The organism is Bradyrhizobium sp. UFLA06-06, assembly GCF_054820065.1.
In genome coordinates this window covers 1-115,343 of sequence record NZ_JADFUD010000001.1, presented here as the reverse complement: position 1 = coordinate 115,343, position 115,343 = coordinate 1, and the positions used below count along the sequence as shown (strand labels likewise).

The 115,343-nt window shown below is 64.9% G+C and carries 103 protein-coding genes and 1 pseudogene (1 of these 104 running past the window's edge); 45 read left to right on the top strand and 59 right to left on the bottom strand.

Annotated features, from left to right (window positions below):
* The 8 genes from IF803_RS00520 to IF803_RS00485 form a co-directional block, all read right to left on the bottom strand.
* Positions 1 to 718: the 5' end (the start) of a peptidase domain-containing ABC transporter gene (locus IF803_RS00520; RefSeq protein ID WP_038387938.1), read on the bottom strand. The gene continues 1,520 nt to the left of window position 1, outside the view; 718 of the gene's 2,238 nt are visible here — the first part of the coding sequence; it begins with the start codon at positions 716 to 718; the stop codon falls past the left edge of the window.
* Between the two features lie 199 nt (positions 719 to 917).
* Positions 918 to 1,532: a class I SAM-dependent methyltransferase gene (locus tag IF803_RS00515; RefSeq protein ID WP_038387948.1), complete on the bottom strand. Its 615-nt coding sequence runs from the start codon at positions 1,530 to 1,532 to the stop codon at positions 918 to 920.
* 449 nt (positions 1,533 to 1,981) lie between these two features.
* Positions 1,982 to 3,253 carry a calcium-binding protein gene (locus IF803_RS00510; protein ID WP_461190916.1) on the bottom strand — a complete coding sequence of 424 codons (1,272 nt, stop codon included), beginning with the start codon at positions 3,251 to 3,253 and terminating at the stop codon, positions 1,982 to 1,984.
* Between the two features lie 329 nt (positions 3,254 to 3,582).
* Positions 3,583 to 3,777, bottom strand: coding sequence for a hypothetical protein (locus tag IF803_RS00505; RefSeq protein ID WP_461190915.1), 195 nt, complete (start codon positions 3,775 to 3,777; stop codon positions 3,583 to 3,585).
* A gap of 148 nt (positions 3,778 to 3,925) precedes the next feature.
* Positions 3,926 to 5,080 carry a glycosyltransferase gene (locus IF803_RS00500; protein WP_461190914.1) on the bottom strand — a complete coding sequence of 385 codons (1,155 nt, stop codon included), beginning with the start codon at positions 5,078 to 5,080 and terminating at the stop codon, positions 3,926 to 3,928.
* On the bottom strand, positions 5,077 to 7,065 hold the full coding sequence (locus tag IF803_RS00495) for a heparinase II/III family protein (RefSeq protein ID WP_461190913.1): 1,989 nt from the start codon (positions 7,063 to 7,065) through the stop codon (positions 5,077 to 5,079). Before IF803_RS00495 ends, IF803_RS00500 begins: the two co-directional genes overlap by 4 nt.
* Positions 7,062 to 9,248 carry a bi-domain-containing oxidoreductase gene (locus IF803_RS00490; RefSeq protein ID WP_461190912.1) on the bottom strand — a complete coding sequence of 729 codons (2,187 nt, stop codon included), beginning with the start codon at positions 9,246 to 9,248 and terminating at the stop codon, positions 7,062 to 7,064. The genes IF803_RS00495 and IF803_RS00490 overlap by 4 nt, the downstream gene beginning before the upstream one ends.
* Positions 9,249 to 9,360: 112 nt before the next feature.
* On the bottom strand, positions 9,361 to 10,599 hold the full coding sequence (locus IF803_RS00485; protein WP_461190911.1) for a glycosyl hydrolase: 1,239 nt from the start codon (positions 10,597 to 10,599) through the stop codon (positions 9,361 to 9,363).
* A 117-nt stretch (positions 10,600 to 10,716) separates the two neighbouring features.
* On the opposite strand from IF803_RS00485, the gene IF803_RS00480 reads away from it, so the two are divergent.
* The 3 genes from IF803_RS00480 (at position 10,717) to IF803_RS00470 (ending at position 14,126) form a co-directional block, all read left to right on the top strand.
* The gene (locus tag IF803_RS00480) at positions 10,717 to 12,009 is read left to right on the top strand and encodes a glycosyltransferase family 4 protein (protein ID WP_461190910.1); all 1,293 of its coding nucleotides are present in this window, start codon (positions 10,717 to 10,719) and stop codon (positions 12,007 to 12,009) included.
* A 78-nt stretch (positions 12,010 to 12,087) separates the two neighbouring features.
* A complete protein-coding gene (locus IF803_RS00475) occupies positions 12,088 to 13,398 on the top strand; it encodes a nucleotide sugar dehydrogenase (protein WP_461190909.1) in 1,311 nt (436 codons plus the stop codon).
* Between the two features lie 8 nt (positions 13,399 to 13,406).
* The gene (locus tag IF803_RS00470; protein ID WP_461190908.1) at positions 13,407 to 14,126 is read left to right on the top strand and encodes a class I SAM-dependent methyltransferase; all 720 of its coding nucleotides are present in this window, start codon (positions 13,407 to 13,409) and stop codon (positions 14,124 to 14,126) included.
* Between the two features lie 21 nt (positions 14,127 to 14,147).
* Here the strand turns inward: IF803_RS00470 and IF803_RS00465 are convergent, their stop codons facing one another.
* The 11 genes from IF803_RS00465 to IF803_RS00415 all read right to left on the bottom strand — a co-directional run bounded on the left by IF803_RS00465 (position 14,148) and on the right by IF803_RS00415 (position 26,612).
* A complete protein-coding gene (locus tag IF803_RS00465) occupies positions 14,148 to 14,819 on the bottom strand; it encodes a class I SAM-dependent methyltransferase (RefSeq protein WP_461190907.1) in 672 nt (223 codons plus the stop codon).
* A gap of 85 nt (positions 14,820 to 14,904) precedes the next feature.
* Positions 14,905 to 15,531, bottom strand: coding sequence for a class I SAM-dependent methyltransferase (locus IF803_RS00460; protein WP_461190906.1), 627 nt, complete (start codon positions 15,529 to 15,531; stop codon positions 14,905 to 14,907).
* Positions 15,528 to 16,847 (bottom strand): MATE family efflux transporter, encoded by a 1,320-nt coding sequence (locus tag IF803_RS00455; protein WP_461190905.1) that lies wholly within the window; start codon positions 16,845 to 16,847, stop codon positions 15,528 to 15,530. The genes IF803_RS00460 and IF803_RS00455 overlap by 4 nt, the downstream gene beginning before the upstream one ends.
* On the bottom strand, positions 16,844 to 18,136 hold the full coding sequence (locus IF803_RS00450) for an O-antigen ligase family protein (protein ID WP_028345307.1): 1,293 nt from the start codon (positions 18,134 to 18,136) through the stop codon (positions 16,844 to 16,846). Before IF803_RS00450 ends, IF803_RS00455 begins: the two co-directional genes overlap by 4 nt.
* A complete protein-coding gene (locus tag IF803_RS00445) occupies positions 18,133 to 19,248 on the bottom strand; it encodes a glycosyltransferase family 4 protein (RefSeq protein ID WP_461190904.1) in 1,116 nt (371 codons plus the stop codon). Before IF803_RS00445 ends, IF803_RS00450 begins: the two co-directional genes overlap by 4 nt.
* Positions 19,249 to 19,251: 3 nt before the next feature.
* The gene (locus tag IF803_RS00440; RefSeq protein WP_461190903.1) at positions 19,252 to 20,004 is read right to left on the bottom strand and encodes a class I SAM-dependent methyltransferase; all 753 of its coding nucleotides are present in this window, start codon (positions 20,002 to 20,004) and stop codon (positions 19,252 to 19,254) included.
* A complete protein-coding gene (locus IF803_RS00435; RefSeq protein WP_461190902.1) occupies positions 20,001 to 20,813 on the bottom strand; it encodes a hypothetical protein in 813 nt (270 codons plus the stop codon). The genes IF803_RS00440 and IF803_RS00435 overlap by 4 nt, the downstream gene beginning before the upstream one ends.
* A gap of 13 nt (positions 20,814 to 20,826) precedes the next feature.
* Positions 20,827 to 23,100 (bottom strand): polysaccharide biosynthesis tyrosine autokinase, encoded by a 2,274-nt coding sequence (locus tag IF803_RS00430; protein WP_304499424.1) that lies wholly within the window; start codon positions 23,098 to 23,100, stop codon positions 20,827 to 20,829.
* 129 nt (positions 23,101 to 23,229) lie between these two features.
* Positions 23,230 to 23,895 carry a hypothetical protein gene (locus IF803_RS00425; protein ID WP_245288966.1) on the bottom strand — a complete coding sequence of 222 codons (666 nt, stop codon included), beginning with the start codon at positions 23,893 to 23,895 and terminating at the stop codon, positions 23,230 to 23,232.
* A gap of 58 nt (positions 23,896 to 23,953) precedes the next feature.
* Positions 23,954 to 25,468 (bottom strand): O-antigen ligase family protein, encoded by a 1,515-nt coding sequence (locus IF803_RS00420; RefSeq protein WP_304499423.1) that lies wholly within the window; start codon positions 25,466 to 25,468, stop codon positions 23,954 to 23,956.
* Positions 25,469 to 25,499: 31 nt separating this feature from the next.
* Positions 25,500 to 26,612, bottom strand: a complete 1,113-nt coding sequence (locus IF803_RS00415) for a polysaccharide biosynthesis/export family protein (RefSeq protein WP_018270685.1) — start codon at positions 26,610 to 26,612, stop codon at positions 25,500 to 25,502.
* A 297-nt stretch (positions 26,613 to 26,909) separates the two neighbouring features.
* Between IF803_RS00415 and IF803_RS00410 the strand changes: the two genes are divergently transcribed.
* The 5 genes from IF803_RS00410 (at position 26,910) to IF803_RS00390 (ending at position 30,377) form a co-directional block, all read left to right on the top strand.
* Positions 26,910 to 27,215 carry a hypothetical protein gene (locus IF803_RS00410; protein WP_304499421.1) on the top strand — a complete coding sequence of 102 codons (306 nt, stop codon included), beginning with the start codon at positions 26,910 to 26,912 and terminating at the stop codon, positions 27,213 to 27,215.
* Positions 27,216 to 27,314: 99 nt separating this feature from the next.
* Entirely contained in the window at positions 27,315 to 27,599 is a 285-nt protein-coding gene (locus IF803_RS00405; RefSeq protein WP_304499420.1) for a hypothetical protein, read from the top strand.
* Positions 27,600 to 27,708: 109 nt separating this feature from the next.
* Positions 27,709 to 28,992 carry a hypothetical protein gene (locus tag IF803_RS00400; protein WP_028345316.1) on the top strand — a complete coding sequence of 428 codons (1,284 nt, stop codon included), beginning with the start codon at positions 27,709 to 27,711 and terminating at the stop codon, positions 28,990 to 28,992.
* A gap of 7 nt (positions 28,993 to 28,999) precedes the next feature.
* Complete coding sequence (locus tag IF803_RS00395) at positions 29,000 to 29,776, top strand: metallophosphoesterase family protein (RefSeq protein WP_028345317.1); 777 nt, start codon at positions 29,000 to 29,002, stop codon at positions 29,774 to 29,776.
* Positions 29,777 to 29,792: 16 nt separating this feature from the next.
* The gene (locus IF803_RS00390; protein WP_028345318.1) at positions 29,793 to 30,377 is read left to right on the top strand and encodes a hypothetical protein; all 585 of its coding nucleotides are present in this window, start codon (positions 29,793 to 29,795) and stop codon (positions 30,375 to 30,377) included.
* 29 nt (positions 30,378 to 30,406) lie between these two features.
* On the opposite strand, the gene IF803_RS00385 is transcribed toward IF803_RS00390, so the two are convergent.
* A complete protein-coding gene (locus IF803_RS00385) occupies positions 30,407 to 31,825 on the bottom strand; it encodes an undecaprenyl-phosphate glucose phosphotransferase (protein ID WP_461190901.1) in 1,419 nt (472 codons plus the stop codon).
* Between the two features lie 119 nt (positions 31,826 to 31,944).
* On the opposite strand from IF803_RS00385, the gene IF803_RS00380 reads away from it, so the two are divergent.
* A complete protein-coding gene (locus IF803_RS00380) occupies positions 31,945 to 32,250 on the top strand; it encodes a hypothetical protein (RefSeq protein WP_461190900.1) in 306 nt (101 codons plus the stop codon).
* A 13-nt stretch (positions 32,251 to 32,263) separates the two neighbouring features.
* Here the strand turns inward: IF803_RS00380 and IF803_RS00375 are convergent, their stop codons facing one another.
* Positions 32,264 to 32,638, bottom strand: a complete 375-nt coding sequence (locus IF803_RS00375) for a transposase (RefSeq protein ID WP_461190899.1) — start codon at positions 32,636 to 32,638, stop codon at positions 32,264 to 32,266.
* Between the two features lie 659 nt (positions 32,639 to 33,297).
* On the opposite strand from IF803_RS00375, the gene IF803_RS00370 reads away from it, so the two are divergent.
* Complete coding sequence (locus IF803_RS00370; RefSeq protein ID WP_038387966.1) at positions 33,298 to 33,486, top strand: hypothetical protein; 189 nt, start codon at positions 33,298 to 33,300, stop codon at positions 33,484 to 33,486.
* 186 nt (positions 33,487 to 33,672) lie between these two features.
* Here the strand turns inward: IF803_RS00370 and IF803_RS00365 are convergent, their stop codons facing one another.
* From IF803_RS00365 to IF803_RS00335, 7 genes are all read right to left on the bottom strand, one after another.
* The gene (locus tag IF803_RS00365; RefSeq protein WP_016841790.1) at positions 33,673 to 33,882 is read right to left on the bottom strand and encodes a hypothetical protein; all 210 of its coding nucleotides are present in this window, start codon (positions 33,880 to 33,882) and stop codon (positions 33,673 to 33,675) included.
* Between the two features lie 770 nt (positions 33,883 to 34,652).
* The gene (locus IF803_RS00360) at positions 34,653 to 34,910 is read right to left on the bottom strand and encodes a hypothetical protein (protein ID WP_461190898.1); all 258 of its coding nucleotides are present in this window, start codon (positions 34,908 to 34,910) and stop codon (positions 34,653 to 34,655) included.
* A gap of 180 nt (positions 34,911 to 35,090) precedes the next feature.
* A complete protein-coding gene (locus IF803_RS00355) occupies positions 35,091 to 36,119 on the bottom strand; it encodes an NAD-dependent epimerase (protein WP_461190897.1) in 1,029 nt (342 codons plus the stop codon).
* A gap of 94 nt (positions 36,120 to 36,213) precedes the next feature.
* Positions 36,214 to 36,630 carry a hypothetical protein gene (locus IF803_RS00350; protein ID WP_038387967.1) on the bottom strand — a complete coding sequence of 139 codons (417 nt, stop codon included), beginning with the start codon at positions 36,628 to 36,630 and terminating at the stop codon, positions 36,214 to 36,216.
* Positions 36,631 to 36,686: 56 nt separating this feature from the next.
* Entirely contained in the window at positions 36,687 to 36,965 is a 279-nt protein-coding gene (locus IF803_RS00345; protein ID WP_461190896.1) for a hypothetical protein, read from the bottom strand.
* A gap of 528 nt (positions 36,966 to 37,493) precedes the next feature.
* On the bottom strand, positions 37,494 to 37,652 hold the full coding sequence (locus IF803_RS00340) for a hypothetical protein (protein WP_016841796.1): 159 nt from the start codon (positions 37,650 to 37,652) through the stop codon (positions 37,494 to 37,496).
* A 420-nt stretch (positions 37,653 to 38,072) separates the two neighbouring features.
* Complete coding sequence (locus IF803_RS00335; protein WP_016841798.1) at positions 38,073 to 38,225, bottom strand: hypothetical protein; 153 nt, start codon at positions 38,223 to 38,225, stop codon at positions 38,073 to 38,075.
* A 255-nt stretch (positions 38,226 to 38,480) separates the two neighbouring features.
* Here IF803_RS00335 and ku point away from each other — a divergent pair, with 255 nt between their 5' ends.
* Together ku and IF803_RS00325 are read left to right on the top strand one after the other, a co-directional pair.
* On the top strand, positions 38,481 to 39,458 hold the full coding sequence (gene ku, locus IF803_RS00330) for a non-homologous end joining protein Ku (RefSeq protein ID WP_028345328.1): 978 nt from the start codon (positions 38,481 to 38,483) through the stop codon (positions 39,456 to 39,458).
* A gap of 54 nt (positions 39,459 to 39,512) precedes the next feature.
* Positions 39,513 to 39,740 (top strand): hypothetical protein, encoded by a 228-nt coding sequence (locus IF803_RS00325; protein ID WP_016841800.1) that lies wholly within the window; start codon positions 39,513 to 39,515, stop codon positions 39,738 to 39,740.
* Between the two features lie 30 nt (positions 39,741 to 39,770).
* Here IF803_RS00325 and IF803_RS00320 read toward each other — a convergent pair whose 3' ends face one another.
* Positions 39,771 to 39,935: a Flp family type IVb pilin gene (locus tag IF803_RS00320; RefSeq protein WP_016841801.1), complete on the bottom strand. Its 165-nt coding sequence runs from the start codon at positions 39,933 to 39,935 to the stop codon at positions 39,771 to 39,773.
* Between the two features lie 425 nt (positions 39,936 to 40,360).
* On the opposite strand from IF803_RS00320, the gene IF803_RS00315 reads away from it, so the two are divergent.
* Entirely contained in the window at positions 40,361 to 41,995 is a 1,635-nt protein-coding gene (locus tag IF803_RS00315; protein ID WP_461190895.1) for a thiamine pyrophosphate-requiring protein, read from the top strand.
* A gap of 237 nt (positions 41,996 to 42,232) precedes the next feature.
* Complete coding sequence (locus IF803_RS00310; protein ID WP_461190894.1) at positions 42,233 to 43,447, top strand: NAD(P)/FAD-dependent oxidoreductase; 1,215 nt, start codon at positions 42,233 to 42,235, stop codon at positions 43,445 to 43,447.
* A 149-nt stretch (positions 43,448 to 43,596) separates the two neighbouring features.
* Here IF803_RS00310 and IF803_RS00305 read toward each other — a convergent pair whose 3' ends face one another.
* The 7 genes from IF803_RS00305 to IF803_RS00275 form a co-directional block, all read right to left on the bottom strand.
* Positions 43,597 to 44,841 carry an ABC transporter substrate-binding protein gene (locus tag IF803_RS00305; protein WP_016841804.1) on the bottom strand — a complete coding sequence of 415 codons (1,245 nt, stop codon included), beginning with the start codon at positions 44,839 to 44,841 and terminating at the stop codon, positions 43,597 to 43,599.
* Positions 44,842 to 44,882: 41 nt separating this feature from the next.
* Entirely contained in the window at positions 44,883 to 46,361 is a 1,479-nt protein-coding gene (locus tag IF803_RS00300) for an ATP-binding cassette domain-containing protein (protein WP_028331621.1), read from the bottom strand.
* Complete coding sequence (locus tag IF803_RS00295; protein WP_028345331.1) at positions 46,362 to 47,288, bottom strand: branched-chain amino acid ABC transporter permease; 927 nt, start codon at positions 47,286 to 47,288, stop codon at positions 46,362 to 46,364.
* A gap of 1 nt (position 47,289) precedes the next feature.
* Positions 47,290 to 48,165 (bottom strand): branched-chain amino acid ABC transporter permease, encoded by an 876-nt coding sequence (locus IF803_RS00290; RefSeq protein ID WP_018270667.1) that lies wholly within the window; start codon positions 48,163 to 48,165, stop codon positions 47,290 to 47,292.
* Positions 48,166 to 48,259: 94 nt separating this feature from the next.
* Positions 48,260 to 49,483 (bottom strand): ABC transporter substrate-binding protein, encoded by a 1,224-nt coding sequence (locus IF803_RS00285; protein ID WP_038387201.1) that lies wholly within the window; start codon positions 49,481 to 49,483, stop codon positions 48,260 to 48,262.
* A gap of 504 nt (positions 49,484 to 49,987) precedes the next feature.
* Positions 49,988 to 51,580, bottom strand: a complete 1,593-nt coding sequence (locus tag IF803_RS00280; protein WP_411779609.1) for an MDR family MFS transporter — start codon at positions 51,578 to 51,580, stop codon at positions 49,988 to 49,990.
* A 159-nt stretch (positions 51,581 to 51,739) separates the two neighbouring features.
* Positions 51,740 to 52,276, bottom strand: coding sequence for a YcgN family cysteine cluster protein (locus tag IF803_RS00275; RefSeq protein WP_461190893.1), 537 nt, complete (start codon positions 52,274 to 52,276; stop codon positions 51,740 to 51,742).
* A 288-nt stretch (positions 52,277 to 52,564) separates the two neighbouring features.
* Between IF803_RS00275 and IF803_RS00270 the strand changes: the two genes are divergently transcribed.
* The 3 genes from IF803_RS00270 to IF803_RS00260 are packed head-to-tail and all read left to right on the top strand — an operon-like array spanning position 52,565 to position 56,035.
* On the top strand, positions 52,565 to 54,838 hold the full coding sequence (locus tag IF803_RS00270; RefSeq protein ID WP_461190892.1) for a transglycosylase domain-containing protein: 2,274 nt from the start codon (positions 52,565 to 52,567) through the stop codon (positions 54,836 to 54,838).
* 1 nt (position 54,839) lies between these two features.
* Positions 54,840 to 55,418: a DUF1214 domain-containing protein gene (locus IF803_RS00265; protein ID WP_016841830.1), complete on the top strand. Its 579-nt coding sequence runs from the start codon at positions 54,840 to 54,842 to the stop codon at positions 55,416 to 55,418.
* Entirely contained in the window at positions 55,415 to 56,035 is a 621-nt protein-coding gene (locus IF803_RS00260; RefSeq protein WP_028345337.1) for a DUF1254 domain-containing protein, read from the top strand. Before IF803_RS00265 ends, IF803_RS00260 begins: the two co-directional genes overlap by 4 nt.
* Here the strand turns inward: IF803_RS00260 and IF803_RS00255 are convergent.
* Positions 56,032 to 56,874, bottom strand: a complete 843-nt coding sequence (locus tag IF803_RS00255) for an MBL fold metallo-hydrolase (protein WP_461190891.1) — start codon at positions 56,872 to 56,874, stop codon at positions 56,032 to 56,034. The genes IF803_RS00260 and IF803_RS00255 overlap by 4 nt on opposite strands.
* Positions 56,875 to 56,965: 91 nt before the next feature.
* On the opposite strand from IF803_RS00255, the gene IF803_RS00250 reads away from it, so the two are divergent.
* Positions 56,966 to 57,871: a LysR family transcriptional regulator gene (locus IF803_RS00250; RefSeq protein WP_461190890.1), complete on the top strand. Its 906-nt coding sequence runs from the start codon at positions 56,966 to 56,968 to the stop codon at positions 57,869 to 57,871.
* Positions 57,872 to 58,028: 157 nt separating this feature from the next.
* On the opposite strand, the gene IF803_RS00245 is transcribed toward IF803_RS00250, so the two are convergent.
* On the bottom strand, positions 58,029 to 58,796 hold the full coding sequence (locus IF803_RS00245) for a hypothetical protein (RefSeq protein WP_461190889.1): 768 nt from the start codon (positions 58,794 to 58,796) through the stop codon (positions 58,029 to 58,031).
* Between the two features lie 16 nt (positions 58,797 to 58,812).
* On the bottom strand, positions 58,813 to 59,007 hold the full coding sequence (locus IF803_RS00240; protein WP_024579523.1) for a hypothetical protein: 195 nt from the start codon (positions 59,005 to 59,007) through the stop codon (positions 58,813 to 58,815).
* A 291-nt stretch (positions 59,008 to 59,298) separates the two neighbouring features.
* Between IF803_RS00240 and IF803_RS00235 the strand changes: the two genes are divergently transcribed.
* Positions 59,299 to 60,231, top strand: a complete 933-nt coding sequence (locus IF803_RS00235) for a DUF2336 domain-containing protein (RefSeq protein ID WP_461190888.1) — start codon at positions 59,299 to 59,301, stop codon at positions 60,229 to 60,231.
* On the opposite strand, the gene IF803_RS00230 is transcribed toward IF803_RS00235, so the two are convergent.
* The gene (locus IF803_RS00230; RefSeq protein WP_028345342.1) at positions 60,228 to 60,572 is read right to left on the bottom strand and encodes a DUF1491 family protein; all 345 of its coding nucleotides are present in this window, start codon (positions 60,570 to 60,572) and stop codon (positions 60,228 to 60,230) included. The two genes, IF803_RS00235 and IF803_RS00230, sit on opposite strands and share 4 nt — an antisense overlap.
* Positions 60,573 to 60,797: 225 nt before the next feature.
* Here IF803_RS00230 and IF803_RS00225 point away from each other — a divergent pair, with 225 nt between their 5' ends.
* On the top strand, positions 60,798 to 62,441 hold the full coding sequence (locus tag IF803_RS00225; protein WP_461190887.1) for an ankyrin repeat domain-containing protein: 1,644 nt from the start codon (positions 60,798 to 60,800) through the stop codon (positions 62,439 to 62,441).
* Between the two features lie 119 nt (positions 62,442 to 62,560).
* Here the strand turns inward: IF803_RS00225 and IF803_RS00220 are convergent, their stop codons facing one another.
* Positions 62,561 to 63,286, bottom strand: coding sequence for a peptidoglycan-binding domain-containing protein (locus IF803_RS00220; RefSeq protein WP_461190886.1), 726 nt, complete (start codon positions 63,284 to 63,286; stop codon positions 62,561 to 62,563).
* A 7-nt stretch (positions 63,287 to 63,293) separates the two neighbouring features.
* Complete coding sequence (locus IF803_RS00215; protein WP_461190885.1) at positions 63,294 to 65,105, bottom strand: PAS domain-containing sensor histidine kinase; 1,812 nt, start codon at positions 65,103 to 65,105, stop codon at positions 63,294 to 63,296.
* A 433-nt stretch (positions 65,106 to 65,538) separates the two neighbouring features.
* Here IF803_RS00215 and IF803_RS00210 point away from each other — a divergent pair, with 433 nt between their 5' ends.
* Positions 65,539 to 65,919: a DUF5330 domain-containing protein gene (locus IF803_RS00210; protein ID WP_028345346.1), complete on the top strand. Its 381-nt coding sequence runs from the start codon at positions 65,539 to 65,541 to the stop codon at positions 65,917 to 65,919.
* A 144-nt stretch (positions 65,920 to 66,063) separates the two neighbouring features.
* Positions 66,064 to 66,495, top strand: coding sequence for a SufE family protein (locus IF803_RS00205; protein WP_028345347.1), 432 nt, complete (start codon positions 66,064 to 66,066; stop codon positions 66,493 to 66,495).
* A 4-nt stretch (positions 66,496 to 66,499) separates the two neighbouring features.
* Here IF803_RS00205 and IF803_RS00200 read toward each other — a convergent pair whose 3' ends face one another.
* The gene (locus IF803_RS00200) at positions 66,500 to 66,913 is read right to left on the bottom strand and encodes a Ros/MucR family transcriptional regulator (protein WP_018270656.1); all 414 of its coding nucleotides are present in this window, start codon (positions 66,911 to 66,913) and stop codon (positions 66,500 to 66,502) included.
* Positions 66,914 to 67,090: 177 nt separating this feature from the next.
* Complete coding sequence (locus IF803_RS00195; RefSeq protein WP_461190884.1) at positions 67,091 to 67,981, bottom strand: DUF308 domain-containing protein; 891 nt, start codon at positions 67,979 to 67,981, stop codon at positions 67,091 to 67,093.
* A gap of 338 nt (positions 67,982 to 68,319) precedes the next feature.
* On the opposite strand from IF803_RS00195, the gene IF803_RS00190 reads away from it, so the two are divergent.
* Together IF803_RS00190 and IF803_RS00185 are read left to right on the top strand one after the other, a co-directional pair.
* Positions 68,320 to 69,969 (top strand): glycosyltransferase family 39 protein, encoded by a 1,650-nt coding sequence (locus tag IF803_RS00190; RefSeq protein ID WP_461190883.1) that lies wholly within the window; start codon positions 68,320 to 68,322, stop codon positions 69,967 to 69,969.
* Positions 69,970 to 70,115: 146 nt separating this feature from the next.
* Positions 70,116 to 70,895: a class II aldolase/adducin family protein gene (locus IF803_RS00185; RefSeq protein ID WP_028345351.1), complete on the top strand. Its 780-nt coding sequence runs from the start codon at positions 70,116 to 70,118 to the stop codon at positions 70,893 to 70,895.
* A 153-nt stretch (positions 70,896 to 71,048) separates the two neighbouring features.
* Here the strand turns inward: IF803_RS00185 and IF803_RS00180 are convergent.
* From IF803_RS00180 to IF803_RS00170, 3 genes and pseudogenes are all read right to left on the bottom strand, one after another.
* Positions 71,049 to 71,584 (bottom strand): annotated as a pseudogene (locus IF803_RS00180) (REP-associated tyrosine transposase).
* A gap of 111 nt (positions 71,585 to 71,695) precedes the next feature.
* Complete coding sequence (locus tag IF803_RS00175) at positions 71,696 to 73,096, bottom strand: M20/M25/M40 family metallo-hydrolase (protein WP_461190882.1); 1,401 nt, start codon at positions 73,094 to 73,096, stop codon at positions 71,696 to 71,698.
* Positions 73,097 to 73,191: 95 nt separating this feature from the next.
* Positions 73,192 to 74,814: a helicase HerA-like domain-containing protein gene (locus IF803_RS00170; RefSeq protein ID WP_461190881.1), complete on the bottom strand. Its 1,623-nt coding sequence runs from the start codon at positions 74,812 to 74,814 to the stop codon at positions 73,192 to 73,194.
* A gap of 339 nt (positions 74,815 to 75,153) precedes the next feature.
* Here IF803_RS00170 and IF803_RS00165 point away from each other — a divergent pair, with 339 nt between their 5' ends.
* From IF803_RS00165 to IF803_RS00100, 14 genes are all read left to right on the top strand, one after another.
* Positions 75,154 to 75,519, top strand: a complete 366-nt coding sequence (locus IF803_RS00165; RefSeq protein WP_016841849.1) for a hypothetical protein — start codon at positions 75,154 to 75,156, stop codon at positions 75,517 to 75,519.
* Positions 75,520 to 75,576: 57 nt separating this feature from the next.
* Complete coding sequence (locus tag IF803_RS00160; protein WP_018270650.1) at positions 75,577 to 75,984, top strand: DUF4332 domain-containing protein; 408 nt, start codon at positions 75,577 to 75,579, stop codon at positions 75,982 to 75,984.
* Between the two features lie 87 nt (positions 75,985 to 76,071).
* Entirely contained in the window at positions 76,072 to 76,929 is an 858-nt protein-coding gene (gene folP / locus IF803_RS00155) for a dihydropteroate synthase (RefSeq protein WP_461190880.1), read from the top strand.
* Entirely contained in the window at positions 76,926 to 77,306 is a 381-nt protein-coding gene (folB, locus tag IF803_RS00150) for a dihydroneopterin aldolase (RefSeq protein ID WP_016842351.1), read from the top strand. The genes folP and folB overlap by 4 nt, the downstream gene beginning before the upstream one ends.
* A gap of 6 nt (positions 77,307 to 77,312) precedes the next feature.
* Positions 77,313 to 77,804: a 2-amino-4-hydroxy-6-hydroxymethyldihydropteridine diphosphokinase gene (gene folK / locus IF803_RS00145; protein ID WP_304499395.1), complete on the top strand. Its 492-nt coding sequence runs from the start codon at positions 77,313 to 77,315 to the stop codon at positions 77,802 to 77,804.
* 105 nt (positions 77,805 to 77,909) lie between these two features.
* Positions 77,910 to 79,784, top strand: coding sequence for a methylmalonyl-CoA mutase family protein (locus tag IF803_RS00140; protein ID WP_461190879.1), 1,875 nt, complete (start codon positions 77,910 to 77,912; stop codon positions 79,782 to 79,784).
* Complete coding sequence (locus IF803_RS00135; protein ID WP_461190878.1) at positions 79,781 to 80,251, top strand: GFA family protein; 471 nt, start codon at positions 79,781 to 79,783, stop codon at positions 80,249 to 80,251. The genes IF803_RS00140 and IF803_RS00135 overlap by 4 nt, the downstream gene beginning before the upstream one ends.
* Before the next feature lie 55 nt (positions 80,252 to 80,306).
* The gene (gene scpA, locus IF803_RS00130; RefSeq protein WP_461190877.1) at positions 80,307 to 82,463 is read left to right on the top strand and encodes a methylmalonyl-CoA mutase; all 2,157 of its coding nucleotides are present in this window, start codon (positions 80,307 to 80,309) and stop codon (positions 82,461 to 82,463) included.
* Positions 82,464 to 82,497: 34 nt separating this feature from the next.
* On the top strand, positions 82,498 to 82,794 hold the full coding sequence (locus IF803_RS00125; protein WP_461190876.1) for a nucleotidyltransferase family protein: 297 nt from the start codon (positions 82,498 to 82,500) through the stop codon (positions 82,792 to 82,794).
* A gap of 25 nt (positions 82,795 to 82,819) precedes the next feature.
* Positions 82,820 to 83,140 (top strand): HepT-like ribonuclease domain-containing protein, encoded by a 321-nt coding sequence (locus IF803_RS00120; protein WP_461190875.1) that lies wholly within the window; start codon positions 82,820 to 82,822, stop codon positions 83,138 to 83,140.
* A gap of 2 nt (positions 83,141 to 83,142) precedes the next feature.
* Positions 83,143 to 83,922 carry a DUF3298 and DUF4163 domain-containing protein gene (locus IF803_RS00115; protein WP_461191054.1) on the top strand — a complete coding sequence of 260 codons (780 nt, stop codon included), beginning with the start codon at positions 83,143 to 83,145 and terminating at the stop codon, positions 83,920 to 83,922.
* Positions 83,923 to 83,999: 77 nt separating this feature from the next.
* A complete protein-coding gene (meaB, locus tag IF803_RS00110) occupies positions 84,000 to 84,992 on the top strand; it encodes a methylmalonyl Co-A mutase-associated GTPase MeaB (RefSeq protein WP_461190874.1) in 993 nt (330 codons plus the stop codon).
* Complete coding sequence (locus tag IF803_RS00105; protein WP_461190873.1) at positions 84,989 to 85,636, top strand: pyroglutamyl-peptidase I; 648 nt, start codon at positions 84,989 to 84,991, stop codon at positions 85,634 to 85,636. Before meaB ends, IF803_RS00105 begins: the two co-directional genes overlap by 4 nt.
* 576 nt (positions 85,637 to 86,212) lie before the next feature.
* Positions 86,213 to 87,586, top strand: a complete 1,374-nt coding sequence (locus tag IF803_RS00100) for a TIGR03808 family TAT-translocated repetitive protein (protein WP_461190872.1) — start codon at positions 86,213 to 86,215, stop codon at positions 87,584 to 87,586.
* A gap of 98 nt (positions 87,587 to 87,684) precedes the next feature.
* On the opposite strand, the gene IF803_RS00095 is transcribed toward IF803_RS00100, so the two are convergent.
* The 4 genes from IF803_RS00095 to IF803_RS00080 all read right to left on the bottom strand — a co-directional run bounded on the left by IF803_RS00095 (position 87,685) and on the right by IF803_RS00080 (position 91,740).
* On the bottom strand, positions 87,685 to 88,179 hold the full coding sequence (locus IF803_RS00095) for a TIGR03809 family protein (protein ID WP_461190871.1): 495 nt from the start codon (positions 88,177 to 88,179) through the stop codon (positions 87,685 to 87,687).
* Between the two features lie 555 nt (positions 88,180 to 88,734).
* Positions 88,735 to 90,408: a S8 family serine peptidase gene (locus IF803_RS00090; protein ID WP_461190870.1), complete on the bottom strand. Its 1,674-nt coding sequence runs from the start codon at positions 90,406 to 90,408 to the stop codon at positions 88,735 to 88,737.
* A gap of 37 nt (positions 90,409 to 90,445) precedes the next feature.
* On the bottom strand, positions 90,446 to 91,174 hold the full coding sequence (locus IF803_RS00085; protein ID WP_461190869.1) for a hypothetical protein: 729 nt from the start codon (positions 91,172 to 91,174) through the stop codon (positions 90,446 to 90,448).
* The gene (locus tag IF803_RS00080; protein WP_016843228.1) at positions 91,171 to 91,740 is read right to left on the bottom strand and encodes a sigma-70 family RNA polymerase sigma factor; all 570 of its coding nucleotides are present in this window, start codon (positions 91,738 to 91,740) and stop codon (positions 91,171 to 91,173) included. The genes IF803_RS00085 and IF803_RS00080 overlap by 4 nt, the downstream gene beginning before the upstream one ends.
* A gap of 417 nt (positions 91,741 to 92,157) precedes the next feature.
* On the opposite strand from IF803_RS00080, the gene IF803_RS00075 reads away from it, so the two are divergent.
* Together IF803_RS00075 and IF803_RS00070 are read left to right on the top strand one after the other, a co-directional pair.
* Positions 92,158 to 93,306, top strand: a complete 1,149-nt coding sequence (locus IF803_RS00075) for a GGDEF domain-containing protein (RefSeq protein ID WP_461190868.1) — start codon at positions 92,158 to 92,160, stop codon at positions 93,304 to 93,306.
* A gap of 59 nt (positions 93,307 to 93,365) precedes the next feature.
* Complete coding sequence (locus IF803_RS00070) at positions 93,366 to 94,472, top strand: DUF2336 domain-containing protein (protein ID WP_212055335.1); 1,107 nt, start codon at positions 93,366 to 93,368, stop codon at positions 94,470 to 94,472.
* A gap of 233 nt (positions 94,473 to 94,705) precedes the next feature.
* Here IF803_RS00070 and IF803_RS00065 read toward each other — a convergent pair whose 3' ends face one another.
* Positions 94,706 to 95,344 carry an NrsF family protein gene (locus IF803_RS00065; RefSeq protein WP_461190867.1) on the bottom strand — a complete coding sequence of 213 codons (639 nt, stop codon included), beginning with the start codon at positions 95,342 to 95,344 and terminating at the stop codon, positions 94,706 to 94,708.
* A gap of 2 nt (positions 95,345 to 95,346) precedes the next feature.
* Positions 95,347 to 95,892, bottom strand: coding sequence for a sigma-70 family RNA polymerase sigma factor (locus tag IF803_RS00060; RefSeq protein ID WP_028345371.1), 546 nt, complete (start codon positions 95,890 to 95,892; stop codon positions 95,347 to 95,349).
* Positions 95,893 to 96,218: 326 nt separating this feature from the next.
* Here IF803_RS00060 and IF803_RS00055 point away from each other — a divergent pair, with 326 nt between their 5' ends.
* Positions 96,219 to 96,887, top strand: coding sequence for a hypothetical protein (locus tag IF803_RS00055; RefSeq protein ID WP_411781056.1), 669 nt, complete (start codon positions 96,219 to 96,221; stop codon positions 96,885 to 96,887).
* A gap of 124 nt (positions 96,888 to 97,011) precedes the next feature.
* The gene (locus IF803_RS00050) at positions 97,012 to 97,791 is read left to right on the top strand and encodes an enoyl-CoA hydratase (RefSeq protein WP_016843234.1); all 780 of its coding nucleotides are present in this window, start codon (positions 97,012 to 97,014) and stop codon (positions 97,789 to 97,791) included.
* A gap of 75 nt (positions 97,792 to 97,866) precedes the next feature.
* Here IF803_RS00050 and IF803_RS00045 read toward each other — a convergent pair whose 3' ends face one another.
* The gene (locus tag IF803_RS00045) at positions 97,867 to 99,738 is read right to left on the bottom strand and encodes an acetyl-CoA hydrolase/transferase C-terminal domain-containing protein (protein WP_461190866.1); all 1,872 of its coding nucleotides are present in this window, start codon (positions 99,736 to 99,738) and stop codon (positions 97,867 to 97,869) included.
* Between the two features lie 243 nt (positions 99,739 to 99,981).
* Between IF803_RS00045 and IF803_RS00040 the strand changes: the two genes are divergently transcribed.
* Complete coding sequence (locus IF803_RS00040; protein ID WP_461190865.1) at positions 99,982 to 101,400, top strand: TolC family outer membrane protein; 1,419 nt, start codon at positions 99,982 to 99,984, stop codon at positions 101,398 to 101,400.
* A 138-nt stretch (positions 101,401 to 101,538) separates the two neighbouring features.
* The gene (locus IF803_RS00035) at positions 101,539 to 102,507 is read left to right on the top strand and encodes an amidohydrolase family protein (protein ID WP_411781058.1); all 969 of its coding nucleotides are present in this window, start codon (positions 101,539 to 101,541) and stop codon (positions 102,505 to 102,507) included.
* 11 nt (positions 102,508 to 102,518) lie between these two features.
* Here the strand turns inward: IF803_RS00035 and IF803_RS00030 are convergent, their stop codons facing one another.
* The 3 genes from IF803_RS00030 to IF803_RS00020 all read right to left on the bottom strand — a co-directional run bounded on the left by IF803_RS00030 (position 102,519) and on the right by IF803_RS00020 (position 108,568).
* Positions 102,519 to 105,647: an efflux RND transporter permease subunit gene (locus IF803_RS00030; protein ID WP_461190864.1), complete on the bottom strand. Its 3,129-nt coding sequence runs from the start codon at positions 105,645 to 105,647 to the stop codon at positions 102,519 to 102,521.
* A 115-nt stretch (positions 105,648 to 105,762) separates the two neighbouring features.
* Positions 105,763 to 107,010, bottom strand: coding sequence for an efflux RND transporter periplasmic adaptor subunit (locus IF803_RS00025; protein WP_028345377.1), 1,248 nt, complete (start codon positions 107,008 to 107,010; stop codon positions 105,763 to 105,765).
* Positions 107,011 to 107,161: 151 nt separating this feature from the next.
* Complete coding sequence (locus IF803_RS00020; protein WP_461190863.1) at positions 107,162 to 108,568, bottom strand: CoA transferase; 1,407 nt, start codon at positions 108,566 to 108,568, stop codon at positions 107,162 to 107,164.
* A 123-nt stretch (positions 108,569 to 108,691) separates the two neighbouring features.
* On the opposite strand from IF803_RS00020, the gene IF803_RS00015 reads away from it, so the two are divergent.
* Entirely contained in the window at positions 108,692 to 108,979 is a 288-nt protein-coding gene (locus IF803_RS00015) for a hypothetical protein (RefSeq protein WP_028345379.1), read from the top strand.
* 1,261 nt (positions 108,980 to 110,240) lie between these two features.
* Here the strand turns inward: IF803_RS00015 and IF803_RS00010 are convergent.
* On the bottom strand, positions 110,241 to 113,672 hold the full coding sequence (locus tag IF803_RS00010) for an error-prone DNA polymerase (RefSeq protein ID WP_461190862.1): 3,432 nt from the start codon (positions 113,670 to 113,672) through the stop codon (positions 110,241 to 110,243).
* Positions 113,669 to 115,159, bottom strand: a complete 1,491-nt coding sequence (locus IF803_RS00005) for a Y-family DNA polymerase (RefSeq protein ID WP_411781062.1) — start codon at positions 115,157 to 115,159, stop codon at positions 113,669 to 113,671. Before IF803_RS00005 ends, IF803_RS00010 begins: the two co-directional genes overlap by 4 nt.
* Positions 115,160 to 115,343 lie beyond the last annotated feature (184 nt).

Below are 115,343 nucleotides of genomic sequence, written 5' to 3'. Positions count from 1 at the left end.
CGAGGCGTGCCGTCAAGCTCTGAACGAGGTATTGCCGCAGGAACGAGAACGCCGTCTCGAACAGGATGATCACCAGCATCGCAACGCACAGCACGTAGAACGTATTGTACGCCTTGTAGAAAATGACCTTGTCCGAGAGCAGCCTCCAGAACATGATCGGTGCCAGCCCCATGAAGCCCAGGACCAGCGCCGCGATCGCGACGTCGCGCATGATGCGCCGTTCGCGGAACACCAGGGCAACGACAAAACCGAAGCTGAACGGCTGCGTCTCGTCCGAAATCTCATAGTCGCGCTTGGCCATGACGACGTCGCCCGACCAGATGTCCTCAAAGCGCGGTTGATCGATGACGAGCAGCGCGTCCTCGCCGGCATTCGGATCCTGCAGGACCACCCGGGAGCTGTTTTCATCGCCTTCGAGGCGCAGCAGCACCATGTGGCTGCCGTCGCGCAGGCGAACGATGGCCGGCAGCGCCCTCTTGAGATGGCTCAGGCCCTTCCAGTCCAGCGTGACGGCCTTTGCCGTCATGCCCGAGGAATTCGCGCACTTCAAGAGCTCGGCCAGCGTGACTTCCTGGTCGCCCAGGAGGTTGTCGTGGATCAGCTGGGACGGGGTCAGATGCAAACCATGCTGTCTGGCCACGATGACGAGACAAGCGAGACCCGAAGGTGGCAGTGCCTCCACCGAAGGTGCGCCGACGAGCGAGAGGTGTTTGGTCATGGATGCCTCGAAGTTTCGACTGCGCAAGGTCCGGTCCCCAGCGGGATATAACTTATCACTGTTAGTTCGCTAACGCAGCATTTTCAGCGCGTCACCCGAAAAAGATATGCATCACGGCAGGCCGCCGCGAAGCCAGTTTCGAGCGCGTTCTCGTGCGACTTAACCAGGGAACCTTATAACATTGTTTAACATCGACAAATCACGAGTCGGCGGTCACCGTCTCCTGGAAGTCGAATCCGCAGGCCTCCAGCTGTGGCCTGATCCGCTCGTCCCTGGCCTCCGGCATGAGCGCCAATGCGCAGATCTCGAAATTCCCGCTCCGAACCGACACCGTCGGGAAACCGGCGCTGAGCAGCAGGTTCCCCATCCGCTCGGTCGAAAAGCCGGTCTTGTGCGCCATGTGGTGGCGCCCCTGCTCGATCGCGCCGGAATGCCCGTAGATCATGTCCAATGGCCGGATCGGACCTGCCGGCGAGACGTACGCGATCGCACCGAGGCCGCGCGTCAGCATGTGCTGAGCGACCGCCTCGAGGTCGGGAGACATGATCAGTGCGAAGCCATCCGGTTTGAGCACTTCGCGGAACTGGACGAATGTGGGATGAACCTCATGGGCATAGAGATGCTCCATGACATGAGAACACCAGATCGCATCGAACGAGGCCACCGGGAACAATCGAGAAAGATCGGTGATCGAGCCGACGACGTCGGGGTTCACGCCGCTGTCGACGTCTAATCGAATCTCGTCCCATTCATGCGATGTCAGGAGCGGCTGGATGCGCTTGGTAACCGTCGATCCAGCGCCGGCATTCAGCATTTTTTTCTTGGCCAATTCGAGAGCTCCGCGGGTTCGTTAAGCGGCTGAGTTCTGCAGCGATCGTTCGTCTTGACCAAAGGCGCCAGGGCCGCGGATAGCCATCGGCCACAGCTCCGTCGTGTCAAGCGAGCGGCACGCTTTACAAAAGCTACGTGGTCCGAATGTGACGGACTAACTTCTAACATCCGTTGGCGGAAACGCCCGAGGCGGAACTTGTGATTGATTTGATGCATCCGACGCGGATCGGTCGACAAAGTTCCAATCGGGATGTGCGCACGCGCTTCCACTGATGCGAGCCGAACTCATCGCGTGTGTGTCACGATCATGAACGGCCGCGTATTCGATCATTCAATCACCCATTCCTGACGGGTCATGCCGGCGATCAAAGAAAAAAGCGCCGCCTCAACCTCGGTTGGGGCGGCGCCTTCGCTTAGTGCAGACCTAGGATCTTACAGCTTGGTCGAGTTACCATCGTTGAAGATCAGGTATTCGATGTTGCTGATCTGGGTCACCTGACCATTGCTGAAGGTGATGTCCAGAGAACCGTTCGATCCAGAGCTGATGTCGCTCACGTCGGTCGAAGCGTGATCCAGGAAGGTCAGGGAGTCCTTGTTGCCGCCACCGCCATCGATGGTGTCGCTGCTGGTGGCGTTGTTGAGGTAGAAGTAGTCCTGACCGGAGCCGCCAACCATCGAGGCCGTACCGGTCTCGGAGCCGACGAACGAGTCCTTGCCGTCGCCGCCGATCAGCGTCTGCGTGCCGGAGCCGGCGACCAGCGTATCGTTGCCGGAACCGCCATACAGCGTGTCGTTGCCGGCACCGCCATAGAGCGAGTCGTTGCCGTTGCCGCCATCGAGCGAGGTCGCGTGCGACGCATCGCTGCCCGAGTAGAGCACGTCCTTGCCGTTGCCGCCGACCTCGGAAGCAGTCTGAGCACCGCCGACAAGGAGATCGTTGCCGTTGCCGCCATACAGCGTGTCGACACCGGAACCGCCATACAGCGAGTCGTTGCCGGCGCCGCCGTCCAGGCTGTCGTTGCCCGCGCCAGCGTACAGCGCATCGTTGCCCTTGCCGCCATCCAGCGTGCTCGAATTGCCGGCGGTGCTGCCGGAAGCCAGCACGTCGTTGCCGTTGCCGCCGCTCAGCTGCGACGAGCTGCCGCCGTAAATCGTGTCGTTGCCGGCGCCACCGTTCAGGGTGTCGGCACCGGAGCCGAACAGCAGATCGTTGCCCCTGCCGCCATCCAGCGTGCTGTGACCGGAGGCGTTGTCGACCAGCACGTCATTGCCGGAGCCCGCATTGATCGAGTCGTGACCGGCACCGCCGAAGATCGTGTCGTTGCCGGAGCCGGTGAGAACCGTCGTGTCGCCGGTATTGTTGACGAACACCTGATCGTTACCGTCGCCGGTCGCGACCAGCACCGGAGTGCTGCCGTTCACCGTCAGCGTGACGTCCTGATTGGTCGCCTCGATGATCGCCTTCAGGTTGGCGTCGGTGTTGACAGTGTTAATGGGGTTGGTTTCGATCAGAACATTGGCGTTCGGATCCGGGTTGGTGATCCCAGATCCCTCCTGCACCGGAATCGTCGCGCCGTTATCCGGGCTGGTGTATCCGATCCCCGCGTTGATCAGATAGTCAAGAATCTGTTGCTGGGTCGAGTGATCGATCGTGGAGTTGATCGCCGCTTTGAGGTCCGTCTGGTCTAGATTGTAAGTCGCCATCGATGTAGCCCCTGCTTGGGATACGAGGATTCAAGCCGCTCGCCCACACTTAAGCTGTTGATTCACAACTGGTTTGTTGCGATGCAACCCAAATGTGGACCCAGGTTACGAACTTGTTAAGTCCATTGTTAAGTCCACCAAGTCGGAGTGTCAATCAGCAATGTGCTGTTAACACTGGGTTCCACGAGGTTTATGTGAGACTTAGCGCCGCTTCGGATGTGCTATAACATTCAGCGCAGGCCAATCGCCAATGTTAGCCGCGGCGCAAAAAAGGGTAGTGATTATACGGGGTTTCACGGGAGCCCAGGATATCGCGGGCGCGCTGAATTTCACTGACGCTGTGAGCGCTTCGACGGGATTTTCTGATCTGAAAAAAATATTTCTGCATCGCGTGAGACGTTTTGCAAAAAAGCGTCAAACTTCGCAGCCGGCGCCCCACCGGCCAGTGTTATAACGCCGCCTGGCCGCAGTTTGCGGGCTCGATCCAGCGAGATCCATGGAATCACCCGCAGAATCAGCGTCATTCGACCGCGCGATCAAAACCTGGCGCGACGCCGACCGGACACCGCAATGTAACAAATTAACACAAAATTTGCCGCAATATGTTAGCGATGCCGGCATGGACCGACGGAGACGAGGCCCGATCGCGTGCCGCGCGCCAGCCAGCGGCGATCATCCACCGGCGGCGCGCGCGTAGATGGCCTCGAGCAGCCGGCGGTTCTTATCCGGCGCGTAGCGTTCGAGATAGGCGGCTCGCGCGGCCCGTCCCCATGCGGCGGTCAGTTCGGCGGCCCCGAGAACTTCACCGATCCGCTCTCGGAGCGCGGCCGCGTCGCCCGGCGGCACCAGCGCGCCGGTCTTGCCCGCGGTCACCGCCTCGGCAAGTCCGCCGATCTCGGACGCGATCACCGGCGTGCCTCGCGCGAAGGCTTCGACCACGACCATCGGAAATCCCTCGTACCATAGCGACGGCACCACCAATGCCTGGGCATTCGCCATTTCCCGAAGCACCTCACCGCGCGAGAGCCCGCCAAGGAACGCGACATTGCCGGGCGCCCGAGCCTCGAGCGCGACGCGCTCAGGCCCCTCGCCCACGACGCGCAAGGGCATGCCGGTCCCGGCAACGGCCTCGAGCAGCACGCCGACGCCCTTCTCGCGGCTCAGCCGTCCAACGTAAAGCAGCCCGCTGCGCGGCGCCGCCGGATCGGGCGCCCCCGGATCGGCCATGAAGTTCGGCTTCACGTCGATCCGGTCGGCGTCGAAGCCGGCCTGCGTGAACAGGGTCTTGGCAAACTGCGTCAGCGCGATCAGGCGCAGCCCGGGACGCGTCCAGGTGCCGCAGCGCTGGTGCTGCGCGATCATGTAGGCCGAAGCCATCGAGCCCGGAAGCGATCCGCGGTAGCAGCGGTGCACGACGCCCCAGAGATGGCCACGGTCCAGGCACTTGTGGCAGATGCGGCCGTCGCGCAGCAGCATGCCGCCGGTGCAGATGGTGCGATAATTGTGCAGCGTCACCACCGCGGGTACGCGCTTTTGCCGGCAGAGATCGAACACCGCGGGCGACAGCAGCGGGAAAAAATTGTGGACGTGGACGACGTCGGGGCGAAAGCGGTCGATCGCCTCCGCCACGACCCGCTTTCCCTCCGCATTATCGGCGATCGACAGCGTGGTCGCGATGCGCGCGGGGAGCGAATTGATCGCCGCGTTGCTGACCGTGAGCGTTTCAACGCCGTGTCCTGCGGCGCGCAGCAGGTCGACTTCCGCTTCAAACACGACGTCCTCGCCGCCGCGTCCCTGGTACCTGTTGTGAGCGACCAGGATCTTCATGATCGGGCCGGGTCTGAGAACCAGCGCAGCTCGGTCATCAGGCTTTGGCCGCCGGCGAGCGTACCGGAGCCGATCAGCGTCGTCGCCGGCACCTTGAGATCGAAGGACGGCGAATACCAGCCGGCCGGCATGGTCTCGTCACCCCGATACGGCATCCAGCTGAGTGCCGCCGGCAGATCGAGCTCGCCGCGCCCACCAGGCCATGCGAGCTGCGCCCTATGCCCTTCGAGCCTGCATTCGACGTCGGGACCAATATGCCAGCTGAGGCTCGCCGGCACCGCAAGCCCTTCATCGGCAAGCACGGTATCGGTGACGACGAGCCGTGCCGCCTGACGCTGCAATTGCACCGAGCGGCGATGCACGACACCTGCTTCGTCCCGATATCCCGAATGCTCCGCGACCCAGCTCGCATCCGCATCGCGATCGTCCAGGCCGCTTGCTGCGACAAGCCGGCTCTGCGCATGCCGTGTCCAGAGAAACGGACCGCCCGACACCGACTGGTCGCGCGCGAACAGGCAGAGCGTGTTGTGCGCCAGCGTGGAGCGGAAGTAGGCCCGCCATCGCGGATCGCCATGGTAGCAATAGGTGCCGGGGTCGGCGAAGATCTCGACCCCGCCGATCCTGCATTCGAGCGACAGCGCGTCCGCATGGGCGTGGGCGGCAATGCGGCCGAAGCCATGCGGGCCGTGGTCGCAACGGCACCACACGCCCTTGTCGGCATCGATCAGAAAGGTCTGTCCCGCCCCTTCAAGCAGATGCGGGCGGCGCTCGGGCCGCCCGGCGATCGCGCGCGCCTCGATGCCGTCGGTGAGCACAAAGCTACGCAGATCGGGCTCCGGCGATGTGGGCCACCATGGCAGATCGCCGAACAGGCGCGCGCCGCTAGCAAGCAAGCCGAGCCAGCGATTGCCGGCGTGATCGTCGAGCAGCAGGCCGATGCCGTCGTCGCCGTCGCCCTGCCGCGGCGGATGACCGCGATCGTCCAACATTGCGGCAATGATGTCGCTCATGCGGCACATCGTGGTCCAGACCGCATCGCCAAGCGGATGTCCCGATGCTTCACCCTGCACTGCCGCCGCCAGCAGCAGTTCGAGAACAAAGCCATGATAGTCGGTCGCGAGCTCGCGGTTGCTGCCGCAGGCAAGCGTCTGCGCAACGGCTTCGTGTGCCAGCGTGCCGGCCGATTGCTCACGCCATCGCGCACTGTCCTGGAAGAACGGAAACACGCAAGCCGCCACGAACAGCCCGGCAGCCTCCGCGATGAGGTGGTTGTTGGCCGAGGAGCCACGGCTTGGGAACTGCGACAGCCAGTATTGATGCGCATAGAGCTGCGTCAGGAACAGATCGTTGTTTTCGAACAGCGCAGCAGCCTCGGGCCAGTTCTGCAGCAGCTGGCGTACCCATGCCCACGAGATCAGCCGCACGCCAAGCTCGATGCCGCTGATCCAGTGCGGGCCGCGCGGGAACGGATTTTCGCGCCACCAGCTCACCAGATGCTCGGCCGCGCGCCTGGCGTAGCGCTCGTCGGAGGTCAGGTAATACGCGGCCGCGAGCACCGTGAGATGGTGGTGACGCGACGGCTCCCAGATGTATTTGATGTTTCCGACCGCGGTTTCGTCACGATAGGGAACCGCGAACGCGTGCACATCGGCCGGCGCCCGCTTGCCGCTTCTGATATCGACGAACCAGTCGGGCCGTTCGCCGAGGGCCCCATGATCCCTGGAAAAAATCCGCCAGTGCCCGGCGAGAATCCGGTCGGCGCTCTGCATCAACCGTTCGGCGGCCTGTCTCGGGGCGTGGGCGGGCAATGGCAGCGGCTTCAGGCGCGGCTGCCGCGGGCCGGGGGCGAGCCTGGCGCTGGCGCGCCGTGCGATATCGGGCGGAGTGATCCGCCAGAGCAGATGCAGCACCTGATCGTTCACCCGTCCCGCAAGCTCGGACGGCTCCATGCGCTGCAGCCTGCGCAGATACCAGGCCGGATTCATCTCAACGCAGTCGAGGCGCGCGCGACGCCCTGCTCCCCTGCGCCGGCCGTCAGATCGATCGGCATCCCGGCGGCCGCACTTTCCTGCACGGCAAGCGTCGCGCGCGTGGTCGCCAGCAGCGAGTCGAGCGCAATCGGCATCGCAGCTCCCGATGCGACCGCCGCGACGAAGGCATCCAGCATCGGCCGCTGGCCCTTGTCGAGCCGCGCTGTCTTGGCCGTGCGCTGTCCGGCGTGCCAGACCTCGAAGCCCGAGAAATTGTCGAAGGCGGCAAAACCCGTGCTTGCCGATATCTCGAGCGCTTCCTTCGGCACCCGCGGATCGCCGCCGGTGAGATAGCTGAGGCTCGCGACCGAACCGTCGGCAAAATCGAAGGTGGCGACGAGATTGTCGACGTCCTTGCCCGCCGTGCTCGCCGAGACACGCACCGGCCCGGCGCCGAGCCACCAGCACAACACGTCGATGAAATGGCCACCCTCGCCAACGAAGCGGCTGCCTTCGCTCTCGGCCTGCAGATACCAGGATGATTTCTCCAGCGGCCCGGCGATGACGCGATATTGCAGGGTCTGCGGTCCTGCCGGCGCGAACGCCGCGCGCATGCCCTGCAGCAGCGGCGAAAAGCGGCGGTTGAAGCCGACCATCAGCCGGTTGTTGCCGGTTTCCCGGATCACCTGCTCCAATTGATCGAGCGAGTCTGTATCGATCGCCAAGGGCTTTTCGACAAACACCGCCTTGCCGGCGCGCAGCGCCTGCGTCGCGAGGTCGGTATGGGAGGCATGGCGCGTTGCGATCAGCACGGCATCGATGTCGTCGGCGCCGAGCACCGAGGCCGCATCCGTCGAGGCACGCGCGAAGCCGAACTTGCGGACCGCAGTGGCGCCGCTCAGGCCGGTATTGGTGGCGACCTCGACGAGATCGACGCGCTGGTTACTCGCAAGCTGCGGCAACAGCATGCTGGAGGCATAATTGCCGGCGCCGATGACGCCGAACCGCACCCGGCCGCTGCGCAGGGCAACCGCCGGACGATAGATCATCTGCATCGCGCGGGGAGCGGCGTCCGGATAGGCGAACACCATGCCGAGACCGACCTCGCCTCGGCTCATGCGCTCGAACGCCGACGTCGCCTGCTCCAGCGGCACCATTTCGGAAATCAGCGAGGAGAAATCGAGCCGCCCGTCGGCGAGCAGCGCGACGATCGCTTCCATATTGCGCTTCTCGGTCCAGCGCACATGACCGATCGGATAATCGATGCCGCCCTCCTCATAGAGCGGATCGTAGCGGCCGGGGCCGTAGGAGCGCGAGAAGCGCACGTCGAGCTCCTTGTCGTAGAATTCGTTCCACGGCAGGTTCAGCGTGCATTTGCCGATATCGACAATGCGTCCGCGGTCGCGCAGCAGTGCCGCCGAACGCGATGCGAGATCGGGATCGTCGCTGCCTGCGGTGATGAACACGCAATCGACACCGTTACCTGCGGTCAGCTGGTCGATCCGGGCACGAAATCCGGCCGCGGCATCATCCGATGCGACGGCACAGACCGCGGCGCCCGCAGCCTCCGCGTGGCGGCAGCGCGCCTCCACCCTGTCGAGCCCGGCGACCACGACACCGGCGCTGCGCAGCAGCCGCACCATGATCTGCCCGATCAGGCCAAGGCCGATCACGCAGGCGGTCTCGCCGAAACGGATCTCCGACTGGCGCATCGCCTGCAGCGCGATCGAGGCGATCGTGGTGAATGCGGCCTGGTCCAGCGCAGCGCTGTCCGGCAGCGGCACGCAAAGGTTCACCGGCACCCAATTATATTCAGCGTGGGTTGCATATTGATTGCCGCCGCAGCAGACGCGCTGTCCGACCGAGAAGCCGCCGACGCCCTCGCCGACCTCCACGACGGTACCCGACAGCGAGTAGCCGAGCGGCGTGTAGGAATCGAGGCGGTTCATCACCTTCTGATAGGTCGCGAGCAACCCCTGCTGACGAACCGAGCCGACCACCTTGGCAACCTGGTCGGGTCGCGCGCGCGCCTTGCCGAGCAGCGACAGGCGGCCTTCGGTGAACTTCATCATCTCGGTGCCGGTCGACACCGCGGAGAATGCCGTGCGCACCAAAACCCCGCCGGGGCGGCAGCGCGGCGCCGGCACATCGATCAGCTTGAGCTCGCCGCTCTTATAGTTCTGCGCGATCTGCTTCACGGTCGGTCAATCGCCTCAAGTTAACAGCGCTCCTTGTATCGCGCCCGCCGCCCGCAATGAAGCCAGGAAACATCGCCATAATTATCTCGTTTGCCGGGACTTAACATTGTTATCATTCCAGCAACAGAACCGGTTTTGGCGAGATCTCGACCTCGCCGTTGGCGACAGGTCCTTCGCCGCCGTCGAGGCCCTGGTAACGGCTAAAATGCGGGTCGACCCGATCAACGGACCGGCCCTTGGTGGTCCAGAGGATCAGACCGTTGCGGCCATCCGGCATGCGAAGCTCGACGCGCCAGATCGACGGCGACGTCCTGCCCGCAGCCACGACGCTTGCACCGACCAACCAGGACTGGATCGTGCGGTAGGCAACTCCGCTCGGAAGCAGCCCGCGCGCCGGGTCCCATAATTTTCCGAAGTCGCTGCCGCCTCCGGCAAACTCGTACCAATAGAACCGGTCGACACCGCTGATCCATTTCAGGATGTAGGCGCGCGCCAGACACCCGTCCGGATTGTCCTCATAGGACGACCAGCCGGCCTCGGTGTCCCAGATTGGTCTCGCGGACAGATCGTGCGCGGCGAGGATTTTCTTGAAGCGCGCAATGATTCCGAGCACCGCTTCGGGTTCGCTCGTGTAGCCGTGGAAGGCGAACACATCGGCATATTGTCCGCCACCTTGCGCCATGAAGGCCTCTTGCCAGCGATACCCGTCCGGCGTGCCATTTGACGGCGGCGTCAGCACGGTCAGCGTGGGATCGCTGGCTTTAATGATCTCGTAGGCCCGCTTTTGCAGCTGGACCATGGTCGCGATATCGCCCGAGTAATATTTGGGATCCTCGGGCTCGTTCCAGATTTCCCAGTATTTGATGCGGCCGGCGGCACGCGTGACGGCCGCACGCACCCAGTCATCCCATGCCGCGAGATCGGCAGGCGGCGAGCTTGCGCCCGGCGTGAACGCCGGCGGCGCATCCTTCACCGACGCGGCCCATCGCGGCGTGTAGGCGAGATTGAGAACGATCTCGACGTGCTCGCGCTCCGCCGCGGCAAGGATGGCGTCGAAGCGCGCCCAATTGTAGATGCCGGGCGCCGGATTGACCTGCGCCCAGTAGATCGCGCCCCACAGCCGAACGCCGTCGAATTTGAGCTCGGGCCATGGTTGTGACTGCCCGATTGCGTTGATCGTCATGCCGAACAGCGTCGGCGGGATCACCGCATTCACGCGGCTCGCACTCAGCGCATCGCTTGACGTCGAACCATTCCACTGCAGCGGCCATTTGTAGGCCAGCGGCAGCAGCGCGCTCAAAACCAGCGCAATCAATGCCCTTTGGCCCCAATCCCTCACTCTGCCTGCCATGTCCCTGTCTCGTCGCCGTCACATCCGTGCCGGGATTGCATAGTGGAAGCCGCGCATGTTAATGCCGATGTTAGTCGGATTGTGATGTTGTTAGGTCAATGGTATAGATCATCGCAGATGTCGAGAGCTGAACCATCACCGCGGCGGATCCTGATCATCGTCGAGAACCTTCCGGTTCCTTTCGATCGCAGGGTGTGGTGCGAAGCAACGTCGCTGCGCAAGGCAGGCTATGAAGTTTCGGTGATCTGCCCGAAGGGCCGCGGCCATGACGAATCCTACGAGTGTCTCGAGGGCATTCACATTTACCGTCATCCGATGCCGGTGGAGGCGCGCGGGATCGCCGCCTACCTGATCGAATATCCGGTCGCACTGTTCTGGGAAACGCTGCTCGCGATCAAGGTCGCGTGGAAGCACGGCTTCGACGTGATCCAGGGCTGCAATCCGCCCGACCTGATCTTCCTGATCGGCCTGTTGTTCAAGCTCGGCGGCAAGCGCTTCGTGTTCGATCATCACGACGTCAATCCCGAGCTCTACGAAGCAAAATTCGGCCGCAGGGACATGTTCTGGCATCTGCTGCGGCTGGTCGAATATCTCACCTTCAAGACGGCGAGCATCTCGATCGCAACCAACGAATCCTATCGCGAGATCGCGATCGCGCGCGGCGGCATGCCCGCCAACCGCGTCTTCGTGGTGCGATCCGGCCCCAATCTCGACCGGGTGCGCTCGCGGCCGGCCGATGCGGCCTGGCGCCGTGGCCGGCGCCACAGCGTCGGCTATGTCGGCGTGATCGGCCAGTCGGAAGGCATCGATCTTCTGCTGCAGTCGATCGACCACATCGTGCACGATCTCGGCCGCACCGACATCCAGTTCAACATCGCGGGCACCGGACCGGAGTGGAATGCGGTGGTCAAGCTCTGCGAGGAGATGCAGCTTTTGGACTATGTGAACTTCACCGGCGCCATCGCGGATGAGGCGCTGTTCACGATGCTCTCGACCGCTGACGTCTGCGTCAATCCGGACCGCGTCACGCCGATGAACGACATCTCCACCATGAACAAGATCATGGAGTACATGGCGCTCGGACGGCCGATCGTTCAGTTCGACGTTCGCGAGGGCCGGCGCTCGGCGCTCGATGCCTCGCTCTATGCTGCGAAGAACGATCCCACGGATTTCGCCAGCAAGATCATTACGTTGATCGACGATCCGTCATTGCGGCAGACGATGGGGGCGTTTGGCCGCAACCGCGTCGAGCGCGCGCTGTCGTGGACGCATGAGGAGCCGAAGCTGCTCGCGGCCTATGAGGCGCTGTTCGCCAGGAAGGTCCCCGCACCGCGCGCGCATGCAACCGCCGAACGGCCCACCTCGCAACCGTCCAGCGCGAACGCAGCCTCCGGACGGGCATCGTCTTGAACGCGCAGCCACCTCACTCACGTCAAACGCGACGCGGCTGCGGCCACGCGCACGTCCTGGATTGTTGAAGGTCGAAGCATGAACGTCAGCATTTTCGGCCTCGGCTATGTCGGAACGGTCTGCGCCGCCTGCTTCACCGAGCTCGGCCACCAGATCATCGGCGTCGACAAGAGCGTTGCGAAGGTCGACCTGATCCGCGGAGGCAGGTCGCCGGTCGTCGAACCGGGTATCTCGGACAAGGTGGCGCGCGCGGTGGCAACCGGCCAGCTGACCGCGACCACCGACGCCACCGAAGCGATCGTCAACAGCGACATATCGATAGTCTGCGTCGGCACGCCCTCGTCCGGCAACGGCAATCTCGACCTGACCGCGATCCGACAGGTCGCGATCGAGATCGGCCGCGGACTGCGCGCCAAGAACGCGCCGCATACCGTGACGATCCGCTCCACCGTGCTGCCCGGCACCACCCGCGGCACCGTCGGGCCACTGATCGAGGAAGCCTCCGGCAACAGGATCGGACGCGACTTCGACCTCGCCTTCAATCCGGAGTTCCTGCGCGAAGGCAGCGCGATTGCGGATTTCAACGCACCGTCCAAGACCGTGGTCGGCGCCTTCAACCAGGAAACCGCCGACCGCGTCATGGCGCTTTACAAGGACCTGCCCGGCGCCAAGATCACGCCGCCGGTCGAGACCGCGGAACTGGTGAAATATGTCGACAACAGCTGGCATGCGCTCAAGGTCAGCTTTGCCAACGAAATCGGCACGATCGCGAAGACGCTCGGCATCGACGGGCGCGACGTCATGAACATCTTCATGCAGGACACGCGGCTCAACATCTCGCCGGCCTATCTGCGGCCGGGTTTTGCCTTCGGCGGCTCGTGCCTGCCCAAGGACGTCAAGGCGCTGAAGCACCTGGCGCACAGCCGCGGACTGTCGACGCCGGTGCTCGAAAGCATCCTGCCGAGCAATGACATGATCATGTCGCGCGGCGCCGACTGGATCCTGTCGCATGAGGGCCGCCGCATCGCGTTCCTCGGCATCAGCTTCAAGGCCGGTACCGACGACGTCCGCGACAGTCCCTTCGTGAGGCTGGTGAAGAGCCTGCGCGGCGAGCGGCGCGACATCCGGATCTACGACCCCAATGTGCAGCTGTCGCAACTGATCGGCGCCAACCGGGAATTCCTGATGCGCAATCCGGAGCTGGTCGGCCTGTTGAACGACGACGTGACGGCAACCATCGAGTGGGCCGACATTATCGTGCTGACGACGGCCGATCCGCGCTTCGTTGCGGCGTTGACGGCGACGCGCCCCGACCAGGTCGTGCTCGAACTTTCAGAGATCGGATTGCCCGAGCAGGTGCGCGCCAAAGTGAGCGGCTTCCACTGGTAGGGACTATCATGGCCACCATGGGCCAGACCCGCGAGCGACCCGAAATCCGCTTTCACGACGAGATTTCGTCGGGATGGGAGACGCTGCATCAGAGCCGCACCTTCAAGGCGCGGACGGCCGCGATGTTCGGTCTGCTCGGGAACGCGGACCTCAATGGGCAGCGCTGGCTCGATGCGGGTTGCGGCACCGGAACGCTGTCCCGCCTGCTCGCCGCACGCGGTTGCGACGTCGCCGGCGTCGACGCATCATCGGAGATGATTGCGGCGGCACACGGCCGCCGCGCCGACGGCACGCCCGCCGCGCGGCTCACATTTCAGCAGATCCCGACCATCGCAAGCCTGCCGTTTCCCGATCGATCCTTCGACGGCGCGCTATGCGCGAGCGTGCTGGAATATGTTCCCGACGTGGCGCAGTGCCTCGCCGAGATGCATCGCGTGCTCAGGCCCGGCGGGCTGTTGCTGCTCTCGATCCCAAACCGCGGATCGCTGCTGCGCCGGGGCTACAAGCTCGCGCATGCGGCCTCTTCACGCGTGTCGGCGCGGCCGCTGTTCCGCTATCTCGCGTTCTCCAAATTCGACACCTCGCCGGCGGCCATGCAGGGTCTGCTGCGACAACATGGCCTCACAATGCTGGGGAGCAGCTTTGCCGGCTCCCCGCTCCCGCCGGCGCTCGATCGCCGGGCGATGGTCGGCATGCTGATCAACATCCTGGCCCGACGCGACGGTTGACATGGCAGGCGGATAGCTGCCTCAGGCCTTGATCGCCATCAGCGATTTGGTCATGCCGAGATAGCGTTCGCGATAGATCTTGGCGTCGGGAAAGGTTTCCGTCATCTCGCGCCAGTCGAACAGGTGCCAATCGGGCGCGGTGCGCTTGAACCAGAAGCGGTTGAATATACCGATCAGCGCGATCTGCAGCCGCCTCGGCAGCAGGACGATGATGCCCGGCAGCCAGGTATGGCTTTCGATCGGAAAGTACCGGTACGGCGTTTGCACGTAGAAGGACTTCGCGACTCGCGAGATCTCGCCCGCAAAACGGTTCTGATGCTCGCGCGCGATGCTCTGAAACGCCGCTCCGTCCTCGATCGTGACGACATCCTGCTTCGGCCCGGTGACATGTTCGATCACCGACGAGCAGAAGCAGAAGTCGAACGCCTGATCGTCGAACGGCAGGCGCTCGGTCTCCCGCAGCAACACCGTCTTGAAGCCGAAGCGCTCGCGCGCGGCCTTCAAATCGTCGGCCGATATGTCGCAAACCGTGATGTCGGTATGGCGTGGCAGGATCGCGCGAATGTGCCGGCCGGTGCCGCCGCCAAGATCGAGGATTCTCGCATCGAGCGGCAGGTTCACGGTGCGAACGAGGAACTCGCCGCGCCGCCGGCGCGCTGCATTGGAAAATCGGGCTTGAATCGCACCCAGCAAGGTCAATCTCCTGCTACCGGTCGGTTCGATCTAGCACGGCATGCGCGATCCTTCACGCAACGGTCCGACGATTTTCCTGTCGCGCTCACCTGATGGCCTCGAAGAAGATCGACTCGTCCGGCCGGTTGTCGAGCCGGTCAATGTCGGGACAGACGCCCTCGCGATAGGCACGGGTGTGGGTTTCCGAACAGCCGGCGTCGCGGAAGAGCGCGGCGAGCGAGGCGCGGGTAAAGCCCCAGTGATGCGCGAAGGCGGCCTCCCTGCGGCGATCGATCTCGAACACGCCCTTGAGGAAGGCCTGCGGCGCCGCCGGATCGTAGAGCGCGACGATCCGCTCCATGTCGGGGACGACGATCCGGCACACCCCACCCGGCGCCAGCACCCGCGCGATCTCGCGCGCCAGCCGCTCGACCTCGTCGGGAAACAGGTGCTCGAAGACATGCGCGCTGAACACCGCCGAGAGGCTGCGATCCGCGAACGGCAGCGGCCTGGTCAGGTTCATGTGGCGCAGCCCGGCAAACCTGCCCTGGCGGTGCTCGGCATAGCGGGCATCGCTCAGCAGGCCGGCGAGATGCAGCGCTTTCGCCGCGAACGGCATCCGCGCGATCCACAGGTGCGTCGTGATGTCGGTATTGATCCAGCCGTCGATGCCGCAATTGAAGGCGCCGATATGCAGCTTTTCGAGCGAGCCGCCGCGCGCGTCGTCGGTCATGTCCGCTCCCGCGCCGAATTGGTCAGCACAACCGTGATCACCGACGCCGCGCTGGAGGCCACCATCGCCGCAACCGCGCCCATCACCTGCCAGGCCTCCGCCGCGAACGGCAGGACGCAGCACAGCGCGACGAGGCCGGCGATCCGGCTCAGCATGAATCGCTGCGGCTTGCCGGTCGCAAACAGCGGCAGCGCGAGGCCGAGCCACACCGCGTCGAGCGCCATCGCCGCGCCCATCAAGGCGAGGCTGCCGGTGCCGATCTCGTAACTCTGTCCGTGGATGACAAGCGCCAGAATGCGCTGGCCGAGCAGCACGATCACCGTGCCATAGGCGGCCGCGATCGACCCGAGCAGCAGGGCATTTTCGCGCGCGGCAGCGGCGACCGCGCTGCGCCGGCCGGCGCGCAGTTCGGCCGCGATTTCCGGCAGGCGAACCGAGAACATCGTCGCGCAGAACTGACTGAGCGGCGCGAACACCAGGAGCAGGATCCGCAGCGACGCGCTCGCGTCCAGCCCGATGAGAAGGCCACAGACCGGGATCAGCCCGATGCTGCCGATCCAGTAGGTGAGCGAGGTCGCGACGAACCAGCGCCCGTTCCGAAACAGCCGCCGCAGCGAGCCGCGGAAGATTCTGGCTTGCGGCCAGGCCAGTTCGCGGGTGTGGGCCAGCAGCAGGCTGCCGGCGAGCGCTGCCGAGATCGCGATGCACGCCATCGCCGCGGCGGCGCCGGCGAGCTTGAGGACGATCATCAGCCCGGCCGAGACGACCAGCGCCACGCAGTAGATCAGCGAGGACGCCAGCGCACGCGGCAGTCTGCCGTCGAGATAGCAGATCCGGCGGAACATGCTCTGCAGCCGAACCGCCGGGATCGCAAGCCCGGTTGCGATCACGAGCCCGCCGGTGTCCCCGCCGACGGCTGCGATTACAAGGCCCGCGCTCACCAGCAGCAGGCCGAGCGCACCCGAGACGAGCAGTGACGACAGATAGAGGCCGAGTCGCAGCTGCGGCCATAGCGACTTCGGGATTCGATGCGCGGTCGCCGGCAGCCCGTCGTCGAACAGGCCGCGCAGAAACACCGCCTCGATCAGGATTGAGAATGACCAGGCGACGCTAAACCTGCCGAACGAATTGATGTCGAGCAGATTGGCGAGCACGATCGTCAGCACGAAGGCAGACCCGCTCAGCAGCGCCTGGTCGATCAGGCCAAGCGCGACATTGCCCCCGGCACGCCGCAGCCGGCGAAGCAATCCGCTCATGGCACCGGCGACCCGGGTCTGAGCCGCCGCCCGGTCCAGCCTGTCGGTCAACGCACTCACGCCTCACTCACCCGTAGCCTGTTGAATGTCCGCCGCGGCGCCATTTGCAGCCTGGCCTCCGGGCCGAAATAGCACCAAAACACCAGCACGCAGCCGAAATAATTGTGCAGCAGCTGGCTGGAGTCATTGGCCGACGCGATCACGACGAACAGCAGCATCGCGAACGGCGCCATACAGTACATCCCTCTCCGCTCGAACGCGAAGACGATGCTATTCCACAATGCGAGCGCCAGCAGCAGCATATAGAGCGCACCGCCGAGCAGGCCGAACTGGAGAAAGGCGTCGAGATAGGAATTCTCGAACGAACCGAACTCGGTATTCCACGGCGCCATGCTCGTCAGCTCGTTCACGGGCGAGTTCGGCAGTTCGTTGAAGAATCCCGAAAACCCGTAGCCGAGCCAGGGGTGCTGCCAGAAGAAGTGCGGCCAGACCGACCAGAGGAACGAGCGGCCGGTCAGGTTTCCGCTGCGGCCGACCAGCCCATACAACTCGTCGCTCGGCACGGCGAACACGACAAGCGCAACAAAAGCGAGGCCGAGCCAATAGATCGAGGCAGCCCCCCTGTGCCCGAGCACCACCAGCAGAAGCCCGAAGGTTACGGCAAGCGCCGTCAACATGCTGATCAGCGGTCCTGCGGCGCCAGCTGCGGCGAGCGCGAAAAAATGACATCCCATCAGCAGCAGCGTCCAGCCGAATTGCCGCCGCGGTCCTGCCAGCATGCGCACGAAGCAGATCAGCACCATGAGGCCGAAGAAGGCGCCCGCGAGGTTCTTGTGACCGAACACGCCGGCATAGGCCTGGGTTCCGAGCACCGTCGGCCGGTGCAGCGGGTCGTAATCCCATTGCGAGCCGATCACCGGAAACAGCAGGACGTGAACGATCAGCACCACGATCCCGATCCGGAACAGCGTATCGACGAGACGATCGACCGGGCAACTGATCACGACCCACGCCGAGAACATCGTGGTCAACAGATACATCGCGAACTTGATCGACGAGCCGGCGGGGTCGGCGCTCAGCGCCAGTGATACCAGGGCGAAGGCGATGAACGTCAGATAGAGATGCGACTGCAGCATCAGCAGGCCAAAGCGATTCCGATCGATCGCAATGTGCAGCATCAAGAGGATATAGAGCAGCAGCCATGCGCCGCGGAACAGCGTCGATTCCCCGGCCCTTTCCGCGAACGAGATGCCCTCGATGAAATTGAACAGGAAATAGATGCAGCCGAGCACCATCACCAGATAGGCGTGCAGAAAGACATCGGTTCGCAGCCACCATCTGCCGATCATTGCACGGCCTCCTGCCGGGCCGGCGCCCTCAAGAGATGATCGACCGCGGCGGTGAAACACGCCGCGGCGTCGGCAAGCGCATCGCGTCGCACGCTCTGCCGGGCCTGCCGCGACATCGCCTCCCAGCGCGCGGGATGTTCGAGCAAGCTGCGCGCCGCGTCGACCCAAACCCGTTCATCGAGCACGCAAACATAGCCGTTATCTCGGTCACGGACCAACTCGCCGCCTGCCCCGACATGGGGCGACACCAGACAGGGAGCCCCGCACTGCAAGGCCTCGTTGCACACCAGGCCCCACGGTTCCAGCAATGAGGGCAGCAGCAGCAGCCGCGACTGCAGAAAGACGTCCGATATCGCCTGCCACGGCAAATAGCGGTCGTGGCTGACATCGATGCCGGCTCCGCCGAGCCGCGCCAGCATGCGCCGCTCGGCGGCGCCCGACCCGACCACGCGCACCTTCAGCGCGGGCACGATCCGGCCAAGCGCGATCGCGACGTTCTCGAAGAAGATCGCGTTCTTGGCGTCGTCATTGAGGCGGGCGCACCAGAGCAGATGAAATGGACGGTCGTCGAATGCCGGCGCAGTCTCCGGCGGATCCCATGCCGGCACCAGCGGCACCACGAACAGATCGTCGGCGCGAACACCCTCGCCGCGGAAATACGCCCTGCCCTTGTCGCTGCAACATACGACTGCGTCGCACTGGCGCAGCAGCCAGGGCCGCGCCAGCCGATGATAGGCGGTGTTGGGCATCGTCTCGCGCCAGCCGTCGATCGTGAGCGCGAGCGCCTTGCCGTTGGCGCGCGCCCATGCCGCGCCGGCCAGCATCGAGGGATACAGGCCGTTGACGAACAGCAGGTCGGGCGCGAGCGCATTCAAGGCGCGCCCGATCCCGATATTGACATGGGTGTGACGCGACCGCGACAGCGGAATCGAGACGCCGGGCACCGTGCGCGTGGTATAGCGCGGCGTGAACGAGCCGGCCCAGGAGCGATCGGCCTCCTGCGGCGTACAGGAGAGCACCGCGAGATCCAGCCCACGGTCAACCAGCTCGTTGTAGAGCCGGTTGGTGTAGGGTGTGATCATGTTGTTGAAGACGACCACGCGCGGCGCCATGGCTTATCGGTCCTGTGGCGGCGCCGAGTCGTGCCGGCAGATCGCCCCGCAATGATAAGTCGCAAGCCGGGTCGCGACCCCTGGGCTGACCGTCAACAGCGACTTCCGCACGATGCTCTTCGCGAGCCCCTTCATCCGCGACGAATGAAAAGCATGCACCGGCAGGCTGTGGTCCCAGGTGCCGAAGTCCTTGACCTTGAGCCCCACGGTCTCCAGCAGCAGCCGAAACGTATCGGGCGTGTAGAAATTGATATGGCCGATGTCGAGCGTCGATTGCAGCGCCCCGCGACTGGTCCGTGCGTGCAATTCGCAGGGCACCTCGACATAGATGAAGTCTCGCGAGACGCGGGCGAGCTCGTAAAGCAATGCGCGCGGTTCGGGCACGTGTTCCAGGACGTGACTGGCATAGACGAGGTCGAACGATCCGTCGGCGAACGGGATCGTCGCACCGTCATAGCTGGACCAGCGGAATGGAGCTGAAGCTGCGCCGTCGATCTCCAGATTGGTCGCGGGATCGATCACGTCGATGCCGGTGAAGTCGCGGCCGACGCCGATCGCCGACAGCCGCGCCAGCACGGCGCCAGTGCCGCAGCCGACCTCGAGCACATTGCCGACCTTCGCGGCGGCTGGGCCGAGCAAGCCGGCGATATGATCGGCCTTGTCGACCGCGCAGACGCGGCGCCAGTCGCGCTCCTGCGCCGAATAGACGCCCTGATAATGCGCGTTGTGTCGTCCGACGCTGAATTCCATCGTCATGGCCTGGCCCTCGCTTCGGGTGGCATCCGGGGAAGTTCGTCGAGGCGGTCGTTCGATTTGTGCTCCCAATTGCGCCGTTCCGCCGGCGAGCGGCGGTCGAGATCATATCCAATGTCGGACATGGTGCGGGACAGGATGTCGACGTTCGGTTGCGGGACGGCTGCGAGGCCGGCCAGCAGCTTGTCACGGTGCGCCCAGCCAGGTCCCTTCAGGAGATCGATCGCCTCGGTGTACAGTTCGGTCTTCACGAGACGCGCGAACTCGGCAATCACGTCGGACGAAAGGTCAGGCGGCAGCGCGTCGAACATTGCGAGCGCCATCGCGCTGCGCTTGACCACGATCCAGCCCTCGTTCGGTCCGAGCCGGTACGACACCCGCAGCAGGTCGAAATTGGCGTCGCTCAAACCCTGCCTTGTATTGCGAAGCCAGAACAGCACGAGCCAGAGATAGGGATCGGCCGGCGCGCAGCCGAGCGATTTGCGGACAGCCGCGTCGAGTTCGCCCATCCGGGCATCGACCTGCTCGCCGGATGCGAGCGCGTTCTCGGCGCGCCGCAACCGGATCACCGCCGCGCTGCGATCGATGGCCGGCATGCAATCCTTTTCCGCCACGGCGCGCGACAGCAGCGGACCGAGGTCATCGAGCTCGGCGTCGCTGACCGGTACGTTGCGAAGGATCAGGTCCTTTGCGCCGTCGAGCCGGGTCTGGTCGACAAAGTCCGGCAAGGTGGTCGTGCCCCAGGCAACCGACGAGCACGCGACCGCGGCCAGCAGGCCGCGCGCAAGCCAGGCGGCTGCGCGCCCGGGCATCCCACCGTGCGTCTCAGTCGGTGTAGCCATATCGCCCATAGTGCGAGTTGTAATAGTAGTTCTTGCCGCCATAGCCGCTATAGCGGCTCATCGCGGCAATATCGGCCTTGTTGAGCACGACGCCGAGCAGGTTCTCGTTGACCGCTCGCGCGCTGCGCAGCGCGCGCTCGACCACCTGCACCTGGGTCTTGCCCCATTCCACGATGAAGACGAAGGAATCGACGAAGTGTGCGGTGATGCGGACATCGACCACCGGCGTGAGCGGCGGGAAATCGACGATCACGTAGTCATAGTGGCTGCGGGCCCCGTCGATGAAATCCCTCATCTGGTCGGAGGCCAGCACGTCGTGCGAGTGCGCGATGCGCGATCGCGTGGCGCCAGGCAGGAAGGCGAGGCCGGTCTCGGGATCGCGCCACAGCGTGTCCTGCAATGTCGCATTGTTCGACAGCACGTCGAGGATGCCGCGCTCGGCAGTCGCGGCGACCTTGCGGCTGAGCGAGGGATTGCGCAGATCGCAATCGATCAGGAGCACGCGGGCCCCGCTCTGGGCAACCAGTTGCGCAAACACGAAGGCCAGCGTCGACTTGCCCTCGTTGGGAAGCGCGGAGGTCAGGCCGAGGATCTTTGACGGCTTGGTGACGTTGAGGTCGGCATTGACCTTGATCGAGCGGATCGCTTCCGAGAACCGCGAGAATGGCGAATCGATCGCCGCCCACAGCACCGGCTCGTCGCCGCGCCGGATTGTGCGCGGACCGATCGGCAGATTGGGACGACCTGCGACCGGCGCCTTGATCTGGCCCGGCGAGACGCGCGGAACGATGGCGACGCAGTCGGCCTCGAGGATCGTCTCGACCATTTCAGCGGTGCGGAACACCCGATCATAGAGGTCGCGCAACACGCCGAGCCCGAGCCCGGCGATCAGACCGCCGAGCGCCGAGAGCGCGAGCACGACCAAGGTCTGCGGATGGCTCTTGCTGAGCGGACGCGAGGCACGGGTGATCACCCGCGCCTCGCTGACCGGGAACGACTGCTGCTGCACGTTTTCCATGTAACGCTGCAGGAAATTGTCGTAGAGCGAGCGATAGGTCTGCGCCGAGCTCTCGAGCTCGCGCAGCGTGACCTGCGCCTGGTTGGTCGACTGCGACTGCGACACCGAGTCGTTGACGGCGCGCTCGATCTCGTTCTGGCGCTGCAGGGCGATCGCATAGTCGCTCTTGTAGCTTTCGGCGAGCCGCTTCAGCTCGTCCACGATCGACGACTGGATCTCGCGCATCTGGTTGCGCAGATTGACGGCGGCCAAATGATTGTAGCCGTAGCGCGACGACCAGTCGGCCTCGCGGTTGGCCAGCTCGAGATATTGCGAGCGCAGCTTGGTGATGACCTGGTTGTTCAGGGTATCGGCCACCGTCGCATCGGGGACGCCCCCCTTCACCACTGCCTCGATGCGGTCGAGCTTGGCCTTGGCGTCGGTGACCTGCGACTTCACGTGGAGCAGCTGGGTGTTGAGCTCGCCGAGCTGCTGCTCGTTGAGCAGCTTGCCGCTGGAGGTGACGATGTTGTTGGTCTTCTTGTAGTCGAGCACCGCGCGCTCGGCGTTGGATGCCTGCGTGCGCAGCTCCTGGATGCGGTCCTGCAGCCAGACGCTGGCGCGGCGCGTCGCCTGATACTTGGAATCGAGCTGGTCGACGATGTAGGCGTCGGCGACGGCATTGGCGATCTGCGCCGCGCGCTCCGGATCGAGCGAGCGGAAGCTGACCTCGATCACATAGGTCATGCCGCGGCGGCGGACGTCGAGCTGCTTCTGGAAGGCGCGAACCGCGCGCCGGGTCCGGTCGAACTCGGTGGGCGGCGCGCCGCCGGCGAGCAGGCCGGACACGAAATCCAGCACAGCTCCCGCCGCGCCGGCCCTCGAGCCGACGAATTCCGGATCCTCGTTGAGCTTGAGGTCGCGGATCACCGCGAGCGCCACGTTCTCCGACTTCAGGATTTCGACCTGGCTCTCGACTGCGGCGGAATCGACCGGGGCCTCGCTCACCGGCGATTGCTGCTGGAAGGCCTGGAATTTGCGCGTGTCGATGATCATCGTGGCGAGCGCCGTATAGCTCGGCGCCGCTGTCATCAGATAGCAGATGCCGCCGAACAGGCAGAGCGCGGCGGTCCCGAGTATGACCCAGTATTGCCGGAGCAGATAGGTGACGAAGGCGTCGAAGGTTTCCGCCAGCGACGGCAGTTCAGCCGGACGATTTCTCAGATCGACAGACGGCGAGATCTGGTTGCGCTGAAGCATCTCGTCCTATCGCCGCGCCGGCAGGATGGATCCTGCCCTCGCGCCCTCCAATGATCCTGCGAAGCGTCCCGCCGCCGACACCGAAGCGCGTTGCTGCAGAGAGTTCTCCATTGGCGATCGGAAGCCCGCTCAGGGAGTTACTGTTGAAATGAGGGTGGTGCCGGTGCCCGTGGCCGTACCGGTCGTCGTGCTGCCCGAACTGCTGACCGACGAGGTGAAGCTGAAGATGCCGGTGTTCACACTGTTGCCGTCGATGGCCTCGAGCGTGCCAGCTCCGGCGCCGCTGGCGCCCAGCGCGCTGGTCTGGCCGCCGGATGCACCGGCGCTGCCCGCGCCGCCGGCACCGGTCGCGGCGGTGCCGCTGTCACCCGACGCTGCGGCAAACGCCATCACGGTGTCGAGATCCTTGGTGTCGGCAATCGCCTGCTGGATGCGCGTCGCGTAGGGCTGGTTGCTGCGCACCACGATGCGCGCGGCCTGGGCGAGACCGGCGGCGATCGCCGTCTTCTGGTCCTTGCTTGCCTTGGCAAGCAGCGCAATCAGCGGATCGAGCGATGTCGGATCGTTGAGGGCGAAATCGCGCGCCCGCGAGGTCAACTCCACGCCCGCATTCGGATATTGGGTCAGTAGCTGCTCCGGGCTGGCCTTGAAATTGGTGACCGCCTGGGACAGCTGGATCAACCCGCCAGGGGTCTCCGCCAGCGCCGCGCCACCGGGTGTCGCGAGCACCAGCATCACCACCAACGTCGCCAAGCGCGGGGCGGAAAAGCCGCCGGATCGCTCAAATGTGAACACAGCTATCTCCCTAACGAATACTAACAGTTCGTTAGCATAGTCAGAGTTATCGCGCCAATTAAATAGCCTCGCCGGCGGCGCCCCCGCTTCGGCGTGCCAAATCAGCGTTAACCGGCCGCCCGACCGTAACACCGGCGTCACGATCGGAGCCGCCATCGGAGCCGCCCCCGCCGGAGCGGAAGGATTGCGACAGGCCTGCCCCGAGCAGGGCCGCGATTACAACGGCATAGCCGGTGATCTGGAGCGAGAAATCGATCATCGAATGGAGCGCGCCGGCGGCCGACGCGCAGAGCGCCGCGAGCGGCACGATCATGTCGCGGCGACGGGTCCGCACGCCATGCGCGAGCACGCCGAACGCTGCGAGCAGCGCGATCATGGCGGCGCCGGCCATTAACATTCCGCCGTCGGACGCCAGTTCGAGCCAGCTGTTGTGCGCCCGGTTCCAGGTCCCGCGCAGCGAGATGTCGTCGGTGCGATAGGCCGGATAGACCCATTCGAAGGTCCCGAAACCATCGCCGAGCCACGGGTGATCCCAGATCATCCGCAACGTTGCGCGATAGGTCGAGAACCGTCCCTCGTCCGAGAGGCCCATCGTGCTGAAGCGCGCGCCGACACCGCCGCCGAGAAGCTGCAGCAGTGCCAGCGCGACCAGGCTGCCGACGCCGAGTGCCACGATCATGCCGTAGCGGCGCGGCACCCGGTTGCGAAAGAAGATCGCGGCGGCTGCGACCGCAGCGAGCAGCGAGATCCCGACGCCGCCGCGCGAGCCGGTCAGAAACATCGCCAGCAGGCAGGTGAGCCAGCCGAACGCATGGCCGGCGAGCCGGTGCCGCGCCGGCATATCGAGACGCGCGAGCAGCCGTGACAGGCTGGCGCGGCGCGACGGCCAATGCCGCTCGATCAGCTCGCAGCCGAACAACAGCCAGATCAGCGCACAGCAACCATAATAGATGCCGGCAGTGTTGCGATTGACGAAGGGAGATGTCAGCCACGCCAGGTGCGCCTGCTTCTCGTGCAGCAGGTAGATCCGGGTGGGATCGATCGCGAAGGTGATGATGCCGCAGATCGCATAGACCAGGCCCGCCGCGGCCACCGCCCGCAACAACCCGCGCGCCAGTCCGCGGTTGGCACCGAGCATGACGCCGATGGCGAAGCTGAGCAGGCAAACGATTCCGACGCCGATCGAATAGAACGGCTGACCGCGCGCGATCGACACGGCCGGCGGCAACTCGGCAGGCAGCAATTTGCCGGCCTGTGCCCACAACGCGTTCGGCGCCACACCTGACCAGGGGCGGAGCGCCGACTGCTCGTGCAGCACCAGCATGGCAAGCGCCGTCAATAGCGCAGTCACGGCGAGGATCATGAGCTGACTGCCGCGCAGGCGCATCGGCAACACCCCGAGCAGTGCAATCCCGAGCAGGATCGACCAGATCGCGGGCGCAACTGTGCCGACCGAGCCGAGCGGCAGCGGCGCTAAGGCGACGACGGCGCAGAACAGCCACGACGACCAGCGCACCGGCCACGGCAATGCCGTCGCCTCGCCCGAGCCGGAAGCTAGTCGCAAACGTGTCATGAAGCCGGCCGTGCCGGCTCACGCCCCAATATCAGGGCGCAAGCTTGATCGAATTACGAAGTAAGGTTGCGTTGTAGGCGGCCACGATCGGATCGTTCACCGTTGCGGTCACGAGGCGGATCTGCTGCATCACCTTGGCGTCCTCGACGGATGCCGCGTTCGACGCATAGAGCACGTCCTTGTTGCGCAACTGGAAACGCGTGGCCAGAAAATAGCCGGCCGGATCGCGGAAATTGATGTTGTAGACGACCGGGATGATCGGCCCTGAATATTTGCTGACGTCGACGCCAAGCTTCGCGGCCACTTCCGGCAGTTCGCCGCGATAGACGAACACCGAGGCCGGATCGGCCGAGGAGTCGTTCAGGCCGCCCGCTTTGGCGACCGCTTCGGCGAGCGAGATGCGCCAGGCCTCGAAATTGAACTGGCCCTGCGCGCCCGAGGCGCCGAAGGCGACGAAGGTCTGCGGCTCGCGGTAGACATAAATGGTGTCGCCGGGGTGGGCATAGATATTGCTCTTGGGCTCGTAGACCAGCTGGCCGAACGGCACCGTAGTACGCTTGCCGTCGCGCTCGAGCATGACCCATGTGTCAAAACCCTGCCCTTTCGGGCCGCCGGCGCGCGTGATGGCATCGAGCACGTGCTCACCCGCGGCGTTGGCGGGGAAGCGGTTCGGCGAATTGACCTCGCCGAGCACGGAGATCAGCGAGGTGCGCTGCTCGATCAGGGCGACCACGGCCTGCGGCTCGATCGCGCGGTTCTTCAACGCATCGACGATCGAGCGCTGCACTTCGGTCGGCGTGCGGCTCTTGGCGCGGATCGCGCCGGCATAGGGCACCGAGATGTTGCCGTCGGTATCGACGTTCTGGTTCGGCAGCGTGATGTAGTTGCCGGGGCGCACGCCGGCCTCGACCGGAATGAACAGACCGCCGGCGGCGGCCTCGAAGATCGTGACGCTGACGACGTCGCCGATGCCGAAACGGATATCCTTCGGCGGCGGGCCCTGGATGCCGCCGGCAAGTTGCGGCGCGAATGACGCCAGCACGTTCTCGATCTGCGGTGTGATCTTGACCATCGCATAGGGCAGGCTTTCGGGATCGCGCTGCCCGGCCACGACATCGGAGCTCGTCGGACCGTTGGTCGGCATGTAGTGGCAACCGCTGACCCAACAGGCGGCCGCAAGCAATAACATTATCCGAAGGAAAACCGCACGCGACATTTAAATACTCCGGCCGTGCCGTAACACGCCGACTATCACAATCACAAGGTTCCACGATATATTGCGATGCAATTGATAAATAATGTTAGCGAGGTGAGGTAATTCGGCGACACCGGCGCACCGCCGTGAGACAAAGCCCGGCGCGCCGTCACTCCGGCTTTGATTTCGTCGGATGTTCCCGTTATCTGTGAATGAGATGGTTTGAGTTAACCGATTGAGGGTTCGATGGCCCGCATGAAGCTACTGGCGATCGCGTTGGGAATGGTCGCCTTGCTGCTGGGCGGTTCTGTTGGCAGCTCGGTTTTTGCCGCAGAACTAAGCGCTTCCCCTGCGCCGCGCGCCGTGCAACGGGTCGGCGGCAACTGTCAGCGGCTGCAATATTGTCATGGCGACGTCTGCCAGTGGAAACGGGTTTGCTGGCACGGCTGTCCCGATCGCTACTCCTGCGCGCCGCTCTACGGCGCCTATGGACCATATGGCGGACGCGACTATTGGGCCGCCTATAGTTACGGCGATCTGCGCCCGTTCTGAATGTTAATCGACTAACAAAACTACTGGCCATTCGACCGGCGCCGCGCCGGCCGGCTTGCAGCGTACGGGTTAACCCCGGCTTAGGCCCGGCCCGCTACCATGCGGACGCAGGGTTTGGTTATGTTATTTGTTTTCCTTGGCAATTTGATCGGCGGCACCGTTCTCGGGCTGCGCCAGCACTGTCTGGTGCTGGCGCCGGTGGTGCTCGCGGAGCTCTCGCTGCTGGCCGCCATCGGAGTCGCGCGCCTGTCGTGGTCGGAAACCGCGCTGCTCATGATTACCGCGATCGTAGCGCTGCAAGTCGGTTATCTGGCAAGCACCTTCGCGCCGCTGTTCTGGTCTCGCAGCTCGACGCCACGTCTCGCCCTGCGCCGTTCGCAATAGCAGGGCATAACACTGCCCCCTTTGGCGTGGCCGATTTCCGTTGACCTCGCGGCAAGCCCGGGGCATCCCGCTGTCTTGCGTCTCATCCTCCGCAGGACCTCCCCCTCTCGTGTGGAACGTCACGGCTTTCATCTGCATCTTGATCGGGGCGTCGATTCCGCTGGGTCTCATCGACGCATCGCTCGCAACGGGTCCCGTCGGCGCGGCGACGTCGCTCGGGCTGCTCGCAAGCCTCGTGGCGATCCGTCCAGGTGAGCTGTCGTTCCTGAAGTCGGTCGCCGGTCCTGCTGTTGCGGCGGCGCTTCTGCCGATGCTCTGGATCATCCTGCAGATGCTGCCACTGGCTTCCTTGGCACATCCGGTGTGGAAGTTCGCCGGCGAAACACTGGGAGCACAGCTCAGCGGCAGCATCACGATCGACACCGGCGCAAGCCTCGGCGCGCTGCTGATCTGGCTGTCACTCACGTCAGTCATGATCACCGCCGCCGCGATCGCGATCGACGCCCGCCGCGCCGATGTGGTGGCCCGCACCATTGCAGCAACGGCGGCCGTCGCGGCCCTGATCCTGCTGCTATCAAGCGATCCGGTCAAAGTCTGGCTTGGCAATGCGCGCGATGAGACGGCAAACGGATTCCTGGTCGTGGTTCTCGTTGGCGTTCCGCTCGGCCTTGCGCGCGCGCTCGACGTCGGCGGACACGCTGACGGCCGCACCGCAGCCCAATTGACGCGGCTGCGCTGGCTACTCGCCGCCGGCGCGCTGTTCTGCGCCGCCAGCGCCTGCTGGTACGGAGGGCGCGGCGCCGCGATCGCACTTGCCGCGGGCATCGCCCTTGTCCTGATGACCTTCGCCGCGCGGAAACTTCATCTGCACCGCTGGAGCAGCGCTGCTGCTGCGGCAGCGATCGCGCTGATCGCCCTGGCGACGGCGATCGCCAACCGTCATCCCGACGTGCCGCTTGCGGTCGCCTTTGTTCACGCACCGTCCGAGTTCGTGCAATCGACCCACAATCTGCTCGCCGACCTGCCCGCGCTCGGCAGCGGCGCCGGCACCACGGCAATGCTGGCGTCGACGTATATGGACTGGCAGGGCGCCACCACGCGGCCGGTGGTTGCGACCAGCGCGGCGGCCTTGATCGCCCAGTTCGGTTCCGCCATGTTCTGGACTTTAGTCGCGGCTATCATCGTCGGCATCGCAGCGTTCACGGCCGGCGCGCGCAACCGCGGCCGCGACTGGTCCTACCCTGCATCGGCCGCAGCCGTCCTGCTGACGCTGCTGCTTGCCAGCTTCACCTTGCCGGAATTGCCGGCGCTGCCCGGAGTGATCGTGTTGGGAGCCGTGATCGGAACAGGACTGGCACAGCGGATCAGCCGTTCACGGTTGCAGGCGGGCTAGGCGCCAGATGCGCAGCTTCCTCCAGCGTCTTGTCGGCCAAACCGGCGATCGCGAACATGAGGGCGACGAGACCTGCATCTACGCCGTCGGTGATATCCACGGCCACGCCGACCTGTTGCACGAGATCTGCGCCCGCATCGATGCCGACATCGGTCGGTTCCGGCCGGCGCGACCGATCCAGGTGTTCCTCGGCGACTATATCGATCGCGGACCGGATTCGCGCGATGTCATCGCCATGCTCGATCAACGCCGCCGCACCCGCAGCATGGTCTGCCTGCTCGGCAATCACGAGGCCTGCCTGCTGGAGTTTCTCGTCAATCCCGACATGCTCGCGCAATGGCGGCAGTTCGGCGGCTTGCAAACGCTAATGTCCTACGGATTGACGCCCTCGCCCAATCCCGACGCCTCCGAACGAAGGGCGCTCGCCCGGCAGTTGATCCGCGAGATGCCGCCGGCTCATCTCGCCTTCCTGCGCTCGCTGCCGCTCTGTTATGTGCACAAACGCTACTTCTTCGTCCATGCCGGCGTCAGGCCCGGCGTCGCGCTCAACCAGCAGCGCAAGGAGGATCTGCTCTGGATCCGCGACGACTTCCTGATGTCGGAAGATGATTTCGGCAAGGTCGTGGTCCACGGCCATACGCCGGTGCATGAGGCCGAGCTGCTGCGCAACCGCATCAATGTCGACACCGGCGCCTATGCGACCGGCCGCCTGACCTGCGTCAAGCTCGAGGGAGCACGGCGAACCCTGCTGATGACCGGCAACCGGGCCGCGCGCCATGGCTGACACGATAGCTAACACGATGGCTGACGCGATCGGCCGGAATGCGAGGCGCCTATCGCCTGCCTTCGTGCCCGCCGCCGCCGCGATCGGCGCGGCGACGCTGGCCTTGTCGGCCTGGTGGCTTGCCGCCGATGCATTGCGCGGCAAACCGGCGATCGCCGCAGAGGTCGGCATGGTCCGAGGCGAGCTGTGGCTGCGCGACGGCTGGAGCGAATTGCAGACGTCGCCGGAGGCGGCCGAAGCCGCGTTCACGCGCTCGCTTCGCCTCTCGCCGATGGACGCCGGCGCCTGGTTCGGCCTCGCCTCGGCAACGGGACGGTTCGATTGGCTGAACCCGACCGCGTCGAAGGCGCTGAAGATGTCCTACTACACCGGCTTCAACCGCAGCGACCTGATCGCGCCGCGCCTGATCCTGCTGGCGCAGGTCGACACCACGCGCGATGTCGAATTGGTCGATCTGCTGCAGCGGCAGATCCGCCTGATCCTCACCCGCGCGCCGGAGTTGAAGGGAGCGATCGGGCAGGCCTATCGCGTGGCTGGCGACGCCAACCGGCGCATCATCGAGGCGGAATTCAAGGACGCCAACCAGAGCATTCCGGAGTAAAGGCGCGCCTGGAGCCGGATGCCCAGCCGTCAGATACCCTTGTGACGCAGCACCGCGCCGACCGTGCGAAGCAGGATGCGCAGGTCGAGCACGAAGCTCCAGCTCTTGATATAGATGAGGTCGTGCGCCACGCGCAGCTGCATGTCCTCGATCGCCGGCGTCGCGCCGCGCAGCCCCTGCACCTGCGCGAGACCAGTGATGCCGGGCTTGACGTGCTGGCGCTGCGCATAGCTCGCGATCAGCTTCGAATATTTGTCGTCATGCGCCAGCGCGTGCGGCCGCGGCCCGACCAGCGACATGTCGCCGCGCAACACGTTCACCAGCTGCGGCAGCTCGTCGATGCTGCGGCGGCGCAGCGTCGCGCCGATTCCGGTCAGCCGCGGATCGTTCGGGCGGGCCTGCGTGATGACATCGCCATCCTCGAGCACGTGCATCGAACGGAATTTGAGGATGGTGAATTGCTCGCCGTCGAAGCCATTGCGGCGCTGCCGGAACAGGACCGGCCCCCTGGAGTCGAGCTTGATCGCAATCGCCGTCCCGATCAGCAGCGGCGCGAACAGCACCAGGAGGCCGCTGGATGCCACGATGTCGAACAGCCGCTTGCCGGCGCGCTCGAGCGAGGTAAGCGGCGAGCGCTGCATTTCCAGCGTCGGGATCGGACCGGTCGCGACCATCCGCAGCGCCAGGAACCGTTCCGCGGTCCGGTCCGGCAGCAGCCGCACCGGCAGCGGCGATGCCCGCAGCTGATCGCACACGAACTGGATGCGCGGCTCTTGCTGCCAGGGCATGGCCAGGATGATCTCGTCGGCGCCGCACTCGCGGGCTGCACGAATGGCTGACGCGACGGCGGCCCGGTCGCCGGCGTCGTCGGACGATCCGGAGAGCTGGACCCGTCGCACCTCGCTGAGGCCGAAATCGCTCAGCAGGCTCGCTTGCCGCACCCGGGACAATTCGTCCGCCATCCCGACCACGACCGCGCGGCGCGTGGCCAGCATGCCGCGGTCGATCGCGCGTTGCAGCGGCGCCTGCAGCAGCATCCGTCCGGTAACCAGCCCGAGGCCGCCGATCAGGCCAAATGACATCACCGATCCGCGCGAGACGCCGGAACCCACCTTCAAAAGGAAGATGATCAAGGTCATCAGCAGAACGACCAGCAGCCATCCGCCGAGCAGACTGCTCCAGCGCCGGTCGAGACCGGCCAGCACCTGCGCATTGTAGAGGCCCTGCGACTTCGCCACGAACATGTGAAGGATGGCGGCGAGGACCCCGATCCCTAGAAAACCCTCGAAGCTGTTGCTATAAACCGTGTGGTAGTAAAAGAGGTGATAGGCCGCGCCGCCAACGATGCTGGACAGCACGACGATTATCATCTCGAAGGCGACGGCAAACACCTCGAGAGAGGCGAAAGCGAACGAGAAGGCGCCGAAGTTAACCGGTACCTTCGCCAATCGAGCGTCCGAAAGGTCGGTCATCGAGAATTAACATTCGTGTTAACAATTCATATGTGTATTATCAGGCGAGTCGTGAGCTCGCAAGACCTGCTGCGGATATCGGATAGAGAGCGCGCATGAGTTCATCGGCTGGCGAAACCGAGGCCGCGCTGGTGGCCCTCCTCCATCTCATCCGCCTGATGGGCGCCGAGCTCGTCGCAGGCCAGCACCGCGACGACGTCGAGGTGCTGGTCAAGGCGATCGAGACCAAGCTGCGCGCGGCCCGCTTCCCGGCCGACACGCCGAATCAGGACATCGTCAGAGGCCTGGACCTTGCACAGGCCAGACTGCGTCCGATCTTCGAAGAGCTGCGCGCAAGGTCGGAGAAGGCACATCTGAGCGACCAGCTGCTGCTGGCTCCCAGGCCTCCACGCATCCACTAACGGATAGGTTAGGTCAGCTTTGGGCTTCGCCACGGCGGGGCAAGCCGCTCCCGCCGCTGGACCTGAGCGCAAGCTTCTCCTCGATCTTCATTTTCTCGAGCAACAAGTCGGTCACGATCCGGCGCAGCCGTTCATTTTCCAGCCGTAATTCATCAATACGGTTATGGACAGGGGGGATCCCATCTCGATCATCGGTGCGAGAGGCGAATTCGGTAACAGTACCATTCGCCTGGTGGCCACGTGCGGCCTCCTGCTTGCGCCAGCGATGAAATGTCATCACGCTAACGCCCAGCACCTTGCACGCTTGGGCCTGGGACTGCCCCCGCGCCATGAGTTCCTCGGCCTGTTTGACCTTGGAACTGATCTCCTCAGTAGAATGACGCCTCATTGGTCATCTCATTGCCCCCTAGATTAGCAATCATCGCATGGCCTATAAGCTATGTAAATGCAACAGGAAATTCAAATTGAGGGTTTCCCGGGGGCCTTTCGGGAGCCTCGAACTTGCCGGTCGGCAGCAACACATAGTGCGAAGAAACGCCGAAGCTGCAAGGTATTTACCGGAATATACGGGGAATATTCCTCCGCTGAAAGGGCCCGATAAAAAAAGTTATACGACTTTCTGTGTATGAGAGTTTGATCTGGATAACTGGCGCACTGTTTGCATTCTCAAATGAGAATATTCAATCGGTCTCTCGACAGATTGTGAGTGCGCCATGCCCCGCCGCGATAATCGCCTCATCGGTCAAGCGCAACTTTCACAAATTTCTAACAAATTAATCCCGCGACTTTCGCGTCCGACCGCTTGCGGGCGTACACGCCCAGCAGTAGTTACTAGGACGTTAGGTGTCATGAGGGTTTCAACATATTTGAGGATTATTTTCACGAGATCTAACGCTCATAACTCGATCCACGAATTATCAATTAAGCGCTTTCCCGCCCAAGGCCATCAGGCGGAACCACGTCCGCCCGATAATCCACGAACCATTCTGCGCTGACGCTTGTCAGAGCCAGTCTCTGATCAACATTCTTTTTGCGAGGATCGACACCATGGCGCGTCTCAAGGTCTTCGAGGGGAACCAACCCGCGTCCAGCGAGGCGGCCGACATCCTGGAACGCCTCGTCGCAGAGAATTGCGAGCTCCGGCATACCGCGGTCGAACTGGTCTTGCAGAATTGGATCCTGCGCGAGCGTCTGTCCGATGTCGGGGCGCACAAGTCCGTGCCGCAGGAACACTGACCGCCCCAACCCTCACGACCGCGATTGTCCGCAACAACGTCCGCCAGCTCGCCTGAACGAGCATCGGGCCGGCGCATTCTTCAATTTAGAATTGAATTGTCCGCAGCTGCAGGCGCGCCAGCATGCTCGCCGGATTGGCGAGGATGTGGCCGCATATTTTGCCGGTGAGAAATAGGCTGACGAACTTCAGCTGTGAACCCGGCGCAGCGCGACGCGCGGGGTGTTCTGCTCACGAGACATGCCGAACGAACGCGACGAGCCCGGGCGTTCCTGGATTTCACGTAACTCAGCGATATCAAGCATCAGCGCAACGACTTCGTTGCGCAGCGATTGATTGGTCGCGAGCAACGCCTCTTCGATCGGCTGATGCAAATGTTGAACTTTGTGCTGCTTCATGGCGCGCCCTCGCTCTGCGGTTAAGGGTATGAGCGATGTGATTGAAGTTTCGATGACAGGGTTATTCCGCGCACATGGAAGGCGGTTAATGGGGCAGGTTTGCGACCAACACCGCTCCGAGCTAAATTTTCTCAATCAGGTTCCACAACCTGATCGCGAAGCGCTCGATCGGCGGCCTTTGATGTGTCGTACCGATGAGTTGGCAGCGGCAGCGATAAGGCGCGCGGCTGGACAACGCAGCTCAATGCGGGGCAGAAGCTCTACCAAGCGCATGATATTGCTTGGTGATCATTGATGGCTGCCGTGTCGTGCCATGCTGAACGCGCATTGTTCGGCTATCACAATGTCGCCGTGTTACCGCGATCGCACGTCAAGGACCCGTTCAGGTGCACACAAGATATTCCACCAAGCTGCTCCCTAGACGCAAAATCTGCTGCTGCATGTCCATCAAGGATCGCAGAGTGTTTCGACCGGTTGCGAATATTGAAGCGGCTGACGGTGTCCTGAAGCGCTCGAGCAACCTTGCGAAATGAATTCAACGCTGGACATCGGACCAAGCGCGATTTCGCCTCCGCCGGCCCCAACCGCGCTAACGCTATTCTAATTCAAATGAGCGGGACCGAGGCGTCCGGTTTGAACAGAGGGAGCGAACGCCTTTCGCGCGCTTGTCGCTTCACTCACACGCGCTTGCACAGTCGCCACGAACAGCAGCGGACAGCGAAGATTCGCCATAAGCATCGCTAATTCGCCGCGCGCGTCGCGATCGCGCGCTATTTCGATTTAGGAGGCGTATCGTCGTCCATCTTGCCACCATTGGCGACGCACTTGTTGAAATAGCCCCGCTGGGCTTTCGCACCGCCCCTCGCGCTACCGGAAGCGGGATTGCCGGGCTGCAGCGGCGGAAATGCCTTCGCCACCAAAGCATCGCAGGCGCGCGCCACCTGCACGTCGATCGCATGCGCCGGAACCGTCGCGCTGGTGATCATGATCACGGCTGAAGCGACCGCAAAACCCGAGATAACTCGCATTGCCACACTCCGTTCCAAGCTGAACCAGGTTTTTTTCTCGAGCCCGGACTTGCAAGGAGCGCACTAAAGCATGATCCGGAAAAGTGCGAAGCGTTTTCCGTCGCGACAAACGCGGATCGCGTTTGCGCGAAGATCAAGCTCTGACCACGAGTTGACACGCGACGACGATTCTCGCGGCGCCTAGGTCCGATCGACCTCGTGATAGGCCCGATACCAGGCGACAAACCTGGCAATACCATCCTCGATCCGCGTCTGCGGGCGGAAGCCGATTTCACGCTCCAGGTCGGAGACATCGGCCGACGTCTCCAGTACATCTCCCGGTTGCATCGGCAGCAACTGCTTTTCGGCCTGCCGCCCGAAGCCCTGCTCGAGCAGCGCCACCACATGCATCAGTTCTTCCGGCCTGCTGTTGCCGATATTGTAGACCCGCCACGGCGCCCGGCTCGAACCCGGATCGGGATGCGCTCCCGACCAGTTGACGTCGCCCTCCGGCGCACGGCCGATCAACCGCACCATCGCCTCGACCACGTCGTCGACATAGGTGAAGTCGCGCCGCATGTTGCCGTTGTTGAACAGCTGGATCGGCTTGCCCTTGGTGATCGCGTCGGCGAACGCATAGAGCGCCATGTCCGGCCGATACCACGTCCCATACACGGTGAAAAACCGCAGCCCGGTCGCCGGTACGCGATAGAGATGGCTGTAGGAATGGGCGATCAGCTCGTTGGCCTTCTTGGTCGCAGCGTACAGGCTGACCGGATGGTCGACATTGTCGTGGACCGAAAACGGCAACTTGGTGTTGGCGCCATAGACCGACGATGAGGACGCAAACAACAGGTGTTTGCACGCGGTGTGCCGGCAGCCCTCGAGGACGTTGAGGAAGCCCTCCAGATTGGAATCCGCATAGGCGTGCGGGTTCTGCAGCGAATAGCGCACGCCGGCCTGCGCGGCGAGATGCACCACGACCTCGAAGCGATAACGCTCGAACTGCGCCTTCATGCCGGCGCGGTCGGCGAGATCGAACTCCGCGAAGGTGAAGCCGCGGTGCTGCTTGAGCAGATCGAGGCGCGCGCGCTTGAGCGCCGGGTCGTAATAGTCGTTCAGATTATCGATGCCGATGACCGGCTGCCCTGCCCGCAGCAGATGCTCCGCCAGATGGAAGCCGATGAAGCCGGCGCAGCCCGTGACGAGTAGATTGCCTGCGATCACCACGTTTTGCCTGTGCCTTTCGCCGTGCGCCGAACCTTCGGGAAACGCCGTTACACGCGGCAGCCGCAGTTGCCTGCGCGTTGCGCCCCGCTAGGCGTCAGTTGCCGGCGGCCGGGGGCTTGTAGTCCGGAAAGCGGCTCAGGACCGCGGCCTTCATGAACTTGAAGTGCGCAATCTCGGTCGCCAATTCCTTCAGCCGGCGCTGGCCGTTGGAGATCTCGGCGTCAAACAGGTCTTGATGATAGTTGTCAAGCGCCTCGCGTTCCAGATATTCGTCGGTGCCGTTGCCGAGGGTCACCGCGGCGCGGGCCAGAACATCATCGACACGGCGGCCAAGACCGGATTGCTCGCTTTCGGCCGCCTGCAACGCGGCCTCGATCGCGGCCATGATCGATCCGATCCGGGCGCGATCGGTCTCGGCATCGCGCTCGGCCGAGCGTGCCTTGAAACCTTCCTCGCCGCGCCGCGACCTGATCAGGTCATGCGCGCGAGACCGCAAAAACAGCTGAAACATCTGTCAGTATCCGGTTCGGGCCCATTCAGGCAGCACAGGTCAAAAATCGCCCGGTCTTAGTTAAAAAAGGGTGAATTGCCCTCATACCCGGCTCTCAGGTCGGCTTTCCACTTGATCCAGGCCTTGTCGTGCTTGTCATAGAGTTCGAGCCACCGTCCCTCACCCGCTGACGGCACCAGGCCCGTGCCCTTATCGTCTCCGTCCGCCAGTCCCGGCAGCGAGGAGTCGAGGTCCTCGAACTCCGACGTCTCCTCAAGCGTCAGCCCGACCAGCACGCGCTTGCCACTGACATCGACGACATACCGCCTTGGCGAATGCCCCCTGAGATCACTCATGACGTGAAAGTTCCCTTGCGATCCGCAGGGCTGGCGACGAGATCAGGCGCACGCTGGCACGCAACCAACCCGCCTGCCGCAACGGACGCGGACATGATGACCGATTGCATGTTGCCAGCCAACCCCAACTCACCGCACACAGTCGCGCTACCTCGATCGAACTACTCCGCTAGAACGCGCGACGCATGTGGCCAAACGCACTGACCGGCTGTTCCCGCCTCGACGATTTCGCGGCTGATGGCGCCACATACGGTGCATAGATCCGATATTGCGCGCGGCGCTTGTGCGACCGCCACGAACGTGCAGCGAAGCCGGAGAAGAAGCCTGCGACGAACACCGCCGCGAGAATCAGAGCAGGAGAAACCATCACAATCGTCCACGTTCGCCCCGATGTTATTAACATTCGAAGTTGTGACGACATCATGATTACACGCGCCGAAAGATTGTTCAGCCGCTGGAATTTTTGTGCAATCGAACGGCGCAACAATAATCAGGCGTCAACAATGGTTGTTCTCGCGAGACAACGTCTCAGGAGAACCACCAGAGCATGAATTTCAGGAACATCGAGCTGAGAAGATAAATCCACCCCGCCATCGCCAGCACCGTCAGTCCGACGAAGACACCTGAAACGCTTTTCTCCTTGAGGCGGGCCAGCAACGAGTTTTTTTCTTCTTGCGAATAGAACATCTCAGGCTCAGGAAGTATCTGATTAAAATCAGCTAGCAGTCAATTTCGATGATCTCGTGACGCGTCGCCGCAGCCATTCGCCTCGCGCATCACAGATCACCGCTGCAAAACGCCGCCAGGCCGCACGCTATCGCTCAGGGAAATTCCATTCGACACGATCTGGAATTCGACGTCGGCAATCGCGGCAGCCCGCGCGCTGGAATTTTTGCGTCGGGTGCTGGTTCGATCGACGTCGCGTCTGGGCGTCAAGACGATCGTGCAGCTTGACCATGCGATGTGGCCCGCATGCGGGATAGCCGCGCGCCGGAAGCCGGCACGATCGACCGAACGCATTCTTCCCGGGAGCAATCTGCCCGCTTCGCCCCGCCTCTCAGTTTAACAAATCAAGTCCTCGCACGCGGCCAACCAATGATCATCGCCTCACACGCGGAAAAAGGCGAACCAGACAATGCCGAGGATCAGGACAGCCAGCCCCGTCGAGGCCGTGAGCAGCGCGAGAACCGAAGGTCCAGGCTCGGCCTGGCGCGCCTCGGTCGGGGTTTCAACGATTTGACCGTGTCGTTCCGTTGCCATGGCAACCTCTTTGCTTAAGTACCTGTAATTCCGGCGTTTGCCGCTCCCCTTCGACAGCCAACGCGTGATCAGGAGCGATGTTCCGAGCGCTGTGACGGCTGTCCCGACGGCAGTCCCGCCCGCCGCGTCAAACGGGCGCAGCTCGAGGCCACGGTTAACGCCGTTGCGAGATTCACCGGGCCGTGTTGTTTCAAACTGGGGTCCCCGGTGTTATCCTTGGCCGTTCCGTCGGTTGCGTAATCGGAGTTTCCGCCCATGGCCCCTCGCGCCAATTGGAAGGGCTTTTTGCGCCTTTCGCTCGTGACTTGCCCGGTTGCCCTGTACCCGGCGACATCGGATACCGAAAAGGTCTCCTTCAACCAGATCAACCGCAAGACCGGCCACCGGATCAAATACGCCAAGGTCGACGCGGAGACCGGCGAGGAAGTCTCCACCGAAGACATCATGAAGGGCTACAAGGTCGACACCGACACCTATATCGAGGTCACCAAGGAAGAGCTCGACGACATCGCGCTGGATTCGACCCGCACCATCGAGATCGACGAATTCGTGCCGCGCAGCGAGATCGACAGCCGCTATCTGATCCGCCCCTACTACCTCGTTCCCGATGGCAAAGTAGGCCACGACGCCTTTGCGGTGATCCGCGAGACCATCCGCAGCCTGAACAAGGTCGCGATCGGCCGCGTGGTGCTCACCAACCGCGAGCACATCATCGCGCTCGAGCCGCTCGACAACGGGCTGATGGGCACGCTGTTGCGCTACCCGTACGAGGTGCGCAGCGAGAAGGAGTATTTCGACGACATCCAGGATGTGAAGATCACCAAGGACATGCTCGATCTCGCCAAGCACATCGTCGAGCAGAAGTCCGCCGACTTCGATCCGGAGGAGTTCGAGGACCGCTACGAGCAGGCGCTGATCGACCTGATCAACCAGAAGCGCAACGGCATCAAGGTTGCCAAGCCCGCGGCGAAGACCGGCGGCAACGTCATCAACCTGATGGACGCGCTGAAGAAGAGCATCGCCAACGAGAAGCAGGCCGCGCCCGCCAAGGCCGAGGCAAAGGCCGCGAAGGGCAAGAAGCCGAAGAAGCGCATCGAGGGCCAGCGCGAAATGCTGCTGCCGATCTCCGGCAGCGGCAAGCGCGAGCCCAAGGAGGCGGCCAAGCCCGAGCCGAAGAAGGCCGAGAAGACAACGCGCGCCCAGGGCACCGCGGCGCGGAAGAAGGCAGGCTAGCGCAGCGACCGCAAGTTGAGCCCGGTCCGCCGCGCCTGAGATGTCCTGGTCGAGATGCCCTGGTCGACGCCGTTTGACGAACCGATCGCGCTGCATCGCGGCGGCACGCTGGTGACGCTGCAGCACGCTGCCGACTACATCATGAAGCTATCGGAAGACACCCAGCAGGAGACGCGCTGGCAGATCGCGGTCGAGCATCTGATCAATGCGGCGGAACAAGGTGCCGGCTGGTTGATGTTCGCGCGCATCGCGATGCTGCGCGCGTTGAACGGGGACGACTGAATCCGGAAAATGCCGAGCTGCCGGCAGCGCTTACTTGAATGCCGAACTGACGGCATTGAATTGGCCGCTCACACTGGTGCCGATGCCCCGGACGCCGGCGACGATCACGATGCTGATGCCACCGGCGATGATGGCGTATTCAATGGCCGTCGCCCCGACCTCATCACGCAGAAACCTTGCCATCAACGCGCGCATGAAAAGCTCCTGTCCGACGCTCGCGGCTTTTTCTCCCGCGCCGTAGTAATATGCCGGCCAAACTAGGCCACATTGGTTGACGGCCCATTGAGGGAAAGGATGAACGGTCGCTTAAAAGTTGCAGCGAATTTCCTTGCTAGTTCTGCCTGCATCGGGTTGCCGCCGGGCGAGGCACCGGGCCGCGACCGGAGCGCTTTCCAGCGAAGTGGACACCGGCTCGCGCAAAGAAAACGCGTCAAAACAAGAATTTAAGAGCTCCGCTCCGATCCTGTCTGAGCGGAAACAGCTCCAGTCGTAAACGCATATCAGGACTACCTGATCCGGCCCCGGCCGCGCTTTACCGGTGCCGCGGAATCCTGTTCCTTTATCGGACAGGCGACAACGAGGCCGGAACGAACCGGCCGCATGCAAAGGGAGTGACCGTCATGAAGCTCGGCACCGCGATCGCGGAAATCATGAAGCGCGAGGGCATCGAGATCCTCACGGGCTACCCGGTCAACCACCTGATCGAATACGCCGCCAATGCCGACATCCGCCCGGTGATGGTGCGCCAGGAGCGCATCGGCGTGCACATGGCGGACGCGATCTCCCGCGTCACCTCGGGCGAGAAGATCGGCGCCTTCTGCATGCAGCACGGCCCCGGCGCCGAGAACGCGATGGGCGGCGTCGCGCAGTGCTACGGCGAATCCGTGCCCGTCCTGGTGCTGCCGATGGGCTATGCGCGCCGGCTCGCGAATATCGACCCGAACTTCAATTCCAGCCAGGCGATGAAGGCGTTCTCGAAATCCTCGGAGCCGATCAACATCGCGGCCGAGGTCTGCAACATCTTCCGCCGCGCCTTCACCAAACTGAAGAACGGCCGCGGCGGGCCGGTCATCGTCGAAATCCCAGCCGACATGTGGAACGAGGAGGTGCCAGAGCCCTTGAACTACACGCCGGTGCTGCGCACCCGCTACGGCGCCGACCCCGTCCATGTGAAGGAAGCGGCCGCCCTGCTCGTGGGCGCCAAGCGTCCGGTAATCTATGCCGGCCAGGGTGTGCACTACGCAAAGGCCTGGCCGCAGCTGAAGCGGCTTGCCGAGCGGCTTGCGATACCGGTTACCACCAGCCTCGGCGGCAAGTCGTCCTTCCCCGAGACGCATCCGCTCTCGCTCGGCTCCGGCGGCCTCGCGGTGCCGCGCGCGGTGCCGAAATTTCTTTCCGAAGCCGACGTGATCTTCGGCATCGGCTGCTCCTTCACCGAGACGTCGTTCGGCATCGCGATGCCGAAGGGCAAGACCATCATCCATTCGACGCTCGATCCGAACCACATCAACAAGGATGTCGAGGCCAAGGTCGGCCTGGTCGGCGACGCCGGCCTGGTGCTCGACGCGCTGCTGGAGGAGATCGGCAAGACGGTGACCACAGACCGCAACGCCAGCGCGGTCGCCGAGGAGATCGCCGCCTCCCACAAGGAGTGGCTCGCCAAGTGGATGCCGAAGCTGACGCATAACGACGCGCCGCTCAATCCCTACCGCGTGCTGTGGGACCTGCAGCACACCGTCGACACCCACAACACCATCATCACCCACGACGCCGGCAGCCCGCGCGACCAGCTCTCGCCGTTCTGGAAGTCGGTCGAGCCGCTGTCCTATATCGGCTGGGGCAAGACCACGCAGCTCGGCTACGGGCTGGGCCTTGCAATGGGCGCCAAACTGGCAAAGCCGGACAAGCTCTGCATCAATGTCTGGGGCGACGCCGCGATCGGCTTTACGGGAATGGACTTCGAGACCGCGGTGCGCGAGCGGATTCCGATCATGTCGATCCTGCTCAACAATTTCTCGATGGCGATCGAATTGAAGGTGATGCCGATCTCGACCGAGAAATACCGCTCGACCGACATCTCCGGCGATTACGCCGCGATGGCCAGGGCCTTCGGCGGCTACGGCGAACGGGTGACCAAGCCCGAGGACATCATCCCCGCGATCAAGCGCGGCATCCAGAAGACCAGGGAAGGCGTGCCGGTGCTGCTGGAATTCATCACCAGCAAGGAGACCGAGGTGTCGCGGCCGGGGACGTGACGGCACCTCACACGCCGATCTCCGTCATGGCCGGGCTTGTCCCGGCCATCCACGTCTGCTTCCTGCCCAAGCAAGGAAGACGTGGATGCCCGGCACAAGGCCGGGCATGACGAACGCGCGGAAAGCGCGAGTTCATTGGGCCAGACTCCGACGCGCGGCGACACGGCCCTGCCTCCCCACTTGATTTGACATCGCCAGCGCAGGCATGCTCCCTCCGGTGCAACTTCGGAGGGAGAGATGGCGCGCATCCTGGTGCTGGGGGCCGGCTTTGCCGGACTGTGGGCCGCGCTCGGTGCAGCCCGCACGCGCGACGAGATCGGTGCGCGAGCAGCGGATACCGAAATCCTCGTCGTCGATCGCAACGCCTATCACAACATTCGGGTGCGCAATTACGAGGTCGATCTCGGCGACGTCGCGTTGCCGCTTAAGGACCTGCTCGATCCGGTCGGCGTCAGGCATCGGGTGGCCGAGGTCGCGGCGATCGATCCGGCGACGCGCGCGGTCACGATCAAGACCAGCGCGGACGCGGAGGTTCTGAGCTACGACCGGCTGGTGCTGACCACCGGCAGCGAACTGGTCCGCCCCGCCATCTCAGGCCTGGCCGCCCACGGCTTCGATGTCGACACCTATGAAGCAGCGATGCGGCTCGACGCGCATCTGACGGCGCTCGGCAAGCAACCGCCGTCGGAGGCGCGCACGACGGTCGCGGTCGTCGGCGCAGGGTTCACCGGAATCGAGGTCGCAGCCGAGATGCCGGCCAAGCTGGCGCGCGCCGGCATCACCGGCGATCATCGGGTCATCCTGATCGATCCCAATCCCGTGGTCGGCGCAACCTTCGGCGCGCATGGCCGACCGGTCATCAACGAGGCGCTGGCCACGCTCGGCGTCGAGACGCGGCTGAACGTCCGGGTCAGTGCCGTCGGCGCCGACAGCATCACGCTCAACTCCGGCGAGATCATTCCGACCAAAACCGTGGTGTGGTGCGCCGGCATGCGCGCCAGCCCCCTCGCCACCTCGCTGCCGGCCAGGCGCGACGCGCTCGGCCGCATCAAAGTCGACCATACCATGCGCGTCGAAGGCCTGCCGGACGTCTTCGCCGCCGGCGACGTCGCCGCCTGCCTGATCGACGGCGAGCACCCGACCGTGATGTCCTGCCAGTTCGCGCGGCCGATGGGCCGCTTCGCCGGCCACAATGTGGTCGCCGATCTGTTTGGTGAAAAGCTGCTGCCGCTCAATATCGACTGGTATGTGACGGTGCTCGATCTCGGCGCCTGGGGCGCGCTCTACACCACCGGCTGGGACCGCGAGGTGCACACGTCAGGCGCCGCCGCCAAGCTCACCAAGCAGACCATCAACCAGCAGCGCATCTATCCGCCGCGCAACGGCGACCGCGCCGCGCTGCTCGCGGCGGCCGCGCCGACGATCCAGACGGCGCCGCCGACGCGCAAGTAGTTTGGGCTCACATTCGCCGATCGTCATTGCGAGCGAAGCGAAGCAATCCACCCCTCCACGCCGGGATAGATGGATTGCTTCGTCGCTACAGCGCAAAATTGCTTCGCAATTTTGTCGCGAGCTCCTCGCAATGACGGCGCGTACGTCAGCTACTGCGACAGCTTCACAAAGTTCGGAAACTTCATCTGGCCCTCGGCGATCGCCTTCGGCCAGACCGTGATCTGCTTGCCGCCCTGCCACTGGAACACGAGGCCGGTCACCGCGCCCGGACCGGACTTGATGCCGTGGGTGAACTCGTCGTTCTTGCCGTAGAACTGGATCTTGCCGATCGTGCCCTCGAAGTCGGTCTTCTCGAGCTCGGTCACCATCTTGTCCGGATCGGTCGAGCCGGCGCGCTGGATTGCCTCGGCGATGATGTAGACCTCGTCATAGGCGGTGTAGCCGGTATAGGCCGGCGGCGTGCCGAACTTGGCCTTGAACGCCGCCGCGAACGGCTTGGTCTTCGGCGTGACGGCAACATCAGGTGTCGCCACCGCGAGCGAGGGCACGCCCTCGGCCGCGCCGTTGGTGTCGCCCCAGAAGGTCGGGCTCAGCGCCTGCGCGCTGATGCCGAACATCGGGATCGGCACCTGCTGGTTCTTCCACTGCACGGTCGGCTGCACGCCGACATGGGAGATGCCGGTGACGATCACGTCGGGCTTGGCGGCTTCCATCTTGTTGAAGATCGGCGTGAAGTCGGTGGTGTCGGGCGAAAAGCGGATGTGCTCGACCACCTTCAGGCCCGCTTTCGGCAGGCAGGCCTCGTAGCCGACGTCGAGCGGCTTGGTCCAGGCCGCGTCCTCGCTCATGATCGCGACCGACTTGAACTTGAGCTGGTCGACCAGCAGCTCCTTGGCCGCGTCGCAGACCAGCTGCGCCTGCGCGGCCGAGGTCAGGTAGCCGTGGAAGGTGTACTTGTTCTTCTCGTAGTCGTTGTGAACCGCCTTGGTGATCTCGTTCGACGCGGCGCCGGGCGTGATCAGCGGCATCTTCAGCCGCGAGGCCCACGGCTCGAGCGCCAGCACGACCTCGCTGATGTAGCTCGCGATCACGGCGGAGACCTTGTCCTCACTCACCGCGCGCTGGAAGGCGCGCACCGAATCCGCCGACGAGCTCTTGTTGTCGTAGGTGACGATCTCGATCTTGCGGCCCATCACGCCGCCCTTGGCGTTGATCTCGTCGGCTGCGATCTGCGCGCCACCCGGCGTCGCCGCACCCGCGATTGACTGCACTTCGGCAATGATGCCGATCTTGATCGGGTCCTTGGACTGCGCATAGGCCGGCGCCGCGAGGCAGAGCGCGAGCGCCGAGGCCAACAGGCTCACGCGGGTCGCGGTTGAATATGCTGTCATCATGATCTCCCTTGTTTTGCTTTCTTCTTTTCAAACTGCGAACGTCACAGAAAGTCCTTGCCGGCCTCCGCGGCGAACCGGCCCGGATCGCCCTCCCAGACGATCCGCGCGTGCTCCAGAACATAGACGCGGTCGGCATGCGGAAGCGCAAACGTCACGTTCTGCTCGCCCAGCAGCACCGTGATCTTGGTGGTCTGGCGCAGCTTCTCCAGCGCCTTCGACAGCAGCTCGAGGATAACAGGCGCAAGCCCCAGCGTCGGCTCGTCCAGGATCAGGATCTGCGGCTGCATCATCAGCGCGCGGCCGATCGCCAGCATCTGCTGCTCGCCGCCGGACAGCGTCTGCGCCATCTGGCCCTGACGCTCCTTCAGGATCGGGAACAGCTCGAACAACCAGGCGAGCTGCTTGGCCCGCGCCGCATCGTCGAGATGCTGACCGCCGAGATCGAGATTTTCCCGCACCGTCATCTCGCCGAATAGCTCGCGCGATTCCGGACATTGCACGAGGCCTGAGCGGGCGATCTTCGCAGGCCCCGTGCCGCGCAGTGGCTGTCCGCCGCGCAGGATCTCGCCGGTATAGGGCAGGAAACCCGAGATGGTGTTGAACAGTGTGGTCTTGCCGGCGCCGTTCAAGCCGACGACGGAGACGAACTCGCCCTCATGGACGTGGATCGAGACGTTCTCCAGCGCCTGCGCCTTGCCGTAATGCACGCTGACATTCTCGACCTGCAGGAGCGGCACCTTGTCCTTGAACGAGGTCTCGGGCCGCGCGTGGGTCTCGATCGCGCCGCCGAGATAGACCCGCCGCACGGTCTCGTTCTTCATCACGTCCTCGGCGCGGCCGGTCGTGATCTCCTCGCCGAGATACATCGCGAGCACGCGGTCGACCAGCGCCGCGACGCTCTTGACGTTGTGATCGACCAGCATCACCGCGCGGCCCTCGTCGCGGAAGCTGCGGATCAATGCGGAGAAGGTGCCGACCTCGGCGCTGGTGAGACCAGCGAAGGGCTCGTCGACCAGCACGACCTTGGGGTCGCGCGCGATCGCCTTGGCCAATTCCAGCCGGCGCAGGTCGGCGAACGGCAGCGTCGGCGGGCGGCGGTCCATCACCGCCCCCAGTCCGACGCGCTCGGCGATCCACTTGGCGCGCTCGGTCAGCGCCTTGTCGGGAAACAGCATGAACAGGCTGTCGGGCAACAGCGCGACCATGATGTTCTCCAGCACGGTCTGCCGGTTCAGTGGCCGCGAGTGCTGGAACACCATGCCGAAGCCCTTGCGCGCGATCTTGTGCGCAGGCAGCCCGGCGACGTTCTCGCCTTCGAACAGCACCTCGCCCGCGGTCGGACGCTCGATGCCCATCACGCTCTTCATCGCGGTCGACTTGCCCGAGCCGTTCGGTCCGATCAGGCCGAGGATCTCGCCGGGATGCAGGTCGAACGAGAGGTTCTTCACGGCGGTCAAGCCGCCGAATCGCTTGGTCAATCCACGGACGGTGAGCGTTGCTGTGGTCACAGTCTGATCCATTTAAGAGCGCGCCTCGCGTGACAGGGCCGCTCCGAGGAAACCGCCGGGGAAGAACAGGACGACGAGCAGCGCCACCGCCGAGACGATGAAGGTCGCAAGCTCGCCGGTCGGGCGCAGGAATTCGCCGGCCACGATCAGGAAGATCGCGCCTAACGCGGCCCCCAGCACCGTGCGCCGGCCGCCGAGCACGGCCGAGACGATCACGTTCACGCCGACCGCGACGTCGACCACGGTGCCGACCGAGGCGGTGCCGAAGTAGAACACCAGCAGCGCGCCCGACAGTCCCGAGAAGAACGCGCTGACGATGAAGGCCGCGAGCTTGTGTTTGACGATGTTGAAGCCGAGCGCGCCGGCCTGCACCGGGTCCTGCCCGCTCGCCTGCAGCACGAGACCGACGGGCGATTGCGACAGGCCGTACAGGATGGCCGCGCTCACGGTCATGAAGCCGAGCGCGATCCAGTAATTGGCGCCGGCATTGATGGTGATGACGTCAGGGATGGTGAGCCCGATCTCGCCGCCGGTGAGATCGGCGAACACCACGACGAAGTTCTGCAGCATCAAGACCGCCACCAGCGTGGTCAGGCCGAAATACGGTCCCCTCACCCGCAGCGCCGGCAGCGCCAGCACGAAGCCCGCGACGACCGACGCCAGCGCGCCGAGCAGGATGCAGACATAGACCGACCAGCCGAACTGGTTGTTGAGGATCCCGGCGGTGTAGGCGCCGGTGCCGATCAGGAAGGTCGGCCCGAAATTGACCTCGCCGGCGAAGCCGAACAAGAGGTCCCAGGCCATCGCGAACACGCCGAAATAGAACGCGACGGTCAGCAGCCCGAGGATGTAGCCCGAGACGTAGAACGGCAGCGTCGCGGCGACCACCACGCAGACCAGCGAAATGAAGAACAGGCGCGAGGAAAAGAAGCTGGCCATCTCAGCGCCTCCCGAGCAGGCCTTGAGGCCGGATATACATCACGAACACCAGAAGCAGCAGCGCCGGAATGGTGCGATAGGCCGGCGAGATCATGTAGGCCGTGATGGTCTCGAGATAGCCGACGACGAAGGCTGCGATCAGCGACCCCGACACGCTGCCGAGGCCGCCGAGCACGACGATCGAGAACGCGCTCGCGGTCAGCGGCCCGACGCTGTAGGAGCTGACGCCGAGGAACATGCCGAGCAGCACGCCGGCGATGCCGGCGAGAATGCCGTAGATGCCCCACACCACGATGTAGATCTGGGTGAGCTCGAGCCCGAGCAGCGTGACGCCGCGCGGGTTCATCGAGGCCGCCAGCACCGCCTTGCCGGTCCTGGTGCGGTTCACCAGGAGCCACAGCAGGCCGATCACGAGGCAGCAGACCAGCGCGGTGAAGATATTGTTGCGCGGTGTGCGGTTGCCGAAGATATCGACGACACCTTCGACGATCGGCAGCACCGTCTTGGCGTTGTTGGTGAAGAAATAGGCGATCAGCTCCTGGATCATGATGCCCCACAGCAGGGTGCCGGTGAGGACGAAGATTTCCTTCTCCTCGTTGGGGATCCGCCTCGAATTCTGGATCGGCTTGACGACCGCGAAATAGGTCGCGAACGACACGATCAGCGCGACACCGACACCGAACAGCGCGCCGGTGTAGATGTCGAGGTGCAGCACGCTGGCCGCGGCCCAGGCCGCGACCGCTGCGGCCACCATGATGGCACCGTGGGAGAGATTGAGAACGCCGGAGACACCGAAGATCAGGGTGAAGCCGGTCGCGCCGAGTGCATAGAGCGCACTGATGGCAAAGCCATCGATCAGGATTTGTAGGGCAAGCATCTCAGATTGGCCGCGGCAGCGGGGCTGCCTGTTGTGGAGGACGCGGAACCGAAGACCGATGCTCCCGGGTGGTGCCCGGGAGCATGATCATCAACTAATTCGTGGTGACCTTGACGAAGCTCGGGAACTTGAGGTCGCTCTTGGCGACCTCCTTCGGCCAGACCGCGACCTGCTTGCCGCCCTGCCACTGCAGCATCAGTCCGGTGATCAGGCCCTTGCCGTACTTGATCGAATGGGTGAACGGATCGTCCTTGCCGTAGAACTGGACGCGTCCGATGGTGCCTTCCCAGTCGGTCTTCTCCAGCGCATCGACCATCTTGTCGGCCTCGACCGAGCCGGCGCGCTTCACCGCATCCGCGATGTAGTAGACCTCGTCATAGGCGGTGTAGCCCGCGTAGGACGGATAGTTGCCGTAGCGCTTCTTGAAGCCCTCCGCGAACGGCACCGACTTCGGCGTCACCGCGACGTTCGGGCCGGACACGCCCTGATACAGCACGCCTTCCGCCGCGTCGTTGGTGTCCTTGCCGAAGGTCTCGTTGGTCGCCTGCGATGAAATGCCGAACATCGGGATCGGCACCTGCTGGTTCTTCCACTGCACCGTCGGCTGCACGCCGACATGCGAGATGCCGGTGATGATCACGTCGGGCTTGGAGCCTTCGACCTTGTTGAAGATCGGCGTGAAGTCGGTGGTGTCGGGCGAGAAACGGATATGGTCGACGACCTTGAGCCCGATCTTCGGCAGGCACTCCTCGTAGCCGACATCGAGCGGCTTGGTCCACGCGGCATCCTCGCTCATGATGACCGCGGTCTTCATGTGCTTCTGATCGACCAGGAGCTCCTTGGCGGCGTCGCAGACCGACAGCGCCAGCGCGGCCGAGGTCAGGTAGCCGTGGAAGGTGTACTTGTTCTTCTCGTAATCGGCGTGGACGCTCTTGCTGATCTCGTTTGAGGCGGCGCCGGGCGTGACGAACGGCGTCTTCAGGCGCGAAGCCCAGGGCTCGAGCGCCAGCACCACTTCGCTGATGTAGCTCGAAATGACGACGTTGACCTTGTCCTCGTTGACGGCGCGCTGGAACGCGCGCACCGAATCCGCCGAGGACGAGTGGTTGTCGTAGCTGACGATCTCGATCTTGCGGCCGTCGATGCCGCCCTTGGCGTTGATCTCGTCGGCGGCCAGCTGCGCCGCCTGCGGGATCGATGCACCGGCAATCGCCTGCGCTTCGGCGATCACGCCGATCTTGAGGGTGTCGGCAGCCAGCGCTCCGCTCGGCGCCGCAGCCAACAGGCCCAACACGGCCGCTCCTGCGAGTTTCTGCATCGCATGCACGGGGAGTCGCGATGTTCTTGTCACCCTGTTTCTCTCCTCTTTTTCTTCGGCTGCTTCGAGCTCTTGGGGCGCGACTATAGCCGCGACAAAATGCGCAGCAAGTGAAACTGCGCGCAGATCGCCATGCATGGACGGCGACTAAAGTAGTGGGTTGGCGCGGTGCGGCTGAATAAATTTGAGGCAGAGGGGGAATAAAAGGTCGTGGGGCGCCGATCTCTCAGATCGTCATTCCCCGCTGCGCAAATTACGCAGGGCGAGCGAAGCGGAGAGAGCGGAACGTAATGCAAGGCTCGGGCAATTCATGTCGCGAGAACGCGGATTGTTGCCCGCTGGCTGTGCGACAAGCTCCGTGTCGTCCCTGCGAAACCCGGGACCATAACCACGGATGCCGATTGTTACGCGATGTTGGAACGACGAGTCCCATCCACAACATCCGCCGCGGCGTATGGGTCCCGGCTTTCGCCGGGACGACAGCGGTGTATGGGGCCACCGCCCCTACTCAGCCATCTCCGCCGGCGGGTGGGCGGCGGGACCGGCGAGCGGACGCTCTTCCATCGTGATCATGCAGATTGAGGCGGTGGTCAGCAGCACGGCGGCGGCGCCGAACACGTAGCGGAACGCATGGATCATGTCGGCCATCGGGATCGCGCTGACGGTGCTGGCCGCGGCATGATGCTCGCCGGCGAGCGAGATGTCGGTCCCGAGCGTCATCAGCAGGATGGTGGTGAAGGCGGCGACCGTGAAGGAGGCCATCATCGCGCGGAAGAAGTTCATCGCACCGGTGACGGTGCCGACCTGCGGCCGCGCCACCGCGTTCTGCAGCGACACCACGCTGATCGGGAAAGTGGTGCCGAGCCCGAGCGCGAACACGCTCATCAACAGCAACAATCCCCACAGCGGCAGCGTCGTCACCGCCATGCCGACGGCACAGATGGCGGCCACCGAGGTGCCGACAATCGCGACACGCTTGTAGTGCTTGGCCTTCGCCATGGTCCGGCCGGCGATCGCCGCACCGAAGGTCGAGATCGCCGCGAGCGGGATCAGCGCGAGGCCGGCCTCGCTGGCGGTGAGGTGATAGACCACCTCATAATAGAGCGGCAGGTGGACGGTGAGGCCGACCATGGCGCCGAGCGCACAGCCGCCCGCCCCCATCGCGAACGGCACCACCGAGCCGCCGAGCAGCGACAGCGGCAGGAACGGCTCGTCGGCGCGGCGCGCGTGCCAGACGAAGGCACCGGCAAGCGCGATCGAGGCGCCGATCATCGCCGTAATCGTCGGCGACAGCCAGGACAGCTTGGTGCCGCCCCAGGTCAGCACCAGCATCAGCACGACGGCCGAGGCCATCAGCAGCACGCCGCCGAGCCAGTCGACCTTGCGCTTGCGGTGGAACACCGGGATCTTGCTCATCTTCGGCAGCAGTAGCGCCAGCGCCGCCGCCGCGAGCGGCAGGTTGATCCAGAAGATCATCGACCAGTGCAGATGCTCGGCGAACACGCCGCCGACCACCGGGCCGAGAATCCCGCCGGCCATCCAGACGCTGGAGAAATAGGCCTGATAGCGGCCGCGCTCGCGCGGGCTCACCACGTCGGAGATCACGGTCTGGACCACCGGCATGATGCCGCCGCCGCCGAGCCCCTGCAGGCCGCGGGCAACGATCAGCATGGTCATGCTGGGCGCGATCGCGCACAGCACCGAGCCGACCACGAACAGGCTGAGCGAGGTGATGATCATGACGCGGCGGCCATAGATGTCGCTCAGCGTGCCGAACACCGGCGCCACCGCGGTGGAGGCGAGCAGATAGGCCGTGATCACCCAGGACAGATTGGTGACGTCGTGAAACTGGCGCCCGATCGTCGGCAGCGCGGTCGCGACGATGGTCTGGTCGAGCGCGGCCAGGAACATCGTCAGCATCAGGCTGATGACGATGGTGCGGACTTCGTCCGGATTGAGCGGTGCCGGCGGCGCCAGCGGCGGCGCGTCGCTGAGTTCGATCACCTCGCTCGGGAGATGAGACAGCTCTTCGGCAATGTCTTCAGGCAATGTGGATTGGTCGGCAGGAATCCGGCTCTGCCGTTCATACTTGTTCATTTGAGGCGTAATGCTGCTGCGCGGGCGCGTCCCGCGATGGAATCATTCTCTGCCTCGCAATTTATGCAGCAATTGAATGCTGAGGCAGGCACCCCAGCGCATGGGTGCATCCCGCCGCGATCTTCTCGCGGTGACGTGATCGCGGACGCGGCGACGACGTCACGCTTTGGTCGTCTTGCCCAGCATTTTCGGCCGCTTCTTCAATTGTGCCCGTTTCGGCAGCAGAGCGGGCCATCGCACGATATGATCCTCGAGATCGGCGTCGTTGACGTCGAGTTCGGTGCCCTCCACCCGCCCGCGCACCGAGACCCCGGCTTCATGGACGGTGTTGGGATCGCCCGAGATCAGGGGATGCCACCAATAGAGGTCCCGCCCCTCAGCCACCAGCCGGTAGCCGCAGCTCGGCGGCAGCCAGTTCAGCGTCCGGACGTTTTCGGGCGTCAGGCGGACGCAATCCGGAACCTGGTCGGAACGGTTCGGGTAGTCCTTGCAGGTGCAGAGGCCGGAATCGAGCAGCTTGCAGGAGATATGGGTGAAATAGATCTTGCCGGTGTCCTCGTCCTCGAGCTTCTCCAGGCAGCAGCGTGCGCAGCCGTCACACAGGCTCTCCCATTCGGCGTTGGACATTTCTTCCAACGTCTTGGTTTTCCAGAAGAATCCCTCCTGGACCGACGGACGCTTGGGCGGTGCGGTCATGATATCCCTGAAATGGCGGTGCAACTCTTCTTGGGATGCCGGCAACGCTTGCGCAAGGGGGTGGTATTGCGGGGGCGAAAAAGCCGGTGGGCAGCGTTAGGGCTTTCATTAAATTCACAAGCCGCGCCATTGGTTTATGGCAGCCGCTCGGATAGAACAACGAACGAGTCCCCAACGACGCAAAAGCGCCTTGGGATTGCCGCAACATCGAAGCAAGACGCTGGCCCGCGCCCGTTTGGGGCACCCGCAGCGCTGTCGAACTGATCAAGGGTCCGGTCCTTTCAGATCATGCCGTCGCATTGGAAACAGAAGGTCCGGAACTTCTTCCTGGACCTCGATGCGCGTATCGACTCGACGCTGTTCTCGTCGGGCAAGGGCCTGCGCGAGCTCTTTGAGCGTTATTCCACCTTCATGGACCGCTTCTATGTCGGCCGCTGGAAGCGCTGGGTGTTCATCGAGCCGCTGTCGGAGGCCGCAACCCTCGGGCTCGGCGGCATGATCCTGATGCTGACGCTCGCGATCCCGGCTTTCCGCGAGACCGCCGACGAGGATTGGCTGAAGAAGTCCGACCTCGCGGTGACTTTCCTCGACCGTTACGGCAACCCGATCGGCAGCCGCGGCATCAAGCATAATGACTCGATCCCGCTGGAAGATTTTCCGGACAATCTGATCAAGGCAACGCTCGCGACCGAAGACCGCCGCTTCTACGACCATTTCGGCATCGACGTGCCGGGCCTCGCCCGCGCGCTCGTCACCAACGCGCAGGCCGGCGGCGTCCGCCAGGGCGGTTCGTCGATCACCCAGCAGCTCGCCAAGAACCTGTTCCTGAACAACGAGCGCACCATCGAGCGCAAGGTGAAGGAAGCCTTCCTCGCGATCTGGCTGGAGACGCGGCTCACCAAGAACGAGATCCTGAAGCTCTATCTTGACCGCGCCTATATGGGCGGCGGCACCTTCGGCGTCGACGGCGCGGCGCACTTCTACTTCAACAAGTCGGTGCGCGACGTGAATCTCGCGGAGGCCGCGATGCTCGCCGGCCTGTTCAAGGCGCCGACCAAATACGCCCCGCACATCAACCTGCCCGCGGCGCGCGCCCGCGCCAATGTCGTGCTCGACAACCTCGTCGATGCCGGCTTCATGACCGAGGGCCAGGTGTTCGGCGCCCGCCGCAATCCCGCGGTCGCAGTCGACCGGCGCGACGAGAACTCGCCGAACTACTATCTCGACTACGCCTTCGACGAGATGCGCAAGCTGGTCGACACATTCCCGAAATCCTACACCGAGCGCGTCTTCGTGGTCCGCACCGCGATCGACATGAACGTGCAGAAGGCGGCCGAGGAAGCGATCGAGAACCAGCTGCGGCAGTTCGGGCGCGACTATCACGCGACGCAGGCCGCGACCGTGGTGTCCGATCTCGATGGCGGCATCCGCGCCATGGTCGGCGGACGCGACTACGGTGCGAGCCAGTTCAACCGCGCCACCGACGCCTATCGCCAGCCGGGCTCGTCGTTCAAGCCCTATGTCTACACCACGGCGCTGCTGAACGGCTTCACGCCGAACTCGAAGATCGTCGACGGCCCGGTCTGCATCGGCAACTGGTGCCCGCAGAACTATGGCCATTCCTATTCGGGTCAGGTGACGCTGACACAGGCGATCACCCGCTCGATCAACGTGGTGCCGGTCAAGCTCTCGATCATGATGGGCGGCAAAGAAGGCCCGAAGGCGGGTCGCGCCAAGATCGTCGAGGTCGCGCGCCGCTTCGGCCTCAAGGCGCCGCTGCCCGATACGCCGTCGCTGCCGATCGGCTCCGACGAAGTCACGGTGCTGGAGCACGCGGTCGCCTATGCGACCTTCCCGAACCGCGGCAAGGCGGTGACGCCGCATTCGGTGCTCGAGGTGCGCACCGGCGCCGGCGACCTGGTGTGGCGCTGGGACCGCGACGGTCCGAAGCCGCGGCAGGCGATTCCGCCGAATATCGCCGCCGACATGGCCGGCATGATGAGCCACGTGGTCAGCGAAGGCACCGCGCGCCGCGCCGCGCTCGACGGCATTCCGACCGCGGGCAAGACCGGCACCACCAACGCCTATCGCGACGCCTGGTTCGTCGGCTACACCGGCAACTTCACCTGCGCGGTCTGGTACGGCAATGACGACTATTCGCCGACCAACCGCATGACCGGCGGTTCGCTGCCGGCGCAGACCTGGCACGACATCATGATCGCCGCGCATCAGGGCGTGGAGGTCAAGGAGCTCGTCGGCGTCGGCATGGGTCAGAAGCTGCCGCCGCAGCCGGCGCAGGCCAATGCCCAGGCCAACGCGGCGCCGCGCGTATTGGAAACCAAGCCCGGCCCGCCGCCGGTTTTGACCAAGCGCGGCGCGGATATCCTGGTGCGGGTCGAGAAGCTGCTCGACGACGCCGCCAAGACCGCCGGCAAGACCACGCTGAACGAGCCTTCGAAGACCGGCAAGGCCGAGTCCTCGAGCGCGCTGGCGTTCCCCGAAAACTACGTTGCCGCGGCCGGGCCGGACGGCGCGACACCGGCCGTGCCACGCAAGAACTGACGTGCGGCTCCTCCTCACCACTTTGCTGGCACTCGTGATCGCCACGGCCGTTGGCCTCGGCCTGACCTATGCGACGGCGACCCGCGGCACCGATCTCGGCACGCTGAAGATCGGCGCCTGGACCGCGCGTCCGAAGAGCGGCACCTCCGATGTCGACCCCTACTCGCGCGCCACCATCGCGCGCAGCGGCGAGCTGCCGATCGGCACCGGCGACGGCATCGCGTTCTCGGCGACCACAGACGACAAGAACAAGCCGCTTGACGGGCGCTGCGACATCGTGGTCAGCGGCGTGACGCCGGCGGCGCGGTTCTGGACGCTGACGCTGTTCGACCGCAAGGGCCATCTGGTCGCCAACACGCTGCAGCGCTACGGCTTCACCAGCCAGGAGATCATGCGCGCCTCCGACGGCACGTTCGAGATCCACATTGCCTCGCGCTCGCGCGCCGGCAACTGGCTGCCGACCGGCGGCATCGAGCGCTACGCGCTGATGCTGCGCCTCTACGACACGCCGGTGGGGGTCGCGACCCGCACGCAGCGCGACGCGCCGATGCCGTCGATCGCAACGACGGGCTGCCCATGATCCGCGTGCTGCTCACCATCCTCGCAGGCGTGCTGCTCGGCGGCGTGGTGCACCTCGTCAGCGTGCTGGCGCTGCCCCGCATCGCCTCACAGGACGCCTATTCGCGGCTGACGCCGATGACCAAGCTCAACGAGGTGACGCAGCTGCCGCTGGCCGACCCGAGCCATTCGCCGATGCCGCTGATGGATCCGGCTTTCGCGGTGGCGATCTGCCGCTACGATCTCTCGACCGGACCGCTCAAGCTCACCGTGCCGGTCAGCCAAGCCTATACGTCGGTGTCGTTCTACACCCGCAACGAGGTCGCCTATTACGCGATCAACGACCGCTCGGCCGGCAAGAAGGTGATCGAGCTCGACCTGATGACGGAGGCGCAGCACAACGAGCTGCCGGAGGACGAGGAAATCACCGCTGCCGACCGGCTGATCATCGACTCGCCGACGTCAACCGGCCTGATCCTGCTGAAGGCGCTGGCGCCGGAGCCCGGCCTGATGCCGCAGGCGCAGGCCTCGCTCGCCGCCTCCTCGTGCAAGGTGCAGACCGAGCCGGTCGCGGCCAAGCAGGAGGCGCCGCCGCCGCTCCCCGCGCCGGCCCCGCCGCCCGCGGCGCGCAAGCGTTAGCTCACATCCAGTGCATGCCGGCCGCAGCGGCAGGTCTCGTAGTCGACGGGATCGTGGCTGTTGACGATCGTCACATCAGCGCCATGCGCCGCCTTCAATTGGCGCAGCCGTTCCTGGTTCTGGATGCGCGTCGCGCGATCCATGTCCGCGCGGCGCTGGAACATGCCGAGCACCAGGGGGATCCGCGGCCTGGCATCGAGCTGCGCGTGGTGGAAATAGGCGTCGCCGGCGTGCAGCAGCCATTTGCTCTTGTCGCGCACCGCGATCCCGCAATGGCCGAGCGTGTGGCCCGGCAACGGGATTATCAGGATGTCCGGCTCGCGGTCGCCGAGCGTGCGCACGCCCTTGAAGCCGAACCAGTCCTCGCCGCCGGCACCATAGAACGCCCAGTCCGGCCCGTGCTGCCACTGCGCCGTGATGTAGCGCCCCTGCGGTGGCGTGACCTGATGCGTCACCGCCATATCGTACTCCTTGCGATGGACGTGCACCCTGGCCTTCGGAAAGTCCGGCACGCCGCCGGCGTGATCGCGATCGAGATGCGTCAGCAGCACATGGCGCACATCATCAGCTGAAAAGCCGAGCGCCTTGACCTGCCGCACCGCCGTCTCGGCCGGATCGAGCCGCGGCGTCGTCTGCCGCACCCATTTGCGTCCGAGCCGCGGCGGGTCGCCGATGTCGTCGAGCCCGATCCCGGTGTCGACCAGCACGAGGCCATCATTGCTCTCGACCAGCAGGCAGTGACAGACCATCCGCGCCCGCTGGAAGATGCTGCCGCTACCGTTCACGAGCCGCTTTCCGATCGGGCACATGGTGCCGGTGTTGAGATGGTGGATGCGCATGACAGGTCCTCCGCTGTAACAGGCGCAGACTTGCCACTCGCATTTCCATAGGTAAAATATTGTCTTTCTATCCCTGTGATAGGATACACCTATGGATATCCGCGAACTCCGCTACTTCGCCGCGGTCTACCGCGAGCGCAATCTGACCGCCGCGGCGAAGCGCTGCTTCATCTCGCAGCCGTCGATCTCGGCGGCGATCACCAATCTCGAGGCCGAGCTCGGCACCACGCTGTTCATCCGGCACAAGAAGGGCATGGCCCCGACGGCGTCAGCCGCGCAGTTTCACGGCATCGCCCGCCGGATCATCGACGAGGCGGACGCGGCGCGAAATCTCTTCCGCATGCCCGCGACGCGGCAGGCGCTGACGCTCGGCCTGCTGCGAACGCTCGATCAGGCCCGGACCATCGCGCTGCTGAAGCCGCTGACCGGCAATACCGATCTTGCGCTCCGGCTGGTCGGCGCCAGCGAGAAGGCCGACGCGCGGATCGTCGCCAAGTCCATGGTCGGCGCCGGCGAGCACTTCATCCCGCTGTGGAGCGAGTGTTATGTCGCGGCACTGCCGCCCTCGCATCCCCTGACGCTGAAAGAGACGCTGCGGACCACCGACTTCGCCGGCGTTCCGATGATCGATCGTTGCCATTGCGAGCAACAGGAATTCTTCAAGCGTGCCTCACCGCCGCGCAAGCCGGTGGCGATCGCGGAATCCGAGGAGTGGGCGATGGCGCTGGTGGCGGCCGGGGTTGGCGTCGCGATCGTCCCCGAGGGCGTGGCGCGCGGCAATCCTGATGTCGCGATGCGCGCGATCGACATCGACGTGACGCGCCAGGTCGGCCTCGCCTCTGTCTCTTATACACATCTCCGAGCCCACGAGACGGAGCCAGCTCCCCACCACCGTCAGATGTGTCTAAGAGACAGGAAGGCATTCATTGCGAGCCTGCCACGGCAAGCCAACAGTCGCCGGGTCAAATCGACGGCGAAGAAAACGAAGCGCGCCTAGTGTGCTGAATGCGAAGTTCGTGCGATTTCGCGGCAACCACCTTCACGAACTTCGCATTCATAAAGCACACTAGAATCATAAGTTTGCTAGTGTCCTTATCGAATCCGAAGTTCGTCCCGAAGGTGCGGCGAATGATGCGAACTTCGGATTCGGGACACTAGCCCTTCGTCACCACGGCCTGGCCTGTCACCGGCGCGGAGATGAGCGGCGCGTTGGCCGTGAGCCGGGCGAGCTCGTTGATCTGGCGCTCGGCGTCGGCCGCCATGCCGTCGGGCGCCTGGATCACCAGCCGCTCCAGCGCCCAGCGATAGGACGAGATCCGCCGCTCCAGGGCCTGCTGGACCCATTGCACGATCAGCGTGTTCTCTTCCATCCGCGCCACCGCGTCAGCCCGCTCGCGCGGCGACACATCGGCGATCATGTGGAGGCTGGCATTGCGCTTGCGATCGAGCTCGATCACCTGGATCGCGGTGGCGAAGAACGGCTCGAAGCGGGTGATGTCGTCGCGCACCTCGTCGATCAGCAGCGAATAGCGCGAGGCGAACGAGCGATGCGGCTCGTCGATCAGATTGCGGCCATAGGCGGTACGATCGAACACGACCCTCTGCCGCCACGGCGAAGGCAACGGCTGGTAGTCGCCGAACACGCTCTTCCACGCCGGACGCGACAGCGGCGGCTCGATGAACTGATAGGCGAGGTCGCGCAGCTGACGTTCGTGTTCGGTGAGCTGGAATTGCGAGGCGTTCTTGCCGATGCTGCCGGTCGCCTCGGCGCCGATCCAGCGATGCATGTCGTCGTTGCGGAAATCGGCGCGGGTGCGGCCGAAATCGCCGCCGCTGCAGCCGGCGAGCGCCGAGCCCGCCAGCAGCAGGATCAGCGCCGGGAGTGACCGCCGAGCGGCGGTCCGCTGCACAAGCTCCGGCATTGCCCGATGTCCGCGATCAGGAGCGGCGTCGGCGACGGCGGCCCTGCGCAGTGCCCTGCTCCGGTCCGCGACCACCGCCGGTCTCCTCCGTCGTTCGCTCGATCCGGACGACGGGAAGGATCAGTACGGTCCCCATGCCTTCGCCGGCAGCACCGGCCATGCTCGGCCGCCGTGCAGCCGCATCCGCCGGAAACTCAACGATGGTGCCCATGTTCCGTTCTCTCTGGCCCCGCACGGACATGATTTGCCCCGCGCACGCCGAGTTAAGAACGCGCATGGTTAATGACATCTTAAGCCGGCGGTACGGACGGTTACGGATATGGCGCTGTGCCTTAATAGACACGCGCAAATTCGAGCATTCACCTTCACGGCTTGTTTTCCTTAACTGCCTCTTAAAACAGCCTGCGTAGGCTCCCACAAGGTTTTCAAACCGAAGTTCACTGGCAAGTCGCGTACGCCCGAGATGAGCGCAGCTCCGCTATTTCCTGGTTTCGATGGGCTGATGACGCTCTCCCGTCGCGAGGGCGTCGACATCCGCCCGACGCTGCTGCGCGTCCTGACCGACCTCTATGTGCAGGCGAGCGCACACTCCGCCGACGAAGAGCGCCAGTTCGTCGAGCTGACGGCGCGCCTGATCGACGAGGTCGACGACGCAACCCGCGCCGCGGTCCGCGCGCGGCTTGCGATCTATCCGGCCACGCCCGCCCGGATCATGGACAAGCTCGGGCTGCGCCGCGTCGGTCCCGACCAGCCGATGCCTGCCGCCGCGCCAATTCCCGCGCCCGCCCCGTCCGCGCTGCCGGCCAAGATCCCGACCGAAGCCGAACTGCGGATGGCCGCGAGCCTCGCCATGCGGCCGAACGATGCCGCCGAAATCTCCGACATGTTCTTTGCCGCCAGCACGAAGGAGCGCGCGCAGATCCTGCACAATCTGCAGGAGACGCCGCTGAAGGCCGCGGCGCGGATCCCGGCCGCGCGCGCCGCGCGCGCGATCCATATCCTGGAGATGGCGGCGTTTGCCGAGGACCTCGATAACTTCACGCTTGAGCTCGGCGAGGCGCTGATCCTGCCGTGGCGGATCGCCGCCGACGTGGTCAACGATCCCGGCGGCGAGCCGCTCGCCTGCGCGATGCGATCGCTTGACGTGTCGAGCGCCGCATTCCAGCGGATCCTGATGTTCCTCAATCCGGAAGCCGGCTCCTCGGTCAATTATGTCTATCGGCTGTCGCGGCTCTACGATCGCCTGAGCGAGCGCTCGGCACTGGTGATGCTGGCGGCGTGGCGCGGCTCGACCATGGCAGTCGCGCGCGCCAGGTATCGCTCGTCGCTCTATGACGATGAGCGCCATCGCGTGCGCGCTGCATCGTCGCAGACGCGCCCCGCGTTGCAGCCCGGCAGCGCGCCCGCTGTCCGAAATCAGAAGTCTGGAAGTTAGCCCTTCGCCAGATCGAGGAAGTGCCGCCCGGCACGGTCCTCGGTCTCGACAATCCAGGCGTCGGGATCGAAGCGGAGCTCCTTGGTCAAGCGCTCCTCGACAGAGGGCTCGGCCACCGGCTGTGGTGCGGTCGGCACGAACAGCCGCTCGACCGGACGGCTGTCGTCATAGACCGTCTGCGGCGCGGGCGCATACAGCATCGCGTTGCCGTCCATCAGCGCCACCTTGACAAATACGGCACCGGCTTCCTCGGCGCCCTTCTTGCGGACTGCGCCGAACACGCCCTCGGTCTGGCAGCGGCGCAGATACGCCGCGACCCATATGCTGGTTTTCAATCGCATCCGCCGTCCTATAGGCCAGCGGCGCGGTCACGTCCAATTGTCACAGATGTCGTCACGCCGCGGCGGGTTGACCGAACCAATCGTCACCCATATCCTTGCATCCGCGGTGCAAGCCGCGCCCGGGTCCACGGGAAGGGTTGAACCCACTTGCACCAATTGAGCGGCCAACCAAGCCTTTGTGCAGCCGGTTTTGTGGACCATCGGCGATGATGCACGGAGGTTTCCATGGACCGATCGCCCGCGCGATTGAATCTCGAACATCTGAAGAAGCAGGCCAAGGAGCTCATTCGCCTTTACCGGCGGCAAGCGCCGGAGGCTTACGCGCGTTTCCGGCATGCGCTTCCGGCTGCGGCCGGGCGCAGCGATACTGAGATCGCTGCGCTCAATCTGCGGCTGCACGATGCGCAGTCCTGCGTGGCGCGCGATCTCGGCTTCGCCTCCTGGCCGGACCTGCGGCGCTATGTCGACGCACAATTGCCGCCCGGAAAAAGCAAGGCCGACCGCGTGCGGCGATGGCTGCAGTTGGTCTATGCCGCAGACGTCGCCGGCACCACCGACCGCGCCAATCCGCGCGTTGCGGCGCGGATGCTCACCGAGGATCCCGGCCTCATCGCCGATGATCCCTATCTCGGCTGCGCCATCGGCGACGAGGCGACGGTGCAACGCACCGCCAACGACGATCCAGCATGGGTCAATCGTCCCGGCGGTCCGTTCAAACTGCCGCCGCTGGTCGCGGTCACGCATTCCAGCCTGCTGCAGATTGCGGAATTTCAGGCACGGCTGCATCGCTGCGCACGCGTGCTGCTGCAGGCCGGCGCCGATCCCGACCAGCGCATCAGCAGCCGCTGGCCGCCCGGAACGCTCGACGCACCCGATGACAGCAATCCGCTGTCAGCGCTGTACGGCGCCGCCGGCCGCAACCACGATCTCGAACTGACCAGACTGTTGCTCGAAGCGGGCGCCAATCCGAACGACAATGAATCCCTCTACCACTCGCTCGAAGGCTCGGTGACGACAGGCCTGCTGCTCGAGCATGGCACGCGGATCGCCGGCACCAACGCGATGTATAAGGTGCTCGATGACGAGAACGTGGCGGCGCTCGACCTGCTGCTGCGGCACGGCGGCAATCCAAACGAACCCGCCGGCAACGCGCCGCTGACCGAATGCGGCTCGCCGCTGATGTGGGCGATCCGCCGGCGGCGGTCGCGGACCTGTATCGCGACACTGCTCGACGCCGGCGCCGATCCGCGCGTCACGACACCAGGCGGGCTCAGCGCCTACAGGTACGCATTGCAATTCGGACTGACCGAGGTCGCCGAGCTGCTGCGCGAGCGCACCGGCGACGAGACGCTTGCCGATGATGAGCGGTTCGTCGCGGCGTGCAGCAGCGGTGACGGGAGCGAGGCGCGGCGAATCCAGGCCGGTCGGCCCGATCTTCCGGGTTCACTTTCACCGCAGCAATTGCGGTTGCTTCCTGAGCTCGCCGCGGCAGGCGGCGACGATGCGGTGCGGCTGATGGTCGAACTCGGCTGGCCGATCACGGTGCGTGGCGGCGATTGGGATGCGTCGGCGCTCAATCACGCGGTGTTCCGCGGCAATGCCGGACTGACGCGTTTCCTGCTCGAGCACGGCGCGGAGTGGACCGAGCAGCACGGCTTCGGCGACAATGCGTCCGGCTCCTTGTCGTGGGCCTCCTGCAACGAGCCGGTCAGCGGCGGCGACTGGGTGGGCTGCGCGCAGGCCCTGCTCGATCACGGGATGCCGCGCGCCATTCCGGATCGCGACGATCCGGAATGGGTGCTGCTGGCCGGCCGCAGGAAGCTGTTCTCCGACGAGGTCAGGGACGTGCTGCTGGGCGAGACGACCTAACTCATCATGGCCGGGCTTGTCCCGGCCATCCACGTGTTAGCTTCAACAGTCTCAGAGACGTGGATGCCCGGGACAAGCCCGGGCATGACGAATACACATTCAATGCCGTCGTAGAGAGGCTACTCGATTGAATGCCCGATCATCGTGCCGAGCTCGCGCACCAGGCGATCGGACATCTGGCCGGTCACCGGCAGCTTGCGGGCGCGCTCGAACTTCGCAATCGCGTGCTGGGTATCGGCGCCGATCGTGCCGGTCGGCTTGAGCTGGCCGTAGCCATACTCCGTCAGCGTACGCTGGACCGCGGCGATGCGTTTGCCGGCCGGGCTCAGATGCTGTGTCGGAATCGACGCCGGCGGACGAATGACGCTGGACGGCGCGGCGGCCGGGGACGGTGCTGCGGCCGGCGGCGCAGTGGTCGATTTCAGCACCAGATTGGCCATCGGATCGACCGGCTTGGCCTCGGCCTTGGGTTCTGCCGGCTTGGCTTCGATGGACCTGGTCTCGGCCGGCTTGGTCTCCACCGGCTTCACGTCGACGGGCTCGGCCGATCGGGCAGCCGCCTCGGCCGGACGCGGGCGCGGTATCGGGCTGGTGGCCACGGCAACCGGGGCCGGCGGCGGCAGCGTCACCACCGAACCGCCGAACATCGGCGACGGATGACGGCCGGCCTGCAGGAACAGCGCATTGATCAGGATCGCAACAATGGCAGACGTCGCCAGCACGCCGGCAACCAGATCCTTCGGACTGTGCAGCAGCAGGCGCAGGACGAGGCCACGTTCCTCCTCGGCCGCGATGGCTACTGCCTTGGCGCCGCGGCGACGGCGCGGCGTTTCATCGTCATCCAAAGTCTGTCTAGGCACTCTTCTTCACCTGATGGGTTTGCTCTTGCAGTCCGGAACGCAGCGCGGGCTTCAGGGTCGAGACATTGCTGGACGGCTCGACGGCGGCCGGCGGGGTGAACGCCAGCGGCAGCGCGACCGACACCGTGGTGCCCTCGCCCACCTTGCTCTCCACATTGATTTCGCCGTGGTGCAGGCCGACCAGCCCCTTCACGATGGAAAGACCAAGACCGGTGCCCTCGTGGCGGCGCTGATAGGTCTTGCCGGCCTGGAAGAACGGATCGCCGATTCGCTTGAGATCATCGGCGGCGATGCCGACGCCGGTGTCCGAGACACGCAGCACCAGCCGCGATCCCTCGACGCCGGCCGACACCGTCACCTTGCCGCCGCGCTCGGTGAACTTGATGGCGTTGGAGACCAGATTGAGCACGATCTGCTTGAACGCGCGCGGATCGCCGTTCACGATCGGCAGATCATCGGGCACGCGCGTGACGAGGTCGACGCCGCTCTCGCGCGCCTTCAACGCCACCAGATTGCAGCAATTGAGCAGCGCCGGCCGCGGCGCAAACGGCTCCGGCGAAATCTCGAAATTACCCGACTCCATCTTCGACATGTCGAGAATGCCGTTGACGACGGACAGCAGATGCTGGCCGGAATCGTTGATCAGCTGCGCGTATTCCTTGCGGCGGGCCACGTCGAGGCCGAGCACGTCTTCCTGTGCGATCATCTCGGAGAAGCCGATGATGGCGTTGAGCGGGGTGCGCAGTTCGTGGCTCATGGTGGCCAGGAAGCGCGTCTTCGACGCATCGGCCTGCTCGGCCACATTGCGCGCCTGTTCGAGCGCCTGCTCCTGCACCTTGCGATCGGTCACGTCGCGGATCACGGCGACGACCTCGGCATCGGCGGCGGCCTGATCGAGCGGGCGGCAGCGCATCTCGGCCCAGATGAATTCGGCGGCGACCTCGCCCCGCGCGCCGTCACGGCGCACGCGGAACTCGACGCTGCGCGAGTCACCGCGCGCGGCGTCCGACAGCGCCGTGAGATAGGCCGGGCGATCGGCGACATGAACGCGGTCAAACAGGCCGTGGCCCAACAGCCGCGGTGCCGGCACGCCGAGCATGTTCTCGGCCGCGGGCGAAATGAAGCGCACCGCGCCGTTGCGGCTGTGCCGCGACAGCACGTCGCTCATGTTATGCGCGAGCAGCCGGTAGCGCTCTTCCTCGACATAGAGCAGCGCCACGCTGGTACGCGCCAGCGACTCCGCGCCGAAGGCGAGTCCGGCGGCGTAGAAGATCGCCGACACGACGCCGAACCCGACCAGCGTACTGTTCGAAGCAACCGCGGGATCGACGACCGGCAGCACATGATAATGGCCGAGCACGCTCAGCAGCGCCGCGCAGATCATCGCCAGCGCGAACGCAAACGCCACCACGCGCCGCGAGGCCGATAGCGCCGCCTCGATCGGGATCACGACGAGCCACACGGCGGCGAACGAGGCGATGCCGCCGGTCGTCGCCGCGATCATCATCACGAGACCGGCGAGCGCCAGCGACGACAGCACATGCGCGCCTTCATAGCGGCCGGTGCGCGACAGGAACCACGACAGCAGGATCGGCGCGATCAGCCAGGCGAATGCCGCGACCTCGATCGCCGTCGGCGCACCGCGCATCGCAAGAAAGGCGGGGAACGAGGCAAGCGCCGCCAGGCTGCCGAGCAGCCGCGGCGCCATGAAGGCACGATGGCGCGCACGCGTCAGCGCATCATATTGCGCCGACGGATGCAGCAGCGCATCCAGGCAATCGCGGATCAGACTCAAACTACTCACAGCACTCGCGCTTCGGCTCAATCGTCAACACAGACGCGCCGGAACGCCTCCTTCGTGATTGCAGGTCAACGTGTCAGAGCGAACTTAAGCGAACGCTAAGGCTGGGCGGCCTGCCGCCAAACACCGTGCATTGGAGTGGGTTTGACCCGCTATTCACCGGCCATTTGTCGGGGATGGTGAACGGCTGGTTTCCGGATGCGACATTCTATGGTTTCGAAATGGTGGACGCGGCGGATCCTACGCATCCGGCGCGCGTCGGCCGCCATCAATCGAAAATTTACGGCGAATCAATTCGGGCGAATTTTCCGCGATTTTTCGGCGGATTTACTTCAATGCAGATACTTCCGATTTATCGACCGATGCTAACCCTCAAGGCCAATAGCGGCATCGACCGCGCAAGAAGCAAGACAAGACAGACGACCGGGATCGCGCCATGTTCTTCCTGCTCCGTTTGGCATTCTGGCTCGGGCTTGTGCTCGTGCTGCTGCCGAGAGACAAAACACCCGAAGCGGACAAGACGCCGCCGATCAGCGCGTCGGATGCGGTGTCGGCCGCGACCGCGACGATCAACGACATGGGTCAGTTCTGCAAGCGCCAGCCGTCCGCCTGCGAGGTCGGCGGCCAGGCCGCGACCGCGATCGGCCAGCGCGCGACCGACGGGGCGCGCAAGCTCTACCAGATCATCACCGACAAGAAGCCGCCGGACCACACCGGCTCGATCGGCAAGGACGATACCGATTCAGCCACCGCGTTCCGCGACACGCTGACCGCGGACGACCAGTCGATCGAATTCCGCCTGCCGCCGACGCCGTAAGGGGAAACCAAAGCGCCGTTGCGCGAGGTGGGCACCGGTTCGCGTGAAGAAAACCCGTCAAAACAACCGGGAACCGGTTCCATTTTCATCGCTTTCGCGGCCCGCCTTCCTATATAAGCCGTCAAGGACAGGACGCAGGCCACGATGACGACGATCGACGAAATCAGGGACAATTTTGCGCTGCTGGACGAGTGGGACGACCGTTACCGCTATGTCATCGAGCTCGGCCGCACGCTCGAACCGTTGTCGGAGGCGGAGCACTCGGCCGAGAACAAGGTGCAGGGCTGCGTCAGCCAGGTCTGGCTGTCGAAGCGGATCGAGCGCGGTGCCAACGGCGAACCGCGCCTGATCTATATCGGCGATAGCGACGCCCACATCGTGCGCGGCCTGGTCGCGATCGTGCTGACGCTGTTTTCCGGGCACACGCCCAAGGACATCCTCGGCACCGACGCGCTCGCACTGTTCGATGAATTCGGCTTCCGCGACCATCTGACGCCGCAGCGCTCCAACGGCCTGCGCTCGATGGTCGACCGCATCCGCAACGATGCGCGCGAGGCGCTGGCGTCCGCCGCGTAATCTTCTATTTCCGCTTCCGCGCCTGCTGGCCGAGGCCCATCTTCTTGGCGAGCTGCGAGCGCGCCACCGCATAGTTCGGCGCCACCATCGGATAGTCGGCCGGCAGCCCCCATTTGTCGCGATACTGTTCCGGGGTCATGTTGTACTGGGTGCGCAGATGGCGCTTCAGCGACTTGAAGCGTTTGCCGTCCTCGAGGCACACCAGATACTCGGGCGTGATCGACTTCTTCATCGACACCGCGGGCTTGGCCGGCTCGCTCGGCGTGTCGCTGCGTCCGCTCGACACCCGCAGCAAGGCGGAGTGGACCTGGCTGATCAGGTTCGGAATGTCCGAGGCCGGCGTCGGATTGTTGCTGAGATAGGCCGAAACGATGTTGGCGGTCAGCTCGACCGGCGTTTTGCCTGACGTATCGGACATGGCTCAATCTTCCCCGTGCTATCGACAGCCCGGCGCCCACCGGACAGTATCCATGCGCAGCAATACATTAATGGAATCGCGTACTACTTTGCGAATATGCACGAATTACAGCAAATCTGACAACAACGGCCGCGTTTCCGGCTTCGGGCCGGCCGCGCGCAAGTATTGACGCCGAACTTAGGGTCGCTGCTCCAGATGCGATCTGAGCTCGTCGATCGAGGCAAATCGCATCATGCCCTCGGGCATCTGCGCCTCGATCGATCCGTCCGAATAGAGCGAATAGGCCATGCCGTCGACGACGCCGGATTTGAGCACGGTCACCGGCGGCTGCTCCTGGGGCGGCGGCGGATGGCCCGATGACGGCGAGGCGGCGGCCGACTGGGCCTCGCCGAAGGTCGATGGCGTCCGGGGACCGCGTCGGGGGACGACGTCAACCGACCGTGGCCGGTCGGCCTTCGGCCAGGCATCGTCGAAGGTTGCCGGCGCCGGTTCGGCCGAACCGCCCGGATTCGGGCGCAGTTCCGGCGACAACAGATCGGGCGTGAGCGGCTCGGCGGCACGCGACTGGCTCCGTTCGCGCTCCTTGCGCGAGGATGAGAACAGCAGATTGCGCCGCTTGGGCGGTGCCGCGCCATCCGCGGGCGCGGCCGCCGGTGCGGACGGCGGCACCTCGCCTGATGCGCCGCGCGAGGCGATTTCATCGTGCCAGGGCGGCGGCGCCGTCGGCGCGGATGGCGGGGACGCTGGAGCCAGCGGCGGAGGCGCCGACACCTTCGGCTCAGGCGGCGGGAACACCGGATCGTCGGGAGTGCCGCGCGGGGAAGTTGCAGACGACGACCCGGACCGCAGACCCACGGCAACGACAGCATCGAGCCGGTCGCCCATGGCCTGGAGTTCGCGAAGGATGGCGGCAAGGGCCACAACAATCACGCCGGTACATGCGCCGGTCACGCCTGTTGCGATCAACGTGCCGCCGACGCTGAATTCCTTGTTTGGAATTCCGAGGCCGATCGCCGCCAAGCCCGCCACGACCAGGCCCGCGCCGACGACCAACAGACCAACCTTCATAGAACTAACCCCCGGGAGACCCGACCGAAAATCGGCGCGGGCCACCAACGCCACGATACCGTCATATTGCTCACACCGCCAACCGCCAATTGTAGACAGAGTTCCCTAAAATCCCACTTAACCGGGCGCGATGCGCTGCTTCATCGCGGCCGCAGCGGCTGTCCGGCAGCCAGCTCCCGTAGATCTACTGGCTACGAATTGCTGCCAATTTATTGCAACGCATCTGGGAAATTACGCCACAATTACCAATTACTTGGAAACGGAACTGCGCTATGGATGCCGGGGAATGAGGCCCTAAAGCGCCAATCTGGGCCACAGGCACGCCGGTATCACTAGCTATGTCATCGATTACGACGTCTGCCCTCGAGGCGCCTGCGCGGCGCTCGGTGGAGAAGACCTGCGACGATCTCGCTGTCCTCGTCCTCGGCGTGGTCGCCGTGGTCGCCGGCTTGACGTTCCGCGATTACGGTCTGGGCTGGGACGATTACACCCACGCTGAATATGCCGACCTCCTGCTGCGCATGTACGGGTCCGGGTTCAAGGACACCGGCGCGCTCTCGTTTGCCAATTTGTATATGTACGGCGGCGGCTTCGACATGGCCGCGGCCCTGCTGCACAAGATCATTCCGCTCGAACTGTTCGAGACGCGCCGCCTGCTCGGCGCGATCGTCGGCGTTATCGGCCTTGCGGTAACCTGGCGCCTGGCGCGCCGCGTCGGCGGCCCGCTGGCGGGACTGGCGGCGCTGCTGCTGCTGGCGCTGTGCCCGACCTTCTACGGCCACATGTTCATGAATCCGAAGGATGCGCCGTTCGCCGTGGCGATGGTGGTCCTGATCATGGGCCTGGTCCGCCTGATCGAGGAATATCCGGCGCCCTCGCCGCGCACCATCCTGATCGTCGGCCTGGGGGCCGGCCTGTCGATCGGCTGCCGCGTGCTTGGCGGGCTCGCATTGATCTACGCCGTGGTCGGCTTCGTCCCGCTCCTGATCGAGGAGTTCCGCAAGCAGGGCCCGCGCGAGGCGACCCACCGCTTTGCCCATGTCGTCTATGTGCTGCTGCCGGGACTTGTGCTGGGCTATCTCGTGATGGGCCTGATCTGGCCGTGGTCGATCATGGAGCCCGGACATCCGCTCGAAGCGGTGACCTATTTCTCGCACTTCTTCGAGAAACCGTGGAAGGAGATGTTCGACGGCGCGCTGGTGTCGGTGCCGGACATGCCGTGGTCCTACCTACCCACTCTGTTCGCGCTGCAGCTTCCCGAAGTGCTGCTGGTGCTGCTGGCCGCCGCCGTCGTCATCACCTTGATGTCGCTGTCGCGCTACGACGTCACCGCAAAGCGCAAGTCGATCATGCTGATGCTGACGCTGGCGGCGACGCTGCCGCTGGTCATCGCGATGGTGAAGCGGCCGGCGCTCTATAACGGCATTCGTCACTTCATCTTCGTCATTCCGCCGATGACGGTGCTGGCCGGCGTCGCATTCGCGCGCGGCATGGACTGGATCGGCGAGAACCGCCGCGCCTGGCAGCCCGCGGCGCTCGCCGTGTTCGCGTTCGGCCTCCTGCTGCCGCTCAGCGAAATGATCCGCCTGCATCCGTATCAGTACACGCACTTCAACCACATCGCCGGCACGGTGCGGACCGCGGACAACTTCTTCATGCTGGACTATTGGGGCCTGGCGCTGAAGCAGGCATCCGACGGGCTGCGCGAGCAACTGGCGGAGCGGCAGGAAGTGCCGCCGCAGAACCGCAAGTGGAAGGTCGCGGTGTGCGGACCGCAGCGCCCCGCGCAAGTCGCGCTCGGCCCCGACTTCACGATCGGCTGGGACAGCAATGCTGCCGATTTCGCGATGACGCTCGGCGAATTCTACTGCAAGGGCCTGGCCGCGCCGGTCATGGTCGAGATCAAGCGCGACGACGTCGTGTTCGCCCGCGTCTACGATATCCGCGGTCGCAGCATCTCGAGCCTGCTGGCGATCCCGGCGCCGTAACGCATCACGCTGCCCACTGACGATCTCGGTTCGGATCGTGGGCCGCATGCCGACATGACTGTCACGCCGTTACCCTGCCTTGCTGCGGTCCGGCGGCGGCGCTACGCTTGGACCAAGCAATAACGTCATCAATGGAGCAATCGGCCATGTCGCCAGCAGAAGCGCGCCTGAAGGAAGTGCCGTCGGATATGAGTGCGGCGGAATGGGAGCAGCGGATCAATCTCGCCGCCTGCTACCGGCTGGTCGCGCTCTATGGCTGGGACGATCTGGTCGATACCCACATCTCCGCGCGCGTCCCCGGACCCGAGCACCACTTCCTGATCAACCCCTACGGGCTGATGTTCGACGAAATCACCGCATCGAGCCTCGTCAAGGTCGACCTCGACGGCAACCAGCTCTCGAAGAGCGACTACAGCATCAACCCGGCCGGCTTCACCATCCATTCGGCGATCCACGAGGTGCGCGAGGACGCCGGCTGCGTGCTCCATCTGCACACCGTCGACGGCACCGCGGTGTCGAGCGGCCCCGAGGGCCTGCTACCGCTGAACCAGACCGCGCAGCTCGTCACCCACGACCTCGCCTACCACGACTATGAGGGCATCGCTCTTGATCATGATGAGCGCCCGCGCCTGCAGCGCGATCTCGGCAGCAAGAACCACATGCTGCTGCGCAATCACGGCACCCTGACGGTCGGCCGCTCGGTCGCGTCCGCGTTCGAGCGGATGTACCATCTGGAGCGTGCCTGCTCGATGCAGGTAGCGACCCGCGCGCTCGGACCGATCGCCTATCCGGTCGACCCGCACGCGATCGACAAGAACACCGAGCTGCTCTCCAACCCGGATCGCGCCGAGCTGCGCTCGACCCAGCTGGTCTGGCCGCCACTGCTGCGCAAGCTCGACCGGGTCAATCCCGGCTATCGTGATTGAAATTTCACAATCTTCGGCTAGGCTAACGGCCAACACCCTCTGCACTATCGGAATCAAAACGCCGCCCAATTCCGGGCGGCGTTTTTACGTTCGGGGGCGTGGCGGAGACCCGTAGGATCGGTAGAGCGCAGCGAAACCCATCACGCCTCAGCATCAAGACCGCTCACCGAACGCCCCATCCGCTCTCTCCCCATCGCCAGCCCAATCCTCTGGGTAGACTCCGAGCTTGACCATGCGATGAAACGACGAATACGGCAGTCCTTCACCCGCTTCACGAGGCCGTGCTTGAGCGGATTGATGTGCACGTAGTCGATGTGACGAGAGAGGTCATCTTCATCCCGGATCGTGTGCTCCCAGTATCGTCGCTGCCAGATGCCGCGTTCCGATCTGGCCGCTCGGCTACCCGAAATGAGTTCGCCGGCCGGGAAGCTTCGTGAAAATGCCGACTTGATCTGCCGCCAGCGCGTCGCAAAGTCAGCATCACCTTCCGGCAAGCTCCAAACTGCATGGAGGTGATCGGGCAGAATGACAATCGCCTCGGTCGTGAAAGGATGCCGTTCGCGCGTTTCACGGAAGGCGGCGCGCAGTTGATCGATGTGGTCTGTCAGCAGTCGCAGGCGCCGGTCCTCTAGATTGACCGTGAAGAAGAAACTGCCTCCAGCAATGAAATTGCGGCGATAGGTGACCATGACTGATCGCAATGAAGAAGCGATGGGTTTCGCTTCGCTCTACCCATCCTACATCCGAATCAAAACGCCGCCCAATTCCGGGCGGCGTTTTTGCGTGCAGTGCGCCTTGCGCTATTTGGCGTCGGCGAATGCCGCCAGGATCCGCGCCCAGGAGCGGATGCCCTTGTGGTAGCTCTTGAGGTCGTACTTCTCGTTCGGCGAATGGATGTTGTCGTCGTCGAGTCCGAAGCCGATCAGCACGCTGTCGAGACCGAGCGTGTGCTTGAAATCGGCGACGATCGGGATCGAGGCGCCGGAGCCGATCAAGAGCGCCTCCTTGCCCCATTCGTCGGTCAGCGCGCGGCGCGCGGCCGCCAGCGGCTTCATGTTCCAGTCGAGCGCGATCGCCGGCGCGCTGGAATGGTCGGTGAACTCGGCCTTGCAGTCGGCCGGCAGGCGCGCCTTCACATAGTCGCGGAACGCTCTTCGGATCTTCTCGGGATCCTGGCCCTCGACCAGGCGGAACGAGACCTTCGCTGATGCCTCGGCCGCGATCACCGTCTTGGAGCCCTCGCCGGTATAGCCGCCGACAATGCCGTTGATGTCGCAGGTCGGGCGCGAGGAGACCTGCTCGATCAAGAGCCGGTCCTTTTCGCCGGCGGGCACCGAGAGGCCGATCGGCTTGAGGAAGCTCTCCGGCGTCAGATTGAGCTGCTTCCACTGGGCCAGAATATCCGGCGGCAAATCCTTCACGCCGTCATAGAAACCGGGGATGGTGATGTGGCCGTTCTCGTCATGCAGGCCGCCGAGGATCCGCGTCAGCACGCGGATCGGGTTCTGCGCGCCGCCGCCGAACACGCCGGAATGCAGGTCGCGATTGGCGGCCTTGATCTTGACCTCGTCATAGACCAGGCCGCGCAGCGACGTGGTGATCGCCGGCGTATTCGGGTCCCACATGCCGGTGTCGCAGACCAGCGCGAAGTCGGCCTTGAGGTCGTCCTTGTTCGCCTCGAGGAACGGCACAAAATTCTTCGAGCCGATTTCCTCCTCACCTTCGATGACGATGGTGATGTCGACCGGCAGCGATCCCGTCACCGTCTTCCAGGCACGGCACGCCTCGACGAAGGTCATCAACTGTCCCTTGTCGTCCTCGGCGCCGCGCGCGACGATGATCTTGCGCCCATCGGCATGGTCGGTCACGACAGGCTCGAACGGCGGTCGGTGCCAGAGATTCAAGGGATCGACCGGCTGCACGTCGTAGTGACCGTAGAACAGCACATGCGGGCGTCCGTCGGTCGAACCGTTCAGCTTGCCGACCACGGCCGGATGGCCGGCGGTCGGCCGCACTTCGGTCTTGAAGCCGAGGGTTGCGATATCCTTGGCGAGATGATCGGCAGCCGCATTGCAGTCATCAGCGAAGGCCGGATCGGCCGAGATCGATTTGATCCGCAGCAGCGTGAACAGCCGCTCGAGACTGTTGTCGAAATCGGCGTCGATGCGGTCGAGGACGGGCTGCAGCTTGGCGTTGGACATCGCGGATATCCCTTTTGTTGAACGTTGCGCCAGGTTGTAGCGCGCCGGCCGCGGGAGGCAAAGCCGGTCTCCCGCTTCAGCCGGCCGGCGCAATGCTATCTGCGCAGCAATCCACCGAGAGCGCCGCGCACCAGCGCCCGGCCGATCGAGCCGCCAACCGAACCGCCGACCGATTTGCCGAGATCGGCGACCACGCCACCGATCACCTTGTCGGTCACCGAGCGCGTGACGCTGCGCGCAATCACCTGTCCGGTCGACATGCGGCCGCGCTTGACGTTGGTGCCGAAGATCGTGGACGCGATCGAACCGATCTGGCCGAGGATGCCGCCACCCTCGCCGCCGGCGCTGCCGTCCGCCGGCGCCGCCGTCCCGGCGAGCCGCTTCTGAATGATCTCGTAGGCGGATTCGGCATCGACCGCGGTGTCGTATTTGCCCTTCACCGGGCTCGCATCCATGATCGCCTTGCGCTCCTCCGGCGTGATCGGCCCGATCCGCGCCGACGGCGGGCGCACCATGACGCGCTCGACCATCGACGGCGTGCCGCCGCCCTCGAGGAACGACACCAGCGCCTCGCCCTTGCCGAGCTCCATGATCACCCGTGCGGTGTCGAGCTTCGGATTGGGCCGGAAGGTCTGAGCGGCCGCGGCAACCGCCTTCTGGTCGCGCGGCGTGAAGGCGCGCAGCGCGTGCTGCACGCGGTTGCCGAGCTGCGCCAGCACCTTGTCCGGCACGTCGATCGGATTCTGCGTGACGAAATAGACACCGACGCCCTTGGAGCGGATCAGCCGTACCACCTGCTCGATCTTGTCCATCAGCGCCTTCGGCGCGTCGGTGAACAACAGATGCGCCTCGTCGAAGAAGAACACCAGCTTCGGCTTCGGCAGGTCGCCGGCCTCCGGCAATTCCTCGAACAATTCCGAAAGCATCCAGAGCAGGAACGTGGCGTAAAGCCGCGGGCTCTGCATCAGCTTGTCGGCAACCAGGATATTGACCATGCCGCGGCCGTCGCGGTCGGTGCGCATGAAATCCTTCAGCGTCAGCGCCGGCTCGCCGAAGAACTTGGCGCCGCCCTGGTTCTCGAGCACCAGGAGCTGACGCTGGATCGTTCCGACTGTCGCCTTGGACACATTGCCGTAGCTCTGTGCCGCTTTGCGGATCGGTGCCAGCGGATCCTCCTCGTCGTCGGCAGCCTTCTTGCTGCCGTCGGGGGCGATCGCATCCAGCAGCGCCCGCAGATCCTTCATGTCGATCAGCGTGAGGCCGTTCTCGTCTGCGACACGGAAGGCAACATTGAGCACGCCCTCCTGCACGTCGTTCAGATCGAGCATCCGCGAGAGCAACAGCGGTCCCATCTCGGTGACGGTGGCGCGCACCGGATGGCCCTGCTCGCCGAACACGTCCCAGAACACGGTCGAGAACTGATCCGGCTGGAAGGTCAGGCCCATCTCCTTGGCGCGCTTCAGGATAAAGTCCTTGGCCTCGCCGACTTCGGAGATACCGGAAAGATCGCCCTTGATATCGGCTGCGAAGACCGGAACGCCGGCGCGCGCAAATCCTTCGGCCATGACCTGTAGCGTGACGGTCTTGCCGGTTCCCGTCGCACCGGTCACAAGGCCGTGGCGGTTGGCCAGCGCAAGCGTCAGCCAGGCTGTTTCCTCGCCCTTGCCGATAAAGATTTTCTCATCGGTGTCGGCCAACTTGGTGTCGGACGTCGCCATCGCTTCGCCTCTTAACGCGATTTTAAATCGGCTCGATCCATTCGAACCGATGACATCATATTGCATCTTGCAGGTCGATTGAAACCATCGGCGCGCACTGATGTATATTGTCGCTCCAGCAGTTCCTCATACTTTATTCCCGGCCAAGTGACGAAAGGCATTGCGCATTGCGACAAGATGGTGTGAATCCGCCGCTCACTCTTGCAGAGGTGCAACACTTCCGACGCGATCGAAAAAGAAAACGAACTGAAATGCGCGGATCGCTTGTATTTCGTGACACAGGCGCTCAAGATAAATCTTCAAGAATGATCCGGCAAAAACCGGTTGAGGCGGGGCAATATGGACGAATTGGTTGGGCAGCTGGCCGCGAAGGCCGGCATCGACGGTGCTGTCGCTGAAAAAACCATCGGCATCGTTCTGGGTTTCCTCCGTAACGAGGGACCTTCCGACAAAGTCCAGGCTCTGATCGACCAAATCCCCGGCGCCGAAGCGGCAATCGCCGCCTCCAACAACAGCGGTGGTCTATCGCGGTTGATGGGTGGCGGTCTGATGGCTGTCGGCACCCGGCTGATGGCGCTTGGATTGAGCATGAGTGAGATTCAGAACGTCGCGCGTGAACTTTTCAGGTTCGGCCGCGACAAAATCGGAGCGGATCAAATGGGCGAGATCATCTCGGGGACGCCGGGCCTCAGCCAGTTTGCCTGAAGCATTTTTCCCAAACGCCATTGCACGTGCGCTCCCTTCTACCTGCATACGAGTATCATGACATACCCCCTCTCCGAGATCGAAGGCCTGTCCGCCTATTGCGCCACCAAACTGAAATCGCAGGGTATCCGCACGACCGACGCACTGCTTGAAGCCGCCCGCACCGTCAAGGGACGCAAGGCGCTCGCCGCCAAGACCGGGATCAGCGAACAACAATTGCTCGAATGGGCCAACATCTCCGACTACATGCGGATTCCCGGCATGGGCAAGGCGAAGGTCGGCCTGGTCCGCGCCGCCGGCGTCACCACCGTGCGCGAGCTCGCGCACCGCAATCCGTCGCGGCTCGCGCAGAGCATGAAGGACGCCAATGTGCGGCGTAAGCTCGTCCGCGTGATGCCGTCGGAGAAGTCGGTCGAGCTGCTGATCGAAGAGGCACGCAAGCTGCCTCCCAAAATCACCTATTAGCCTGTCTTAACGGCATTCGGCCGCCGGCCGCGTCACCCGTCACCGCCACACCTTGACTTGCCGCTGCGGTCAGCGCAAAGCCACCGCATGATGGCGAGCAAGCCCATAGCATCGACGGTGACCGGCCCGGCCGTATCGGCGGTGCTGCCGGCGCTGTTGTCGCGGCCCTATCCGGCCGTGATGGGCATCCTGAACGTGACGCCGGACTCGTTCTCCGACGGCGGCCAGTTCACCGCACCCGAAGAGGCGCTGGCGCAGGCCCGCAAGCTGGTCACTGACGGCGCCGATATCATCGACATCGGCGCGGAATCCACCCGCCCCTACGGCTCGCAGCCGGTCACCGCCGAAGCCGAGATCGCGCGGCTGAAGCCGGTGCTGGCCGACGTGATCGCACTTGGCGTGCCGGTCTCGATCGACAGCATGAAATCGGAGGTCGTGGCCTGGGCGCTCGACCAGGGCGCTGTCATCGCCAATGACGTCTGGGGCCTGCAGCGCGATGCCGACATGGCACCGCTCGTCGCCGCACGCGGCGTGCCCGTGATCATCATGCACAATCGCGAGCAGGCCGATCCGGCGATCGACATCATGCAGGACATCGCCGCCTTCTTCACCCGCTCGCTCGCGATCGCCGCGAGCGCCGGCATTTCGCCCGACCGGATCGTGCTCGATCCCGGCATCGGCTTCGGCAAGACCCCGGAGCAGAGCATGATCGCGCTGGCGCGGCTCTCCGAGCTCGACGCGTTCCGCCTGCCGCTGCTGGTCGGCGCCTCGCGCAAGCGCTTCATCAGCACGGTCGTGCCGTCGGAGCCGCAACAGCGGATCGGCGGTTCGATCGCCGCGCATCTGATCGCCGCGCAGAATGGCGCCCGTATCATCCGCGCGCATGACGTCGCCGAGACCGTTCAGGCGCTGCGCGTGGCCGCGGCAATCGAGGGACAGCAATGACCGACACGATCTTCATCACCGGGATCGTCATCCATGCCCGTCATGGCGTGATGGAACATGAGACCGAAGTCGGGCAGCGCTTCGTCATCGATCTCGAGCTCTATACCGACCTCTCGGAATCCTCGCGCACCGACCGCCTCTCCGACACGGTCTCCTATTCCAACGTGGTGGCGACCGCGACATCGGCATTCAAGAACACCAACTACAAGCTGCTGGAGCGCGCCGCCGGCGCGGTGGCCGAGGACATCCTGGCGAGCTTCCCGCGCATCCGGGCGGTCAAGGTCACGGTGCACAAGCCGCATGCGCCGATCGCCGCGATCTTCGACGACGTCGGCGTGGTGCTGACCCGCTCGCGCCATCAACCGCCCCAGGGTTGAACGCAGATGGCTGACGTCCTGATCGCCCTTGGCGGCAATGTCGGCGACGTCCGCATCACGTTTCGCAAGGCGATCGCCAATATCTGCGGCATGACCCAGGCCGCGCTCGTCGCGCGCTCGTCGGATTATTCGACGCCGCCCTGGGGCGAGCAGCAGCAGGACAGCTTCATCAACGCCTGCATCGAGATCGAGACCAGTCTCGATCCGCATGCGCTGCTGTTCACGCTGCACAAGATCGAAGCCAAATTCGGCCGCGACCGCGCCAATGAGCGGCGCTGGGGGCCGCGCACGCTCGACCTCGACCTGATCGCCTATGACGACGTCACACTGAACAAGCCGGAACTGACGCTGCCGCACCCGCGCCTGTTCGAACGCGCCTTCGTGCTGGTGCCGCTCGCCGAGATCGTTCCCGACCGCGTCATCGCCGGGCGCCGCGTCGCCGATGCGCTAGCCAAGGTCTCCGCCGACGGTATTTTCCGTCTAGCGGACCTCGATTAAAGCCAAACCACCGCAAACAACCGTTTGGCTTGGCCGCCCGCCCGTGGCAATTTCCGGCCAAATCAAGGGGCTCCTCGCGGGGCCGGTGAAGGACGATTTGGGCGGATGACGACCTCGACTGACGATTTGGCTCTGGCTTCGGATTTTCGACCTGCGACCTATGACGACTGGCGCAAGCTGGTCGACGGCGTGCTGAAAGGCGCCCCGTTCGAGAAGCTGGTCGGCAAGACCTATGACGGCCTGAAGATCGATCCGATCTACCGCCGCGCCACCAACTCAAGCCCGCTTGCCGGCCGCGCCGCGGCTGCGCCCTGGCAGATCCTGCAGCGGGTCGATCACCCCGATGCCGCACAGGCCAATGCGCAAGCGCTGCAGGATCTCGAGAACGGCGCGACCGGCCTCGAATTCGAGTTCGCCGGCGGTCCCGGTGCGCGCGGCTTCGGCCTTGCCGATGCCAGCAAGAAGACGCTGGCGCGCGCCTGCGGCGGCGTCCATCTCGATGCCGGCATCATGATCGCGCTCAACCCGGTGATCGGACGCGAGAACGCCGGCGAGACCTTTGCCGACATGGTCGAGGCCCGCAAGCTCGACCCGGCCAAGCTCGACCTGCATTTCAATTACCAGGCGCTCAGCACCATGGCCGTGCGCGGTGCTGCGGCCATCGCCTGGCCCAACTACGAAAAGTCGTTCGGCCAGGTCGTCAATGGCCTGATCAAGCGCGGCTTCAAGGGGCCGTTCGTGCTGGCCGACGGCCGGCCGGTCCATGATGCCGGCGGCTCCGAGGTGCAGGAACTCGGTTTCACGCTCGCGCTGGGCCTCGCCTATCTGCGCATGCTGGAAGGCGCCGGCATCGATCTCGATGCGGCGCGTGCGGGCATCTCGTTCCGCCTCAGCGCCGATGCCGACCAGTTCCTGACCATGGCGAAATTCCGCGCGTTGCGGCTGCTCTGGGCACGGGTCGAGCAGGCCTGCGGCCTCGCGCCGAAGCCGATCTTCGTCAACGCGCAGACCGCCTGGCGCATGCTGACCCAGCGCGATCCCAATGTGAACATGCTGCGCGCGACGATCGCAACCTTTGCGGCCGGGCTCGGTGGCGCCAATGCGATCACGGTGCTGCCACACACGCTGGCGCTCGGCCTGCCTGATGACTTCGCCCGGCGCGTGGCGCGCAACACCCAACTCGTGCTGCTCGATGAGTCCAACCTGGCAAAGGTCTCCGATCCCGCGGCCGGCGCCGGCGGCATCGAGACGCTGACCTCGCAGCTCTGCGAGGCGGCATGGACGCTGTTCCAGGAGATCGAGAAGGCCGGCGGCATCTTCGCCGCACTCGAGCAAGGCCTGCTGCAAAACAAGGTTGCGGCAACGCGATTGCTGCGCGAGACCAATGTGGCGAAGCGCCGCGACGTGCTGACCGGCGCCAGCGAATTTCCGGATCTGCGCGAGGCCGCCCCCGCGGTGCTGGATGTGAAACCATCAGCGCCGGCGTCCCCCGCCGACGCCAAGGTGAAGTTCGATGCCCTCGCACCGATGCGGCTCGCCGAGCCGTTCGAGGCGCTGCGCGACAAGTCGGATGCCGCGCTCAGGGCGCATGGCGCACGGCCGAAGATCTTCCTGGCCAATCTCGGCACCGCGGCGGACTTCACCGCTCGCGCGACCTTTGCCAAGAGCTTCTTCGAAACCGGCGGGATCGAGGCCATCGACAGCGAGGGCTTTGCCGACGCGGCGGCGCTGGCCGCAGCCTTCAAGGCCTCCGGCGCCACGATGGCGTGCATTTGTTCCTCGGATAAGGTCTATGCCGTCAGCGCCGCTGAGGTCGCCAGGGCCCTTCACGGCGCCGGAGCAAGGCATATCTATCTGGCAGGGCGGCCCGCCGACCAGGAATCGGCGCTGCGGGCGGCCGGCATCGGCGAGTTCGTCTTCGCCGGCGGTGATGCGCTGGCAACATTGCGCGAGGCCTATCGGCGGATGGAGCAGACATGAGCGCAGAGGCACCATCGACACCCATTCTGACCGGCGGCTGCCAGTGCGGCGCCGTCCGATTTGCCGTCTCGGCGGCACCGACCCGGATCAGCATCTGCCACTGCCGGATGTGCCAGAAGGCGTCCGGCGCGCCATTTGCCTCCTTCGCCGACATCGATCGCAACGACTTCAAATGGACCCGCGGCAAGCCCGCCGCGTTCAGGTCCTCCTCGATCGCCGAGCGCGACTTCTGCGCGGCCTGCGGAACGCCCCTGAGCTTCCGCCGTATCGACGGGCCGCGGATCGAGATCATGACGGGCTCATTCGACCGGCCCGACCGGGTGATACCGACGCAGCAATTCGGGACCGAGTCCCGCCACGGCTGGGTGGTCGGCATTGCCAACCTGCCGAGCCAGACCACGATGCAGAATTACGGACCGGACAAGATGGCGACGATCGTCAGCCATCAGCATCCGGATCATGATTGAGTTAGAAGCTACAGCGATTGATCGAACGCAATCGCCAGTTTGAGGAAGCCCAGGAATGACCCGCATTCCCAATTTCGCCGATGTCGCCTTCCAGCCCGTTGCCACCACGGCCCCGGCTGCGAGCGCCGAGCCGTGGCTGACGCCCGAGGGCATCCCGGTCAAATCCGTCTACGGCGAGGCCGATCTCGAAGGCATCGACTTCCTCGAGACCTGGCCGGGCATCGCCCCCTATCTGCGCGGCCCCTACCCGACCATGTATGTCAACCAGCCCTGGACGATCCGGCAATATGCCGGCTTCTCCACGGCGGAGGACTCCAACGCATTCTATCGCCGCAACCTCGCCGCTGGGCAGAAGGGCCTGTCGGTCGCATTCGACCTCGCCACCCACCGCGGCTACGACTCGGATCATCCGCGCGTCTCCGGCGACGTCGGCATGGCCGGCGTCGCGATCGATTCCATCTACGACATGCGCACGCTGTTCGCCGGCATCCCGCTCGACCAGATGAGCGTGTCGATGACCATGAACGGCGCGGTGCTGCCGATCCTCGCGCTGTTCGTCGCCGCCGCCGAGGAACAGGGCGTGCCGCCGGAGAAACTGTCGGGCACCATTCAGAACGACATTCTGAAAGAATTCATGGTGCGCAACACCTATATCTATCCGCCCGCGCCCTCGATGCGGATCATCTCCGACATCTTCGCCTATACCTCGCAGCGGATGCCGAAATACAACTCCATTTCCATTTCCGGCTACCACATGCAGGAAGCCGGCGCGACGCAGGACCTCGAGCTCGCCTATACGCTCGCCGACGGCGTCGAATATCTGCGCGCCGGACTTGCCGCGGGCCTCGACGTCGATCGTTTTGCCCCCCGCCTTTCCTTCTTCTGGGCGATCGGCATGAACTTCTTCATGGAAGTCGCCAAGATGCGCGCCGCGCGGCTGCTCTGGGCCAAGCTGCTCAAGCAGTTCAACCCGAAGGATCCGCGCTCGCTGTCGCTGCGCACGCATTGCCAGACCTCTGGCTGGTCGCTGACCGCGCAGGACGTGTTCAACAACGTGATGCGCACCACGATCGAGGCGATGGCGGCAACGCAAGGCCACACCCAGTCGCTGCACACCAACGCGCTCGACGAGGCCCTGGCGCTGCCGACTGATTTCTCCGCGCGCATCGCCCGCAACACCCAGCTGTTCCTGCAGCAGGAGAGCGGCACCAACCGCATCATCGATCCCTGGGGCGGCTCCTATTATGTCGAGCGGCTGACCCGCGATCTCGCGCAGAAGGCCTGGGGTCACATCCAGGAGGTCGAGGCGCTCGGCGGCATGGCCAAGGCGATCGAGGCGGGCGTGCCGAAGCTCAGAATCGAGGAAGCCTCCGCCAAGACCCAGGCGCGGATCGATGCCGGCCGCCAGGCGGTGATCGGCGTCAACAAGTTCAAGCCCGAGAACGAGAAGGCGATCGACGTGCTGAAGGTGGAGAACTCCACCGTGCGGCGGCTGCAGATCGACAAGCTGGCGCGGCTCAAGACGGAGCGCAACCAGAAGGACGTCGATGCGGCGCTCGCCGCGCTCACGCGCTCGGCGGGCGAAGGCAACGGCAATCTGCTGGCGCTTGCCATCGACGCCGCGCGCGCCAAGGCCACCGTCGGCGAGATTTCAGACGCGATGGAAAAGGTGTTCGGCCGCCACCGCGCCGAGATCAAGTCCATCACCGGCGTCTACAAGCGAGAGGCAGCGGCGATGTCCAACAAGGTCGAAAAGGTGCAGGCGCTGATCGATGCGTTCGAGGAGGCCGAAGGCCGCCGCCCGCGCATCCTGGTGGCAAAAATCGGCCAGGACGGCCATGACCGCGGCCAGAAGGTGATCGCATCCGCCTTCGCCGATGTCGGCTTCGACGTCGATATCGGGCCGCTGTTCGCAACCGCCGATGAAGCCGCCCGCCAGGCGGTCGAGAACGACGTCCACATTCTCGGCGTCTCCTCGCTCGCCGCAGCCCATCTCACCGCGGTGCCGGAACTGAAGGCCGCGTTGAAGAAGCACGGCCGCGAGGACATCATGATCATCATCGGCGGCGTGGTGCCGCCGCAGGACTACGACGCGCTGTATGCGGCCGGCGCCGAGGCGATCTTCCCGCCGGGCACCGTGATCTCGGATGCCGCCGAGGAGCTGATCCAAAAGCTCAACGCCCGGCTCGGCCACAGCGAGGCGGCGGAGTAGATGATAGATTAGTGGGATTGCAAGGTCCCAAACCATGACACGCGAAGAGATCGTGGCAGCGATACGAGAGAATGCCGATGCCATCAAGGCGGAAGGTGTGTCGAAGCTCGCGATCTTTGGATCGCGCGTGCGCGGCGACTATCGGCCCGACAGTGACGTCGATGTGCTGGTTGAAGTCGAGCCGGACGCCTCGTTTTCGTTACTCAACCTGATCGGCGTCGAGCATATCATTGAAGACGCGACGGGCTTGCAGGCGCAAGCAACCATGAAGCAATCCCTTCCTCCTCGGCTGGCACAACGAATCGCCGACGACATTCTCGAAGTATTCTGACGTGCAGCCAACCGTTGCAGACCGCATGGGCCACATTGCCGCAGCGATCGATAGCATTCGGGACATAACGGCCGGGCAAACCCACGAGAGCTTCGCCAACAATCTGGTGATGCGGCCGGCTGTGGAGCGGCTGCTTGAGATGATCAGCGAAGCATCAAGGCACATTCCAACCGATTTGAAGGCCAAGGAAACCGGCATCAACTGGAGGCGATTGGCCGATCTCGGAAACTGGTTGCGCCATGCCTATCATCGGACCGACGCTGGCTTGTTGTGGATCATGGTTGAGGATGATCTGTTGCCATTGAAGGCGTTCGTCGATCAACTCGCCAGGGAATTGAAACATTGACTATCATCGTGAAGTGGGCCGTTGCCCTAACATGGGGCTTCCTCTTCATTTCCCCCGCCATCGCCGCCGACCCGAAGCCCGACGCCACGATCAAGAACGCAAGCATCGAGGCCAACGTCTATCTCGACGACAAGATCAAGGCAGATAGCGCGCTGGCGGCCGACTGCCTCGCCGAAGGCCGGAAATGGATCGACAAGAATGCCGCCGAGGCGGCATCCGCCCGGAAGGATGAGCCTGAGCTCTTCAGGGACCGCGGCGGCTACTCCTTCGAACGCAAATACTCCGAGCGTTCCGTCGTCGACGACCGCTATGTGAGCGTGCTGCGCGACGATTACATGGACACCCACGGTGCGCATCCGAACTCCGACGTCAACACGATCCTGTGGGACGCGACGGCGAAGAAGCGCATCAGCATCCGCCCCTTCTTCACCGAGACCGCCGATAACGGCCCAAGCCTGACGGCAATGCGCAAGGCCGTCATCGCCGCGCTGAATGCCGAGAAGAAGCGGCGCGGCGCCGGCGAGACCGCGACCGCCGAATGGTACAAGGAGTTGAAGCCGACCCTGCTCAAGATCGGCGCCGTGAGCTTGGCGCCGTCGACCGTGTCAGGCAAGAGCTCCGGCCTCACCTTCCACTACCCGCCCTATGCTGTTGGCCCCTACGCCGAAGGCCAGTATGTCATCTTCGTTCCGTGGGAGACGCTGAAGCCATATCTGACGCCGGAAGGCGCAAAAATCTTCGCCGGTGCGCGGCCGAAGGGCGACGCGGACGAGCAGCAATAGGGCGTCATCAACAAGCCGCGACAGTGCCGATCCGCGTTCCCCTCGCCTGCCATGGCCAGCCGTTGTAAAGCAAGACCATGACCGCATCGAAGCCTGCTGCTCCCGACATAAGCGCCCTCGCCAAGGACCTCCGCGCCGGCCACCGCGCCGCGCTGGCGCGGGCGATCACGCTGGTCGAGAGCCGGCGCGGCGATCACCAGGCCGAAGCGCGCGAGCTGGTGCAGGCGCTATTGCCCGACACCGGCAAGGCGGTACGGGTCGGCATCACCGGCTCGCCCGGCGTCGGCAAGTCGACCACCATCGATGCGCTCGGCATGTTCCTGATCGAGCGCGGCCACAAGGTCGCGGTGCTAGCGGTCGATCCATCCTCGGCGCGCACCGGCGGCTCGATCCTCGGCGACAAGACACGGATGGCGCGGCTCGCCGTCTCCGATCAGGCCTTCATTCGCCCCTCGCCCTCCTCGGGCACGCTCGGCGGCGTCGCGGCGAAGACCCGCGAGGCGATGCTACTCTGCGAGGCCGCCGGCTTCGATGTGGTGCTGGTCGAGACCGTCGGCATCGGCCAGTCCGAGACCGCGGTCTGCGACATGACCGACTTCTTCCTGGCGCTGATGCTGCCGGGTGCCGGAGATGAATTGCAGGGCATCAAGAAGGGCCTTGTCGAGCTCGCCGACATGATCGCGATCAACAAGGCCGACGGCGACAACCTCAAGCGCGCCAACCTCGCCGCCGCCGACTATCGCAGCGCGCTGCACATCCTCGCGCCGCGCTCCGAGCACTGGCATCCGCCGGTGGAGACCTATTCGGCGCTGACCGGCGCCGGGCTCGACCGGCTCTGGCAGAAGATCCTCGACCACCGCACCGCGATGAATGCCTCGGGCGAGTTCGCCGGCCGCCGCAGGGAACAGCAGGTGAAGTGGATGTGGTCGATGCTGGAGAGCCGGATGATGGCGCGGCTGCGCTCGGATGCCGCGATCCGCGCCAAGGTGAAGAAGATGGAGGTCGAGGTCGCCGGCGGCCGCATCTCGCCCGCGGTCGCCGCCGAACAGATCGCGGAGATGCTGCATTGAGCGGCAGGCTGCGCATCCTCGTCACCGGCTTTGGGCCGTTTCCGGGTACGCCGTTCAACCCGACCATGCCGTTGGTGAAGCGGCTGACCGCCCTGCGCCGCCCGGCCTTCGACGACGTCGCGCTGTCGAGCCACATCTTCGATGTCACCTACGCGGCCGTCGATCGCGAATTGCCGGAGCTGATCGCAAAACACCGGCCACAGGCGCTCTTGATGTTCGGCCTCGCCGGCCGCACCGACTATCTGCGGATCGAAAGCCGCGCCCGCAACGCGGTGACGACACGCTTCCCCGATGCCGGCCGCCAGCATGCGCGAAAGGGATCGATCGAGGGCGGCGCCGATGCGCGCATGTTCGGACCTCATACTGAAAAGTTGCTGCGCGCCGCGCTGGCGACCGGGATCGATGCGCGAGCCTCGCGCGACGCCGGCAGCTATCTCTGCAACTATCTGAGCTGGCGGGCGATCGAGGCCGTGAACCGCGACAATGATCTCCGCCTCGCGCAATTCGTCCACGTTCCGCCGCTCGCCCATGACGGAACGGCCGCGCCTGGCAAATCACACATCACGCTGGAAGCGCTCGTCGATGCCGGCGAAGCCATGCTGATGGAGCTGGTGAAACTGACCCGGCAGGCCTCGCGCGCGTGAGCGTGCGGATCGGGCGGTGTAAGTACACGCCCCTAGTTGGCCTCCTCCAACTCACGCGTACGCAAGCTCAACCGCAGACCCCAGCAAATGCTAAAATTGGATCGAATGACGACGTCTGCGACGGCCATTCAGTGTCGTCCCGGCGCAGGCCGGGACCCATAACCACGCAAGATCATTGTTGGGCGTCGCTGCAATGACGAGTCCCGTTCACAACACAAGCCGCGGCGTATGGGTCCCGGCCCCCGTGCGCAATTGCGCACTAGGCCGGGACGACGCCCGGGAAGGAGCCGCGGGCCCTCGTTCTCCCCGGTATCAGGCCCCGCGCATGCGGTCATCCAGGACGTCGCGGCCTCTCTGCTCAAGCACCGGCGTTTCTGGAATACTGGATCACCCGCATGCGCGGGTGATGACGCCGAGGAACGACTGTTTGACAGCGTGAATCAATTCCACCCGCGATTAACCCTACCGCCAACAATCGCCCCGCTGCGTCGGCGTGTTCACCATGCCGCGCCGCGTTTCGCGCTACCACTCGACCCGCGAACGTCACCGCTCGCGGATATTGCGAGGGCCTTGCCCATGGACGTCAACCGCCGCCATCTGATCGGAGCAACCGCCGCCAGCGCAGCCGGCGCGCTTGCGATGTCGCCTGACGCTGCGCGTGCCGCAGCGCCGTCGACCGGCTCGCTCGGCCGCGACGTCACGCAATATGGCGTGCGCCCCGGCAGCCCCGACGATCAGACCCGCAATTTGCAGCGCGCGATCGATGACGCCGCGCGGGCGCAGGTGCCGCTCGCGTTCCCGCCCGGCGTCTACCGCACCGGCCTGTTGCGGCTTGCCCCCGGCAGCCAGCTGATCGGCGTGCGCGGCGCCAGCCGGCTGGTGCTCAACGGCGGCGCCTCGCTGCTGGAAGGCGAAGGCGCCGGCGGCGTCGTCCTGATGGGCCTCACCTTCGACGGCGGCAACGTCCCGCTGCCGAACCGGCGCGGCCTCGTGCATTGCCTGTCCGGCCGCGACATCCGCATCACCGATTGCCGCTTCACCGGCAGCGGCGGCAACGGCATCTGGTTCGAGCAGATGTCAGGCGACGTCAGCAACAATGTATTCACCGACATCGCGACCACGGCGCTGGTTTCGTTCGACGCGATCGGCCTGATGGTGTCGCGCAACACCATCAAGGGCACCAACGACAACGGCATCGAGATCCTACGCACCGCGATCGGCGACGACGGCTCGATCGTTGCCGACAACCGCATCGAGGACATCAAGGCCGGCCCCGGCGGCTCCGGGCAGTACGGCAACGCCATCAACGCCTTCCGCGCCGGCAACGTGATCGTGCGCGGCAACCGCATCAAGAACTGCGACTTCTCGGCGGTGCGCGGCAATTCGGCCTCCAACATCCACATCACCGACAACAGCGTCAGCAACGTCCGCGAGGTTGCGCTCTACTCGGAATTCTCGTTCGAGGCCGCGGTGATCGCCAACAACACCGTCGACGGCGCCGCGATCGGCGTCTCCGTGTGCAATTTCAACGAGGGCGGCCGCATCGCGGTGGTCCAGGGCAACATCATCCGCAACCTGCTGCCGAAGCGCCCTGCAGGCACCGACCCGAACGACGGCGCCGGCATCGGCATCTATGTCGAGGCCGACAGCACCGTGACCGGCAATGTGATCGAGAACGCGCCGACCTTCGGCATCGTCGCCGGCTGGGGCAAGTACCTGCGCGACGTCGCGATATCGGGCAACGTGGTCCGCAATGCCTTCGTCGGCATCGGCGTCTCGGTGGTGCCGGGCGCCGGCACCGCGCTGATCAACAACAACATGATCTCGGAAACTCCCGGCGGCGCCGTAGTCGGGCTCGACCACGCCCGCCCGATCACGCCGGATCTGTCGGCCGGCGGCGCCCAGCAATATGCGCAGCTTGTGGTCGGCGCGAACGCGGTGCGGCGCTAGCGCGTGATCCGGACAAGCGCGAAGCGGTTTTCCCTCGCGACAAACGCGGAACGCGTTTGCACGGAGATCATGCTCAAAAAATAAGCGAGAGCGGTCGCCTACAGCGCGTTGCGCAGCAGCGGATAGCGCCGCTGGATGGTGTCGAGATCGAGCACCGGCGGCCGCACCGCCGGAGGGGGCATCTCCAGCGGCGGCGCGTCGGCCACGGTGAGCGGCTGCTCCAGCACTTCCGTTGCCGTCCCCAGCGCGGCCGCGACCGCGGTCATGGCGGCCTCCGCCAATGTCGCGGCCTCCGACCGCCGCTCCGGCACTGGCGAGATATCGCGCGGCGGCAGTTTCGACCTGCCGCGGCCGAGCCAGGACAGATCGATCGGCGAATTGTCGAGCGAGGCTTCGCGCGACAGCAATTCGCGCCAGATGTCGACCGCGGCGCGGGCTTCCCTGATGTTCTCGAGAAAGGCCTGCTCGCTGTGATAGCGGCGCCAGCGCCCGGTGTCGAACAGTTCGGTAAGGTGCTCCAGCCTTTGCTCGGCGAGGTTGCACCAGCGTGCAACGATCTCCTGGCCTCTGGCCACGTCGGTCCGATGTGTCATTCAAGTTGCCCGCAGGAAAAGAAACGGACGCAGACGCAACCGAACCGAATCAACTGGACGTGACGCCGATATTCTGTGGAAAAGGTAAATAAAGTCTAACTAAATTCTTAATCGCAAACCGGCGATCGAAGAAGTCCGCTCGACTACGGAGTTTCTCGCTCGAATTGCCGTCAAGTCATCGACTGCCATGGTGGTGATGCGCACCGCTCCCGAGCAACGCACAGCGGAATGATCCACAGCAAACCGTCGCAGCCGTCGCGCGTATGCCCATCCCGCCGCGATCGGTCGGCGGCATCGCCGCCGCGCACGGTCAAGCCCGTCATGCAAGGGTGCCCCCAAAATGAAAGACCCGTCCGGGGGGACAACCGGACGGGTCAAAGCCATATGGGCGCTTGGGGTGGATGGGCGCTCGCGCCTGATATAGCCGGGGAGGGATAAACCGCTCCCACACACATAAGTCGTGAGAGGAAGGCGGACGTTCAAATCGCCGGCGATTTTTTTAACCTTCTCGCGCCGCGGTTCCATCGCACCGTTGCCGGCGTTCGGCGTCGAAAATCACTGCGCAGCACGACGGTTTGCTACGGAATCCTCCGATGCGATCGACGGCGCAGGTTCATTCGACGTGCGGCTCACGGAAGTGTTATTGCCGTCGGCCTGCTCTGCAGGCTGCGACGGTTTGTCCGCGGCAGAGGCGACCGGAGCGCTGGTCGCCGCCATCACCGCGGCAAGCGCATCCGCTTCCCCCGCACCGAACAGATCGTCACGTCCGGGCGTCCCGAGATCGCGCGCCGTGCTGGTCAGGATCCGTCGCACCTCGACGGGCTTCAATGCCGGATTGCGTTCCAGCACCAAGGCCGCGATGCCGCTGACGAACGCGGCCGAAAACGAGGTGCCCGACATCAGCTGGTACTTGCCATCAGGCACCGGCACGAGGAGGTCGGCGCCCGGGGCCGCCAACGCGATATGGCTGCCGCGGTTCGAGGCCGCCATCAGCCGGTCGCCGGCATCGGTGCCACTCACCGCGATCACACCGGGATTGGCGGCCGGGTACAGCGGCGGCGATGTCGCGCCGGCATTGCCGGCCGCAGCGACCAGCACGACGTCCCTCGCCGCGGCGGCGGCCACGGCGCGTCCGACAAGTGCATCCTGCGGTCCGGCAAAGCTCATATTCACGATCTGCGCGCCATGCGCCACCGCGTAGTCGAGACTCCTGAGGATCACATAGGAGGTGCTCCCGGCGCCGCCCGCGACCGCACCGAAGGCGCGGATCGCCAGGATCCGCACTTCCGGCGCGCTCCCCGTCAGCCTGACGCGCGCCGCAATCGCGCCGGCAATGGCGGTGCCGTGGGCTTGCGGGCCATCCTTGCTGCCGAGCGCATCGAACGTATCCGCGACCGTGTTCGCCAGCTCCGGATGGGAGGCATCGACACCGGAGTCGATGACGGCAATGGTGACATTCATTCCGCGTGCGAGTTTGTGGGCCGCGGGCAGATGGAGCTGTGTCTGGGCATATTGCGCCGGATCGCTGCCGCCCGACGCCTTCTGGTCCTGCAGCGCGTAACGGTAGTTCGGCTGCACGGAGCGGACGCCGGCATCGCCTGCGACCTCGCGGCTCGCCGTTTCGGCCGAACGATTGCCCAAGATGCGGAACAGGCCGATCGTCGCACCCAGCAGCGCGACATTCTGCGAGGCGATCCGCCTCAACCCATGGCGGCGCGCGAGCGCATCGGCCTCCGCCTCCGTCAAGGCGCCGTCGATTTCGGCCACGAGCTCATTCGGCACGGTTCGCGTGCCGGGCGCATCCTGCGTACGCAAACTGCCGCCACTGCCGGCCCTGCCCTTCCGCGCTGCGCCCTTGCCGGCGGCCGTGCGGTCGGAGCATTGGCCGCGATCGCCGTCATCGCAATTGGCGGAGAGACGCGGCGCGGGGCGCACAGGGGGCGGCGACACGCGCGATCGTGGCCCATCGTCGGTCCACGACGCGGCTGGGCCGCGGTCCACCGACGGCGGCATGCGGCCAACCGTGCCGCCGAACCCGCCGACGGGACTGCCACCAACACGGCCCATACCGGGATTGGCCCGCAGCCCGGGCGAAGCCTGTGGCGCGCCACCGATCGGCGATCGCATGAAATTCTGGGCGGAGGCGGAGCCGGCAACACAAACCAGCAACAATGCTGCGGCCGCGGCGATCGCGTGGTTCGTCGATCTGGTCCGGCCGTTGGCGGCCATGGTGACCTCAACTCGGCGCAGAACCGTCAGCCGCCGATTACGGCGTTTCGACCGCGAGGCTGACGATCTTCTCCTTCTGCAAGCGCGCAATCAGCGCAGCGACGCTGCCCTTGTCCATTGCGCGGAACTGCAACCGGAACATCCCGCCCTTCCCGTCGAGGATCGAGGCCTGGTAATTGTCGAGCAGCGACGTGATGTCGGCGATCCTGGCATCGGGCGTGAAGCGCACCAACAGCCGGGTCGGCGTCGCCACCACGCTGGCACCGAGGTCGCGGGTGATCGGCGCACTGGGTGCAACGGCGCTCGGCGCGCTGCGTTGTTCGACCGCATCAAGCGAGGCGGTCTCGAACAAAGCCGGCTGGCTGCGCATCAGCACCGCGCCGATCACGCCCGCCTGCAACAACACCACGACCGCGCCGAGGCCGGACGACCAGGCCAGCGTCCGCGGCGATAATTTCGAAAAGAACTCCGAGACGGAGGCCGACATGCGTGCCCCCATCGACGGCTTGTGCTCCGGCTCGGCATCGATCGCGGCGAACAGCTTATGCATGGCGCGCGCCGAGGGCGCACCGAGGCTCTCGTTGAGGCCGATGGTTTCGGCATATTCCTCGCGAATGACGGCATATTGCCGGGCGAGCTCCGGATCGCTCGCGAGCGCGTCCTCGACGCGGCGCGTGTCACGCGCGTTCAGCGTGCCGGCCGCGTGCCAGGGCAGCAGCATCTCGATATCGTCAGGCTCTTGCACCTTTTTTCTCGCAGCCATCATGGCCAACCTCGCTCGACACCGGCTGCCTTCAGCAACTCGGCAAGTTTCTTGCGCGCATAGAACAGGCGCGTCTTCACGGTATTCTCCGGAATCCCCACGATCTCAGCGACATCTTCCACGGATTTCTCGTGATAGTAGACAAGATCGACAATTTCCCGGTGTTCCGCCGATAGTCCCGTCAGGCACCTACGCAGCGTGTCACCGGTGTCCTTCTTCTGCACTACCGTTTCCGGATCGTCGGACGTGTCCTCGATCGCGTTCGCGGCCTCATCGTCCAATTCGGCGTCCTTCCTTCGCCGCAGCGAAGACAACGCCTTGAACCGGGTAATCGCCAGAAGCCAGGTCGAAACGGCGGATCGTCCCTCAAACTTGCCCGCCTGACGCCACACGTCCAGGAAGACCTCGCTGATGAGATCTTCCGCCACCTGTTCGTCCCGCACGAGCCGAAGCCCGAAGCGGTACACCCTGACATGGTGCCGCCCGTACAGCACCTGCATGGCAAGCCGGTCGCCTTGAGCGATCCGAGCGATCAGAACGTCGTCTGAAGCCGCCTGTGTCGCGCTCAATGGCCGTCTCGCAAAGTTGGTCTGAAGGGGGCGGTGCGTGGTTCGACGCGAGAGCCAAGATTCTTCACATTACGGCAATGTCCGCACTGCATGTGTGATCTATGCCACAGTCGGCGATTCAAATGAGGAAAAATCGGCCGAGACTCGATAAACGGTATCATAGTAGTTAGAACTCTCGCGGACAGGCACCATCCGGCGCGACCATACCAAGGCTTTATCGGCAAGCCAGCACCGTCACGAAGTCCACCACGGCGCAGGCTCCCGGCACATCGCTCCCGACCCGCTTCGGCAAACGGATTCCCCTTACGAAACAAGGGCGATGACCGGATTACACCGGGGTAGATTCGGTTCCAAAAGATACCAAACCTAAAGGCTTTCCCACGTAGATTTTCGCCGAATTTCACCAATGGCGGGACCATGGGCAGCGCTGCGTCGTCACTTCCCGGCCCGATCGCGGGCGCATCGGAAAGCGGCCGTCCCAGGCTCACGGCCGAGCGCCTGGCGCGCCGGGCCAGGCAGCGCCGCCAGATCCAGTCGATGATCGCAGCCTGCTTCGTGCTCGACGCCGTCGTGCTGCTGATCTACGCGCATGCCGGCACCACGTCCGTTTGGGTGGCGGCGGCGTACGCGCTGACCGGCCTCTGTCTGGTCGCCGTCTACGTAGTGCTCTCCGAGCGCGGCTTTCACGAGCGCTTCCGCGACCATTATCTGGTCGCGCCGCAATCGGCGATCAACATGGTGAACCTGCTGGTGTTCACCTACATCGCGCCGGAAGTCGGCGTGCTTTTCCTCTGCAACCTGTTCGTGGTGTTCGGCTTCGGCGCGTTGCGCACCTCGGCGCGGCAGACCGCGATCGTGTGGACCGTCATGGTGCTGGGCCTCGCCGCGCTGTTCCTCGGCACCGACAAGGCGATCGGGATGCCGACCGCGACCCGGATCGATCGCCTCGCCACCATGCTGGTGTTCGCGCTGACGATCGGGCGCTGCATGTGCCTCGGCATCTTCTCCAGCTCGATGCAGCAATCGCTGTATCAGAGCGGACTGAAGCTGAAGGAGGCCTACCGGCGCATCGAGGAGCTCGCCGAGCTCGATGAACTGACCGGCGCCTCCAATCGCCGCAGCATCATGCGCACGCTCGAGGAGGAGATAGCCCGCTGCGCCCGCAACGGCAGCTCCTGCGCGGTTGCGCTGATCGACCTCGACCATTTCAAGCGCATCAACGACGTCTACGGCCATCCGATCGGCGACGAGGCGCTGCGCACCTTCGCCATCGGCATGTTCGCCAACCTCCGCAGCGTCGATCGCTTCGGCCGTTACGGCGGCGAGGAATTTTTGCTGGTGCTGCCCGACCTGTCGCAGGATCAGGCGATCCGCGCGCTCGAGCGGCTGCGCGCGATCATCGCCGATCTCGACTGGAGCGCATTCTCGCCCGGCATGCGGGTGACGATCTCCGCAGGCGTCACGACCCTCAAGCCGCGCGAAAACTCCGATACGTTGCTCGCCCGCGCCGATGGCGCGCTTTACGCAGCCAAGGCGAGAGGACGCAACCGCATCGCCAGCGCCTGAGATCCTTCATTCCCTCTTCGGCGCCGGAGAAGCCGTCGCCACTGCTCCAGGACAGAGTCATGAGCTTGAAGCCCGAGACCGCCCCCGAAAGTCTGCTCGACGAGCTGCAGACGACGCTCGCGCACGGCACCGTCGCACGCCGCGTCGAGACGCTGCGCCGCGTGACCGACCTCTTCATCAACGGCTCGGTGAACTATTCCAACGAGCAGATCGTGCTGTTCGACGACGTTTTCCAATGCCTGCTCGAGCACATCGAAAACTCGGCCAAGGCGCTGCTCGCCAACCGCCTCGCCCCGATCGACACCGCGCCGCCGCAGACCATCCGCACCCTTGCCTTCGACGACCTGATCGAGGTCGCGGGCCCCGTGCTGACGCTGTCGCCGCGGCTCGACGACGACACCCTGATCGAAACGGCGCGCAGCAAGAGCCAGGCGCATCTGCTCGCGATCTCGAACCGCAAGACGCTGAGCGGCGCCGTCACCGACGTGCTGGTGCTGCGCGGCAATGACGAGGTGATCCAGAGCGCGGTGAATAATCCCGGCGCGGAGTTCACCGAGCGCGGCTTCACCCGCCTGGTCAGCCGCGCCGAGGGCGACGACAATCTGTCGACCTGCGTCGGCCTGCGCCCGAACATCCCGCGGCATCTCTATCTCAAGCTGGTTGCCAAGGCCTCGGACGCGGTCAGGCAGCGGCTCGAGGCTGCCAATCCGCAGCAGGCCAAGGAGATTCCGATCGCGGTGAAGGAAGCGACGCGACGCGCGCGCTCGGCGCCGGCCGCCGTGACGCCGGACACCGCGATCGCGCATGCCCTGGTCAAGTCGCTCTATCAGGACGGCCGGCTCGACGAATTCCAGCTCGCAGCCTTCGCCGAGGCCGGCAAGTTCGACGAGACCAATGCCTCGCTGGCCGCGCTCGCCAACGTCTCGGTCAGCGTCGCCGAGAACATGATGATCGAAACCCGCGCCGAGGGCGTCATGATCCTGGCCAAGGTCTCGGGCCTGTCATGGTCGACGGTGCGGGCGATCATCAACCTGCGCGACGACATCTCGGGCGGCGAGCCGACCGATTTGCAGGCCTGCAAGGACACCTATGAGCGGCTGCGGCCATCGACCGCGCAGCAGGTGCTGCGCTTCCATCGCATGCAGCAGTCCGCGCCCGCGGCCTAATATCTCTGCCGTAGCCCGGATGAAGCGCAGCGCAATCCGGGCTACGAAGCTCTCTTCCCGTTCCCCCTGAAAGGGGGAAGGTCGGGATGGGGGTCAGCCGCAGGCGACGCTGCTCTTGGCGAGAGCTGATCCCCACCCGCTTTGCTCTGACGAGCAAAGCGACCTCCCCTTTTCAAGGGGAGGTTAGGGCGCAGGCGCGCGTTCGCGCGACCCGTTGGCTCCATCCGGGCTACTCAATATCGTAGGGCCCGGTTTCCCATCAGCGCGCCGACGCTCGCGACGATCGCGGTCGCCAGCGTGTACCAGGTGGCGACGAATAGCGGCGAGTCATCGGTGCAGTGCGACGCATAGACGGTCGCCGCGAGCCCTGCCGAGAGCAGGCCGGCTATCGCGCCCGCGACCGCCGGTCGCGCCGGCGCGCCCTGCCGCAGCCCGTACAGCGCGCCGACCAGCAGCGGCAGCGACATCGCGGGGATCGCGGTCATGCAGGCCATCGAATTCTTGCCGATCAGCCGCGTCATCATCGGCGTACGCTGCGGCATCATCATCTCGCCGCTGATCGCGGCGACGAGGATGCCGGCGGGAATCAGCAGCCACCAGCCGAAGCCGCGCAGCGAAGCCTCCGGCCGCGACAGATGCAGGCTGACCGCGATCGCCGAAGCGGCGAGCGCCAGCGTCACCGCGAACTTCAGGTCGAAGAACGGATTGTGCATGGCGGTCATCACGTCGGGCCGCACGCCGAGTTCGGCGAAGAAAATCAGGAGCGAGACCGGCGCCGCCGCCAGCAGTGCCAGCATCAGCGCAAGACCGATCGGACGCGCGCGATAGGCATTGTCGGCGGCCAGGGTCCGAATGAGTTGATCGGTGTCCATGCTCATCGATCCCGTAATTTCGCGGTGAGGCTCGCAAGCCCGCGATGCAGCGCGACCCGCACCGCGCCCTCGCTCATCGAGAATTTCGCCGCGGTGTCCTTGATCGAGGCGCTGTCGACCGCGATCGATTGCAGCACCTCGCGCTGCCGCGCGGGCAACGCCTGCAGCTGGGCGCTTACCTCGCCCGGCGAGGCCGTCGGTTCCGGTGTTTCCCCGGGCAGCGTCTCGGCAAAATCATCGATGTTGACGAAGATCCGCTTGCCGCGGCGGCGCAGCGCGTCGATCAGCTTGTTGCGTGCGATCGCGAACAGCCACGGCGCGAACGCCGCGCTTGTATCCCAGGTCTGTCGCTTCAAATGCACCGCCAACAAGATGTCCTGCACGATGTCCTCGGATTGATCGACCGGCTGTCCCGCGCGCGCCAGGCCGCGGCGCGCCGCGGCACGGAGTACCGGCGTGATGGCCTTGAGCAGGCGATGATACGCCGCGTCATCGCCTGAAATGGCCGACCGCATCAGGCCGGTCCATTCATCCTCACGTTCGCGCACGCAGGCTCCTGAATTGCAATTCGGCCGATCTTTCAGTTCGTTACGCGGCACACCAGACGATCACGAATTCGTGATCTCCATCCTCCGGCAAGACCGCGCCGAGGATCGGCCTCAAGAATCGCACCGGCGGGTTTCCAGACGTCACGGCTCATAACACCGATCGGTTCGACAAGCATCGGTACTGCTGCCCGCCCGATCGACCACTAGGACGAAATTGCCCAGCTTTTGCCCCCGGATGCCCGAAGATTCCCTTTTTCTGCCCCGGTGTGGACACGCAGCGGGGTCTCTTTTCGCCCTTGGGCGGGCGACATGGGGAGATCATCAAAATGAAGATCAAAGCCGGCGGGCGCTTGGCATTGATGGTTGCGACAGGACTGACAGGGCTTTTCATGGGTCTCGCCGGTCCGCTGCCGGCACATGCGGCCGGTTCGGACACATCAGCATCGAAATCCGACAGCGCAACGGCCGACAAGTCCGCGCAACAGAGCCCCCGGCATAGCCGGCGCCATGCGCGCCGCCAGTCCTCCAAAACGGCCGATAAATCCGAGAGCAAGAAGGCCACCAGCAGCGACGCCGGCAGCGTCACCTCGGCAGGCATTCCCGCCACGGTCGCAAACGCCAATGCGGAGCTGACCTCCGGCGACGACAATGCGGCGGCGACGCCGGTGAAAGCCAATGCGTTGATTGCCGCGGCCGACAAGCCCGCGGACCAGTCCGACGGTAATGTGGTCGCATCCGACCAGCTCAACGACGTCGACCGCGCCCTGCAGCAGGAGCAGCCGGCGGAACAGCCGCAGCCGGCCCAGCCGCAGACCGTCCAGCAGGAGACACCGCCTGCGCAACAGCCGGTCGCCGTGGCGGCACCCAAGCCGGCCCCGGTTCTGGCGAGCAGCGACAGCGCGAGCTGGGACCAGACCTCGCTGATCGGGAAGATCTTCATCGGCTTCGGCGCCCTGCTCACGGTGGCCTCCGCCGCGCGCATGTTCATGGCCTAGCGGAGGCACCTGCGGTGCGGCGCGGGGGGCGCCGCACCGCAGTCCAAAGCCTCGCTTCAGCCACTTGAAGCGCATCCCGTCAGCGGGCACATTGCCCGGCAAATCAGGCACGGGGTTTGCGTCCATGGCTACGTTCGAATTCATCATCGTCGAAAGCAAGGGACCGGTCGGCGTCATCACGCTGAATCGGCCGAAAATGCTGAATGCGCTCTCGTTCGGCGTGTTCCGCGAGATCGCCGCGGCGGTCGACGATCTCGAGGCCGACGACAAGATCGGCTGTATCCTGATCACCGGCAGCGAGAAGGCCTTCGCGGCCGGCGCCGACATCAAGGAGATGCAGCCGAAGGGCTTCATCGACATGTTCAACAGCGACTTCACCGCGATCGGCGGCGACCGCGTCGCCCGTTGCCGCAAGCCGACCATTGCCGCGGTCGCGGGCTATGCGCTCGGCGGCGGCTGCGAGCTCGCGATGATGTGCGACATCATCATCGCCGCCGACACCGCCAAGTTCGGCCAGCCGGAAATCACCCTCGGCACCATTCCCGGCATCGGCGGCACACAGCGCCTGACCCGCGCGATCGGCAAGTCGAAGGCGATGGATCTCTGCCTGACCGGGCGGATGATGGATGCGGCGGAAGCGGAACGCTCGGGCCTCGTGTCGCGGATCGTGCCGGCCGACAAGCTGCTCGAGGAGGCGCTCGCGGCGGCCGAGAAGATCGCCTCGATGTCGCGCCCGGCGGTCGCGATGGCCAAGGAAGCCGTCAACCGCGCGTTCGAAACGCCGCTCGCGGAAGGCATGAATGTCGAGCGCAACCTGTTCCACTCGACCTTCGCGCTCGAGGATCGCTCCGAGGGCATGGCGGCGTTCATCGAGAAGCGCAAGCCGGTCAACAAGAACCGCTAAAGCATGATCCGGAAAAGTGCGAAGCGGTTTTCCGGACAAGATCATGCGCAGACAACAGGCTAAAGCGCGATGATCTCATCGCGCTTTAGCCCTTCGGCTCCGTTGCAAGGCCGCGGTGACGAGCGCGCGATAGGCGCGCTCGGCGAAATGCGTCGGCTTGTCGAGACCGAGCCGCGCCAGGCATTCGCGGTCGGCGGCCTCGGGCGGATGCCGCATGCCCTGCCACAGCAGGCCGGCGAGTTGCAGCGGCGTGTGCTGCGCCTGCTGCAAGATCTGCAAGGCCGGAATCAGGCGCTGCTCGACATCGGTGAAGTCGCTGCCGAACGGGAATGACGGCAGCAGCCCGGCGTCGCGCGCGGGCTTCAGCGCAGCACCGATGCGCTCGGGATAATTTTCGCGATGCGCCGCTGGAATCTCGTAGCTGCGCGGCAGCTTGCCGGCGTCCTTGGCCTGCCGCATCAATTCGCCCTGGAAGCGGGAGTCCGACACTTGCAGCATCGCGGCGATCACGTCGGCATCGGATTTCCCCCTGACGTCGGCGACGCCATATTCCGTGACAAAGACATCGCGCAGATGCCGCGGGATGGTCTCATGTCCATAGGACCAGCGGATGTTCGACTGCGCCTGCTTGCCGGACTGACGGGTCGCCTCCAGCGCCAGCACCGAACGTGCGCCCTCGAGCGCGAATGCCTGCGCCACAAAATTATACTGGCCGCCGACCCCGCTCACGACCTGGCCGTTCTCGAGACCGTCCGAGATCGCAGCGTCGAGCAGCGTCGCCATCATCGCGTTGTTGACGAAGCGCGCATCGACCCGGGCGCGACGCTTGCCCTCCTCGTCGCCGAAGATCTCGTTGGTGAAGGAAACCGGCATCATCTGGATTCGCGCCAGCTGCTCTGGTGCCATCTCGCGCAGCGCCCGGTAGAATGATGGCGGGCCCAGGAAGAATGCGCCGTGCAGGATCACGCCGCCAACGTCGCGCTTGAGGATGCCGGCATCGATCAGTCCGAGGAACGCCTCGAACAGCATCTCGCTGACGCCGTAGAGACCCTTTTCGAACGACCCGGTCTCGGCCGCGGCGAGTTGCCCGGTACCGGGCGCAAGGCGCTGCATGATGCCGCGGAATTGGGCGTTGTCGCGATGGCGGACCACGAGCCCCTGCGCCAGCGCGTCGCCGACCTGCCCGATGCCGATCTGCAGCGTGCCGCCGTCGCGCACCAGACCGGCGGCGTGCAAGCCGATCGCATATTTGGTGTCGCTGATCGGCTCGGACGGCGGCGCGAACAGCGGGAAATCGGTCTCGGGACTGTCGAGCACCGCGGCGAATTCATCCGCCGGCAGGTCGCCGGCGCCGGGCATGAACGGCAGCTCGGAATTGACCTGGCCGATCAGCTTGAACGACGCCCGCCCCTGCGCACGGGCGCGCAGCACGTCGAGCGTGGTGTCGGTGTTGCAGCTCAGGCTGTAGCGCGGCGCGCCGTCGACCACGCGCTTGGCAACGAGCTGAGGCACGACATTCAGTCCGCGCGACAACAGGTATGACGCCGCATGGGTGTAGTTGGCGGAAATGTAGTGCTGTTGTGCGAATGGCTGGTGCAGCCACTGCCCCGCGAGGAAGAAGAACTCGATCACCTTGATGTTGGGCGGGAGCGCGCCGTGATGCAGCGCATCCGCATAGGCGAGATCCGGATAGCCGCCGAACAAACGATCGATCACCGGTCCGATGAAGCGCCGTTCGAGCAGGCTCTTCGGCTTCGGCTTTTCCAGCGTCAGCGCGGAGAACAGCGTCAGATTGATGGAGCGGTCGGCCAGTGCCCGCGCATACAGCGCGTTGACGATGTGGTTGGCCTTGCCGAGGCCGAGCGGCAGCCCGACCACCAGTTCGGTTCCGACGTCACGAACAATGTGCTCCGCGATCGCCTCGGGGTCGGAGAACAATATGGGCATCAGCAATGGACCCGGAGGAGACAGTGGATAACCGGCGTCGTTGAATCGACGGCCAGCGGTTCAAACTTATACTTCATATGACCGATACGTTCGCCTGTGACGAACCGGCAACAGACAAGAACTGAAATGATGTGCAGATGTCGCGCGGCGGTTTGCCTGTGGCGGCACCGCCCCGTAAACAGGTAGATGTGTCGACGGCGTCGGCGGGGGCGGACTGCCGGGGTTTTTGGTTTGCGGGATCACATGGTTGAGCGTGCCGCGAGGGTCGGCGATGTTGCGAGGCGCGTGCTTTTGTCGGGCATCGGCCTTGGCGTGCTGGCATGCGCGCTGCTGACGGAGACAGCGGCCCGCGCCGAGAGCCTGCCGGAAGCCCTGGTCAAGGCGTATCAGACCAATCCGCAACTCAATGCCGAGCGGGCTCGCCAGCGTGCGACCGACGAGAACGTGCCGCAGGCGCTGGCCGGCTACCGTCCCCAGATCATCGCCGGCCTGTCGGTCGGCCTGCAGGCGGTGCGCGACCAGCTGCCCGGCAATGTGATCCAGACCGCAACGCTGAAGCCGTGGCAGATCGGCGTCACGGTGACGCAGACCCTGTTCAACGGCTTCAAGACCGCCAACAGCGTCCGCGTCGCCGAGTTGCAGGTGCAATCCGGCCGCGAGGCGCTGCGCAATGTCGGCCAGGGCCTGCTGCTCGACGCCGTCACCGTCTACACCAATGTGCTGGCCAACCAGACCCTGGTCGAGGCGCAGCGCGCCAACGTCGCCTTTCTGAAGGAGACCCGGGCAATCACCGAACGGCGCCTCAATGCCGGCGACGTGACGCCGACCGATACCGCCCAGGCCGAGGCGCGGCTCAACCGCGGCCTCGCCGACCTCAACGCCGCCGAGGTCAATTTCGCGGTCAGCCAGGCCACCTATGCACAGGTGGTCGGCAATGCACCATCCCAGTTGCGTCCGGCCGAGACCATCGACCGGTTGCTGCCACGCAGCCGCGAGGATGCTATCGCGCTCTCGCTCCGCGAGCATCCCGCCGTCACCGCGGCAGGCTTCGACGTCGACGTCGCCTCGACCTCGATCCGCGTCGCTGAGAGCAGCCTGATGCCGAATGTCTCGGTGCAGGGCAGCGTCAGCCGCAGCCGCGACACCGACACCACGCTCGGCAGCTTCGGCACCGATCAAGCCTCGGTGATCGGTCAGGTCACGCAGCCGATCTATGACGGCGGCACCGCCGCATCGCAGACCCGGCAGGCCAAGGAAGTCGCGGCGCAGAGCCGGCTGGTGCTGGATAAGGTTCGCAATCAGGCCAAGACCGCCGTGGTCAGCGCGTGGGTTGCCAATGAAGGCGCCAAGATCGCGGTGTCGGCCTCGGAGTCCGAGATGAAGGCCGCGGAAGTTGCGCTCGCCGGCGTGCAGAAGGAAGCCGCGGGCGGCCAGCGCACCACGGTCGACGTGCTCAACGCGCAGCAGGATCTGATCACCGCGCGGGCACGGCTGATCGGTGCGCAGCGCGACCGCGTGATCGCCTCCTACACGCTGCTCAGCGCGACCGGGCGGCTCGACGTCAAGACGCTGAACCTGAAGACGCCGGACTATCTGCCCGAGGTGCATTACCATCAGGTGCGCGACGCCTGGCACGGCCTGCGCACGCCGTCGGGACAATAGGCATTGCGGAACCGTTCGCACCGCGAACTGGCCCTTCCCGCCCGCTCTCTCCGCCGATAACCTCGGTCCCCGCCGGCAACCCATAATGCCGGCGCGCGTATGACGCGCATAACAGCCGAGCACGCAGGGAGACGTCCAATGCTGACGCGACGCGATATGATGCTGGCTTCCATCGCAGCCGGAGTGACCATGACCAGCAGCAACGCATTTTCCAAGGCAGCGCAACCATCGACCGCGGTGAACTTCGACGTGCCTGCAGGGGCGTGCGACTGCCACACCCACATCCATGGCGACCCCGAGAAATTCCCGTTCTTCGCCGGCCGCGTCTACACGCCGGAACCGGCCTCGCCGGAGGAGATGAGCGCGCTGCACAAGGCGCTCCATGTCGAGCGCGTCGTGATCGTGACGCCGAGCGTCTACGGCCCCGACAATTCGTCGACCCTGTTCGGCATCACGGCCCGCGGGCCGACCGCGCGCGGCGTCGCCGTAATCGACGACAAGACCAGCGAGAGCGATCTCGATGCCATGAACAAGGCCGGCTTCCGCGGCATCCGCCTCAACCTCGCGACCGGCGGCGTCAACGATCCCAATGTCGGCCGGCAGCGCTTCTCGGCCGCGATCGAGCGGATGAAGGCGCGCGGCTGGCATGTGCAGCTGTTCACCAGTCTCGCCATGATCTCCGCGATCAAGGACCTCGTCGCCACAGCGCCGGTGCCGGTCGTGTTCGACCATTTCGGCGGCGCCGAAGCCGCACTCGGCACAGGCCAGCCGGGATTTGCCGACCTGCTCGCACTGGTCAAGTCCGGCAAGGCCTATGTCAAGATTTCCGGCGCCTACCGCGCCTCCAAGCTCGCGCCCGATTATGCCGACGCCACGCCGCTGGCGCAGGCGCTGATCGCGGCCAATGCCGAGCGCATCGTCTGGGGCACCGACTGGCCGCACCCGGATTCGGTGACGCCGCAAGGCAGGAAGGTCACCGACGTGACGCCGCTGTATCAGATCGACGACGGCCGCCTCCTCAACCAGCTTCCGGTCTGGGCGCCGGATGCCGCGATCCGCAAGGCGATCCTGGTCGACAACCCGGCACGGCTCTACGGCTTCACCTGATTCCTTCTGAGCTAGCGCTCACGCGGCCGGCGCGAGAAATAGAAGATCAGCACCGGCAGCGTGATCAAGATCACAAGCGGCGCCAGCATCATGCCGGTGACGACGACGATGGCGAGCGGCTTCTGCACCTGCGAGCCGATGCCTTCCGAAATCGCCGCCGGCAACAGGCCGACGCCCGCCACCACGCAGGTCATCAGCACCGGACGAAGCTGCAGCTCGCCGGTGCGGATCACCGCGCGCATCCGGTCATAGCCTTCGTCGATCAGCTGGTTGAACTGCGACAGGATGATGATGCCGTCCATCACGGCGATGCCGAACAGCGCGATAAAGCCGATCGCCGCCGAGACGCTGAACGGAATCCCCGAGATCAGAAGCCCGAGCACGCCGCCGAAGATCGCCATCGGGATCACGCTCATCGCGAGCATGGTGTCGACCATCGAGCCGAAATTGAAGAACAGCAGCACCGCGATCAGCGCGAGGCTGATCGGCACCACGATCGACAGCCGCCTGATCGCATCCTGCAGATTGCCGAATTCGCCGACCCACTCGACACGCGATCCCGGCGGCAGCTGCACCTGCTCGTCGATCTTCTGCTGCGCCTCCCGGATCGCGCTGCCGAGGTCGCGCTCGCGCACCGAGAACTTGATCGGCAGGTAACGTTCCTGCTGTTCGCGGTAGATATAGGCCGCGCCGGAGATCAGGTTGATCGAGGCTACTTCAGAGAGCGGGATCTGCGTGATGCCGCCATTGGCGTTGGCCACCCCGATCCGCAAGTTCTGGATCGCCTCCGCGCTCTTGCGGTATTCCGGCGCAAGGCGGACGATGATCGGGAAGTGCCGGTCGCTGCCGGGCTCATAAAGGTCGCCGGCGCTGTCGCCGCCGACCGCAACCCGGATCGTGGCGTTGATGTCGCCCGGCGACAGGCCATAGCGCGCGGCACGGGCGCGATCGACGTCGATCTGGATGGTCGGCTGGCCGAGCGAGGTGAACACCGCAAGGTCGGTGACGCCCTGCACGGTCGACAACACCGACTTGATCTTGTTGGCGGTGTCGGTCAGCGCCTGCAGATCATTGCCGTAGAGCTTGATCGAGTTCTCGCCCTTCACGCCGGACACCGCTTCCGATACGTTGTCCTGCAGATATTGCGAGAAATTGAATTCGACGCCCGGGAATCTCTCCTGCAACTGCGCCAGCAATTGCGCGGTCAGCACTTCCTTGTCGTGGGTGGTGGGCCATTCGCTCGCCGGCTTCAGCGGCGCGAAGAACTCGGCGTTGAACAGGCCGGCCGCGTCGGTGCCGTCGTCGGGACGGCCATGCTGCGACACCACCGACAGCACCTCGGGACGGCTGCGGATCAGCTTGCGCATCTCGTTGACATAGGCATTGCCTTCCTGCAGCGAGATCGTCGGCGGCAGCGTGGCGCGGATCCACAGATTGCCCTCCTCGAGCTTGGGCAGGAATTCGAGGCCGAGGAAGCGCGCGAAGATGATGGTCATGACCACGAGGCCGGCCGCACCGGTCATCACCATCTTGCGGTTGGCGATCGCCCAGTTCAGCACCGGCACGTAGATCCCGTCGAGCTTCTTGACGATCCAGGTCTCGGTCTCGTGGATGTGCGCCGGCAGGATGATCGCGCTCAGCGCCGGCGTCACCGTGAAGGTCGCAAGCAGGCCGCCGGCAAGCGCATAGGCATAGGTGCGCGCCATCGGGCCGAAGATGTTGCCCTCGACACCGGATAGCGTGAACAGCGGCAGGAACGCCGCGATGATGATCGCCGCGGCAAAGAAGATCGAACGCGACACATCGGCCCCCGCCGACAGGATGGCGTGGCTCTTCATCCCCATCACCGTGTCCTCGGAGATGTGGCTTCGCTCGTCTTCCGACAGCGCGGTGGTCTGCGACAGCCGGCGGAAGATCGCCTCCACCATGATCACGGTGGCATCGACGATCAGGCCGAAATCGATCGCGCCGACCGACAGCAGATTGGCGGATTCGCCGCGCAGCACCAGGATGATCACGGCGAAGAACAGCGCGAACGGGATCGTCGCGCCGACGATCAGCGCGCTGCGGAGGTCGCCGAGGAAGATCCACTGCAACAGCACGATCAGGAGGATGCCGACCACCATGTTGTGCAGCACGGTGTGGGTGGTGAGCTCGATCAGGTCCTTGCGGTCGTAGATGCGCTCGATCTTCACGCCGGGCGGCAGGATCGAGGAATGGTTGATGTCGTGGACCAGCTGCTCGACGCGGGAGATCGTCGGCGAGCTCTGCTCGCCGCGGCGCATCAGCACGATGCCCTGCACGATGTCGTCGTCATTGTCGAGGCCGGCGATGCCGAGCCGCGGCTTCTCGCCGATCGTGACATGGGCGATGTCGCGCACCAGCACCGGATTGCCGCCGGACTGCGAGACCATGGTGTTGGCGAGGTCGTCGATCGAGCGGATCAGGCCGACGCCGCGCACCACGGCCGATTGCGAGCCGATGTTCACGGTGTTGCCGCCGACATTGATGTTGGCGTTGGAAACCGCCTGCAACACCTGCGGCAGCGTCAGGCCGTTGGCGACCAGCTTGTTGAAGTCGACCTGGATCTCATAGGTCTTGGTCTTGCCGCCCCAGCCGGTGACGTCGATCACGCCGGGCACCGCACGGAAGCGGCGCTGCAGCACCCAGTCCTGCAGCGTCTTGAGGTCGAGCACGCTGTAGTTCGGCGGTCCCTTCAGGCGGTAGCGGAAGATTTCGCCGATCGGGCTCAGCGGCGAGATGCCGGGCAGCACGTTGCCCGGCAGCGGCGCGAGCTGCGACAGGCGGTTGAGCACCTGCTGCAGCGCCTCGTCATAGGTGTAGTCGAAGGAGAACTGCAGCTTGACGTCGGAGAGGCCGTACAGCGAGATGGTACGGATGGTCTTGAGGTTCTTGATGCCGGCGACCTGGGTCTCGATCGGGATCGTGATGTAGCGCTCGATCTCCTCGGCCGAGAGGCCCGGGCTCTGCGTCACGATGTCGACCATCGGCGGGGTCGGATCGGGATAGGCCTCGATGTTGAGCTGCCTGAACGCGATCAGGCCGCCGATGAAGACGGCCACGAACATGGCCACCATCAAGTAGCGGCGATTGACGGCAAGGGCGACGAGGCGATCCATTCAGATCGGCGCTTTCAACTGGAAGGGACTTTTCTTATTGAGCGTGATCTCCGCGCAAACGCGTTGCGCGTTTGTCGCGAGGGAAAACCGGTTCCCACGTTTCCGGATCATGCGCTTAGGTGCCTGATGCGGCGCGGTCGATGAAGAGGCTTCCCTTCGTCACGATCTGCTCGCCCGGCTTGAGGTTGCCGGCGACCTCGACGAGGTCGCCATTGATGAGGCCGGGCTTGATCTGGCGCAGTTCGATGGTCTTGTCGTCGGGCCTCGCGACCCAGACCCGAACCTGGTCACCCTCGTAGATCAGCGCCTGCTTCGGCACGCCGACCGCCGGATGATCGCCCTTCGAATACAGCGTCACATTGGCGAACATCTCGGGCTTCAGTCGCTTGTCGGCGTTGTCGATGGTGGCGCGGACCAGGAGACGGCGCGAGGTCGCGTCGATCGCCGCGGCGACATAGTTGACCCGGGCGTTCAGCACCTTGCCCGGCAGCGCCATCACGCTGAAGGTGAGGTCCTGCCCGACCGCGACGCTGTCGGCGTCGGATTCGCGGACAAAGGCGATCAGCCAGACCGTCGACAGATCGCCGATCACGTAGACCGGGTCACTGGCGCCGGTCGAGACATACTGGCCCGGACCGGCCTTGCGCTGGACCACGGTGCCGCCGATCGGCGCGAACACCGTCGTCTCCGGATTAAGGCGGCCCTTCTGCCGCAGCGTCGTGATGTCGTCGTCGCTGAAGCCGAGGATGCGCAGCTTGTTCTGCGCCGCTTCCAAAAGCGTCTGCGCCGAGCGCGCATCGTTCTGCGCTTGCACCAGCGCCGCCTGCGCCTGCTGATAATCCTTCAGCGGGATCGCCTTGCCCTCGGACAGATCCTTGGCGCGCTTCTCCTGGATCTGCGCCAGGTCGAGCGCCGACTGCGCCTTGTTGAGGCCGGTCATCGCCGCGACGTAATCGTTCTGCGCCTGCACGGTGTCGGCCGCCTCGATCACGAACAGCGGCTGGCCCTTCACCACGGCATCGCCCGGCCGCACCATGAGGCGGGTGACGCGCCCGGTGTAGGGCGAGTAGACCGGGGTGGAGCGGTCCTCATCGATGCCGATCTTGCCCTCGGTCACCAACTCGGAGCGGAAGGTGCGCTCGCTCACGGTCTGGAAAGTCAGGCTGGCCCACTCGGCCGCCGACGGGGCATAGCGCGCGCCGCCCTTGCGGGATTGGCTGGAGACTTCCGAAGATGTCTGCTTTTCCGTGCCGAAACGCGTGTAGCCATAGGCACCCGCGCAGGCAACCGCCAGCAGCACCGCGGCCACGACCAGGCGCGGGCGGCTAAAGCTCTGCATTCTCTTGGTAAACTCTTTCACCATGCGGTCCGCGGGGTCGATCGTTGCAGCGTCCGGCGGGACAGCCCCAGCGGTGCGCTAATAGTGCTGAATTGGCGTTTCAAACAACCTAAAAATCGCCCTTCGGCGATGCCAGTCGTTAAAGTTTGCATAGCCTGAACGGCAGCTGAATGTCTCATCCGGGAAACTCCGGGGGAGGAAACTCCGGAGGGTGGCTGCCGAGCGGCATGGCCGGACGGGACCAATGGGCCGGGGTCCGCGACAGCACCGCCGCGTGGCGGACCGAGCTCAGCGTGCCGAAGCCGGACGGCAGCCGTTCGATGAAGGGCTGCACCGCATCCGCCTTCAGGTCCTCGGTCGCAAGGCCTCCCTCGAGGCGGCCGAGATTCCACAGCCAGCGCCCGGTCTGCGCCAGCGATACCCGGACGTGCCAGCTGCCGCCCTCGCGGGCCTGGCGGGCCTTCGCCATCATGGCACCGAACGCCATGAAATATCCGGTCGCGTGGTCGAGCATCTGGGCCGGCAATTCCTTCGGCCCATCAGTGCCCGCCGCCTGTCCTTCGGCATGATTGAAGCCGGTCGTGGTCTGCACCAGCGAGTCGAAGCCGCGGCGCCCGGCCCACGGTCCGGCATGGCCGCAGGCCGACAGCGTCACATAGACGATCCCGGGATTGATCAGCGCCGCTTCCTCCGGCGAGAAGCCGAGCCGTGCAATCGCCTGCGGACGATAGCCCTGCGAGAGAATATCGGCCTGCGCCACCAGCCCCTGCATCACGCCCCGCCCCTGCTCGCTCCCCAGTTCGAGGAAGCTCGTGAGCTTGCCGCGGCCGGTGTCGATGGTGAGCCAGGGGATCGCCGGCAGATCGGGACCGGAGATCAGCAGCACGTCGGCGCCATGCGCCGCGAGCGTGCGGCCGGCGACGGGACCGGCGATCACGCGCGACAGATCGAGCACACGGATGCCGGCCAGCGGCCGGTTGCCGGCGGGCCACGGCTTCGGCGCGGCGTCGCCGATCTTCTCGATCGAGATCAGCGGCAGCTTTGCCAGTTCTTTGGCATGCGGCGTCGCCGACCACGCGTCGTGCGAGCGCATCAAGGCGACGACGCCGCCGGCGGCGTAGGCCGCGGTCTCGAACGCCTCGCCGTCCCATTGCAGCAGCGCGGCCTGGACCTCGTCACGTTCGGCGTTGCAGCCCAGCACCTTGCAGACGGCATCGCGATGATGCGGGAAATTGGTGTGCAGGCGGACGAAGCGATTGTCTTTGACACGATAGACGCCGGCGATCTTGTCCCAGGCCGGCGGCGGCGGCTTGTCGTCGACGCGCAAATAGCGCTCGCTGCGGCATTCGACGACGGCATGGCGGATGTCGACCGCGACCTCTTGCTGCTCGCCGCTGCGGGCCTTCCAGATCTCGGCCGCCGCGAGGCCGGCTGCTGCGATCGGCGCCTGCGCTGCCGCTCCGACCCGAAACGACGACGGCAGCTGCGGCTCGCTGCCGGTCAGCGCGACCGCATCGAGCGCGGCCGGCGCGCCGCCGGCGCCGGTCCAGACATCGGAAAGGATTTCACGAATGTCCTGCATGCGCATACCCCGTTTGCGATTATTCTATGCCCGAGCATGATGACAAAAAGGCGGTGCCCGATCCCAATCGTCATTTCCGGCCCTGCCTATATCTAGCTCTGCCCGACCCATACAGGAGTTGCAATGGCTGCCATCGATCCCCTCACCGCCGGCGGCGTCTTCCTCGCGACCGCAGCGACCGACGCGGTCTACGTCATGTTCACCTCGGCGGTCGTGGCGCGCAAGCGCGTGCCGGCGGCGACCTGGAGCAGCGTCTGGTATGTGCTCTCCTCCTATGCGGTGATCAGCTACACCGAAAACTGGCTCTACGTCGCCTTCGCCGCCCTCGGCTCGTGGGTCGGCGCCTACGCATCGATCACCTTCCTGCACCGCCCGCCCGGCGGACCGCCGGTCGGCGCCGCGGTGGAGTAGCATGCAGCGGCTGAGGAAGTCATCCGTCGTCGATGCGACGGTGAGACCCGTCCGACAGGGACCAGTTGTAAGCTGCGTGTCAGCATTCGCGTGTAGGCTATGCGTTCGCATTCTCGCGACATATGTCGATGAACTGAGCGGATGGACAATGGCGCGTTCGCGCCGCATCCAACATCCCGCTTGCTGCTTCGAGACGGCCGCTGCGCGGCCTGCTAAGCATGACGGTGACAGACATGGGCTGACGATCTCCTCAATCGTCGTCCTGGCCTAGTGCGCAATTGCGCAGGAGGGGGCCAGGACGACGGCGGTGGATGGTCCCCGATTCATGGTGACAAACACACGGGTGTCATCACATGCGAATGCGAAAGCGGGCGATCCAGTATTCCAGAGACGGTCGTGCTTGAGCCGAGAGGGCGCGTCCTCCGCTGTCGTCCCTGCGAAAGCAGGGACCCATACTCCGCGGCGGTTGTTGTGGAGGGGGACTTGTCGTTGCAGCACGGCTCAACAATGACCATCGGTGGTTATGGGTCCCTGCTTTCGCAGGGACGACACCGAATGTGTGGCGGCTTCTGAGTCAAACTTCCGCGTTCTCGCGACATGATTTGTCCGAGCTTTGCTCTTCGTTCCGCCCTCTCTCTTGAAGAGGGCGCAGGGAAAGCCGGGTGCCGATCGCACCCATGGGCCCCGTGCAAAAGGTAGAAAGCACGGGGGTAGGACCACAGGTGTAACCGGAGCAATCCGGCTTTCCCTGCGCGATGGCTTACGGCTTATACGTGCTCTCCCCGGCGAGACTGGGCTTTTTTGTCACCGCCCTCGCAAAGACGTTTGCGCGCTTTGCGAGAGGACACCTGCCGCTAGGGCGTCAGGCCTGCACGACTTCGCCGTCCGCCGCATGCGCACTCGTCAGTCGCGCAATCGGCGTCCACCGCATCTCGACCCACGTTCGTGACGACCGCGAAGCGCCCCTCGATCGGGTGAGACGGGCATATTGAACATCTGAGTTGGGTCTGCCGTCAAGTTAAATTCCGAAAAGCCGAATAAGATATTCGAGGGTTGACGGCATAGGATGGGATTGTTTCACTTCGCCCGCGATAACGCGGATAGAGGATACCGTCATCCTGAGGTGCGCGCGCTTGCGCGCCTCGAAGGATGCACGGCCCCGCTCGTTGGCAGTCGCGCATAGAAAGCCGGGCCGTCGCCCTTCGAGACGGCCGCTCCGCGGCCTCCTCAGGGTGACGGTGAAAGAGCTGCGCCGCGAGCCTCAATGAAAATCGCGGGACGGCGGCAGGATGCGGACGTTGCGCGGGTGGCGGATCTTTTGCGGCGAGTTGTCGCCGTGATCGCGACGGTCGTCGTTGAGCGGCTCGATCAGCGCGGGGCCCGCCGGCACCGGATGCTTGCGGCTCAAGGATTCGTTGGCGAGGCCGATCAGATCGTGGGAGCGATCGGTCATGCGCTGCGCCACCAGATGCGTCACGCCCTCCGGGCTGCTCTGGATATAGCCCTCGACCAGGATCAGGCGCGCGCCCATCACCTCCTTGCGGTACTGCTCCATCACCTTCGGCCACACCACGATGTTAGCGATACCGGTCTCGTCCTCCAGCGTCATGAACACGACGCCCTTGGCGCTGCCCGGCCGCTGCCGCACCAGCACGACGCCGGCACAGCGGACGCGGCGGCGGTCGTTGCTCTGGTTGATGGTGTGACAGGCGACGACGCGCTCCTTCGTGAAGGTGTCGCGCAAAAACTCCATCGGATGGCCCTTCAGCGACAGGCGGATGGTCTGATAGTCGGCGACCACCTGCTCCGGACGCGGCATCTCCGGCAGCGGCTTGGCGCCCTCATCCGGCTGCTCGCGCGCGGTGGCGGCCTCGAACAACGGCAGCGGCACGTCGTCGGGCAGCCGCCGCACCGCCCACAGCGCCTCGCGGCGGTCGAGCCCGAGCGAGCGGAACGCATCGGCGTCAGCGAGCAGGATCAACGCGCGCTTGGGCAGGCCGGTGTCGCGGGCGAAGTCTTCCAGCGAGGTGAAGGGCCGGCGGTTGCGCGCGGCGACGATGCGGTCGGCCCAGTCTTTGACGTCGTCATTCCGGGGCTCGCGAAGCGAGAACCCGGAATCTCGAGATTCCGGGTCTGGTGCTAGCGCACCATCCCGGAATGACAGTTGAAGCTGTTTCAGCCTCTCCTCATCCTCGTCCAGCCAGTGAAAGCCGTCGATCTGGCGGAAGCCGAGCCGCACCGCGCAGTGATCGCCGACCTTCTCCTCCAGCGTATTCTGCGCAAAGCTATGGGAGACATCGACCTCGCGCACCGTGACGCCGTTGCTGCGGGCGTCGCCGACGATCTGCGCCGGGGCATAAAAGCCCATCGGCTGCGAGTTGAGCAGGCCGCAGCAGAACGCATCGGGATGATGATGCTTCAGCCATGAGGAGATGTAGACAAGTTGGGCGAAACTCGCGGCATGGCTTTCCGGGAAGCCGTAGGAGCCAAAGCCCTTGATCTGCTCAAAACAATTTTTGGCGAATTCGGGATCATAACCGCGCGCGATCATGTTCCCGATCATCTTGTCTCCGAATTCTCCTATGGTGCCGAGGTTACGGAAGGTCGCCATTGAGCGCCGTAAGCCATTGGCCTCTTCTGAGGTGAATTTTGCGGCCTCGATCGCGATCCGCATCGCCTGCTCCTGAAACAGCGGCACGCCGAGCGTCTTGTGCAAGACGTTGCGCAATTCGTCCCTATTGCCGCCTTTGGGATAAGGGTACTCGATATCTTCAGGCTTCATGTTCCGCCGCCGCAAATAAGGATGCACCATGTCGCCCTGGATCGGACCGGGGCGGACGATTGCGACCTCGATGACGAGGTCGTAGAAGGTGCGCGGCTTCAGCCGCGGCAGCATGTTCATCTGGGCGCGGCTCTCGACCTGGAACACGCCGAGCGACTCCCCGCGGCACAGCATGTCGTAGACCTTCTTGTCGTCCTGCGGGACGGTGGCGAGCTCCCAGCGCTTGCCCTTGTGGTGATCGATCAGGTCAAAACATTTGCGGATGCAGGTCAGCATGCCGAGCGCCAGCACGTCGACCTTCATCATATGAAGCGCGTCGACGTCGTCCTTGTCCCATTCGATGAAGGTGCGGTCGTCCATCGCGGCGTTGCCGATCGGCACATAGGTGTCGAGCCGGTCCTGGGTCAGCACGTAGCCGCCGACATGCTGCGAGAGATGGCGCGGAAACTCGATCAGCTCGGTGGCGAGCTCGACTGCGAGGTTGATCATCGCATTTTTGGGATCGAGCCCGGCCTGGCGCACCTGCATGTCGTTGAGGCCCTTGCCCCAGCTGCCCCACACGGTGTCGGCGAGCGCCGCGGTGACATCCTCGGTCAACCCGAGCGCCTTGCCGACATCACGGATCGCGCTGCGCGGGCGATAATGGATCACGGTGGCGATGATCGCGGCACGGTGGCGGCCGTAGCGGCGGTAGACATATTGCATCACCTCCTCGCGCCGCGAATGCTCGAAATCGACGTCGATGTCGGGCGGCTCCAGCCGCTCCTTGGAGATGAAGCGCTCGAACAACAGATCGACCTTGGTCGGATCGACCGAGGTGACGCCGAGCACGAAGCAGACCGCCGAATTCGCCGCCGAGCCCCGGCCCTGGCACAGGATGTTCTGGCTGCGCGCATAGTGCACGATGTCGTGCACGGTGAGGAAGTAATGCGCGTATTTCAGCTCGGCGATCAGCGCGAGCTCCTTGTTCAGGGTGGTGCGAAGCTTTTCGTCGATCTCGCCGCCGAAATATTTGTCGACACCGGCCCAGGTCAGATCTTCCAGATGCTGCTGCGCGGTCTTGCCCGGCGGCACCGGCTCGTCGGGATACTGATATTTGAGCTGGTCGAGCGAGAAAGAGATGCGCGCAGCAAAGCGCATGGTTTCCGCGATCGCGTCCGGCAGATCGCGAAACAGCCTGATCATTTCATGCGCCGGCTTGAGATGCCGCTCGGCATTGGCCTCGAGCCTGCGGCCGGCCGCCTCGATCGTGGTCTTTTCGCGGATGCAGGTCAGCACGTCCTGCAGCGGGCGGCGCGCCGGATGGTGATAGAGCACCTCATTGGTGGCGAGCAGCGGCACACCGGCGTCAGTGGCGAGGCCATGCAGCCGCGCGAGGCGGCGCCTGTCGTCGCCGCGATAGAGCAGGCTTGCGGCGAGCCAGACGCCGTCGGCGGCGCTTGCCTTCAGTTGCGCAAGGATATCGAGCGCAGCAGGCGCCTCGAAGCGATGCGGCAGCGCCAGCACCAGAAGCTGGCCTTCGGCGAAGTCGATGAGATCGGACAGGGTAAGCCGGCAGTCGCCCTTCTCGATGCGCTCGATGCCACCGCCGCGCTTGCCGCGGGTCAAGAGCTGGCACAGCCGTCCATAGGCGGCGCGATCGCGCGGATAGACCAGGATGTCGGGCGTAGAGTCGATGAAGACGATGCGGGCGCCGATCAAAAGCTTTGGCGGATGGGCGACCTTCTCGCTGTCGAGCTCCTTCCAGGCGCGCACCACGCCGGCCAGCGTGTTGTGATCGGCGAGCCCGATCACGGGAATCCCGAGTTCGCTCGCCTGATGAACATAGGCGCGCGGATCGGAACCGCCGCGCAGGAAGGAGAAATTGCTGGTGATGCCGATCTCGGCATATTCGGGTGGAGGTGTGCTCATGCGAACAGCCCGTGCACATACCAGCTGGCCGGGACGGGCTTGCCTTCCTCGTCGCGCAGCTCGCTCTCGTAGAGGCCGTCGCGAAAGATCCAGAAGCGCTGGCCCTCAGCATCCTCGACGCGGAAGTAATCGCGCGTCAGCGACGCGCCGTCCTGCTGCCACCATTCCATCGCGATGCGCTCGGGGCCCTCGACCCGCACCACGTCATGCTGCGCGCGTCGCCAGGTGAATTGATGCGGCGGACCGTCGGGCACGGTCGCGAACGGCACCTTGATCGGTTCGGGCCGCTCGAACAGCCTGAGCGGACGCAGCGGCGGTTCGCCGGCGACCCGTTCCGGCCAGGCGGCGGCGCTGGCCGCGGCCAGATGATGCTGCGCCGGCAGTGCCAGCGCCGATCGTTCGGGGATGTGGCTCTCCAGCGGCAGATGCACGACGACGCGTTTTCCGCCGATGCGGGCGGCGATGCGGTCGATCAGCGCCGAGAGCTCGTCATTGTCGTGCACTGACGCGTCGAGATCGCGCTGCTGCTGCACCACGATCTCGGTACGCCCTGCGGCGAGGCGAATGAGATCGAAGCCGAAGCCGGGATCGAGCGGATCGTTCAGCGCATCGAGCCGCTCGCGGAACAGGCGGTCGATCATCTCGGGCCGCGTCACCGGACGCCCGGTCTCGACCATGATCGCGCGCACCGCGCCGTCGGTGCGGAAGAAGCTCGCTTCCAGCTGCCGCGCGCCCTTGCCCTGCTTGTCCATCGCCGCAACCAGCATCTTGGCGAGGCTCGAGAGCGTCAGCGCGATCACGGTGTCGGTCGCGACCGGCTCGGGGAAACGCTTCTCGACGATGTAGTCGGGCAGCGGCTTGCGCGGGCTGATCGGGGCATCGCCCTGCCCGAGCGCGTGGCTGAGCAAGGTGGTGAAAGCCGCACCGAACCGCGCCGAGATTTCATGCGGCGCGCGGGAGGCGACATCGCCGATGGTCTTCAAGCCGGCACGGCGCAGGCCGGTGGTGACAGCGGCATCGGCACCGAGCGCCGACACCGGCAGCGGGCCGACCGCCGCCGCCTCCTCGCCATCGGCGACAATCTTGCCCGAGGCGGTGCGCGTCAGCGTACGCGCCGCGATCGAGGTGCCGGCAATCGCCGCGCTGACGGCAAAGCCGCGCCGGCTCAGCGCCCCCGTCACGGTCTGCAGCAGCGCGCGCTCGCCGCCGAACAGATGCGCGCAGCCGGTGATGTCGAGAAACAGACCGTAAGGCAGATCGAGCGCGACCAGCGGCGTGAAGCGGTCGCACCAGTCGGCGATGTCGTTCAGCGTCTTCAGGTCGGCGGCGGGATCGGCATCATAGACCGTGAGCTCCGGACAGATCGCCCGCGCATTGGCGAGCGGCAGCCCGATCGACAGCCCGGCGCGCACCGCGGCCTCGTCGATCGCGTGCAGCAGGATGGCGTTGTGGTCTTTTGCGACGACAACGCTGGGGAGTTCTTGCACCGTTGTCGTTTGTAAAAAAAGTCGGTGGTCTTTCTTCGCCTCTCCCGCTTGCGGGGGTCGAGACGAGCGAAGCTCGCTCTTAGGCCGGATCGCATCGTGAGATGCGATCCGGGTGGGGGCTCTCTCCTCAGCGGGACTCGTGGCGAGACCCCCACCCCAGCCCTCCCCCGCAAGCGGGAGAGGG

Bases quoted from the DNA above. Each gene is read 5' to 3' on its own strand.
- IF803_RS00300 (WP_028331621.1), bottom strand. From the start codon at position 46,361: ATGGATCAGACTGTGACCACAGCAACGCTCACCGTCCGTGGATTGACC.
- IF803_RS00420 (WP_304499423.1), bottom strand. From the start codon at position 25,468: ATGACACGTTTGCGACTAGCTTCCGGCTCGGGCGAGGCGACGGCATTG.
- IF803_RS00175 (WP_461190882.1), bottom strand. From the start codon at position 73,096: ATGTCCAACGCCAAGCTGCAGCCCGTCCTCGACCGCATCGACGCCGAT.
- IF803_RS00435 (WP_461190902.1), bottom strand. From the start codon at position 20,813: ATGCCCGGGCGCGCAGCCGCCTGGCTTGCGCGCGGCCTGCTGGCCGCG.
- IF803_RS00210 (WP_028345346.1), top strand. From the start codon at position 65,539: ATGTTCTTCCTGCTCCGTTTGGCATTCTGGCTCGGGCTTGTGCTCGTG.
- IF803_RS00250 (WP_461190890.1), top strand. From the start codon at position 56,966: ATGGATATCCGCGAACTCCGCTACTTCGCCGCGGTCTACCGCGAGCGC.
- IF803_RS00190 (WP_461190883.1), top strand. From the start codon at position 68,320: ATGTCATCGATTACGACGTCTGCCCTCGAGGCGCCTGCGCGGCGCTCG.
- IF803_RS00390 (WP_028345318.1), top strand. From the start codon at position 29,793: ATGGCTGACGCGATCGGCCGGAATGCGAGGCGCCTATCGCCTGCCTTC.
- IF803_RS00480 (WP_461190910.1), top strand. From the start codon at position 10,717: ATGTCGAGAGCTGAACCATCACCGCGGCGGATCCTGATCATCGTCGAG.
- IF803_RS00415 (WP_018270685.1), bottom strand. From the start codon at position 26,612: ATGCCGACCAACGGTCCGACGAGCTCCGATGTCGTGGCCGGGCAGCGC.
- IF803_RS00045 (WP_461190866.1), bottom strand. From the start codon at position 99,738: ATGCCCATATTGTTCTCCGACCCCGAGGCGATCGCGGAGCACATTGTT.
- IF803_RS00445 (WP_461190904.1), bottom strand. From the start codon at position 19,248: ATGGCGCCGCGCGTGGTCGTCTTCAACAACATGATCACACCCTACACC.
- IF803_RS00315 (WP_461190895.1), top strand. From the start codon at position 40,361: ATGAAGCTCGGCACCGCGATCGCGGAAATCATGAAGCGCGAGGGCATC.
- IF803_RS00285 (WP_038387201.1), bottom strand. From the start codon at position 49,483: ATGCAGAAACTCGCAGGAGCGGCCGTGTTGGGCCTGTTGGCTGCGGCG.
- IF803_RS00290 (WP_018270667.1), bottom strand. From the start codon at position 48,165: ATGCTTGCCCTACAAATCCTGATCGATGGCTTTGCCATCAGTGCGCTC.
- IF803_RS00440 (WP_461190903.1), bottom strand. From the start codon at position 20,004: ATGACGATGGAATTCAGCGTCGGACGACACAACGCGCATTATCAGGGC.
- IF803_RS00395 (WP_028345317.1), top strand. From the start codon at position 29,000: ATGCGCAGCTTCCTCCAGCGTCTTGTCGGCCAAACCGGCGATCGCGAA.
- IF803_RS00260 (WP_028345337.1), top strand. From the start codon at position 55,415: ATGATCCGCGTGCTGCTCACCATCCTCGCAGGCGTGCTGCTCGGCGGC.
- IF803_RS00495 (WP_461190913.1), bottom strand. From the start codon at position 7,065: ATGAATCCGGCCTGGTATCTGCGCAGGCTGCAGCGCATGGAGCCGTCC.
- IF803_RS00295 (WP_028345331.1), bottom strand. From the start codon at position 47,288: ATGGCCAGCTTCTTTTCCTCGCGCCTGTTCTTCATTTCGCTGGTCTGC.
- IF803_RS00025 (WP_028345377.1), bottom strand. From the start codon at position 107,010: ATGGTGAAAGAGTTTACCAAGAGAATGCAGAGCTTTAGCCGCCCGCGC.
- IF803_RS00200 (WP_018270656.1), bottom strand. From the start codon at position 66,913: ATGTCCGATACGTCAGGCAAAACGCCGGTCGAGCTGACCGCCAACATC.
- IF803_RS00310 (WP_461190894.1), top strand. From the start codon at position 42,233: ATGGCGCGCATCCTGGTGCTGGGGGCCGGCTTTGCCGGACTGTGGGCC.
- IF803_RS00095 (WP_461190871.1), bottom strand. From the start codon at position 88,179: ATGACACATCGGACCGACGTGGCCAGAGGCCAGGAGATCGTTGCACGC.
- IF803_RS00120 (WP_461190875.1), top strand. From the start codon at position 82,820: ATGGGCCACATTGCCGCAGCGATCGATAGCATTCGGGACATAACGGCC.
- IF803_RS00405 (WP_304499420.1), top strand. From the start codon at position 27,315: ATGCGGACGCAGGGTTTGGTTATGTTATTTGTTTTCCTTGGCAATTTG.
- scpA (WP_461190877.1), top strand. From the start codon at position 80,307: ATGACCCGCATTCCCAATTTCGCCGATGTCGCCTTCCAGCCCGTTGCC.
- IF803_RS00170 (WP_461190881.1), bottom strand. From the start codon at position 74,814: ATGGCGACGTCCGACACCAAGTTGGCCGACACCGATGAGAAAATCTTT.
- IF803_RS00500 (WP_461190914.1), bottom strand. From the start codon at position 5,080: ATGAAGATCCTGGTCGCTCACAACAGGTACCAGGGACGCGGCGGCGAG.
- IF803_RS00075 (WP_461190868.1), top strand. From the start codon at position 92,158: ATGGGCAGCGCTGCGTCGTCACTTCCCGGCCCGATCGCGGGCGCATCG.
- IF803_RS00140 (WP_461190879.1), top strand. From the start codon at position 77,910: ATGACGACCTCGACTGACGATTTGGCTCTGGCTTCGGATTTTCGACCT.
- IF803_RS00320 (WP_016841801.1), bottom strand. From the start codon at position 39,935: ATGCGCGCGTTGATGGCAAGGTTTCTGCGTGATGAGGTCGGGGCGACG.
- IF803_RS00055 (WP_411781056.1), top strand. From the start codon at position 96,219: ATGAAGATCAAAGCCGGCGGGCGCTTGGCATTGATGGTTGCGACAGGA.
- IF803_RS00475 (WP_461190909.1), top strand. From the start codon at position 12,088: ATGAACGTCAGCATTTTCGGCCTCGGCTATGTCGGAACGGTCTGCGCC.
- IF803_RS00470 (WP_461190908.1), top strand. From the start codon at position 13,407: ATGGCCACCATGGGCCAGACCCGCGAGCGACCCGAAATCCGCTTTCAC.
- IF803_RS00125 (WP_461190876.1), top strand. From the start codon at position 82,498: ATGACACGCGAAGAGATCGTGGCAGCGATACGAGAGAATGCCGATGCC.
- ku (WP_028345328.1), top strand. From the start codon at position 38,481: ATGGCCCCTCGCGCCAATTGGAAGGGCTTTTTGCGCCTTTCGCTCGTG.
- folP (WP_461190880.1), top strand. From the start codon at position 76,072: ATGATGGCGAGCAAGCCCATAGCATCGACGGTGACCGGCCCGGCCGTA.
- IF803_RS00030 (WP_461190864.1), bottom strand. From the start codon at position 105,647: ATGGATCGCCTCGTCGCCCTTGCCGTCAATCGCCGCTACTTGATGGTG.
- IF803_RS00430 (WP_304499424.1), bottom strand. From the start codon at position 23,100: ATGCTTCAGCGCAACCAGATCTCGCCGTCTGTCGATCTGAGAAATCGT.
- IF803_RS00020 (WP_461190863.1), bottom strand. From the start codon at position 108,568: ATGCAGGACATTCGTGAAATCCTTTCCGATGTCTGGACCGGCGCCGGC.
- IF803_RS00165 (WP_016841849.1), top strand. From the start codon at position 75,154: ATGGACGAATTGGTTGGGCAGCTGGCCGCGAAGGCCGGCATCGACGGT.
- IF803_RS00375 (WP_461190899.1), bottom strand. From the start codon at position 32,638: ATGAGGCGTCATTCTACTGAGGAGATCAGTTCCAAGGTCAAACAGGCC.
- IF803_RS00245 (WP_461190889.1), bottom strand. From the start codon at position 58,796: ATGCCGGAGCTTGTGCAGCGGACCGCCGCTCGGCGGTCACTCCCGGCG.
- IF803_RS00460 (WP_461190906.1), bottom strand. From the start codon at position 15,531: ATGACCGACGACGCGCGCGGCGGCTCGCTCGAAAAGCTGCATATCGGC.
- IF803_RS00410 (WP_304499421.1), top strand. From the start codon at position 26,910: ATGGCCCGCATGAAGCTACTGGCGATCGCGTTGGGAATGGTCGCCTTG.
- IF803_RS00370 (WP_038387966.1), top strand. From the start codon at position 33,298: ATGGCGCGTCTCAAGGTCTTCGAGGGGAACCAACCCGCGTCCAGCGAG.
- IF803_RS00040 (WP_461190865.1), top strand. From the start codon at position 99,982: ATGGTTGAGCGTGCCGCGAGGGTCGGCGATGTTGCGAGGCGCGTGCTT.
- IF803_RS00335 (WP_016841798.1), bottom strand. From the start codon at position 38,225: ATGGCAACGGAACGACACGGTCAAATCGTTGAAACCCCGACCGAGGCG.
- IF803_RS00185 (WP_028345351.1), top strand. From the start codon at position 70,116: ATGTCGCCAGCAGAAGCGCGCCTGAAGGAAGTGCCGTCGGATATGAGT.
- IF803_RS00510 (WP_461190916.1), bottom strand. From the start codon at position 3,253: ATGGCGACTTACAATCTAGACCAGACGGACCTCAAAGCGGCGATCAAC.
- IF803_RS00450 (WP_028345307.1), bottom strand. From the start codon at position 18,136: ATGATCGGCAGATGGTGGCTGCGAACCGATGTCTTTCTGCACGCCTAT.
- IF803_RS00035 (WP_411781058.1), top strand. From the start codon at position 101,539: ATGCTGACGCGACGCGATATGATGCTGGCTTCCATCGCAGCCGGAGTG.
- IF803_RS00325 (WP_016841800.1), top strand. From the start codon at position 39,513: ATGCCCTGGTCGACGCCGTTTGACGAACCGATCGCGCTGCATCGCGGC.
- IF803_RS00515 (WP_038387948.1), bottom strand. From the start codon at position 1,532: ATGCTGAATGCCGGCGCTGGATCGACGGTTACCAAGCGCATCCAGCCG.
- IF803_RS00345 (WP_461190896.1), bottom strand. From the start codon at position 36,965: ATGAGTGATCTCAGGGGGCATTCGCCAAGGCGGTATGTCGTCGATGTC.
- meaB (WP_461190874.1), top strand. From the start codon at position 84,000: ATGACCGCATCGAAGCCTGCTGCTCCCGACATAAGCGCCCTCGCCAAG.
- IF803_RS00350 (WP_038387967.1), bottom strand. From the start codon at position 36,630: ATGTTTCAGCTGTTTTTGCGGTCTCGCGCGCATGACCTGATCAGGTCG.
- IF803_RS00270 (WP_461190892.1), top strand. From the start codon at position 52,565: ATGCCGTCGCATTGGAAACAGAAGGTCCGGAACTTCTTCCTGGACCTC.
- IF803_RS00360 (WP_461190898.1), bottom strand. From the start codon at position 34,910: ATGCGAGTTATCTCGGGTTTTGCGGTCGCTTCAGCCGTGATCATGATC.
- IF803_RS00275 (WP_461190893.1), bottom strand. From the start codon at position 52,276: ATGACCGCACCGCCCAAGCGTCCGTCGGTCCAGGAGGGATTCTTCTGG.
- IF803_RS00365 (WP_016841790.1), bottom strand. From the start codon at position 33,882: ATGAAGCAGCACAAAGTTCAACATTTGCATCAGCCGATCGAAGAGGCG.
- IF803_RS00240 (WP_024579523.1), bottom strand. From the start codon at position 59,007: ATGGGCACCATCGTTGAGTTTCCGGCGGATGCGGCTGCACGGCGGCCG.
- IF803_RS00340 (WP_016841796.1), bottom strand. From the start codon at position 37,652: ATGTTCTATTCGCAAGAAGAAAAAAACTCGTTGCTGGCCCGCCTCAAG.
- IF803_RS00100 (WP_461190872.1), top strand. From the start codon at position 86,213: ATGGACGTCAACCGCCGCCATCTGATCGGAGCAACCGCCGCCAGCGCA.
- IF803_RS00090 (WP_461190870.1), bottom strand. From the start codon at position 90,408: ATGGCCGCCAACGGCCGGACCAGATCGACGAACCACGCGATCGCCGCG.
- folK (WP_304499395.1), top strand. From the start codon at position 77,313: ATGGCTGACGTCCTGATCGCCCTTGGCGGCAATGTCGGCGACGTCCGC.
- IF803_RS00135 (WP_461190878.1), top strand. From the start codon at position 79,781: ATGAGCGCAGAGGCACCATCGACACCCATTCTGACCGGCGGCTGCCAG.
- IF803_RS00050 (WP_016843234.1), top strand. From the start codon at position 97,012: ATGGCTACGTTCGAATTCATCATCGTCGAAAGCAAGGGACCGGTCGGC.
- IF803_RS00160 (WP_018270650.1), top strand. From the start codon at position 75,577: ATGACATACCCCCTCTCCGAGATCGAAGGCCTGTCCGCCTATTGCGCC.
- IF803_RS00085 (WP_461190869.1), bottom strand. From the start codon at position 91,174: ATGATGGCTGCGAGAAAAAAGGTGCAAGAGCCTGACGATATCGAGATG.
- IF803_RS00280 (WP_411779609.1), bottom strand. From the start codon at position 51,580: ATGAACAAGTATGAACGGCAGAGCCGGATTCCTGCCGACCAATCCACA.
- IF803_RS00230 (WP_028345342.1), bottom strand. From the start codon at position 60,572: ATGCGATTGAAAACCAGCATATGGGTCGCGGCGTATCTGCGCCGCTGC.
- IF803_RS00235 (WP_461190888.1), top strand. From the start codon at position 59,299: ATGACGCTCTCCCGTCGCGAGGGCGTCGACATCCGCCCGACGCTGCTG.
- IF803_RS00070 (WP_212055335.1), top strand. From the start codon at position 93,366: ATGAGCTTGAAGCCCGAGACCGCCCCCGAAAGTCTGCTCGACGAGCTG.
- IF803_RS00065 (WP_461190867.1), bottom strand. From the start codon at position 95,344: ATGGACACCGATCAACTCATTCGGACCCTGGCCGCCGACAATGCCTAT.
- IF803_RS00255 (WP_461190891.1), bottom strand. From the start codon at position 56,874: ATGCGCATCCACCATCTCAACACCGGCACCATGTGCCCGATCGGAAAG.
- IF803_RS00485 (WP_461190911.1), bottom strand. From the start codon at position 10,599: ATGGCAGGCAGAGTGAGGGATTGGGGCCAAAGGGCATTGATTGCGCTG.
- IF803_RS00225 (WP_461190887.1), top strand. From the start codon at position 60,798: ATGGACCGATCGCCCGCGCGATTGAATCTCGAACATCTGAAGAAGCAG.
- folB (WP_016842351.1), top strand. From the start codon at position 76,926: ATGACCGACACGATCTTCATCACCGGGATCGTCATCCATGCCCGTCAT.
- IF803_RS00380 (WP_461190900.1), top strand. From the start codon at position 31,945: ATGAGTTCATCGGCTGGCGAAACCGAGGCCGCGCTGGTGGCCCTCCTC.
- IF803_RS00305 (WP_016841804.1), bottom strand. From the start codon at position 44,841: ATGATGACAGCATATTCAACCGCGACCCGCGTGAGCCTGTTGGCCTCG.
- IF803_RS00505 (WP_461190915.1), bottom strand. From the start codon at position 3,777: ATGACGCTGATTCTGCGGGTGATTCCATGGATCTCGCTGGATCGAGCC.
- IF803_RS00010 (WP_461190862.1), bottom strand. From the start codon at position 113,672: ATGAGCACACCTCCACCCGAATATGCCGAGATCGGCATCACCAGCAAT.
- IF803_RS00205 (WP_028345347.1), top strand. From the start codon at position 66,064: ATGACGACGATCGACGAAATCAGGGACAATTTTGCGCTGCTGGACGAG.
- IF803_RS00015 (WP_028345379.1), top strand. From the start codon at position 108,692: ATGGCTGCCATCGATCCCCTCACCGCCGGCGGCGTCTTCCTCGCGACC.
- IF803_RS00195 (WP_461190884.1), bottom strand. From the start codon at position 67,981: ATGAAGGTTGGTCTGTTGGTCGTCGGCGCGGGCCTGGTCGTGGCGGGC.